Source organism: Deinococcus phoenicis, from assembly GCF_000599865.1.
GTDB classification, from domain to species: domain Bacteria; phylum Deinococcota; class Deinococci; order Deinococcales; family Deinococcaceae; genus Deinococcus; species Deinococcus phoenicis.
On sequence record NZ_JHAC01000070.1, the window covers coordinates 1 to 112134 of the forward strand.

106 protein-coding genes (1 of these 106 only partly in view) are annotated in these 112134 nt (G+C 69.3%); 48 read left to right on the forward strand and 58 right to left on the reverse strand.

What is annotated here, in order from left to right; all coding sequences use genetic code 11:
• Window positions 1–43: 43 nt before the first annotated feature.
• Window positions 44–2179, reverse strand: coding sequence for an SMP-30/gluconolactonase/LRE family protein (locus DEIPH_RS16170; RefSeq protein ID WP_152544999.1), 2136 nt, complete (start codon window positions 2177–2179; stop codon window positions 44–46).
• Window positions 2180–2525: 346 nt separating this feature from the next.
• On the opposite strand from DEIPH_RS16170, the gene DEIPH_RS16175 reads away from it, so the two are divergent.
• The 5 genes from DEIPH_RS16175 to leuB are packed head-to-tail and all read left to right on the forward strand — an operon-like array spanning window position 2526 to window position 6981.
• Entirely contained in the window at window positions 2526–3815 is a 1290-nt protein-coding gene (locus DEIPH_RS16175) for a 3-isopropylmalate dehydratase large subunit (protein ID WP_034360096.1), read from the forward strand.
• 3 nt (window positions 3816–3818) lie between these two features.
• A complete protein-coding gene (locus DEIPH_RS16180; protein WP_034360097.1) occupies window positions 3819–4067 on the forward strand; it encodes a hypothetical protein in 249 nt (82 codons plus the stop codon).
• Between the two features lie 15 nt (window positions 4068–4082).
• The gene (locus DEIPH_RS16185; RefSeq protein ID WP_034360098.1) at window positions 4083–5375 is read left to right on the forward strand and encodes a helix-hairpin-helix domain-containing protein; all 1293 of its coding nucleotides are present in this window, start codon (window positions 4083–4085) and stop codon (window positions 5373–5375) included.
• Window positions 5376–5402: 27 nt separating this feature from the next.
• A complete protein-coding gene (locus DEIPH_RS16190; protein WP_034360100.1) occupies window positions 5403–5933 on the forward strand; it encodes a 3-isopropylmalate dehydratase small subunit in 531 nt (176 codons plus the stop codon).
• Window positions 5926–6981 (forward strand): 3-isopropylmalate dehydrogenase, encoded by a 1056-nt coding sequence (leuB, locus tag DEIPH_RS16195; RefSeq protein WP_034360102.1) that lies wholly within the window; start codon window positions 5926–5928, stop codon window positions 6979–6981. Before DEIPH_RS16190 ends, leuB begins: the two co-directional genes overlap by 8 nt.
• 53 nt (window positions 6982–7034) lie before the next feature.
• Here leuB and DEIPH_RS20245 read toward each other — a convergent pair whose 3' ends face one another.
• Entirely contained in the window at window positions 7035–7205 is a 171-nt protein-coding gene (locus DEIPH_RS20245) for a hypothetical protein (RefSeq protein ID WP_161636083.1), read from the reverse strand.
• 80 nt (window positions 7206–7285) lie between these two features.
• Between DEIPH_RS20245 and DEIPH_RS16200 the strand changes: the two genes are divergently transcribed.
• The 4 genes from DEIPH_RS16200 (at window position 7286) to DEIPH_RS16215 (ending at window position 11505) form a co-directional block, all read left to right on the forward strand.
• Complete coding sequence (locus DEIPH_RS16200) at window positions 7286–9184, forward strand: N-acetylmuramoyl-L-alanine amidase family protein (protein ID WP_034360103.1); 1899 nt, start codon at window positions 7286–7288, stop codon at window positions 9182–9184.
• Between the two features lie 244 nt (window positions 9185–9428).
• Window positions 9429–9941, forward strand: a complete 513-nt coding sequence (locus DEIPH_RS16205) for a hypothetical protein (RefSeq protein ID WP_034360104.1) — start codon at window positions 9429–9431, stop codon at window positions 9939–9941.
• An 11-nt stretch (window positions 9942–9952) separates the two neighbouring features.
• The gene (locus DEIPH_RS16210) at window positions 9953–10450 is read left to right on the forward strand and encodes a hypothetical protein (protein WP_034360106.1); all 498 of its coding nucleotides are present in this window, start codon (window positions 9953–9955) and stop codon (window positions 10448–10450) included.
• Complete coding sequence (locus tag DEIPH_RS16215) at window positions 10447–11505, forward strand: hypothetical protein (RefSeq protein WP_034360107.1); 1059 nt, start codon at window positions 10447–10449, stop codon at window positions 11503–11505. The genes DEIPH_RS16210 and DEIPH_RS16215 overlap by 4 nt, the downstream gene beginning before the upstream one ends.
• A 20-nt stretch (window positions 11506–11525) precedes the next feature.
• Here DEIPH_RS16215 and DEIPH_RS16220 read toward each other — a convergent pair whose 3' ends face one another.
• Window positions 11526–11972, reverse strand: a complete 447-nt coding sequence (locus tag DEIPH_RS16220; RefSeq protein ID WP_034360109.1) for a PPC domain-containing DNA-binding protein — start codon at window positions 11970–11972, stop codon at window positions 11526–11528.
• A gap of 128 nt (window positions 11973–12100) precedes the next feature.
• Between DEIPH_RS16220 and DEIPH_RS16225 the strand changes: the two genes are divergently transcribed.
• From DEIPH_RS16225 to DEIPH_RS16240, 4 genes are all read left to right on the forward strand, one after another.
• The gene (locus DEIPH_RS16225; RefSeq protein ID WP_034360111.1) at window positions 12101–13930 is read left to right on the forward strand and encodes an arginine--tRNA ligase; all 1830 of its coding nucleotides are present in this window, start codon (window positions 12101–12103) and stop codon (window positions 13928–13930) included.
• Window positions 13931–14048: 118 nt separating this feature from the next.
• Window positions 14049–14681 carry a DUF2239 family protein gene (locus tag DEIPH_RS16230; protein ID WP_051517457.1) on the forward strand — a complete coding sequence of 211 codons (633 nt, stop codon included), beginning with the start codon at window positions 14049–14051 and terminating at the stop codon, window positions 14679–14681.
• Entirely contained in the window at window positions 14656–14985 is a 330-nt protein-coding gene (locus DEIPH_RS16235) for a GIY-YIG nuclease family protein (protein WP_034360112.1), read from the forward strand. Before DEIPH_RS16230 ends, DEIPH_RS16235 begins: the two co-directional genes overlap by 26 nt.
• A gap of 19 nt (window positions 14986–15004) precedes the next feature.
• Window positions 15005–15586, forward strand: a complete 582-nt coding sequence (locus tag DEIPH_RS16240; protein ID WP_081790965.1) for a hypothetical protein — start codon at window positions 15005–15007, stop codon at window positions 15584–15586.
• Window positions 15587–15599: 13 nt separating this feature from the next.
• Here DEIPH_RS16240 and DEIPH_RS16245 read toward each other — a convergent pair whose 3' ends face one another.
• The 3 genes from DEIPH_RS16245 to DEIPH_RS16255 all read right to left on the reverse strand — a co-directional run bounded on the left by DEIPH_RS16245 (window position 15600) and on the right by DEIPH_RS16255 (window position 18787).
• Window positions 15600–16442, reverse strand: coding sequence for an alpha/beta hydrolase family protein (locus DEIPH_RS16245; protein WP_034360113.1), 843 nt, complete (start codon window positions 16440–16442; stop codon window positions 15600–15602).
• 65 nt (window positions 16443–16507) lie between these two features.
• Window positions 16508–17593, reverse strand: a complete 1086-nt coding sequence (locus DEIPH_RS16250) for an acyltransferase family protein (protein ID WP_034360115.1) — start codon at window positions 17591–17593, stop codon at window positions 16508–16510.
• 81 nt (window positions 17594–17674) lie between these two features.
• A complete protein-coding gene (locus DEIPH_RS16255; RefSeq protein WP_034360116.1) occupies window positions 17675–18787 on the reverse strand; it encodes a prephenate dehydrogenase in 1113 nt (370 codons plus the stop codon).
• A gap of 127 nt (window positions 18788–18914) precedes the next feature.
• Here DEIPH_RS16255 and DEIPH_RS16260 point away from each other — a divergent pair, with 127 nt between their 5' ends.
• Entirely contained in the window at window positions 18915–19460 is a 546-nt protein-coding gene (locus tag DEIPH_RS16260) for a hypothetical protein (protein ID WP_034360117.1), read from the forward strand.
• A 37-nt stretch (window positions 19461–19497) separates the two neighbouring features.
• Here DEIPH_RS16260 and DEIPH_RS16265 read toward each other — a convergent pair whose 3' ends face one another.
• The 9 genes from DEIPH_RS16265 to DEIPH_RS16305 form a co-directional block, all read right to left on the reverse strand.
• Window positions 19498–20169, reverse strand: a complete 672-nt coding sequence (locus tag DEIPH_RS16265; protein WP_051517458.1) for a glycosyltransferase family 2 protein — start codon at window positions 20167–20169, stop codon at window positions 19498–19500.
• Window positions 20170–20236: 67 nt separating this feature from the next.
• A complete protein-coding gene (locus tag DEIPH_RS16270) occupies window positions 20237–21355 on the reverse strand; it encodes a M50 family metallopeptidase (protein WP_034360120.1) in 1119 nt (372 codons plus the stop codon).
• Window positions 21352–22518, reverse strand: a complete 1167-nt coding sequence (dxr, locus tag DEIPH_RS16275; RefSeq protein ID WP_034360122.1) for a 1-deoxy-D-xylulose-5-phosphate reductoisomerase — start codon at window positions 22516–22518, stop codon at window positions 21352–21354. The genes DEIPH_RS16270 and dxr overlap by 4 nt, the downstream gene beginning before the upstream one ends.
• Before the next feature lie 111 nt (window positions 22519–22629).
• Window positions 22630–23460: a phosphatidate cytidylyltransferase gene (locus DEIPH_RS16280; protein ID WP_034360124.1), complete on the reverse strand. Its 831-nt coding sequence runs from the start codon at window positions 23458–23460 to the stop codon at window positions 22630–22632.
• Window positions 23461–23605: 145 nt separating this feature from the next.
• Window positions 23606–24157 (reverse strand): ribosome recycling factor, encoded by a 552-nt coding sequence (frr, locus tag DEIPH_RS16285; protein WP_034360126.1) that lies wholly within the window; start codon window positions 24155–24157, stop codon window positions 23606–23608.
• Window positions 24158–24228: 71 nt separating this feature from the next.
• Window positions 24229–24936, reverse strand: a complete 708-nt coding sequence (gene pyrH, locus DEIPH_RS16290) for a UMP kinase (RefSeq protein ID WP_034360128.1) — start codon at window positions 24934–24936, stop codon at window positions 24229–24231.
• 141 nt (window positions 24937–25077) lie between these two features.
• Window positions 25078–25884 carry a translation elongation factor Ts gene (gene tsf / locus DEIPH_RS16295; protein ID WP_034360130.1) on the reverse strand — a complete coding sequence of 269 codons (807 nt, stop codon included), beginning with the start codon at window positions 25882–25884 and terminating at the stop codon, window positions 25078–25080.
• A 104-nt stretch (window positions 25885–25988) separates the two neighbouring features.
• The gene (gene rpsB, locus DEIPH_RS16300) at window positions 25989–26786 is read right to left on the reverse strand and encodes a 30S ribosomal protein S2 (RefSeq protein ID WP_034360132.1); all 798 of its coding nucleotides are present in this window, start codon (window positions 26784–26786) and stop codon (window positions 25989–25991) included.
• Between the two features lie 152 nt (window positions 26787–26938).
• Window positions 26939–27748: an aminoglycoside phosphotransferase family protein gene (locus DEIPH_RS16305; RefSeq protein WP_034360134.1), complete on the reverse strand. Its 810-nt coding sequence runs from the start codon at window positions 27746–27748 to the stop codon at window positions 26939–26941.
• A 64-nt stretch (window positions 27749–27812) separates the two neighbouring features.
• On the opposite strand from DEIPH_RS16305, the gene DEIPH_RS16310 reads away from it, so the two are divergent.
• The 3 genes from DEIPH_RS16310 to DEIPH_RS16320 all read left to right on the forward strand — a co-directional run bounded on the left by DEIPH_RS16310 (window position 27813) and on the right by DEIPH_RS16320 (window position 29666).
• Window positions 27813–28637, forward strand: coding sequence for an undecaprenyl-diphosphate phosphatase (locus DEIPH_RS16310; protein ID WP_034360136.1), 825 nt, complete (start codon window positions 27813–27815; stop codon window positions 28635–28637).
• A gap of 130 nt (window positions 28638–28767) precedes the next feature.
• A complete protein-coding gene (locus DEIPH_RS16315; RefSeq protein WP_235183275.1) occupies window positions 28768–29271 on the forward strand; it encodes a ribonuclease domain-containing protein in 504 nt (167 codons plus the stop codon).
• Complete coding sequence (locus tag DEIPH_RS16320) at window positions 29268–29666, forward strand: barstar family protein (protein WP_034360138.1); 399 nt, start codon at window positions 29268–29270, stop codon at window positions 29664–29666. Before DEIPH_RS16315 ends, DEIPH_RS16320 begins: the two co-directional genes overlap by 4 nt.
• On the opposite strand, the gene DEIPH_RS16325 is transcribed toward DEIPH_RS16320, so the two are convergent.
• Entirely contained in the window at window positions 29667–30401 is a 735-nt protein-coding gene (locus DEIPH_RS16325; protein WP_034360140.1) for a class I SAM-dependent methyltransferase, read from the reverse strand.
• 179 nt (window positions 30402–30580) lie between these two features.
• On the opposite strand from DEIPH_RS16325, the gene tsaD reads away from it, so the two are divergent.
• The 5 genes from tsaD (at window position 30581) to DEIPH_RS16350 (ending at window position 37737) form a co-directional block, all read left to right on the forward strand.
• Entirely contained in the window at window positions 30581–31615 is a 1035-nt protein-coding gene (gene tsaD / locus DEIPH_RS16330) for a tRNA (adenosine(37)-N6)-threonylcarbamoyltransferase complex transferase subunit TsaD (RefSeq protein ID WP_051517459.1), read from the forward strand.
• A 114-nt stretch (window positions 31616–31729) separates the two neighbouring features.
• Window positions 31730–34339, forward strand: a complete 2610-nt coding sequence (gene secA / locus DEIPH_RS16335) for a preprotein translocase subunit SecA (protein ID WP_034360142.1) — start codon at window positions 31730–31732, stop codon at window positions 34337–34339.
• A 255-nt stretch (window positions 34340–34594) separates the two neighbouring features.
• A complete protein-coding gene (locus tag DEIPH_RS16340) occupies window positions 34595–35818 on the forward strand; it encodes an ABC transporter ATP-binding protein (protein WP_034360144.1) in 1224 nt (407 codons plus the stop codon).
• Window positions 35819–36019: 201 nt separating this feature from the next.
• Window positions 36020–36778: an ABC transporter substrate-binding protein gene (locus DEIPH_RS16345; RefSeq protein WP_200868185.1), complete on the forward strand. Its 759-nt coding sequence runs from the start codon at window positions 36020–36022 to the stop codon at window positions 36776–36778.
• A 167-nt stretch (window positions 36779–36945) separates the two neighbouring features.
• Complete coding sequence (locus tag DEIPH_RS16350; protein WP_034360334.1) at window positions 36946–37737, forward strand: amino acid ABC transporter permease; 792 nt, start codon at window positions 36946–36948, stop codon at window positions 37735–37737.
• Between the two features lie 88 nt (window positions 37738–37825).
• On the opposite strand, the gene DEIPH_RS16355 is transcribed toward DEIPH_RS16350, so the two are convergent.
• On the reverse strand, window positions 37826–40000 hold the full coding sequence (locus tag DEIPH_RS16355) for a TRAP transporter permease (protein ID WP_200868186.1): 2175 nt from the start codon (window positions 39998–40000) through the stop codon (window positions 37826–37828).
• 129 nt (window positions 40001–40129) lie between these two features.
• The gene (locus DEIPH_RS16360) at window positions 40130–41086 is read right to left on the reverse strand and encodes a TAXI family TRAP transporter solute-binding subunit (RefSeq protein ID WP_034360146.1); all 957 of its coding nucleotides are present in this window, start codon (window positions 41084–41086) and stop codon (window positions 40130–40132) included.
• A 161-nt stretch (window positions 41087–41247) separates the two neighbouring features.
• Between DEIPH_RS16360 and DEIPH_RS16365 the strand changes: the two genes are divergently transcribed.
• Window positions 41248–41985, forward strand: a complete 738-nt coding sequence (locus DEIPH_RS16365) for an amino acid ABC transporter ATP-binding protein (protein ID WP_034360340.1) — start codon at window positions 41248–41250, stop codon at window positions 41983–41985.
• Between the two features lie 75 nt (window positions 41986–42060).
• Here the strand turns inward: DEIPH_RS16365 and DEIPH_RS16370 are convergent, their stop codons facing one another.
• From DEIPH_RS16370 to DEIPH_RS16380, 3 genes are all read right to left on the reverse strand, one after another.
• A complete protein-coding gene (locus DEIPH_RS16370; RefSeq protein WP_034360148.1) occupies window positions 42061–43299 on the reverse strand; it encodes an MFS transporter in 1239 nt (412 codons plus the stop codon).
• A gap of 70 nt (window positions 43300–43369) precedes the next feature.
• The gene (locus tag DEIPH_RS16375) at window positions 43370–45004 is read right to left on the reverse strand and encodes a chloride channel protein (RefSeq protein WP_034360150.1); all 1635 of its coding nucleotides are present in this window, start codon (window positions 45002–45004) and stop codon (window positions 43370–43372) included.
• A gap of 78 nt (window positions 45005–45082) precedes the next feature.
• Window positions 45083–46546, reverse strand: a complete 1464-nt coding sequence (locus DEIPH_RS16380) for an alpha-amylase family glycosyl hydrolase (RefSeq protein ID WP_034360152.1) — start codon at window positions 46544–46546, stop codon at window positions 45083–45085.
• Window positions 46547–46610: 64 nt separating this feature from the next.
• Between DEIPH_RS16380 and DEIPH_RS16385 the strand changes: the two genes are divergently transcribed.
• The gene (locus DEIPH_RS16385; RefSeq protein WP_034360154.1) at window positions 46611–47159 is read left to right on the forward strand and encodes an inorganic diphosphatase; all 549 of its coding nucleotides are present in this window, start codon (window positions 46611–46613) and stop codon (window positions 47157–47159) included.
• A 12-nt stretch (window positions 47160–47171) separates the two neighbouring features.
• Here DEIPH_RS16385 and DEIPH_RS16390 read toward each other — a convergent pair whose 3' ends face one another.
• Entirely contained in the window at window positions 47172–49688 is a 2517-nt protein-coding gene (locus DEIPH_RS16390; RefSeq protein WP_034360343.1) for a phosphoenolpyruvate carboxylase, read from the reverse strand.
• Window positions 49689–49718: 30 nt separating this feature from the next.
• On the reverse strand, window positions 49719–50522 hold the full coding sequence (locus tag DEIPH_RS16395) for a TIGR00282 family metallophosphoesterase (RefSeq protein WP_034360156.1): 804 nt from the start codon (window positions 50520–50522) through the stop codon (window positions 49719–49721).
• 176 nt (window positions 50523–50698) lie between these two features.
• Here DEIPH_RS16395 and DEIPH_RS16400 point away from each other — a divergent pair, with 176 nt between their 5' ends.
• On the forward strand, window positions 50699–51439 hold the full coding sequence (locus tag DEIPH_RS16400; protein WP_051517460.1) for an HD-GYP domain-containing protein: 741 nt from the start codon (window positions 50699–50701) through the stop codon (window positions 51437–51439).
• A gap of 236 nt (window positions 51440–51675) precedes the next feature.
• Here the strand turns inward: DEIPH_RS16400 and DEIPH_RS16405 are convergent, their stop codons facing one another.
• Window positions 51676–52311, reverse strand: a complete 636-nt coding sequence (locus tag DEIPH_RS16405; protein ID WP_034360158.1) for a hypothetical protein — start codon at window positions 52309–52311, stop codon at window positions 51676–51678.
• 215 nt (window positions 52312–52526) lie between these two features.
• Here DEIPH_RS16405 and DEIPH_RS16410 point away from each other — a divergent pair, with 215 nt between their 5' ends.
• Complete coding sequence (locus DEIPH_RS16410; protein ID WP_034360160.1) at window positions 52527–53645, forward strand: N-acetylmuramoyl-L-alanine amidase family protein; 1119 nt, start codon at window positions 52527–52529, stop codon at window positions 53643–53645.
• Between the two features lie 42 nt (window positions 53646–53687).
• On the opposite strand, the gene DEIPH_RS16415 is transcribed toward DEIPH_RS16410, so the two are convergent.
• The 8 genes from DEIPH_RS16415 to DEIPH_RS16450 all read right to left on the reverse strand — a co-directional run bounded on the left by DEIPH_RS16415 (window position 53688) and on the right by DEIPH_RS16450 (window position 61262).
• Complete coding sequence (locus DEIPH_RS16415) at window positions 53688–54275, reverse strand: cob(I)yrinic acid a,c-diamide adenosyltransferase (RefSeq protein ID WP_034360161.1); 588 nt, start codon at window positions 54273–54275, stop codon at window positions 53688–53690.
• Window positions 54276–54365: 90 nt separating this feature from the next.
• Window positions 54366–55871: a 4-alpha-glucanotransferase gene (malQ, locus tag DEIPH_RS16420; RefSeq protein ID WP_034360162.1), complete on the reverse strand. Its 1506-nt coding sequence runs from the start codon at window positions 55869–55871 to the stop codon at window positions 54366–54368.
• 164 nt (window positions 55872–56035) lie between these two features.
• Complete coding sequence (gene greA, locus DEIPH_RS16425) at window positions 56036–56506, reverse strand: transcription elongation factor GreA (protein ID WP_034360164.1); 471 nt, start codon at window positions 56504–56506, stop codon at window positions 56036–56038.
• A 60-nt stretch (window positions 56507–56566) separates the two neighbouring features.
• Complete coding sequence (locus tag DEIPH_RS16430) at window positions 56567–57643, reverse strand: type IV pilus twitching motility protein PilT (RefSeq protein ID WP_034360166.1); 1077 nt, start codon at window positions 57641–57643, stop codon at window positions 56567–56569.
• A complete protein-coding gene (gene panC, locus DEIPH_RS16435) occupies window positions 57640–58506 on the reverse strand; it encodes a pantoate--beta-alanine ligase (RefSeq protein ID WP_034360347.1) in 867 nt (288 codons plus the stop codon). The genes DEIPH_RS16430 and panC overlap by 4 nt, the downstream gene beginning before the upstream one ends.
• A gap of 38 nt (window positions 58507–58544) precedes the next feature.
• A complete protein-coding gene (locus tag DEIPH_RS16440; RefSeq protein ID WP_034360168.1) occupies window positions 58545–58913 on the reverse strand; it encodes a phage holin family protein in 369 nt (122 codons plus the stop codon).
• A 53-nt stretch (window positions 58914–58966) separates the two neighbouring features.
• Entirely contained in the window at window positions 58967–60571 is a 1605-nt protein-coding gene (locus DEIPH_RS16445; RefSeq protein WP_034360170.1) for an alpha-amylase family glycosyl hydrolase, read from the reverse strand.
• Between the two features lie 88 nt (window positions 60572–60659).
• The gene (locus DEIPH_RS16450; protein ID WP_034360349.1) at window positions 60660–61262 is read right to left on the reverse strand and encodes a septum site-determining protein MinC; all 603 of its coding nucleotides are present in this window, start codon (window positions 61260–61262) and stop codon (window positions 60660–60662) included.
• A 95-nt stretch (window positions 61263–61357) separates the two neighbouring features.
• Between DEIPH_RS16450 and DEIPH_RS16455 the strand changes: the two genes are divergently transcribed.
• Window positions 61358–61744, forward strand: coding sequence for a S1 RNA-binding domain-containing protein (locus tag DEIPH_RS16455; RefSeq protein WP_034360172.1), 387 nt, complete (start codon window positions 61358–61360; stop codon window positions 61742–61744).
• 144 nt (window positions 61745–61888) lie between these two features.
• Complete coding sequence (locus DEIPH_RS16460; protein WP_034360174.1) at window positions 61889–63181, forward strand: S1C family serine protease; 1293 nt, start codon at window positions 61889–61891, stop codon at window positions 63179–63181.
• Window positions 63182–63232: 51 nt separating this feature from the next.
• Here the strand turns inward: DEIPH_RS16460 and DEIPH_RS16465 are convergent, their stop codons facing one another.
• The gene (locus DEIPH_RS16465) at window positions 63233–63511 is read right to left on the reverse strand and encodes a hypothetical protein (RefSeq protein ID WP_034360175.1); all 279 of its coding nucleotides are present in this window, start codon (window positions 63509–63511) and stop codon (window positions 63233–63235) included.
• A 104-nt stretch (window positions 63512–63615) separates the two neighbouring features.
• Here DEIPH_RS16465 and DEIPH_RS16470 point away from each other — a divergent pair, with 104 nt between their 5' ends.
• Entirely contained in the window at window positions 63616–64488 is an 873-nt protein-coding gene (locus DEIPH_RS16470; protein ID WP_081790971.1) for a PH domain-containing protein, read from the forward strand.
• On the opposite strand, the gene DEIPH_RS16475 is transcribed toward DEIPH_RS16470, so the two are convergent.
• From DEIPH_RS16475 to DEIPH_RS16490, 4 genes are all read right to left on the reverse strand, one after another.
• Window positions 64448–65251 (reverse strand): [LysW]-aminoadipate kinase, encoded by an 804-nt coding sequence (locus DEIPH_RS16475; protein WP_034360177.1) that lies wholly within the window; start codon window positions 65249–65251, stop codon window positions 64448–64450. The two genes, DEIPH_RS16470 and DEIPH_RS16475, sit on opposite strands and share 41 nt — an antisense overlap.
• Before the next feature lie 74 nt (window positions 65252–65325).
• Window positions 65326–65637, reverse strand: coding sequence for a GNAT family N-acetyltransferase (locus tag DEIPH_RS16480; protein ID WP_034360179.1), 312 nt, complete (start codon window positions 65635–65637; stop codon window positions 65326–65328).
• Window positions 65634–66239, reverse strand: coding sequence for an inosine/xanthosine triphosphatase (gene yjjX / locus DEIPH_RS16485; protein WP_051517462.1), 606 nt, complete (start codon window positions 66237–66239; stop codon window positions 65634–65636). Before yjjX ends, DEIPH_RS16480 begins: the two co-directional genes overlap by 4 nt.
• Window positions 66236–66676: a DinB family protein gene (locus DEIPH_RS16490; protein ID WP_034360183.1), complete on the reverse strand. Its 441-nt coding sequence runs from the start codon at window positions 66674–66676 to the stop codon at window positions 66236–66238. The genes yjjX and DEIPH_RS16490 overlap by 4 nt, the downstream gene beginning before the upstream one ends.
• A 183-nt stretch (window positions 66677–66859) precedes the next feature.
• On the opposite strand from DEIPH_RS16490, the gene DEIPH_RS16495 reads away from it, so the two are divergent.
• On the forward strand, window positions 66860–67318 hold the full coding sequence (locus DEIPH_RS16495) for a response regulator (protein WP_034360185.1): 459 nt from the start codon (window positions 66860–66862) through the stop codon (window positions 67316–67318).
• A 227-nt stretch (window positions 67319–67545) separates the two neighbouring features.
• On the opposite strand, the gene DEIPH_RS16500 is transcribed toward DEIPH_RS16495, so the two are convergent.
• Window positions 67546–69816 (reverse strand): RelA/SpoT family protein, encoded by a 2271-nt coding sequence (locus DEIPH_RS16500; protein WP_034360187.1) that lies wholly within the window; start codon window positions 69814–69816, stop codon window positions 67546–67548.
• A gap of 298 nt (window positions 69817–70114) precedes the next feature.
• On the opposite strand from DEIPH_RS16500, the gene typA reads away from it, so the two are divergent.
• From typA to DEIPH_RS16520, 4 genes are all read left to right on the forward strand, one after another.
• On the forward strand, window positions 70115–71896 hold the full coding sequence (gene typA / locus DEIPH_RS16505) for a translational GTPase TypA (RefSeq protein WP_034360190.1): 1782 nt from the start codon (window positions 70115–70117) through the stop codon (window positions 71894–71896).
• A gap of 176 nt (window positions 71897–72072) precedes the next feature.
• Complete coding sequence (locus tag DEIPH_RS16510) at window positions 72073–73041, forward strand: hypothetical protein (RefSeq protein ID WP_034360193.1); 969 nt, start codon at window positions 72073–72075, stop codon at window positions 73039–73041.
• A gap of 99 nt (window positions 73042–73140) precedes the next feature.
• Window positions 73141–73668 (forward strand): hypothetical protein, encoded by a 528-nt coding sequence (locus DEIPH_RS16515; RefSeq protein WP_034360196.1) that lies wholly within the window; start codon window positions 73141–73143, stop codon window positions 73666–73668.
• 149 nt (window positions 73669–73817) lie between these two features.
• Entirely contained in the window at window positions 73818–74012 is a 195-nt protein-coding gene (locus tag DEIPH_RS16520; RefSeq protein WP_034360198.1) for a DUF1540 domain-containing protein, read from the forward strand.
• A 291-nt stretch (window positions 74013–74303) separates the two neighbouring features.
• Here DEIPH_RS16520 and DEIPH_RS16525 read toward each other — a convergent pair whose 3' ends face one another.
• Together DEIPH_RS16525 and DEIPH_RS16530 are read right to left on the reverse strand one after the other, a co-directional pair.
• Complete coding sequence (locus DEIPH_RS16525; protein WP_034360200.1) at window positions 74304–75191, reverse strand: cation diffusion facilitator family transporter; 888 nt, start codon at window positions 75189–75191, stop codon at window positions 74304–74306.
• A gap of 59 nt (window positions 75192–75250) precedes the next feature.
• On the reverse strand, window positions 75251–75703 hold the full coding sequence (locus DEIPH_RS16530) for a hypothetical protein (protein ID WP_152545001.1): 453 nt from the start codon (window positions 75701–75703) through the stop codon (window positions 75251–75253).
• A gap of 90 nt (window positions 75704–75793) precedes the next feature.
• Between DEIPH_RS16530 and DEIPH_RS16535 the strand changes: the two genes are divergently transcribed.
• Window positions 75794–78028 carry an ATP-dependent helicase gene (locus DEIPH_RS16535; protein ID WP_034360205.1) on the forward strand — a complete coding sequence of 745 codons (2235 nt, stop codon included), beginning with the start codon at window positions 75794–75796 and terminating at the stop codon, window positions 78026–78028.
• Window positions 78029–78219: 191 nt separating this feature from the next.
• Here the strand turns inward: DEIPH_RS16535 and DEIPH_RS16540 are convergent, their stop codons facing one another.
• The 7 genes from DEIPH_RS16540 to DEIPH_RS16565 form a co-directional block, all read right to left on the reverse strand.
• On the reverse strand, window positions 78220–78681 hold the full coding sequence (locus DEIPH_RS16540; RefSeq protein ID WP_034360208.1) for an NUDIX hydrolase: 462 nt from the start codon (window positions 78679–78681) through the stop codon (window positions 78220–78222).
• 145 nt (window positions 78682–78826) lie between these two features.
• Window positions 78827–78970 (reverse strand): hypothetical protein, encoded by a 144-nt coding sequence (locus DEIPH_RS20250; RefSeq protein ID WP_161636084.1) that lies wholly within the window; start codon window positions 78968–78970, stop codon window positions 78827–78829.
• Between the two features lie 28 nt (window positions 78971–78998).
• Window positions 78999–79460, reverse strand: coding sequence for an NUDIX hydrolase (locus tag DEIPH_RS16545; RefSeq protein ID WP_034360211.1), 462 nt, complete (start codon window positions 79458–79460; stop codon window positions 78999–79001).
• A gap of 38 nt (window positions 79461–79498) precedes the next feature.
• A complete protein-coding gene (locus tag DEIPH_RS16550) occupies window positions 79499–80902 on the reverse strand; it encodes a hypothetical protein (RefSeq protein ID WP_034360214.1) in 1404 nt (467 codons plus the stop codon).
• A 67-nt stretch (window positions 80903–80969) separates the two neighbouring features.
• On the reverse strand, window positions 80970–82082 hold the full coding sequence (locus DEIPH_RS16555) for a vWA domain-containing protein (RefSeq protein WP_034360217.1): 1113 nt from the start codon (window positions 82080–82082) through the stop codon (window positions 80970–80972).
• A gap of 91 nt (window positions 82083–82173) precedes the next feature.
• Window positions 82174–83199 (reverse strand): ATP-binding protein, encoded by a 1026-nt coding sequence (locus DEIPH_RS16560; protein ID WP_034360220.1) that lies wholly within the window; start codon window positions 83197–83199, stop codon window positions 82174–82176.
• Between the two features lie 25 nt (window positions 83200–83224).
• The gene (locus DEIPH_RS16565; RefSeq protein ID WP_081790967.1) at window positions 83225–83644 is read right to left on the reverse strand and encodes a DUF2726 domain-containing protein; all 420 of its coding nucleotides are present in this window, start codon (window positions 83642–83644) and stop codon (window positions 83225–83227) included.
• 264 nt (window positions 83645–83908) lie between these two features.
• Between DEIPH_RS16565 and DEIPH_RS16570 the strand changes: the two genes are divergently transcribed.
• The 3 genes from DEIPH_RS16570 (at window position 83909) to DEIPH_RS16580 (ending at window position 89163) form a co-directional block, all read left to right on the forward strand.
• Window positions 83909–86986 carry a heterodisulfide reductase-related iron-sulfur binding cluster gene (locus tag DEIPH_RS16570; RefSeq protein ID WP_034360223.1) on the forward strand — a complete coding sequence of 1026 codons (3078 nt, stop codon included), beginning with the start codon at window positions 83909–83911 and terminating at the stop codon, window positions 86984–86986.
• Window positions 86987–87119: 133 nt separating this feature from the next.
• Window positions 87120–87965, forward strand: coding sequence for a DegV family protein (locus tag DEIPH_RS16575; RefSeq protein ID WP_034360226.1), 846 nt, complete (start codon window positions 87120–87122; stop codon window positions 87963–87965).
• 4 nt (window positions 87966–87969) lie between these two features.
• Window positions 87970–89163, forward strand: a complete 1194-nt coding sequence (locus DEIPH_RS16580; RefSeq protein WP_034360229.1) for a serine hydrolase — start codon at window positions 87970–87972, stop codon at window positions 89161–89163.
• Window positions 89164–89354: 191 nt separating this feature from the next.
• Here DEIPH_RS16580 and DEIPH_RS16585 read toward each other — a convergent pair whose 3' ends face one another.
• Window positions 89355–90365, reverse strand: coding sequence for a DHH family phosphoesterase (locus DEIPH_RS16585; RefSeq protein ID WP_034360232.1), 1011 nt, complete (start codon window positions 90363–90365; stop codon window positions 89355–89357).
• A 356-nt stretch (window positions 90366–90721) separates the two neighbouring features.
• On the opposite strand from DEIPH_RS16585, the gene DEIPH_RS16590 reads away from it, so the two are divergent.
• The 4 genes from DEIPH_RS16590 (at window position 90722) to DEIPH_RS16605 (ending at window position 94415) form a co-directional block, all read left to right on the forward strand.
• On the forward strand, window positions 90722–91396 hold the full coding sequence (locus tag DEIPH_RS16590; protein WP_235183276.1) for a hypothetical protein: 675 nt from the start codon (window positions 90722–90724) through the stop codon (window positions 91394–91396).
• A 63-nt stretch (window positions 91397–91459) separates the two neighbouring features.
• Complete coding sequence (locus tag DEIPH_RS16595; RefSeq protein ID WP_034360238.1) at window positions 91460–92098, forward strand: HAD family hydrolase; 639 nt, start codon at window positions 91460–91462, stop codon at window positions 92096–92098.
• A 256-nt stretch (window positions 92099–92354) separates the two neighbouring features.
• Window positions 92355–93683, forward strand: a complete 1329-nt coding sequence (gene aceA / locus DEIPH_RS16600; RefSeq protein WP_034360241.1) for an isocitrate lyase — start codon at window positions 92355–92357, stop codon at window positions 93681–93683.
• Window positions 93684–93947: 264 nt separating this feature from the next.
• A complete protein-coding gene (locus tag DEIPH_RS16605) occupies window positions 93948–94415 on the forward strand; it encodes a hypothetical protein (RefSeq protein ID WP_152545002.1) in 468 nt (155 codons plus the stop codon).
• A gap of 58 nt (window positions 94416–94473) precedes the next feature.
• On the opposite strand, the gene cdd is transcribed toward DEIPH_RS16605, so the two are convergent.
• The 5 genes from cdd to DEIPH_RS16630 all read right to left on the reverse strand — a co-directional run bounded on the left by cdd (window position 94474) and on the right by DEIPH_RS16630 (window position 98725).
• Window positions 94474–94932 (reverse strand): cytidine deaminase, encoded by a 459-nt coding sequence (gene cdd, locus DEIPH_RS16610; protein WP_034360247.1) that lies wholly within the window; start codon window positions 94930–94932, stop codon window positions 94474–94476.
• Window positions 94925–96265, reverse strand: coding sequence for a hemolysin family protein (locus DEIPH_RS16615; RefSeq protein ID WP_034360250.1), 1341 nt, complete (start codon window positions 96263–96265; stop codon window positions 94925–94927). Before DEIPH_RS16615 ends, cdd begins: the two co-directional genes overlap by 8 nt.
• Before the next feature lie 224 nt (window positions 96266–96489).
• Window positions 96490–96870, reverse strand: coding sequence for a diacylglycerol kinase (locus DEIPH_RS16620; RefSeq protein WP_034360253.1), 381 nt, complete (start codon window positions 96868–96870; stop codon window positions 96490–96492).
• Window positions 96867–97334, reverse strand: coding sequence for an rRNA maturation RNase YbeY (gene ybeY / locus DEIPH_RS16625; protein WP_034360357.1), 468 nt, complete (start codon window positions 97332–97334; stop codon window positions 96867–96869). Before ybeY ends, DEIPH_RS16620 begins: the two co-directional genes overlap by 4 nt.
• A gap of 269 nt (window positions 97335–97603) precedes the next feature.
• A complete protein-coding gene (locus DEIPH_RS16630) occupies window positions 97604–98725 on the reverse strand; it encodes a PhoH family protein (protein ID WP_407636519.1) in 1122 nt (373 codons plus the stop codon).
• A gap of 252 nt (window positions 98726–98977) precedes the next feature.
• Here DEIPH_RS16630 and aroE point away from each other — a divergent pair, with 252 nt between their 5' ends.
• Genes aroE through DEIPH_RS16650 form a run of 4 tightly spaced genes read left to right on the forward strand, consistent with a single transcriptional unit; the run spans window position 98978 to window position 104907 of the window.
• A complete protein-coding gene (aroE, locus tag DEIPH_RS16635) occupies window positions 98978–99880 on the forward strand; it encodes a shikimate dehydrogenase (RefSeq protein ID WP_235183277.1) in 903 nt (300 codons plus the stop codon).
• Window positions 99877–103221, forward strand: coding sequence for a PAS domain S-box protein (locus tag DEIPH_RS16640; RefSeq protein WP_321163353.1), 3345 nt, complete (start codon window positions 99877–99879; stop codon window positions 103219–103221). Before aroE ends, DEIPH_RS16640 begins: the two co-directional genes overlap by 4 nt.
• A complete protein-coding gene (locus DEIPH_RS16645; RefSeq protein WP_051517464.1) occupies window positions 103218–104477 on the forward strand; it encodes a hybrid sensor histidine kinase/response regulator in 1260 nt (419 codons plus the stop codon). The genes DEIPH_RS16640 and DEIPH_RS16645 overlap by 4 nt, the downstream gene beginning before the upstream one ends.
• Before the next feature lie 19 nt (window positions 104478–104496).
• The gene (locus DEIPH_RS16650) at window positions 104497–104907 is read left to right on the forward strand and encodes an OsmC family protein (RefSeq protein ID WP_034360256.1); all 411 of its coding nucleotides are present in this window, start codon (window positions 104497–104499) and stop codon (window positions 104905–104907) included.
• A 300-nt stretch (window positions 104908–105207) separates the two neighbouring features.
• Here the strand turns inward: DEIPH_RS16650 and DEIPH_RS16655 are convergent, their stop codons facing one another.
• Window positions 105208–105771: a Maf family nucleotide pyrophosphatase gene (locus tag DEIPH_RS16655; RefSeq protein ID WP_034360259.1), complete on the reverse strand. Its 564-nt coding sequence runs from the start codon at window positions 105769–105771 to the stop codon at window positions 105208–105210.
• Between the two features lie 10 nt (window positions 105772–105781).
• The gene (deoC, locus tag DEIPH_RS16660; RefSeq protein WP_152545004.1) at window positions 105782–106444 is read right to left on the reverse strand and encodes a deoxyribose-phosphate aldolase; all 663 of its coding nucleotides are present in this window, start codon (window positions 106442–106444) and stop codon (window positions 105782–105784) included.
• Window positions 106445–106503: 59 nt separating this feature from the next.
• On the opposite strand from deoC, the gene DEIPH_RS16665 reads away from it, so the two are divergent.
• Both DEIPH_RS16665 and rpiA read left to right on the forward strand, forming a co-directional pair.
• Window positions 106504–107001, forward strand: a complete 498-nt coding sequence (locus DEIPH_RS16665) for a peroxiredoxin (RefSeq protein ID WP_034360264.1) — start codon at window positions 106504–106506, stop codon at window positions 106999–107001.
• Window positions 106994–107692 (forward strand): ribose 5-phosphate isomerase A, encoded by a 699-nt coding sequence (gene rpiA / locus DEIPH_RS16670; RefSeq protein ID WP_034360267.1) that lies wholly within the window; start codon window positions 106994–106996, stop codon window positions 107690–107692. The genes DEIPH_RS16665 and rpiA overlap by 8 nt, the downstream gene beginning before the upstream one ends.
• 167 nt (window positions 107693–107859) lie before the next feature.
• On the opposite strand, the gene DEIPH_RS16675 is transcribed toward rpiA, so the two are convergent.
• From DEIPH_RS16675 to DEIPH_RS16685, 3 genes are all read right to left on the reverse strand, one after another.
• The gene (locus DEIPH_RS16675) at window positions 107860–109884 is read right to left on the reverse strand and encodes a thioredoxin domain-containing protein (RefSeq protein ID WP_034360270.1); all 2025 of its coding nucleotides are present in this window, start codon (window positions 109882–109884) and stop codon (window positions 107860–107862) included.
• Window positions 109885–109967: 83 nt separating this feature from the next.
• Window positions 109968–111875: a 1-deoxy-D-xylulose-5-phosphate synthase gene (gene dxs / locus DEIPH_RS16680; protein WP_051517465.1), complete on the reverse strand. Its 1908-nt coding sequence runs from the start codon at window positions 111873–111875 to the stop codon at window positions 109968–109970.
• Window positions 111876–111969: 94 nt separating this feature from the next.
• Window positions 111970–112134, reverse strand: partial view of a hypothetical protein gene (locus tag DEIPH_RS16685; RefSeq protein ID WP_235183278.1) — the final stretch only. It continues 531 nt past the right edge of the window; the window shows 165 of its 696 coding nt (coding positions 532–696); its start codon lies beyond the right edge, outside the window; its stop codon occupies window positions 111970–111972.

The window sequence follows — 112134 nt, forward strand, 5'->3', positions numbered from 1 at the left end:
GGGCTGGTTTCAACGGTGTGGCTATACCCTCACCCGGCAACCCTTATGAGCGCCGTCCTAGGGGGGTGATGGCCGAGGTTTCCGTGTCGATCAGGAGGGGCTTGCTGTTGTAGCCACCTTTATAGAACAGATACCGGCCATTGCCGCTGGTGATGAAGTCCCTGCTGGAGACGCTGCCGCTGGGGGCGTTCTGGCTGTCGATCAGGCGGCTTTCCCCCGTGGCCGGGTCCCAGCAGTACAGGCCGTAGCTGGTGTACCCCGCGCCTTCGCTGGCTATGCCGGTGTACCAGAGGCGCCCCTGGGCGTCGACCGCGCCGTAGAGCATGTTCGGCCCGCTTACCGGACGGGCCGTGTTCAGCCGGGTCACACTGCCGTCGTCCTTCAGGTGGTAGATGGCCGTTGCCGGACCCGCATAGCCCGCGCTGATGGCGTAGGCGCCGCCTCCCGGCACCCGCAGCAGTTCGCCGTAGACATCGTTGAGGGTGACCTCGGCGGCGGCCTGTCCGTCCAGATACCGGCGGAAGGTGATCTGCGGCGTAGCGGTGCCGGTCGTGGCCCTCTGGTAAGCCGCCATGATCCACACGCCCTGTGCGGCAGGCGTGAGCGAGGAGGGGCTGGCCTGCACGTCCAGCAGGGTGCGGGCCGGTTTGATCTGGAGCGTGAGCGGGGTAGGGGACACCTTGCCGCCGCCGACCTGCGCACGGACCTCGCCCAGTGCCGCGCCTGGCGCCACCTGCACCGGCAGTTCGATGTGGGTGGTGGCGTTTGCCGTCAAGGGTACGGTGACCGGGGAAACGCTCAACTCCGCCGGCAGGCCGTTCAGGGTCACGGTCACGCTGCCGGTCAAGCCGTCCTGCGGCGTGAGGCTCAGCGGCACCTTCAGGACAGCGCCCTGATACCCGCTCAGGGTCGTGGTGCCGTAAGGCCCGTTCACGCCCACCTGGACGGAAGGCACGCGAATATCGGCGTACAGGCTGGCACCGCCGACCGTCTGGCCGCCCTGCCGGGCAAGCAGGTTCAGTGGCCCGCTGTAGGTGGCGGCGCTGTCATCCAGACTGAAGGTCAGCGTGGTCGTCACCGCCTGCGCGCCCATCCGGCCCAGGGCGCGCAGCAGCGGCGCTTTCCCAGGGCGCTGTGTCCCAAGGCTCGGTGTTCCCAAACTCTGGGCACCCAGGCTGGGCAGCGTCAGGGTGCCGGGGGTGACCACGACGCCGGGCAGGTCGGTCGACAGTGACACCTGACCTGACAGCCCGCCGTCCTGATAGACCGTGACCTCGCGCGTGACCGGTTGACCGGCCCGCAGCGTCAGCGCGGAGGGGTCGGCAAACTGGAACTCGGCCTGCCTGTCGGCCTGAACGAACCTCAGGCTCACGGGGGTGCCGGGAGGGATGCTGGTCAGGGTCGTCTGGTTGCCCGAACGGCTCAGCACCACGGCATTCCAGCCCGCCTTGAGCGTGAGGTCGAGGTTCAGCGTGGAGGAGCTGCACTGGGCCGTCCCGCTGAAGCGGGCCTCCGTGGCCGAGTAGAGCCGGGTCAGCAGCTTGCCGCCGTCCTGGGCCTGCGTCAGGCTCCCCAGCACATCCCCCTGCGCCGACAGGAGCACCACCTCGGCCAGGTCGATGGCGACATCGGGCACGCTGCTCGTCCCGCTGAACGTGCAGCCGCCCAGGAGGCTGAAGGTCTGGGCGGGCTGGGGCAACGTGACGCTCACCGTGCCGTCGGCGGCGACGCGGCTTCCTGTCAGGGGTTGCAGGCTCTCGCTGCCCAGCGAGTAGAGGTCGGGCGTCAGCGCACCATAGGTCCAGCCGCTGAGCTTGCCGCTGAACCGGGCCGGATCGAGGGGGGTGCCGGATGGAGAGGCTGCCGTATACGCCAGCGTGACCGTCTTGCCCGCCTCCAGCGTGACGGTCTGCGCGGCAGGGGCCGTGAAGCCGTTCACCGCGCCCCCCTCGACCCTGAACACGTCCCCGGCCTTCAGGTCGCTGAACGTCTTGCTGACCGCCAGCATGCCGCTGAAGACCTGGGTCTGCGTGGTGGTATTCGTCACCGTCACGGGTGCGCTGGGGAGGCCCTCCAGCTTGACGGTCAGGGTGGGCGTGGACGGCAGTGTGGGACCGGGGCAGGCGGTGAGCAGCACAGTGAGACCGAGCATGGCGCCGGGAAGGTGAAGTCTCTTCATGAACACTCAGGATTCTAAGAGAAAGCCGGGGCCTGTGGATACGAGTTTCTGCATCCTGACCACCGTGAAGGCCCGGTCAGATGAAGGCGCATGCGAGGTGCCGAAGGCAGCCGGAGCCTGTGCCCGTCTACACGACTCCCTGGTCCTGTCGTGCCCGCGCGCTACACTTCCTCCTGATGTTCACCCGTCCACCGACTGAAAAGAACGCCCACGCGGCGCTTCTTCTTCGTTGGGGGCGGTGAGCGCAGCCCGGCGTTCGCTGATCCGCCCCCGAAGCTCAAGTGGCTCCGGGGGCGTTTTGCGTTTCTGGGCGCGCATCTGAGAGGATGAGAGGAGTTGTGCGTGTATGGGAATGACGATTGCGGAAAAGATCCTGGCGGCCCACAGCGGCCATGACCATGTTGTGCCCGGCCAACTGATCGAGTGCGCGACCGACTGGGTACTGTGCCACGAGATCACCACGCCCGCCGCCCTGCGGATGCTCGAAGAGCGCGGCATGGACCGCGTGTTCGACCTTGAAAAGATCGTGGCGGTGCCCGACCACTCCGTCCCCGCTATGAACATCAAGGCCGCCAAGATGTACCAGAAACTCAAGTCCTGGGTGCAGGAAAAGGGCATCCGGCACTTCTACGACGTGGGGCGCGGCGGCATCGCCCACGTGGTGCTCGAAAACACCGGCCTGATCAAGCCGGGGCAGACGCTGGTCAGCGGCGACTCGCACACCTGCAACGCGGGTGCGCTGGGGTGCTTCGCCACCGGCGTGGGCAGCACCGATCTCGCCGGAGCGATCTACGCGGGCAAGGTGTGGTTCAAGGTGCCCGAAACCATGCTGATCCGGGTGAGCGGCGACCTGGCTGCCGGTGTCACGCCCAAAGACCTCGTGCTGGAAGTCATCAAGCGCATCGGCGCGGACGGCGCGAACTATCTGGTGATGGAGTGGGTGGGGGACACCATCGACCGGATGGACATGGAGGGCCGCTTTACCCTCACCAACATGGCGATCGAGGCGGGCGGCAAGACCGGCATCGTGGCGGTGGACGACACGACGCGGGCGTATCTGGCGGCGCGCGGCGTCACGCAAGGCGAGTACACCGAGTACACCTCCGACCCCGACGCGCAGTACAAGGTGGTCATCGACCTCGACGCTTCCGCTGTCGAACCCACCGTCGCCTACCCCCACATTCCCAGCAACGGGCGGGTGGCGGGCAGCGACCGCATCGCCGTCACGCACGCCTACGTGGGCAGTTGCACGAACGGGCGCATCGGCGACCTGCGCGACGTGGCCCGCATCCTGAAGGGCCGCAAGGTGGCCGACGGCGTGCAGATGATCGTGGTGCCCGCCACCCAGGCGATCTGGAAGCAGGCGGCCCAGGAAGGCCTGCTGGAAATCTTCGTCGAAGCGGGGGCCAGCGTGAGCTACCCCAGTTGCGGCGCGTGCCTGGGGATGCATTCGGGCGTGCTGGGGCCGGACGACGTGTGCATCAGCTCCAGCAACCGCAACTTCGTGGGCCGCATGGGCGACCCCACCGCCCAGATTTACCTCGCCAGCCCCGCCACCGTGGCCGCGAGTGCCGTCGCCGGGTACATCAGCGACCCGCGCGCTTACAACGCGGACGGGACGGAAGCGGCGGACTGAGGGATGGAGTGGGGCAGCACCGCGCCTTTCTGGCTGCTGGCCGACTTCGCGGCCGGCTGGTCGCTGGGCTGGCTGGCCGTGCGTGACCGGCGCTGGGCGCTGGTGCCGGGCCTGCTGGTGCTGTGGGGCGTGTCCCGGATGCCGGCCCTGCCCTGGCGGGTCGGCGCAGGAACGGTGCTGGTCCCGGTGGTCGTGACGCTGTGCTTCTGGCTGGGTCTGGTGCTGTTCTTCCTGATCTTTCAGATTCCCTGAAATACTGGAGTTCCTATGGGCGAAGCCAAACGACGCAAACAACTCGGGTTGATGCCCACCGTCCACCCCTTCGAGGCCGAGCTGGACGCGGGGGGGCAGGTCACCCTCACGCACGGGCCAGCCGACGCGGCGCTGCGGGAGCAGATCGTGGCCGCGCTGCGGGAGACGCAGCCCACCGGGGACGCCTGGCCCAGAGCCTACCGCCGCGCCGCCATCATGGCGGGGTTGCCGGAGAAGCTCCTGCGCACCCGCGAGGATCTGGAAGCCATTCCGGTGCCGCCCCTGCGGCGGCTGACGGGTGAACTGGTGTTCAACCTCGACCCCAGGACGCTGCGGGGCGACGCCCTGCGCGCTGTGCGGGACTACCTGCCGCTGGAAGGCGGCGCGGTCCTGCATCTGCGCCGCCAAGAAACCTCACAGGACGGGGGGCGCTGGGAAAGCCTGCCGGAACCGGAGCACCCGCTCTCGGGCATCCAGTACCTGATGCAGCACCCGCTCGCCCGTGAGCAGGGCGCGCTGGTGGCCCGCTACGACGCCGAACACTGGCGCGAGGGCCGCATCGACTTCGAGCCGGAGCCGCCCGCCGAACAGCTGGAAGAGCTGGAAGGCATCGTCAGGAGGTGGCATGGCGGGACGCCGGAAGAGTGGGCCGAGAGGCATTTCGAAACCCTCGACCTCCCGGAAGAGGAGGACGACGACGCCCGGGTGCCCACGGCCCGCCGCGTGCGCCTGGAACTGCGCGAGAGCGTGCCGCTGGCTTCCCTGGTCAATCTGGCCTTCACCACCCTGGGGGAACAGGAGGTTCACATTTCCCTGGACCACCGCTTCTACACCCTGGACGGCGAAACCTGGCATGCCTACGGGAACCCGGACGCCCAACTGGAGGAAGGGGGCGGCGAACTGGGCGAGTTCCTCGCGGACATGCTCGACGTCGAAACCCTGCCGGTCACGGTCTGGGCCGATGGCCGGCTGGAGTGGCCGGGGGGCGGCGTCCCCGAGGAACACGCCGAGCGGGTGCGGGCCGACCTGCTGCGGGCGACCGGGGCCGGGAACCCGGGCGCCTGGGCCGCCTTTACCGAGGGGGTCCTGCGCGACATGTTCACGCCCGACACCCCCGCCCTGGAGGACCTGGACGCCCTGCCCGTGCCCCAGGCCATGCGGATCGACATCCCGGTGGACGCCCTGACCGACCCCGATCCCCTCGCGCAGACCTTCATCGAGTCCGAGGTGAGCTTCGACGGCGAAACCTGGCGTGACCTCTATGACGACCTCCCCGAAGAACTCGTGCTGCGGCTACCGCAGAACTGACCCCGCCCTCTGCCAAGGAGATTCCCCATGCCCACCGTTCACGTCTTTGCCCGTGACCACATCAACACCGACGAGATCATCCCCGCCCGCCACCTGACCACCGACGTGGAGGCCGAACTGGCGAAGTACGCGATGGAGGACTACGACAAGGACTTCGTGCGGCGCGTGCAGCCGGGCGACATCATCGTGGCGGGGGCGGACTTCGGGTGCGGGTCCAGCCGCGAACACGCCGTCTGGGCACTGCGCGGCGCGGGCGTGGCCGCCGTGATCGCCCCCAACTTCGCCCGCATCTACTACCGCAACTCGATCAACAACGGCTTTCTGGCGCTGGAATGCGAGAATGTGGTCGAGACGTTCATGGACGGCGATCCGGCGGAACTGGACCTGGCGGGCGGCACGGTCACCAACACCCGCACCGGGCAGACCCTGACGTTTGTGCCCGTGCCGCAGTTCGCGCTGGACGTGCAGAAGGCCGGGGGCTGGCTGGAGTACATGCGCGAACAGGACCAGAACCGGCAAGACCAGAACCAGCCCCAACAGGAGGAACAGCATGCCTAAAGTCATCACCCTGCCCGGCGACGGGATCGGCCCCGAGGTCACCGCCGCCGCCGTGGAAGTGCTGCGCGAGGTCGCGCCCGACGTGCAGATCGAGGAACACGCCATCGGGGGCACGGCCTACGAGCGGTACGGCGACCCCTTCCCGCAGATCACGCGCGACGCCCTGCAAGAAGCCGACGCCGTGCTGCTGGGCACGGTCGGTGGGCCGCAGAACAGCCCCTGGAACAGCCTGCCGCGCCACCTGCGCCCCGAAAGCGGCCTGCTCGCGCTGCGCAAGGCGCTGGGCTGCTATGCCAACCTGCGGCCCGTGCGGGTGCAGCCGGGCCTGGAACACCTCTCGCCGCTCAAGCCCGAACTGGCGCGCGGCGTGGACATCCTGATCGTGCGCGAGCTGCTGGGCGGGATCTACTTCGACGGCGACCGCCAGATCGAGGGATCAGTCGCCTACAACACCATGCGCTACACGACGCCCGAGGTCGAGCGGGTGGCAAAGGTCGCCTTCTGGGCCGCCGAGCAGCGCCGGGGCCGCGTGACGAGCGTGGACAAGGCGAACGTGCTGGAGGTGTCGGAACTGTGGCGGCGCGACGTGCAGACCCTGCGCGACCGCGAATACCGCAATGTCCACCTGAACCACGAGTACGTGGACAGCGTCGCCATGCTGATCGTCGCCAACCCGGGCCGCTACGACGTGATCGTCACCGAGAACCTGTTCGGGGACATCCTCTCCGACCTCGCCGCCGTGATTCCCGGTTCTCTGGGCCTGATGCCGAGCGCCAGCCTGGGCGACGGCGCGGGCCTCTTCGAACCCATTCACGGCAGCGCCCCCGATATCGCCGGGCAGGGCATGGCCAACCCCGCCGCCGCCATCATGAGCGCCGCGATGCTGCTGCGGCACGGCCTGGACCGGCCCCAGGTCGCCAACCAGGTGGACCGCGCCGTGGCCCTGGCCCTGCGCGAACATCCCACCCGCGACCTGGGCGGCAAGGCGGACACGCGCACCTTTACCCACGCGGTATTGAACGCGATGGGCAGCCCCAGCGTGGGGTAAGCGGGAGCAGCGTGAGGGCAGAGGCATCCGTTGGCCCTCTGCCCTCGCCGCTTTTACGGCCTCTTTTCCAGCTCGCGCAGGCGGGCTTCCAGTTCGCGGAGCCGTGCAGACTCACCAGCGTCCCGGGCGCGGCGGGTGGCCCTTACCAGGATGGAGAGACTCCCCAGCAGCACCGCGAAGACCAGCAGCAGCAGGAGCAGTTCTCCGGCACCGATATTGAGCATGTCCCAGTTTACCCGGGCACCTTGCGGGCTGACTGCGGCAGCTCATCTTCCCCCCTCGCCCGCCGTGCTAGACCCCTGCCATGCCCCTGCGCCGCGCTGCCCTGTCGCTCGCCCTGCTCGCCGCTCCTGCCCTGACCGTGGCCCGCGCCGCGCCCGAAGTCTTTGTCGCCTACCCGCCGGAGGGCCACCGGGTCACCTTCGACCACGTTCTGCTGGAAGGCAGCGTGCCGCCCGGCGCGAACCTGAAGATCAGTGGGCAGGCGGTGGCGGTCGGCGCGGACGGCCTGTTCATCCTGTGGTGGCCGCTAGGTCCCGGCACGAACGACCTGCGCCTGAGCAGCACCCTGAACGGGCAGACCGGCACCCGGACGCTGCGGGTGATCCGCACGGTGGCGGCGCCTCTGCCCGCGACCCCCACGCAGATCGACCGGGGAAGCGTGACGCCGCGCGCCGCCCTGGAGTTCTGGGATGCGGCGGGCGACGCGCCGGATGAACGGACCGTCATGGTGGGTTTCCGGGGGTCGCCGGGGGGGCAAGCGGTTTTCCGGGTGGGGGGCGGGCAACCGGCACCGCTGCGCGAGGTGGGTGCGGGACGGTACGAGGCCGCCTACGTGCTGCCCGTCTCGGCCCGGCTTGAGCGGGCACCGGTCACCGTGAGCCTGACCGGGCGCGACGGCAAAACGGTAACGGCCACCGCCCCCGGACGCCTCAGCAGCACGGGGAGCGGCCCCCGCAGCGGCACCCAGCAGCCCGGCACGGTGCGGGGCCTGGGCCTGAACGACGCCGGCAACGCGGCCACCACCCTGGACGGCGAAGCCTTCCTGTACCCGCGTGACGGCATGACCTTCACCCTGGTGGGGCGGCAGGGGGAGGACGTGCGTGCCCGCCTCGCGCCCGGCGTGAGTGTGCTGCTGACCGAGAAACAACTCGGCGTGACGCCCGGTGTGCCTGCGCCGAGCCGGGGCGGAACCGTGACGCTGGATACGGCTGACCCGGCTGCACCTCTCCCCGTCGCCGCGCCTCCGGCCATTCCCGCCACGCCTCTGCCGCAGGTCCTCCCTTCGGCGGAGGCCGGGACGCCCCCGGTCCCCCAGCCCGCCCCCAGCGGGGACCTGCGGGTCCGGGTGCCGCTGGGTGGGGCACGCGTGCCCTTCACGGTCACGCAGGAGCAGGGAGGCCGCCGCCTGGCGCTCACCCTGTACGGTCTGGACATTCCCCCCACACTGCCCGCGCCCCTGGTCGATCCGCTGATCGCGCGGGCGGACGTTCAGCCCCTAGGCCTCGGCGTGACCCGGCTGACGCTGGACCTCACGGCCCCGCAGGCGTGGGGCTTTACCGCGAACTATGACGGCGGCGACCTGCTGCTGACGGTCCGCCGTCCGCCGCTGCTCGGCGTGGCGCGGCCCCTCGCCGGGCGCGTGATCGTGCTGGATGCCGGGCACGGCGGCACACAGTTCGGGGGGGCGGGGAGTCTGCGCGTGCCGGAAAAGGACCTAACCCTGCCCATTGCCCGGCGCGCCGCCGAGTTGCTGCGGGAGCGGGGGGCGCAGGTGATCCTGACCCGCGACGCGGACGTGACCCTGGGCCTGTACGAGCGCGACCTGACCGCCGAGGCGGCCCAGGCCGACCTGCTGGTGTCCATCCACGCCAATGCCCTGCCCGACGGGCGCGATCCTCGCGGCATTCGTGGCCCGGAAGTGTATTTCACGCATCCGCAGGCGCGGGCACCGGCGGACGCGCTTCTGGCCGCGCTGCGCCGCACGCTGCCCGACCTCGGCCCCGGCGCGGGTCTGAAGCCCGGCGCGAATCTGGCCCTGACACGCCCCACCACCCAGCCCAGCCTGCTGATCGAGACGGCTTACCTGACCGACCCACAGAACCTCCGCACCCTGATGGACCCCGCCGGGCGTGAGCGCTTCGCGCAGGCGATCGCGGCGGGCATCGCGGACTTCTACGCGGCGCAGGCGGGCGCACGGTAGAGCAGTTGTCCGAATTCCGCCGGAGGAGGGAAAGCGCCTGCAACAGCTCCCTTCTCTGCTTCGGCGCCTGGCAAGTCCCAAACGCTCTCCTGAGTTCACGCGCTGTCTTGGGCAGAACGGCACCCGTGTGGGGCCTGCCCGCTGCCCGCCCGGTCATGAAGAAGGTCCCTTTTTGACAACGGCTCTAAATACCGTCCGGGCGGCCCTTCAGCCTTCCGTCATGCCTGCCGGGTACGCTCGGCGTATGTCTTCCCGCGTTCTGGCCCTCGCGGCCCTGCTGGCCCTGCCGTCCCCTGCCGGAGCGCAGGAAAGTCCCCCCGCCATACCGCAGACAGGCACCGTGGAGGGCACCCTTCCCCCGGCCTTTTCTCTGCTGGACGGCGTGACGGCCCTGCTGACCGCGCCGCGCACCGTCGCCGGACCTGTCCCCCTGACCCTGACGCTGAACAGCAGCCTCACCGTGCCGGTGACGTTTGCGGCCGCACGCGACAATGACCAGAACTGCGCCGCCGCGCCGACGGTGCGCGTCCTGCGGGTCGGCACGCGCGAGGTGGTGTATCCGGTCCCCGGTGCCTCCCCCCGCATCTGCACCCAGGACCTGCTGGGCAAAACGGCTCCTGCGCGTGGCAACGCCGTCTTTACCCGTACCCTTGACCTGCCCGCCGGGGACTACATGATCGAAGGGTGGTTCGCCGGCTTCGGCAACGACCTGCGCGTGAAGGTACCCGCCCAGCCCGTGCGCGTCACGGTCCGGTAAGGAGGTCAGTGATGAGGCGCCTGCTCCTCCCCGTGCTGCCGTTCCTGCTGGGCAGTTGTGCGCTGCTCGGGGGCCTGCCCACCGGACGGGCGGAACCGGCCCCGGTCACCGCGTCTGCCGAGGCTGCCGCCCCCCTCACCGCGCAGGCCGGGGCCATGCCGTCCCCACAGGGCGTGACGGTCACCCTCACGCTGCGGAACGGCAGCGGCCAGCCCCTCGGCCTGCGCTATGCCGCCCAGGTCAACTGGGGAAGCTGCGGCCTGCCGCCTTACGTCGCCCTGGCGCAGGTGGACGGGACGCCCGTGTCCGCCCCGACCTCCGGCGAGCGCCTCACCTGCCCCGAACTCCAGTTCACCCGCACCCTCGCGCCGGGCGAGACGCTGAGCCTGAAACGCACGTTGCCGCCCCTCGCGCCCGGAACGTACACGCTGACGGCGTGGTTCGACGGCACGGCGGGCGGCGAGCCGGTGCGGGTGCAGGCGATGCCAGTGATAGTGGAGGTGAAGTGAATCGCCTGCTCCCCCTCCTCATCCTCACCCTCTGTGCCACCGCCCATGCCGACCCCAACGCGCCGCTGATCTTCCAGCTCCAGCCCACCCAGTACCACGCCTACCGGAACGACCCGCCGCCACCCCTGACCCTCACGCTGACGCTGCAAAATCCCACCGCGCAGGCCGTGCCCCTGAAGTGCCTGGCGGTGGGTGCGCCCGTGCTGAAGCGGTTCACGGCCTATCAGAACGGTCAGGCCGTGAACCGGCTGGAACAGCTGGGCCAGCTGGCACCTGTGGGAAACGCCCCCACCTGCCGCGAGGTGGGCGAGGTTCTCGCCGTGCCCGCCCGCACCACCTCCACCTACACGCGGGCGCTGGGGCCGCAGAAGGTGGGGGCGCAGGTGGAATATGTCGCGGGCTGGAACGTGAGCCTCCGCCCCGGCTTTGGCTGGCTCCAGCGGGCCTCCGCCTCCGCCCTGGTGGTGCCAGAGGACCGGCCCATTCCGACGCCGCATCCCCGGGCCTATCAAGACGCTCTGGATGCCAGCCATGCCGAATGGCAGACCCGCACCAGCCGCGACGTTCCAGCGGACCAGCGCCTTTCCTTCCGCTTGGCCGACCAGGTCTCGCGTCAGGCTTTCCTGGCCGAACTGAAAAAACGCGGGCTGGACGCGGGCAAGATTGATATTGAAGTCGCGCCGCCTGTCCGGTTGCCCACCCGGCCGGGTTTCGCCCACGCGGCACAAGTGGTTGTCCTACCCACGAACAAGGGTTACACCTTCGCGCTGAAGGTCACGAACAGGACCGGCGGGCCACTGAAGGTCTATCAGGCTGTCTGTGAACCCCTCGCCCTTGAGCGCGTCTCTGGTGGCCTGCGCGTCTGGCAGGTGGGAAATGGGCCATGTCCGGCGATGGCTCCTGCGGCTCTCCTCCTCCAGCCCGGCCAGTCCACCACCCGCGAGGCCAGATGGGACGGCACGAACAGCGTCGGCCAGCGCGTCCCGACCGGTCAGTACCGCGTGAGGATGGGCCTGGGGCAGTTCGTGGGCGAGGCCGTCTTTACCGTGAAGTGAGGCCGCCTGCCCACTCGCCCCTACTCCCCCAGATCGATCAGCGTCAGCCCGAACTCCTTGTTGAACTTGCGCCGCAGGTGGGTGGGCTGCTCGGTCAGGGTCACTTCCAGGGTGGGTTTGACGTGACCGCGCAGCAGGTGGCCGCCCATCGCGGTGCCGTCGCGCCTCCCGATCACCAGGTGGGCGTGGACCTGCGGCGTGCCGTCCTCCTTCAGCGCCACGTTGCCCAGCAGGCTCAGCACCTCCACCTGCTCGTTCACCTCGGTGGGCACGTATTCCTGCGCCTCCACGTCGTAGAAGCCGAACTTCACGCCGCTCAACGCCCCGATGGCCGTGAAGGCGGCGGCGTCGAGCTGCTGTTCGCGGGCAAAGGCTTGCAGGCCCTGCGCCACCTCATCCCCCGCCGCGAAGACGAGGACGAAGGTGCGTTCCCCGGTGGGGCTGGTCTGGAGAAGTTTGCCTTCCATACCCCAGCGTACCCGGTCGCCGCTCCCGAACAGTTCAGGAAAGTGCCGAAAGGCCCATTCACGGTGCGGAACCCGGCGTTTTTCCTTCGCGCCTCCGCCCGGCCCGAAACTGGATAAAATCTCCGGTTATGGACCTCAAGGCACAGCTCAAAGCCGCCGTCGAGCGGGCCGCCGCCGATCTGGGCGCGCCCGTGGACGCCGCGATTCAGGAAACCCCGGCCAACAAGCCCGGCGACTACGGCACGCCCGCCGCCTTCCAGATCGCCAAGGCGCTGGGCCAGAACCCCGCGCAGGTGGCGGCGGGGCTGGCTGAGCGGGTGCAGCTCCCGGAAGGCATCTCGCGCGTGGAGGCCGCCGGGCCGTTCCTGAACTTCTTCGTGGATGTGGGCGCGTTTGTGCGCGGCGTGGTGGAGAAGCCTTTCGAGATGCCCCCCCTCGGCGGCAAGGTCGTGATCGAACACACCTCGGTCAACCCGAACAAGGAATTGCACGTCGGGCACCTGCGGAACGTGGTGCTGGGCGACAGCATGGCCCGCATCTTCCGCGCGGCGGGGCACACGGTCGAGGTCCAGAACTACATCGACGACACCGGGCGGCAGGCCGCCGAGTCCCTGTTTGCCGAGTCGCATTACCAACGCGTCTGGGACGGTGTGCAGAAGTACGACCACTGGATGGGGGAGGGCTACGTGCGCCTCAACGCCGACCCCGCCAAGCCCAGCCTGGAAGAGGGCATCAGCGCCGTGATGCACCGCCTGGAAGCCGGAGAACTCCGGGGCGAAGTCGAGAAGGTCGTGAAAGCGCACCTCGCAACCTGTTTCCGCCTGGGCGCGCGCTACGACCTGCTGAACTGGGAATCCGACGTGGTGGGCAGCGGCTTTCTGACGCAGGCGATGACTATTCTGGAGGGGAGCCGCTACACCACGCACCCCACGGAGGGCAAGTATGCCGGGGCCTTCGTGATGGACGTGTCCGAGTTCATGCCCGGCCTGGAGGAACCGAACGTGGTGCTGCTGCGCTCGGACGGTACGGCCATGTACGCCGCCAAGGACATCGGCTACCAGTTCTGGAAGTTCGGCCTCTTCGAGGGCATGCGGTTCAAGCCTTTCCTCACTGACCCCGAGGGCCACACCGTCTGGACGAGTGCGCCTGGTGGCCAGCCCGACCTTGAGCGCCGCTTCGGCCACGCCCAGGAAGTCATCAACGTGATTGACTCGCGCCAGGACCACCCGCAGACGGTGGTGCGAAGCGCGCTGGGCGTGGCGGGGGAGGGGGAGAAAAAGGAGCGCAGCGTTCACCTCTCCTACGCGTTCGTGACGCTGGAAGGGCAGACCATCTCGGGCCGGAGGGGCATCGCCGTGAGTGCCGACGACGCGATGGACGAGGCCGAGAACCGCGCGCTGAAGGTGCTGGCCGAGATCAACCCCGACCTGGCCGCCCGCGCGGACGCCCACGAGATTGCCCGCCGCATCGGCATCGGCGCGATCCGCTTCGCCATGCTGAAGGCCGAGCCGACCCGCAAGATCGACTTCCGCTGGGAGCAGGCGCTGGCGCTGAACGGCGATACGGCGCCCTACGTGCAGTACGCCGCCGTCCGCGCCGCGAGCATACTGCGCAGGGCGCAGGAGGCCGGGCACGCCACCGACGGGACGGGGGCCGACTGGGACGCGCTGGCTGACCTCGATCTGGGCCTCGCCAAGATGGTCGCCCGGTTGCCGGAGGTCGTGGCCCAGAGCGTGCGTGTCCATTCACCGCACGTGGTCGCGCAGTACGCGCTGGACCTCGCCACCGCCTTCAACGCCTGGTTCAATGCCAAGGACCGTGCCGGAAAGCCCGCCACCAACGTCCTCCAGAGTCCCGCCGGATTGCGCGAGGCCCGCCTGGCCCTGGTCGCCCGCCTGCGCCGCGCCTTCGAGGAAACGCTCGACCTGATCGGCATCGAGGTGCCTGCGGCGATGTGAGGGCGCCCGCCCAGGGTTCCCGGCTCCTGGTGGGGTCGGGAACCCTTTTGACTTGCCAGCACCAGAGAATGACCCGGGTAATATTGACAACTCAATTTTACCCGGATAATATTCCTGCATGGAAGAGACGACGACGTACACGGCCTTTCACGGCCACCAACGGCTCGCCACGGGGGAGCTGCGGCCCTTGCTCACCCAGCTCAAGGCGCAACAGGAACAGCTCGGTGCCCATCTCCCCCTGCTGATCTTCGAGGACCGCACCGGCCGACAGGTGGATTTCAACCTGCGCGGCACGCTGGAAGAAGTGCTGGAGCGGGAAGCCCCGCTGCCCAGAAAGGCCGGGCCGGGCCGCCCTAAGCTCGGCATCGTGTCGCGGGAAGTCTCGCTGCTGCCCCGGCACTGGGCGTGGCTGGAGGAGCAGCCCAGCGGCGCGTCGGCCGCCCTGCGCCGCTTGATCGACGAGGCCCGCAAGCAGAACCCGGAGCAGGAGCGGGTGCGGCAGGCCCAGGCCGCCGCCGACCGCTTCCTGGGCGTGATGGCGGGCGACCTGCCCGGCTTCGAGGCGGCGTCCCGCGCGCTGTATGCCCGTGATCTGGCCGGGTTCCGGGAACACAGCCAGCCCTGGCCGGAGGAGATTCGTGCCCACGCCCTGTATCTGGCGGCCCCCGCCTTCGGGCCGGAGACGGCCCCGGCGCCGCCCCAAGCTTCCCCTCAGGAGGGCAACCATGACCCCGTCGCCCCGCGCCTATAAGGGCTTCACGCCCCGGCAGGGCATCTACCGCGTCCTGCATCACCGCACCGGCAGGATGCTGCTCGGCTCCAGCACGCACCTGACCGGCATTCTCAACCGTATCCGGTTTCAACTGGAACTGGGAAGCCACCCCCGGCGGGCACTTCAGCAGGACTGGAACGCGGACGGCCCCGCCGGCTTCACCTTCGAGGTGCTGGACGAACTCGCGCCCCTGGAGCCTGCGGCGGACCCGGCCGAGGACCTCCAGGAACTGCTGACCCTCTGGCGCGAGAAACTTCAGCCCGGGCCGGGAGACGAGTACTGAGCGCCGACGGGAGAACAGCATGCCCTGTCCTGAACAGCCCGCATCCGGGGCCACCGCCGCGGAACTGACCCGCCTGGCCCGCCACCCCCGGCCCGAGCTTCGCGCGGCGGTGGCCGCTCATCCCAACACGCCCGCCGCGCTGCTGGGCGAACTGGGGGCCGACTTTCCGGGGGCCGTACTGCGGAATCCGGCGCTGGTGCTGCTGCGGCTGGCCCAGCCCCGGCTGCTGCTGGGCTGGCCGGCCGAGACCCTGGCCGCCCTGGCCCGCTGCCCGGAGGCCCCCGACTGGGTTCATCAGGCGGCGCTGAAGCACGCCGACCTGCGGGTCCGGCTGGCGGTCGCGGCGCACCCCGCACCGAGCGCCGGACATCTGCGCCAACTGGCCGGGCAGCCGTTCTGGCAGGCCCGCGCCGTGCTGGCGAGGCGGCCGGACCTGCCCCCCGAGCTGGTCGAGCAACTGGCGGCAGACCCGGATTACGGTGTCCGGCTGGCGGTGGCCGGGCGTCCTGCCCTTCCCGGTGCGCTCCGGCGGCGGCTCGGGCAAGACCCCCACCCGCTGGTCCGGGAGGCGGCGCGGTCCCTGCCCTCCCGGTGCGGCTGAGGGGTCCAGGGACCTACCGCCCCCGCGCCTGCTCCTGCGCCCGCAGCTCCAGCCGCCCGAAGAAGGCGGCCAGTTGCCGGGCCACCGTGGGCGAAAAGCGGTTGCCCCCGAGGTGCGGCCCGCTGACCTTCAGGAACTCGCTGACGCCCGGCTCGGCGTAGGCGAAGAGGCGCTGGCCGTTGCCGTGCATGGGGACGGTGGTGTCGTCACGGCTGGCGAGGATGAAGAGGGGCACCGGGCGCGCTTCCGCGAGTTGCCGCAGGGGGTCGAGATCGGGCGCGGGTTCGCCGGTCAGGCCGTAAGCGTGATCGATCTCGGCGCGGCGGCTGCTGGCCGAGGCCCAGGCGGCGCGCAGATCGGCCCACCCGTCGATCAGGGCGACACCCCCCACCGGGTAAGGGCTACCGGGCAGCACGCTGCGCAGGGCCAGCAGGCCGCCCATGCTCAGGCCCAGGGCGTAGGTGCGGCCATTCCACGCAAAGTGCGTGACGGCTTCCTCGCGCAGCCCCGCGACCTGGGCCAGCGCGGCGGGGCTGCCCCAGGTGGCCCTGCCGCCGTCGTCGCTGAGCAGCACCGCGAAGGGGGCGGCGAGCAGGGCGTCCGCCAGCGCCTCCACCTGTGGGCTGTCGTGCAGCCGCTCGGCACTCTGCCCGCGGGGGTGCGACACGACCACCAGCGCGCACTCCTGCCGGTAGCAGGCGGGCGGCACCCGCAGGAACGACGGCCCGCTGGCCCGCTCCAGCCGCACCGTGTCGGGCACGGCCGGCAGGGGAAAGGGCGAGTTGGCCGTGGCCCGCGCGCCCGGGAGCAGCGCGGCGAGCAGCGGAAGCAGCAGGAAAGCGGGGAAACGGCGCATCGGCGGGCTGCACTCTAGCGTCCGGGCCTTGACGGATGTCTGACGAGGCCTGCGCCTCCGCCCCCTCAGCGCCCGAACAGCAGCAGGCCCAGGCGCTTGCCGAGCAGCAGGCGACCGATCACGGCGGGCACGGCCAGGGCGATCAGGGCATAGAGGGCCACCGTCAGCAGCAACTGTGCGGAAGTTCCGTCGGGCGAGCGGTAACGCTCCAGCGCCTGCAACAGCGCCGGGTGCAGCAGGTAGATGGGCAGGCTGACCGTGCCCAGCGTGGCGATGATCCGCTTGAACCTCCCGGCCTGGGGTCCCCGCTCCAGCCGGTACGCCAGGCCCAGCAGCGCGAGCGCCACCAGCGCCGTGAAGGTCCAGCTCAGGCCGCTGTACACCACCGGGGTGACGGGCGTGCCGCGCACATACGCGATCGCCACCGGCAGGTATGCGGCGTAGGCCACTGCCAGCAGGGGCAGCAGCACCAGCCGCCGCCTGCGCCACCAGTCCTGAAAGCTGTCCAGCCGCGCCCCCACCGCCAGCCCCAGGCTGATCGGCAGCGCGTACCACAGCACCGTACTGGCCGGGAAGCGCAGATGCAGCACCTCGCGGTTGAGCAGGTACAGTCCGAGCTGCGCCGCCAGCCCGCCCAGCAGCGCCAGCGTGATGCTGGGCCTGCGCCGGGCCAGCGGCAGCAGCAGCGGCAGCACCACGTAGACCTCCAGCGCCACCAGCAGGAAATACAGGTGATAGCTGGCCTTGCCGTACAGCAGCCAGTCGCGCCAGCGGTCCGGGTCCATCAGCGTTTCGGGGGCGCGTTGCCCGGTCCACACGTACCACAGGGCGTACAGGGCGCTCCACAGCAGGTAGGGCCAGCCCCCGCGGGTCAGCCGCCGCCAGAAGTAGCGCCCCGGGTCGAAGCGCCTGAGCAGGCTGCGGGTCAGCACCAGCGCCGACAGGAACACGAAGGCGGGCACCGCGAAGTGTAGTGTGCGGTTCAGGATCAGCAGCAGGTCGTGGGTGGTCGAGCCGACGGTGGCGTGCCGCAGGCCCATGCCCGTCGCGTGGTGCCCCACGACCTCCAGAATCGTGAGGCCCCGGAAGGTATCGATGGCGGTCAGGCGCGGGCCAGCGGGGATGGGAAGGGGAGGGGGCGGCGAGGACATGTAAGGGCTTACTCTACCCACCTGGGGCGTGAGCTTGGTCCTGCGGCCTTACCCCCGTCCCCGCTGCTCGGTCCCCGGTGCTCAGCCGCGCCCGCGCACCTCGAAGCCCGCCGCATTCAGGATCTCACTGGCGCGGCGCACGTCCTCCACGCTCTCCAGGCCCAGGCGGATCGCGCCGCCCTCCTCGCGGATCGCCAGCACCTCGATGTCCTTGATGTTCACGCCCGCTGCGCCCAGCGCCTGCGTCACGGCCCCGATCTGGTTGGGCTGGTCCGGCACGGCGACCACCAGATCGTGCTTGGGGGGCAGCAGGCTGCGTTTCACGACCGGGAGGCTGTCGCGGGTGCGTTTGCCCTCCTGCGCGGCGGCCAGCAGTTCCTCGGGCTGGTCGAGGTCGGCCTCCAGGCGCTCCAGCTGCCGCCGGAAGCGGGCCAGCGCGTTCCGCAGCGCCGCCCGGTTTTCCACCACCATGTCGCGGCTCATGCGCGGGTCGCCGCTCGCCACGCGCGTCAGGTCCCGGAAGCCCCCGGCCGCCAGCAGGCTCAGGCGCTCGTCGCGCGCCACCAGATGCGTCAGGGCCAGGCTGGCGAGGTACGGCAGGTGGCTGACCGTCGCCACCAGCCCGTCGTGCGCGTCGGGCGGCATCACCACCGGGGCCGCGCCCAGGTGCTCCACCAGCGTCCGCACGCGGCTGAGGGCCGTCAGCGGCGTGTGGTCGGTGGGTGTCAGGACCCAGACCGCGTTTTCCAGCAGGGCGGCCCGCGCGTGGGTCACGCCGCCGCGCTCGCTGCCCGCCATCGGATGCCCCGGCACGAAGTTCCGCACGCCCAGCGCCTCCAGCTCGGCGGCGATGCCCGCCTTCACGCTGCCCACGTCGGTCACCAACGCCGTGGGGGAGAGGAAGGGCGCGAGGTCGCGGGCCAGCGGCGCGAGCGCCCGCATCGGGGCCGCCAGCACCACCAGGTCGCACGCCCGCAGCCACTCGCCGGGGGTGGCCCGCACGTCGTCCACCACGCCGAGCGCCTGCGCTTCTTGCAGCACCTGCACGTCCGCGTCGTAGCCGGTCACGCGCCGGGCCAGCAACCGTTGCCGCAGCCCCAGCGCCACGCTGCCCCCGATCAGCCCGACGCCCGCGATGGCGGCCTGCTCGAACAGGGGGGCGGGCGTCGCGGGGCCGGGGGGGCTGGCGGTCATGGAGGCGAGGCTAGCATGTGCCCTCCGGCGGCCCGGAACGCCTGACCGGACAGGCTGCCGCCCCAGGCGCCCCGGGCAGAGGTTGTGAGGCTGCGGTGACAGGCGGCCCGCTCTCCTGTGGGGCGTGATGCGCGCCCTGCTGCCCGCCGCCCTCCTCCTGCTGGCGGCCCCCGCTGGTCTGACGGCCCCGGTTCCCGGCTTCTACCCGCTGATTCCCGGCACCACCTGGACCTACACCAGCGGCGAGACGCAGGTGGTCGGCACCCCCACCACCGTCAGGGGCATCCGGGTCACGCCGGTCAGTCACCAGTACGGCGGCAAGACCTACACCCAGGATCTGCTGGAGGCCCGGGCCGACGGCAGCATCTGGCTGCGCGGCGTGAACGCGGGCGGCCGCCTGACGTGGTACGCCACGCCCCTGAACGTGTACCCGCCCGGTCCGCTGCACCCCGGCCAGCACTGGCAGAGTGGGAGCGGCGCCCTGAAAAGCAGCGGCAGCGTGACGGGCACCGCGCCGCTGCGGGTTCCGGCGGGCACCTTCAACGCGCTGGTGATCCGCACCGACCTCAGCGTGGGCGGGCAGCAGAGCACGCAGATCACGTACTTCGTGCCCGGCCTCGGCGTGGTGCGCTACCAGACCGCCGACGGGAGCCAGATTGACCTGCTGAAGTGAGGGCCGCCAGGGTTCGCCGCGGGCGTCCCGCTTCCGGCTACCCCCCCCGTTTCTTGCGCCGCTTGTAGGTCAGGAGGTCGGCGTACATCTTGGTCCGCGCGCGGGCACCCTTCCAGAAGCCGCGTTTGGTTTCCTTGAGAACCTGGCGCACCTGCCCCAGTTCCACGTAATCCCAGCGCGCTCCGGTCTGGCGCAGGTGATCGGTGATGGGCGGCTCGGGCCAGCGTTCCTCGCCCAGCCGGGGCACCGAGAGGAGCCAGTCGCGGCGGCAGGCCCGCTGCCCGCTGAGGTGCGGCGTGAGCTTGTTGCCCCAGTCGCTCGCGAAGCTGCCGCCCTCGAAGACGCCGATTGCCATCTCCAGTTCACCGGCCAGCACCGGCCGCAGCAGCCGCTCGAGGTGTTCGCGGGTGAGGCCCAGCAGGTCGGCGTCGAGCATCACGACGTAGTCGGCGTCGGTGACCTCCAGCGCGGCCTTGAGTGCCGGACCCTTGCCCACATTTTCCCGCAGGTCCACCACCCGCGCCCCGGCCTCCCGCGCGACCTGGGCCGTGCGGTCGCTGCTGCCGTCGCTGGCGACCACCACGTCGGGCGTGAGGGTCTGTGCGGCCCGGATCACCCCCGCCACCGTCTCCTCCTCGTTGAACGCGGGAATCACGACCGCCACACGCGCCCCTGGTTCCTGCGCCTTTGCCTGCTGCATCAGGGGCATGGTAAAGCTTTCGGCCCTCAGCCGTCAGCAAATCGGCTGAAAGCTGACGATTGGTCGCTGACCACGCCTAAAAAAACCGGCTCACGTCGCGCACCACCACGAACACCATCAGCAGCATCACGAAGGCGAAGCCCGTCAGGTTGATCGCCTGTTCCTGCGCCAGCGTGAGGGGACGGCCCCGCAGCGCCCCCACCAGCGTCAGCAGGATGCGCCCGCCGTCCAGCCCCGGAATCGGAATCAGGTTGAAAAAGGCCAGCGAGAGATTCAGCAGGATGGCGACCTGCACCAGCGCCCAGGGACTCAGGGCGGCGGCGCGGCTCACGATCTCCGCCGTGCCGATGGGGCCGCTGACGTTCTCGTCGCGCGAGAGGTCGAGCGTCAGGAAGCGCGTGAACAGCCCCCCGAAGGCGCGCAGAATCTGCGGCACGGCCTCGGCGGTGGTTTGCAGGGAGGTGACGAGCGCGGTGGGCACGTTGGCGGGCCGCACATCCGGGCCGTACTGGATGCCCAGGCGCTGCTGCACGCCGTCCACGCGGGCCTGCCAGTCGAAGGCGACCTCACGGGCCGCGCCGCCGCGCTCGACGGTCAGCACCTTGCGCCCGCTCGTCGCCAGCAGGTCGCGGACACTCTCCCAGCCGGCATGGGGCTGGCCGTTCACCCGGTACGTCTCGGGCAGGTCCTGTCCCCCCACAGCCGTGATCACGTCCCCGGCCTGGAGGCCCAGCGTCCGCGCCCGAGAGTCCGGCAGCACGGCCTCGATGCGCGCCCGGTCGGGAGCGGGCACCCCCTGCGAGGCGAAAGTCAGCGTCATCAGGCCCACCGCCAGGACCAGGTTCATCAGCGGCCCGGCGAGCAGCACCGCGACCTTGCCCCAGGTGGGCAACGCCGCGAAGCCGCGCGTGGGCTGGCGGTACGTGCCGCCCGGCCCCTCTTCCGCCGCCATGCCGTCGATCTCCACGTAGCCGCCGATGGGCAGCAGGGAAAGCCGCCACTCGGTGCCGCGCCACAGCCGCCGGAAGAGGACCGGCCCCATGCCCACGCTGAAGGATCTGACGGCCACGCCCTGCCAGCGGGCCAGCGCGAAGTGGGCCAGCTCGTGCAGGAAGGTCGCCGCGCCGATGATCAGCAGCGTCCACAGCAGTCCCAGGGGCGTCAGGGCCGCCGCAATGCTCTGGAGGAGATTCATGCCCCGACTCCGGCGGCCACGAGTTCCCGCGCCCGCGCGGTGGCCCAGGCTTCCGTCTGCGCGAGGGTGTCCCAGGTCAGCGGGCCTTGCGGCGTCTCGTCCAGCACCCGCTCGATCAGCCGGGGAATCTCCATGAAGCCGAGCTGACCGGCCAGGAAGGCGGGCACGGCCACCTCATCCGCCGCGTTGAGGGCCGCCGGCAGCAGGCCGCCCGCCTCGCCCGCCCGGTACGCGAGGCCGAGGCAGGGAAAGCGCGCGGCGTCCGGCTCCCGGAACTCCCAGGTGCCGCTGAGGGGCCAGCCGAGGTGCCCGGCGACCGCCGGCCCGCGCCGCGCGCCCCGCACGTCGCCGGGGCAGGCCATACCGGTGGGGGCGGCGTCGATGGCGTAGGCAATTGCCAGGCGCATGTCGGTCGGGCCGAACTGGCCCTTCAGGCTGCCGTCCCGGAAGCGCACCGCCGCGTGCATGACGCTCTGCGGATGGACGACCACGCCCACCCGCGACAGGGGCAGCCCGTACAGAGAAGCGCACTCCATTACTTCCAGGCCCTTGTTCATCAGGGTGGCCGAATCGACGGTGATTTTCCGTCCCATGCTCCAGGAGGGGTGCTTCAGGGCCTGCTCGGGTGTGACCCGGCTCAGGTCCGCCGGCCCGTCACGGAACGGCCCGCCGCTGGCCGTGAGAATCAACTCGGCCACGTCCTCCAGGGTTTCCCCGGTCAGACACTGGTACACGCCGGTATGCTCGGAGTCCACCGGCACCAGCCGCCCCCCGCCCCGCCCCGCCGCCTCCCAGATCAGGGCCGCCGCCGTGACCATCGCTTCCTTGGTCGCCAGGGCCACCGCCCGCCCCGCCTCCAGCGCCGCCCGCGTGGGCGCGAGGCCCGGCAGGCCGCTCACCGCGTTGACCACCACGTCGGCAGGCCGGGCGGCCAGCTCTGCCGGGTCGGCGATCACCGGCACGCCCGCCAGCCGCGTGCGGGCGTCGGCCAGCACGTCCTCCGCCACGCTGACCACCTCCGGGCGGAACTCGCGCACCTGGGCTTCCAACCGGTCCAGATTGCGGCCCGCCGCGAGCGCCCCCACGGTCCAGCCGCGTTCCCGCGCCACGTCCAGCGCCTGCGTGCCTATGCTTCCCGTACTGCCCAGAACCGTCAGCTTCACGGAGACAGGATGGCGCAAGGGAAGGCGAGGATGTGGAATCTGGGTCGTGGGTTGTGGGAAAACTGGACCTTCCCCCAACCCACAGCCCACGCCCCACGCCCCACACCTGCCCTACCGCGTGAACACGCTGATATTCAGAAACAGATATGTGGCCGGCACCGCGAACAGCAGGCTGTCGAGGCGGTCGAGAAAGCCGCCGTGACCCGGCAGGCTGCTGCCGCTGTCCTTGGTTTTCAGGGCGCGTTTGAGGAGGCTCTCGGCCAGGTCGCCCAGCTGGGAGGCGCTGGCGACCAGGATGGAGTACAGCAGGGCCTCCAGCGGCGACCCGATGTGGGTGAGCTGCGAGAAGATCAGCACCGTGACAAAGCTGAAGGCGAGGCCGCCGATGGCCCCCTCGACCGTCTTGCCGGGGCTGATTTCCGGGGCCAGCTTGCGCCGCCCGAAAAAGTACCCGCCGAAGTAGCCGCCGATGTCTGCCGCGAAGGTCGCCAGCAGCGGCAGCGCGAAGTACAGCAGCCCCTGGCCCGAATCCGGGGTATAGCGCAGCATCAGGAAGTAGCCCAGCAGCCAGGGAATGTACAGCAGCCCGAACAGCGAGTACACGACCCGCTCCAGGGGCCGCTCGCCGGGCCGCATCACCTCCATCACCAGCAGGTACCCCAGGGCGACCGTCAGGACCACCTCGCGCCACGAGCCACCCAGCCAGGGCGTCTCCGGAATCATCGGCAGACTCGCCACGATGATCGCCGCGCCGAACACGCCCAGCGACACCCGCCGCACGTCGATATCGTTGCGGTCGAGCATCCGGATGTACTCGAAGAGTGCCAGCACCGACACCAGCACCAGCATGGGCAGCATCGCGATCCACCCGGCCCAGACGATCACGCTGATGATGGAAAACCCCACCACGCTGGTCAGGACGCGGGTACTCAGCGATTCCACGGGCGGCTCCGGCGGGGGGCTGCGGGGTGTGGGCGGTGGGGTGTGGGGAACAGACCTTTCCTGCACCCCACCGCCCACGCCCCACACCCCATAAGAACGCGCCGCCGGGATGACCGGCGGTCACGTGGGGGCAGGCTTGCTCGCCTCACCCGAGGATTTCCTGCTCCTTCTTGGTAAAGATGTCCTCGACGCGCTTGACGTACTCGTCGGTGATCTTTTGCACCTCGGCCTCGCCGCGCTTGATGTCGTCGTCGCCCACGCCTTCGAGCTTCTTGACCTCGTCCAGCGCGTGCTTGCGCAGGTTGCGGATGGCGATGCGGGCGTCTTCGGCGTAGTTGCGGGCGTTCTTCACCAAGTCCTTGCGGCGCTCCTCGGTCAGCATCGGCAGGCTGATGAAGATGGTGTCGCCCTTGTTGTTGGGATTCAGGCCCAGGTCGCTGTCGCGGATGGCCTTTTCGATGGGGTTGAGCGCGCCCCGGTCCCAGGGCGTGATGACCAGCGTCCGCGCGTCGGGCGTGGTGATGCTCGCCACCTGATCGATGGGCATGGTGGAGCCGTAGTAGTCCACCAGCACTTTCTTGAGGATGCCGGGGTTGGCGCGGCCCGTGCGCAGCACGCTGAGGTTGTTCTCCAGCGCCTCCAGGGCCTTGCCCATGCGGTCGCGCGTGTCGGCATTGATCGCTTTCATGTCTGCCATGAGAGAGTCTCCTTTGGGGTTGGGGGTACGTTGGGCCAGATTCTAGCCCAGGTGGGCGGCGGCCCAGGCGTCTAGCTCTGGATCAGGGTTCCGACCCGCTCGCCCATGAAGAGGCGGCGCAGGTTGCCGGGCTGGAAGAGATCGAACACGACGATGGGCAGGTTCTTGTCCATGCACAGGGTCAGCGCGGTCGCGTCCATGACTTCCAGGCGGCGCTCCACGACTTCCAGGTGGGTGGCGGAGGCAATCCACTGCGCGTCCGGATTCTTGCGTGGATCGCTGTCGTACACGCCGTCTACCTTGTTCTTCGCCATCAACACCACGTCCGCGCCGATTTCCAGGGCGCGCAGGGTGGCCGTCGTGTCGGTGGTGAAAAAGGGTGCGCCGTTTCCCCCGCCGAAAATCACCACGCGGCCCTTTTCGAGGTGCCGGATGGCGCGGCGGCGAATGTACGGCTCGGCGACCGCCGCCATCTGGATGGCGCTCATGACGCGGGTGGGCTGGCCGGCGGCTTCCATCGCGTCCTGAAGGGCCATCGCGTTCATGACGGTGCCCAGCATCCCGATGTAGTCGGCGGTGGCGGGGTCCATGCCCTGACCGTTGCGCGCGCCGCGCCACAGGTTGCCGCCGCCGATCACGACCGCGAGTTCCACGTCCGTCCCCCCCAGCGCCTCCGTGATCAGGCGCGCGAGCTGGGCGGTCGCGCCGGGGCTGATGCCGAAGCCGTTTTCGTTCGCCAGAAATTCACCGGAAAGCTTGAGCAAGACGCGTTTGAACATGAAGTCACCTCGGGAGGAGTGGCGGGAGGGCGGCGGAGGGGTCCACGGAAAAACGCCCGGCGGGAAGGGGCCGCCGGGCGCGGGGGGAAGGGAAGCGGCCCAAGGAAAGGGCGGCTTCTGTGTCGCCGCCCCGCTTGACTCTTACGCGCCGATCTCGAAGCGCACGAAGCGCTTGATCTGCGCGCCGCCGAGGTACTTCGCTACCGTCATGCTCTGGTCCTTGACGAACTTCTGCTCGGGCAGGACCTTTTCCTCGTAGAACTTGCCGATCTGGCCGCCCACGATCTTCTCCACGATCTGCTGGGGCTTGCCCTCGTTCAGCGCCTTGTTGGTGAGGATCTCGCGTTCCTTCTCGATGTCGTCCTGGTTGACCTCGTCGCGGCTGAGGTACTGGGGGCGCTCGGCGGCCACGTGCAGGGCCACGTCCTTCGCCTGGGCCTCGGTGCCGCCCGCAATGTCCACCAGCACGCCGATCTTGCCGTTGGAGTGGACGTACCCGGCCACCTGCTCGCCCTCGGCGGCCTCGACAAAGGCCACCCGGTTCAGCACCAGGTTCTCGCCGATCTTGCCCGCCGCCGCCGCGACGGTGTTGCCCACGGTGTCGCCGCCGTCCAGCGCGAAGTTCTTGAACGCCTCGACGTCGCTGGTGCCCGCCTTCAGCGCGGCCTGGGCCAGCCGCTCGACCAGCGCCTGGAAGTCGGAGTTGCGCGCCACGAAGTCGGTTTCGCTGTTCACCTCGACCATGGCGGCCTTGTTGCTGTCCACGACGAAGCGCACCAGACCTTCCCGGGCTTCACGGTCGGCCTTCTTGGCGGCCTTCACAATGCCGCGCTCGCGCAGCAGGGCCACGGCCTTGTCCTCGTCGTTCCCGGCGTCGGAGAGGGCCTTTTTCACGTCCATCATGCCCGCGCCGGTCAGTTCGCGCAGCTTCTTGATCGATTCCATCATGGTGCGTACCTCCAGAAGTTGGATTTCTGTCCTGAGATCTGTCCTGAGAAAGGGGGCGGACCGAGCCTCGCTCCGACACGCCCCCGGAGATGCGAGGTGGGCGCTTAGCCCGCGCGGCCCTGGCTGCTGGTCAGCTGGGCGGTGTCGCCCTCGCTGCCCTGCTCCGCCGCTTCGATGTCGGCGCTGCCGCCTTCCACGCGCTCGCCGCTCACGTCCTCGCCGCCGCCGCGCGCTTCCACGATCAGGTCACCGATGCGGTGGGTGATCAGCTGGATGCTGCGGATCGCGTCGTCGTTGCCGGGCACGATGTAGTCGATCACGTCCGGGTCGGAGTCGGTGTCGGCCAGGGCGATCACGGGAATCCCCAGCTTGTTGGCTTCCTGCACGGCGATGACTTCCTTGGTGGGGTCCACCACGAAGATCGCGTCGGGCAGGCGGGTCATCTTGCGGATGCCGCCCACGAAGCGCAGCAGCCGCTCACGCTCGGCGCCCAGCTCGATGCGCTCGGCCTTGGGGCGGTCGTTGATGCGGCCCGACTCGAACATGTCGTCGAGTTCGTTCAGGCGGTCGATGCGGGTGCGCATGGTGCGGAAGTTGGTGAGCATCCCGCCCAGCCAGCGGCTGGTCACGAAGGGCATGCCGGTGCGGCGGGCTTCGAGTTCCACGATCTCCTGCGCCTGCTTCTTGGTGCCCACGAACAGGATCACGCCGCCGCGCTCGGAGAGGTCCTTGATGTAATCGAAGGAACGGTCGATCTGCTTGAGGGTCTTTTGCAGGTCGATGATGAAGATGCCGTTGCGCTCGGCGAAGATGAACCGCTTGAATTTGGGGTTCCAGCGCTTGGTCTCGTGCCCGAAGTGGACGCCCGCTTCGAGAAGCTGCTTCATGCTGATGTACGACATTTGAACTCCTGAGCGTTGTTCGGGAAAAGTTTGCCGTCCACGTGCCAGCCTCTCGTCGGAGGACGCTTCTTTGGGCCAGGCCCGCGCGCGACGCTCGAGCGCACGCAGGCAGGGATCACGGGGGCACCCAAACGGAAAGTATAGCAGATGGGTCAGCGGGCGAGTTCGGCGGCAGCGATGCGGGCCACCTCCAGCACGGGCTGCGCCTCGTCGTGGCTGCCGTCTTCCAGCCACCACGCGGCCGAGAGGCCCGCGTAGGCGATGACCCATTGCAGCAGGCGTGCGCGTTCCAACCCGGCCGCCTCCCCGACCACTTGGACCTGCCGCGCCAGACGCCCTGGCCGCGTGGCCACCGTCAGGTCCGGGTTGCAGAAGAGGTTGGCGTAGTCGAAGCCGCGCTCGCCCAGCAGGCTGTGGGGATCGATCGCCAGCCAGCCCCGCTCGCCGCCGTCCAGCACGTTCTCGTGGTGGAGGTCGCCGTGCAGGACGCCCACCTCACGCGGCGCCTCCAGAAGATGCCGGGCCGTGTCCGCCGCTTCCACAAAAATCCCCCCGTGCTGCCGGGAAGCCGCCTCCAGGGCCTGAAACCACCGCTCCAGCGGTGCCAGCTCGGGCAGAGGTTGGGGGCGCGGCACATGCAGCCGGGCCGTCACCCCGCAGAGGACCCGGGAAGCCTCATCATCCTGTCCTGCGCGGACCATCCGCACCAGGGAGCGCGGCCCCGTTACCCGCTCCAGCAGCAGCGCCCCGCTGCTCTCCTCGTGCGCCAGCACCCGCGCGGCGCCCTCGCCCTGCCACCACCGCATCAGCAGGCCGCCGCGGCGCTCCTCGGCCTCACGGGGAATCTTGAGCATGGCGGCCTCGCCCCGCCAGCGCACCGGCAGCAGGTCGCTGCTGTGCGTGTGAACCGGCTCGCCGTCTGGGGACAGGTGCCAACGTTGAAGGTACAGGTCAAAAGACACCCCGGCAGTCTCCACCTTTGGGGTGAGGTTCACCTTCGGCCCGAAGTGTTAGGCTCCCCCGGACATGGACTGGTTCTACGCCATCATTTACGGGATCGTCGAGGGCATCACCGAGTTTTTGCCGATCAGCTCGACCGGCCACCTGATCGTCGCCGGGAACCTGATGGGCGTGCCCTGGCCCAAGGAGATCAAGGACACCTTCGAGGTGGTGATCCAGGGCGGCGCGATCCTGGCCGTGCTCGCGTATTACTGGCGCGACTTCGCGGGGCAGGCCCGCGTGATCGGCCGTGACCAGCCCACGCAGCGGCTGTGGCTGGGCGTGGTGGTCGCCTGCATTCCCGCCGTGATCCTGGGGCTGCTGTTCGCGGACACCATCAAGGCGAACCTGTTCCGGCCCAGCGTGGTCGCCTGGGCGCTGATCGTGGGCGGCGTGCTGATGTGGCTGATCGAGAGCCGCAAGGCCATACCCGCCGTGCATGACCTCAAGCAGATCGGCGTGGGGCGCTCCTTCCTGATCGGGGCAGTGCAGTGCCTGGCGATCCTGTGGCCGGGCTTCTCGCGCAGCGCCAGCTCGATTCTGGGCGGCATGCTGATGGGCCTGGACCGCCCGACCGCCACCAAATTCAGCTTCTACCTGGGCATCCCGACCCTGGGGGGCGCGGCCCTGATCGACTTCATCAAGAGCCGTGACCTGCTGGCGCAGATCGGCCTCGTGAATGTGGTGCTGGGAGCCGCCGTCAGCTTCGGGGTGGCTTACCTCGCCATCGGCTGGCTGCTGCGCTTCGTGTCCACCAACAATTTCAAGGGCTTCGCCGTGTACCGCGTGGTGGTCGGCGTGCTGATTCTGCTGCTGGTGGGGGCGGGGCGGCTGCCGAACGGGGGGCTGTAGGGCAGGTGACGGGCAGAGGGCAGAGCGCTAAGGGCAGAGGACGAGAACCCTCTGCCCGCTTCCTTTTGATCCGGGGTGGACAAGGGAAAGTCAAGGCGGGCGGCCCGGGGGGCGGCATACACTCCGGGGCGTGAGCTTTCGCCGTCCACCTTTCTCGCTGGGCCGCCTGCTGGGCACCGCGCTGCTGGCCGGCTTGCTCGCCGCCTGTGATGTCCCCAGTGCCCGGACCGGGACGACGGGGAACGGGCAGACGCAGACTGGACAGACGGGGACTGGGCAGACGGGGACTGGGCAGCCACAGACCGGAACCCCCTCCAGCCGCCCGGCCCGTGACCCGGTCAGCGGCCTGCCCTTCATCGCCGCCCGCGACCTGCCGCCGGAGGGCCAGCGCACGCTGCGGCTGATCGCGGCGCGCGGCCCCTTTCCCTACCGCAAGGACGGGAGTGCGTTCGGCAACCGCGAGGGCATTTTGCCCCGGCGGGCCGGGGGCGGCTACCACGAGTACACGGTGCCCACGCCGGGCGAGGGGGACCGGGGCGCGCGGCGCATCGTCTGCGCGGCCCTCACCCCCCCGGACGCCGAGTGCTATTACAGCGCCGACCACTACACCACCTTCAGGAGAATAGGGCCGTGATGAATGTTTTTGCCGAGGCGCCCCAGGGCATCCAGACGGCCCCCCACGATCCGCGCATTGTCGCCGCCGGGTATCAGGTGGCCGTGCGCGAGGTGGACCTCTCGCAGGTACGCGACAAGGAGAGCCTGATGCTGGCCTTTTTGCGCGGTCTGGCCCTGACCGAGAGCTTCGGGCGCAACTGGGACGCCCTGTACGACGTTCTGACCGACCCTGACGCACGCCCCGCCCGGTTCGCGCTGGTGCTGTGCGACTACGGCCACTTCCGCAGGCGGCAGCGGCAACTGGGCGCCGAACTGGAGCAGGTGCTGCTCGGCGCCCAGCGTGACGCCGCCGCGCAGGGCCGCGCCCTCTGGTTGCTGGCCGAGGAACCCGTCACCGACCCCCGCCACTGGTAATCAGGCGGGGTGGAGGACGGCCACGTACATCATGCACTCGCCCAGTGGAACCTCCGGGTGGTACACGCCTGCCTGCGGGTCGTAAGCGCCGCCCGGCCACACTTCTGTCAGGGTGAGGCCCGTCCCGGCCAGCAGCAGGCGCAGGTCGGCGGGGCTGTAGCAGCGCAGCGACTGCGTGAAGGACGCCTCGCCTTCCGGCGCGTAGGTGTCGAGCATCCGGCACGCCTCCGCGTCGAAACCGTAGGTCTGCACGTAGCGCCCAGTGGGGCGAGTGAAACCCGCGTGGTGCGCCCAGTACCACGGCGTATAGACGTCCACATAGGCGGTGCCGCCCCGCGCGAGCCACCCGGCCACCCGCGAGAGCAGGTGCCGCTGCTCGTTGTCCTCACCGGTGCCGAAGCCGTCCCAGTAGCACACGGCGTCGAAGGGACCGCCCGGGTCGGCGGTGTAGAAATCTGCCGTCATTGTCCGCAGAGGGACGCCATGCTGGGCGGCGAGTTCCCGGGTGTGTTCCCCGGCTCCTGCGTACAGGTCCAGAGCCGTGACCTGATGCCCGGCCAGGGCCGCGACCGCTGCAAACTGCCCTCCACCCGCTCCCAGCTCCAGCAGCGATCCGGGCCGCCCCCGGTGTGCCGTCACCCGCGCCGCCAGCGCCGTGTGAAAAGGATGGATGTCCGTGCGGTAACAGCCGGTCAGGGCGTCCTGCCGGGCGTAAAAGGAATGCGACCAGTGCATGTGAAAACCTCCAGAACGAGAACGTGACCCCGCGCCGCACAGGGCGGGCAGACGCTTCAGGACTGGAAGTTCAGCGCAAACGCATGGGGAAAGGTTCTCCTTGAGAGGCGTCCAGGGTACAGGGGGTTGGTGCCTTCCTGCCTCGTCTGTTTGGCCTACCCCTGCTACACTCCCCCGCGATGAGCAGCGCGCGGCCCCCTTCCGAGCGGCACCTTCCCCGGTACATCCTCGGCATTGACACCTCCTGCGACGACACCGGCGTGGGGCTGGTGGAGCTGGCGGCAGACGGGTCGGTGCAGGTGCGGGCGAACCGGGTCTGGTCGCAGACCGTCCACGCCCAGTACGGCGGCGTCATGCCCGAGCTGGCCAGCCGCGAGCATGTCGAGCGCATCGACGCGGTGCTGGAGGCCGCGCTGGCCGAAGCTGGACTGACCGTCGCCGACATCGGCGTGGTGACCGCCACGTCCGGCCCCGGCCTGGTCGGGGCGCTGCTGGTGGGGCTGATGTACGGCAAGGGCCTCGCGCAGGCGCTGGACGTGCCCTTCTATGCCGCCCACCACCTCGAAGGCCACATCTTCGCGGCGGCGAGCGAGGCCGAGTTGCAGGCCCCCTACCTCGCGCTGGTGGTGAGTGGCGGGCACACCCATCTGTTCGACGTGCCGCGCGAGGGCGACTATGTGCTGGTCGGGGCCACGCGCGACGACGCGGCGGGGGAAGCCTTCGACAAGATCGCCCGGCTGGCGGGCCTGGGGTATCCCGGCGGCCCGGCCATCAGCGAGGCGGCGCGGCGGGGCGACCCGGACGCCGTGCCCTTTAAGGAGCCTTTGCGGGGCCAGAAGGGCTTCGACTTCTCCTTCAGCGGCCTGAAGACGGCGGCGCTGCTCGCGCACAAGGCCGGGGCGAAACCGGAAGACCTCGCGGCGGGCTTCGAGCGGGCCGCCGTGCGCTTTCTGGTGGGGACGACCTTGCGGGCCGCGCAGGCCCAGGGCCGGGAGACGGTGGTGGTGTCCGGCGGCGTCGCGGCGAACCGGGCGCTACGGGAAGCTTTCGCCGCCAGCCCCGTCCGCGCCGTCTTTCCCGGCGCGGGCCTGAACACCGACAACGGCGCGATGATCGCCCTGGCCGGGGCCGCCGCTCTCCGGGCGGGCCGTGCCCCCAGCCCGCTCAGCGAGGGTGCGGTGGCCTATGCGCCGTTGGCGAATGTTCCGGCCTGACGCGGCAGGCCCCATCGGCCTCCGCATCCTGAGCCTCCCTCACTCAACTTCCTTGCAAGCGCCTTACTGAACTCTATCCATGTGCTCCCCGCCCACGCGCTATACTCGCGTGTCATGTTCCGTGTCCTGAACAAAGTGTTCGATAACAACCAGCGCGACGTGCAGCGCATCGTGAAAACGGTGGTGCAGCCGGTGAACGCGCTGGAAGAAGAAACGATGAAAATCGGGAATCTCGCCGAGGCCTTTATGGCCCTTCGTCAGCGCGTGCAGGAGGGGGGCGAGTCGCTCGACGACGTGATCGTCCCCGCCTTCGCCCTGATCCGGGAGGCGGGCCGCCGCTCCATCGGGAAGCGTCACTACGACGTGCAGTTGATCGGCGGCGCGGCGCTCCACCAGGGCCGCATCGCGGAAATGCGCACCGGCGAGGGCAAGACGCTGGTCGCCACGCTGGCCCTGGCCCTCAATGCCCTGGAAGGCAAGGGTTGTCACCTCGTCACCGTGAACGATTACCTGGCGCGCGTGGGGATGGAAGAAATGGGCCTGCTGTACCGCACGCTGGGCCTGACGGTGGGCCTGGCGAACCGCGACTTGCAGCCCTTTGAGAAGCAGGCCGCCTACGCCTGCGACATCACCTACGTCACCAACAGTGAGCTGGGCTTCGACTACCTGCGCGACAACATGGCGCAGAGCCGCGAGCAACTGGTGCTGCGCGCCGACTCGCCCCTGAACTTCGCCATCGTGGACGAGGTGGACTCGATCCTGATCGACGAGGCCCGCACGCCGCTGATCATCTCGGGGGCCGCCGAAAAGGCCACCGACCTGTATTACGTGTACGCCAAGCTGGTCAAGCGCCTGCAACGCGGCGAACCCGCCGAACCCGGCAAGCGCACCGAGCCGACCGGCGACTACACCATCGACGAGAAGGGCAAACAGGTCCACGTGACCGAAGGCGGCATCTCCAAGATCGAGCGCCTGCTCTCGATCCCGGACCTCTACAGCCCCGAGAACATGGACAAGGCGCACATGATCACGCAGGCGATCCGCGCCCGCGAGCTGTACCAGCGCGAGAAGGACTACATCGTGAACGCCGAGGGTGAAGTCATCATCATCGACGAGTTCACGGGCCGCTCGATGCCGGGCCGCCGCTACGGCGAGGGGCTGCACCAGGCCATCGAGGCCAAGGAAGGCGTGAAGATCGAGAACGAGAACCAGACGCTCGCCACGATCACCTACCAGAACTTCTTCCGGCTGTACAACAAGTTTGCGGGCATGACCGGCACGGCCAAGACCGAGGAAAAGGAGTTCCTCGACATCTACGGCTCGGACGTGCTGGTGATCCCGACCAACAAGCCCATCATCCGCCAGGACGCCGAGGACCTGGTGTACCGCACCCGGATGGGCAAGTATCAGGCGGTCGTGCAGGAAGTGGCCCAGATGCACGCCACGGGCCGCCCCATCCTGATCGGCACGGCCAGCATCGACACCAGCGAGCAGCTCAGCGAACTGCTGAAGGCGGCGGGCATTCCCCACAGCGTCCTGAACGCCAAGTACGAGGCGCAGGAGGCCAGCATCGTCGCGCAGGCGGGCCGGTCGGGCACCGTCACCATCGCCACCAACATGGCCGGGCGCGGCACCGACATCATGCTGGGCGGCAACGCCGAATATATCCTGGGTGAGGCCATCGAGCAGAACTTCGGCATCAGCCGCTTCGCGCCGGAGGCCGAGGCCTTCATCAAGGCCATCAGCCGCCAGGACCCCGAGGCCGAACAGCTCGGCATGAAACTGCCCGGCATGGTGCCCGACTTTATCCGCCAGGCCCAGCAGCTCCAGGCCGACACCATCGCCGACCGCGAGCGGGTCCGTGAGCTGGGGGGGCTGCACATCATCGGCACCGAGCGGCACGAGTCGCGCCGCATCGACAACCAGCTGCGTGGCCGCGCCGGGCGTCAGGGCGACCCGGGCAGCAGCCGCTTTTACGTTTCCTTCGAGGACGACCTGATGCGCCTCTTTGCCAACGACCGCGTGGTCGCCATGATGGACCGCCTGGGCATGGACGACACCCAGCCCATCGAGGCCAAGATGGTCACCGGGGCCATCGAGAAGGCGCAGGCGCGCGTGGAGGACCGCAACTTCGGCACCCGCAAGCAGCTGCTGGAGTTCGACAACGTGATGAGCAAGCAGCGCGACGAGATCTACGCCCAGCGCCGCGAGGTGCTGCTCGGCGCGGACGAGGACGTGGAGGAGACGACCGAGGGTATGATCGCGGACTTCACCGAGATGCAGCTCGCGTACCACGCCCCCACCGACCAGGCCCCCGAAAGCTGGGACCTGGAGACCCTGCGGACCGACATGATCGACGCCATGCCGCAGCTCGAAACGTACGACTTCGAGGCGCTGCGGACCATGACGCCCGCCGACGCGCACGCCCACCTGATCGAGGCGGTGGCCGACAGCTTCGACAGCCGCCGGGAAGAACTCAGCCCCACCATGCTCAACAGCCTGTCGCGGTACGTGCTGCTTCAGGTCGTGGACCAGCACTGGAAAGAACACCTGCACGGCATGGACGTGCTGCGGCAGGGCATCGGCCTGCGCGGCTACGGCCAGCGCGACCCCTTCACCGAGTACAAGTTCGAGGCCACCAACATGTTCAACGACATGATCGACAACCTCAAGGGTGAGGTCACCAAGTTCGTCTTCAGGATGCAGTTCGGCCAGGCGAGCTGAAACCGGGCAGGGCAGGGGAGGCGCGGGCCGGTGGGCCTGCGCCTCCCTTCCTTTCTTCAGAGGCCCATGCCGGACGTGAGGTGGGGTGGCTGGACCACTCACTGGGCCTCTGCCGGGTACCCCGTGCGTGGTAAACTTCACCCGTCAGCCCAGCGTCAGCGTAAACCCCGGGATTCTCGCTTGTACCCCGGTTGCCCGGCTCCCTCCAGGGGGAAACATTCACGGGCAAGAGATGGGGCGAAAGGTAGGCCAGTCATGGCGGAAGTCGTTCTGGAGAACATCAACAAGTGGTACGGCACCAAGCAGCACGCGGTGCAGGATTTCAACCTGAACATCGCGGACCGCGAGTTCATGGTCTTTGTCGGGCCGTCGGGCTGCGGCAAAAGCACCACGCTGCGGATGATCGCGGGTCTGGAGGACATCTCCAGCGGCGTGCTGCGCATCGGTGACCGCGTGGTGAACGACGTGCCGCCCAAGGACCGCGACATCGCGATGGTCTTCCAGAACTACGCGCTGTATCCGCACATGAACGTCTACGAGAACATGGCCTTCGGGCTGAAGCTCCGCAAGACGCCCAAGGCCGAGATCGACAAGCGGGTGCGTGACGCCGCCAAGATTCTCCAGATCGAGCATCTGCTGGGGCGCAAGCCCAAGGAACTTTCCGGCGGCCAGCGGCAGCGCGTGGCGATGGGCCGCGCCATCGTGCGCGAGCCGAAAGTCTTTTTGATGGACGAGCCGCTCTCCAACCTCGACGCCAAGCTGCGGGTGGAGATGCGCGCCCAGATCAGCCAGCTCCACCGCCGCCTGGGGGCCACCATCATCTACGTGACCCACGATCAGGTCGAGGCGATGACCCTGGGCAACCGCATCGTGGTGATGCGTGACGGGCTGATCATGCAGGTGGATACGCCCATGAACCTCTACGACTTCCCGCAGAACCGCTTCGTGGCGGGGTTTATCGGCAGCCCCAGCATGAACTTCCTGGCGGCGCGGGTGCAGAACGGCGAATTCGTCGTGGGGGGGAGCCGCGTCGCGGCGATGGGCCGTCTGGCGCAGAGCCTGCGGGCCTACGAGGGCCAGGAAGTGTACATGGGCATCCGGCCCGAGCATGTCGGCGTGATCGGCCACGGCCAGACCGATATCCCGCAGGGCACAAACGTGCTGCGCGGGAAGGTCGTGGTCGTCGAGCCGCTCGGCGCGCAGACCGACCTGCTGGTCGACGTGGACGGGCAGACCCTGACGGCCAAGCTCGAAGGCCAGGCCATCTTGCAGCCGGGTGACGACATCGAGCTGCTGCTGGACCAGACCCGCCTGCACGCCTTCGACCACGGGACCGAGGTCGCCATCGACCGGGGCACGCCGACGGGCACGCGCGGCCAGGCGGACACCCTCGGCCTGGGCTATGAGTACGGCGCACCCAGCGTCAGCAGTGAGGTCAGCACGCCCGGTTCGGTTACCGTCATTTCTGCCGACGACTGAAGCCGCCCGCTGCGGGTTCTTTCACCGCGCCGCTTCCCCCCGTGGAGGCGGCGCGGTTTCTGCCCGACCCCCCCCCGGTGTCCTCATGCTTGCTCCCTTTACCTGCCCTTCACCTGGCGCTAGAGTGGCCCATCACTTCAAATCACCGGCCCCCGCCTCACCTATCGGGGTCCCGGACGCACACGCACCGGAGGAACCCGCATGATCAAGAAAGCTTTGCTGACCCTGACCGCCCTGTCCCTGCTCGCCAGCACCGCTTCCGCCCGCCCCTGGGACGAGATCAAGCGCAGCGGCACCATCAAGATCGCCACCGAGGGGGCCTTTCCGCCCTTTAACCTGATGAAGGGCAACCAGCTCACCGGCTTCGAGGTGGACCTGGCCGACGCGCTCGCCAAGCAGCTGGGCCTCAAGGTGCAGTGGGTCACGCAGCCCTTCGACAACCTGCTGATCGGGCTGAACCAGGACCGCTACGACTTCGTGATCGCCAGCCACGGCATCACGCCCGAGCGCAGCAAGGCCGTGGACTTTGCCAACCCGCACTACTGTACCGGCGGCGCGATCGTCACCAAGCCCGGCGGCCCCATGACGGCGGAGGCCCTGAAGGGCAAGACGGTCGCGGTGCAGGTGGGCACCACGTACCTGGAAAACGTCAGCAAGGTGCCCGGCGTGGGCGACGTGAAGACCTTCCCCAAGGACACCGATGCCCAGGCCGCGCTGATGGCGGGCCGGACCGACGCCTGGGTGGGCGACAAGTTCACCGGCCTCGATCTGGTCAAGGCCCAGAAGGGCAAGCTGGTACAGGGCGACCTGCTGTTCAAGGAACGCATCGGTATGGCCGTGAAGAAGGGCAACACCACGCTCCTCAAGGAACTGAACGCCGCACTGGCCAAGGCGCTACAGAACGGCACCTACGCCAAGATCAGCAACCAGTACTTCGGTCAGGACGTGCGCTGCCGCTGAGGCGCTGACCTGCACCGCCGCCCCCGCGTCCCCGGCCATATGGCTGGGGATTTTCTCCGTGTGGGAGCCAGGTGCAGGCGCTACCACCCGCCGCCCATCTGTGCCATCATCGGCGCAATGAAAATCCAGCGTATCTCACGGTTCTCGCTCCCGCTGTGGGGCATGGCGTGACCGTCCCCAAAGCCGCGCCGCGGCAGCCGCTCGGGGGCCTCGCCCTGCTGGGCTGGGTGGTGGGGGCCGCCGCCGCGTTCATCCTGCTGTTCTTCCTGATCACGGCCGTGCTGCGGCAGATGCCCGATCCCATCGGCCCCCGCGCCGACCTGTTCGTGGAGGGGGCCAGGATGACCCTCCAGCTCACGCTGGTCAGCGGCGTGATCGGCCTCGTCATCGGTGTCGTCGTGGGCATCATGCGGACCAGCAGCCTGTGGCTGGTGCGGGCGCCCGCCAGCGTGTTCATCTGGCTGATTCGCGGCACGCCGCTGCTGGTGCAGATCCTGTTCGTGTACAACGCGCTCCCGCCGCTGCTCAAGGCCATCGGCGTCAATCTGGAGCTGAACGAGTTCTGGTCGGCGGTGATCGCGCTGGCGCTGAATGTCGGCGCCTACAACGCCGAGGTGATCCGCGCGGGCATCCTCGCCATTCCGCGCGGGCAGGGTGAGGCGGCCCGCAGCCTGGGCCTCAGCGGCGGGCAGACCATGCGGACGGTGGTGCTGCCGCAGGCGCTGCGGGTCGTGGTGCCGCCCCTGGTCAACAACCTGGTTGCCCTGCTCAAGGATTCCTCGCTCGCCAGCTCCATCGCCCTGCTGGAACTCACGCTGGCCGGGTCGCGCGTCTCCAGCGAGACGTTCCAGCCGGTGCCCGTCCTGACCACCGTGGCCTGCGTCTACCTCGCCCTGACCACCGTGATGACGCTGTTCACCGACCAGCTGGAGCGGCGCGTGAAGATCGCGACGAGGTAAGCGGCCAGCTTTCAGCCATCAGCCAGGAGAAACCCCCAGCCGGAGCAGGCTGGGGGTTTCTCCTGGTTCCTGACAGCGGCCGGCCTGGTCAGGCGGCCGAGGGCACCGCAGGCGGCCCACTCCGGCTCCCCGCCTTCTGCCAGAAGTACACCAGCGCGATCAGGGCCAGCGCGGCGAGGTTCCACACGACATGCGTGGGAATAATCAGGATGAAGGACGCGACCAGCAGCAGCAGCGTTTGCAGCAGGTTGGTGCGGCGGTGCAGGAAGCGCAGCGTGGCGGCGCTGAAGGCCACCAGGCCGATGAACGCGAACAGGATCATCGGGACGGCTTCCGCCCAGGGCACGCCGCCGAGCCGCCCATTGGCGATCAGCAGCAGCGCGGGATTAAAGAACATCATGTACGCCAGCAGGGCCGTTCGCAGCTCGTACTGGAACGCCTGGATACCCGTCGCGACCGGATTGCCGCCCGAGATCGCGGCGGCGGCGAAGGCGGCCAGCGCGACCGGCGGCGTGCTGTCGGCCATGATGCCGAAGTAGAAGACGAACATATGCACCGGCAGCATCTGTGCCGGGTTGGTCACGTCCAGCCCGGCGATCTTGGCGATGATGGGCACGATCAGCGCGCTCATCAGGATGTAGTTGGCGGTGGTGGGCAGGCCCATGCCCAGAATCAGGGCGATCAGCTGCGCCATCAGCAGCACGATCAGCATCGCGCCGAACGAGGCGACCGCCGCCGCGTCCACGCCCGGCAGCAGGCCCGCTGCCCCCGTCAGGAAGGCGCGGAAGCCCTCGCTGACCAGTTGCACGATGTCCGCCAGCCCGAAGCCCAGCCCGGTGATGGTCACGATGCCCACGATGATCCCGGCGGCGGCGGTGGCGACGGCGATGCCGATCATGCTTCTGGCCCCGGCCTCGAACGCCTCGATCAGCATCCGCCCGCCGTCCAGCAGCCCGCGCCCCACGCCGCGTGTGTCGCGGCTGGCCCGCCACGCCTCCTGCACGAACATCATCCCGATCATCAAGAAGATGGTGTTCAGCGCGACCCGCTCGGGGGTGGCCTCGGGGTTGATGGTCAGCGTGCCGATCAGGTAGCCCAGCGGAATGAGGTAGTACCAGCCCGACAGCAGCGTCTGGCGCACGCGCGGGAGTTCATGGCGGGGCAGGCCGCGCAGCCCCAGTTTCAGCGCCTCGATGTGCGTCACGACCAGCAGCGCCGAGTAGCACAGGAAGGCGGGAATGGCGGCGGCCAGGATCAGGCTGCGGTACTCGATGTTGAGGTTCTGCGCCATGATGAAGGCGGCGGCGCCCATGACGGGCGGCATCAACTGGCCGTTGGAACTGCTGGCGACCTCGATGGCCCCGGCCTTTTCCGCACTGTACCCGACCCGCTTCATGGTGCCGATGGTGATGTTCCCGCCGGTCACCACGTTCGACACCGCCGAGCCGCTGATGATGCCGTTGAGGGCGCTGCTCAGCACGCTGGCCTTGGCCGGGCCGCCCCGGAAGCCGCCCAGCAGTCCCTGGGCCACGTTCATGAACCACTCGCCCGCGCCCAGCTTGTCGAACACCGAGCCGAACAGCACGAACAGGAACACGATCTGCGCGCTGACGCCGATGGCGGTGCCGAAGATGCCCTCGGTGTTGGCGAAAAGCTGCCCGACCACCTGCGGCCAGGTCTGCCCGGCGTGCAGCTGGAGTTGCGGCCCCAGGTCCCCCCGGATCAGGCCGCGCGGCCCAGTCAGGGCGTACAGCATGAACACGCCCGCCACGATGGGCATGGCGATGCCGATGGTGCGCCACGCGGCCAGCAGCAGCAGCACGACCATCGCGCTGCCCACCCAGACATCGGTGCTGTTCAGCACGCCGCCCTGCACGTTGGCAATGGTGGGGTACTGCGTGATCAGGTAGACGGCGGTCCCGACGGCCACCGTGCCCAGAATCCAGTCGTACCACGGCACGCCCACCTGGGCTGCGCCGGGCGTCTTGCGAAAGGGGAACACCAGATACCCCAGCGCGAACGCGAAGGCCAGGTGTGTGGCGCGCAGGATCAGCGGATCGAGCGTCCCCACCTGCGCGGCATACATCTGAAAGAGGCACCACGCGATGGCGAGCGCCGTCACCAGGCTCTTTTGCCAGCCGTACAGCTTGCGTCCGCCCGTCTCGGCGGCTTCCACCATTTCCAGCGCGCGCCGCTCGCCCTCGGTCATGCCGCTGTGGTCGAGGGCCGGGTCACTGGAGACGGGTCTGGTCGGGTCACTCATGTCTCACTCATTGCCTTTCTCGAAAAAGGGGCCAGCCGCTGTCCTTCGCGCGTGCTGGTCCCTCTTGACGGGTCTCTCTGGGCTGGCTCCTCTGGGCTGATCCCTCGCGGAAAAGCCCCGGGGGCCGGGTTACTTGACGTTCAGGCCCTTTTCCTTGAAGAACTTCACGGCGCCGGGGTGCAGCGGCGCGGGCAGGCCCTTGACGGCCTTCTCGTAGCTGAAGTTCTGCGCGAGGCTGGGGTGCAGCCCCTTGAGTTCGGCCTCGTTGCCGAAGGCGGCCTTCATGGCCTTGTAGACAGCGTCCTCGGGAACGGCGGTGGGGGTCACCAGCACGGCCTGCACGGCGACGCTGGGCACGGTCGCGCCCACGCCCTTGTAGCTCTTGGCGGGGATGTTGTAGCGCACGTAGAAGGGGTACTTCTTGATCAGGCTGGCGGCCTGGTTGCCGCTGACCGGCACGACCTTCACGTCCACGGTCTGCGCGATCTGGCTGATGGCGCTGGCCCCCACGCCGACCGTGTAGAACAGCGCATCGGCGCGCTTGTCCTGCATCAGGCTGATGCCCTGGGCAGGCGAGACGCGCAGGGCCTGGCCCAGGTCGTCGAAGCCCAGGCCGTAGGCTTCCAGCACCTGCTTCGCGGTCTGCTCGGTGCCCGACCCCAGGTCACCGATCACCACGCGCTTGCCCTTCAGGTCGGCGATCGTGTTGATGCCCGCGTCCTTGCGCGCGATCACGTGCAGCACTTCGGGGTACAGCACGGCCATGGTGCGGAGTTTGGTGTTGGCCTTGCCCTGGAACGCCTGGATGCCGCTCCCCTTGTAGGCGTAGTACACGACGTCGTTTTGCGCGATGGCGGCGTCGAGTTCGCCGCTGGCGAGCGCGTTCAGGTTAAAGACGCTGCCGCCCGTGCTGCGGGCGTTGGCGCGCACGCCCTGGCCCGCGTCGTTGATCATCTTCGCCATGCCGGTGGCGACCGGGAAATAGACACCGGTGGTGCTGCCCGACCCGATGGTCAGGAAGGTGGTGCCCTGTGCGAAGGCGACGGCGGCGGTACCGAGCAGAAGAACAGTGGTGATTCGTTTCATGAAGTTCCCTTCCGGTGACGTGGAGGCGTCACCCCTGGTGTGGCTGCGTTGGTGGGACTGTGTGCAGTGCTGAATCTTAGCATAGGCTCATCCTTGGCAGCCTTTTGACGCGGCCCGCCGCTCCGGCCGGGCAGGTCGGCCGCAACGTGTACACTCCCGGCATGGCCGAACCGATCATCGTGGCCCAGGACGTGCAGAAGCACTTCGGGAGCTTTCAGGCGTTGCGTGGCGTGAGCATGAGTGTGCAGCCCGGCGAGGTCGTCGTGGTCATCGGCCCCAGCGGCAGCGGCAAGAGCACCTTTATCCGCACGATCAACGCGCTCGACCCCCATGACGGCGGCAGCATCGTCGTGGACGGCATTCCGCTCGACGGTGCCCGCAACCTCGACGCCATCCGCCGCGAAGTCGGCATGGTCTTTCAGTCCTTCAACCTCTTTCCCCACCTCACGGTCCTCGAAAACGTCACCCTGGCCCCCACCCGCGTCCGCAAGACGGGCAAGGCCGAGGCGGACAAGCGCGCGCTGGAACTGCTGCGCCGCGTGGGCATCGAGGAGCAGGCGCACAAGTACCCGGCACAGCTCTCGGGCGGGCAGCAGCAGCGGGTGGCGATCGCGCGCGCTCTGGCGATGGACCCCAAGGTGATGCTGTTCGACGAGCCGACCAGCGCGCTGGACCCCGAGATGATCAAGGAAGTGCTGGACGTGATGAAGGAGCTGGCCCGCAGCGGGATGACCATGCTGGTGGTGACCCACGAGATGGGCTTCGCGCGCGAGGTGGCCGACCGCATCCTGTTTTTCGACCAGGGCAACATCGTGGAGGACACCACGCCGGAAGCCTTTTACAACAACCCCCAGCACGAGCGGGCGAAGGCGTTCCTGAGCAAGATCCTGGGGCACTGAGGGGGAGGCGTTAGGCGTTGGGGGTTAGGACTTAGGGAAGCTTCCGAACCCCTCATCCCTAACGCCCACCCCCTCCTACGCGTCCCGCCGCAGCTTGCCGCACTGCCACCACGCGGCGGCGAACAGGGCGGCGCTGAGGACGAACACGGCCCGGTACCCGGCGGCGTCGGCCAGCAGTCCCCCCAGGACCGGGGCGAACAGCGCCGCGCCGACCAGGGTATTCAGCGTGCCGATGTAGCGGCTGCGAGCGTCCGGCGGCGCGAGATTCAGCAGGTGGTTGGTGTGGCCCAGGTTGAAGCCTTGCAGGGCCACGCTGGACAGGATGAACACCAGCAGGTACGTTCCCGGCGGCAGGTGCAGCGCCCCCACCGTGAGGGCCACCAGCGGGGCCAGGCCCGCGAAAAAGGAGGCGTAGCGGATGATGCGCCTCGATCCCTTGCGCTCGGCCACCCGCTTCCAGACGATGTTCGAGAGCGGGGCCGCCCCGGTCAGCGCCATCACGAACACCCCCAGCGTGGCCGGCGGGTAGTGCAGCTCCCGCAGCGGGTAGACCGCGTAGAAGGGGTCGCCCATGCTCGCGGCGGCCAGTAGCAGCCGCACGGTCAGGAAGGCCCGGAAGTGCCCGTCGGCCAGTGTCTGCGGGATGGAACGCACCTCCTCCCGCAGGTTGCCGGGCGGCAGAGGCGTGTCGGCGGGTTCGGTCACCCGCCCGAAAATGCCGTACCCGACCGTATAGGCGACGGTGCCCAGCAGGAAGATCAGCGCGTAGTTCAGCGGAAAGGCCAGCCCCGAGGCCAGAATCCAGCGCACGACCAGCCCCGCCCCGAAGGCCAGCAGCCCACCGTAGAGGTTGCGGGTGGCGAAGAACCCGGCGCGGCGCTCGGACGGCACGATCTTGCCCACCACCTCCAGGAAGGGCAGGCCCGCCACGCCCGATGCCAGCGCGTTGAGCAGCATCGCCAGCACGAACAGCGTCAGGCACAGCGCGGGCTGGCCGGCCAGCGTCGCGGCGATCACCACCATCGCCAGGTAAGTCAGCATCCGCACCAGCGCCGCCGAGCGGTACACCGGCAACTTGTAGGCCAGGGGCCGCACCCTTGAGGCCACCAGCAGTTGCGGGAGCATCCACCCCCCCGCCGCGATGGCGGGCAGCAGGCCGATGATGGCGTTGGGTGCCCCCAGCCGCGCCGCGAAGCCCGCGACCACCACCGACACGCTCAGAAAGCCGTCGCCCAGGAACACCAGCCACCCGTTCAGAATCCCGAGGCGTTCGTTGCGGTTCCAGCCGGGGCGGTCGGGTCGGGCGGCAGTCACCCGCGCATTATGGGGAGCCGGGGCGCGGCCTGTTCGGGATGGAGAGACGAACGTGGGGGCGGACCCCGCCTCAGGCTCCCGGCAACCGCAGCACGCCTTCCAGCGCGGCGTAAGCGTCGGGCCGCGCCAGGAAGACCAGTTCGTCGTCGGCGGTGAGGCGCAGTTCGGGGCGGGGGATGCGGACCGTCCCGTCCCGGACGATGCCCACGACCTCCACGCCCGGGGGCAGGGCCAGGACGGCGAGGCGCGCGCCCTGCCAGCCCTGCGGCACGGCCCGCCGGTACAGTTCCTGCTCGGAGGCGAGCGGGACCGGGCCGCCCTCGTCGCTGGAGGAGGGGGCATGCAGGGGGGTGCCGGGCGCGGCGGGGGCGCGGCGGGGAACGAAGCGCACCCCGTCGGGAAGCAGCGGCACACCCGCGTGGACGGCGCTCGCCCCCCGCGACCGGACCTGGCCCGGCAACAGGCCCGACTCGCCACTCAGCACGTGCGCGAGGCCCGCCGTGAGCAGCGAGGCGGGCAGCAGCGCGTCCCCGCCCCAGGCGACGGCCAGCAGCGCCGCCGCGACCGGGGCATTCAGGGTGACGGTCAGGAACGCGACCGCGCCGATCAGCGTCGCCGTTGCCGGGTCCACGCCCAGCACGGTCCCGAGTCCCGCGCCCAGCAGGCCGCCCACGCCGACCGAGGGCAGCACGCCCCCGCCAAAGGCCAGCCGCGCCCCCAGGGCCAGCAGCAGCCAGCGCCACGCGCCTGTCCCCAGCGCCTCCGGCCCCAGGAATCCCGACAGGCCCAGTTGCACCCAGCCCGCCCCGTCCCCCAGCACGGCGGGCGTGCTCCAGACCGCGATGGCCGCCGTGAGCAGGCCGAAGAGGCCGCCCGCCAGGGGTCGCCAGACCCCGGTGGTCCACCTTTCCGGGATCACGCGGCAGGCGAAGAGCGATGCCCACGCCGCCAGGGTGACGGCCAGGGCCACCCCCAGGAAGGCCGGGGCCTGCGCGAACGCGGGCACTTGCAGGGCTTCCACACTCAGCAGCGGCGTGAAGCCGAAGGCCGCGCCGTACACGGCGTACCCGGCGACGGCGGCCAGCACGCAGGGCATCAGCACCTCGAACTCGAACTCGAAGCGGCGGTACAGCACCTCGGCGATCAAGACGGCGGCGGCCAGCGGCGCATGCAGCACGGTGCCCAGGCCCGCCGCCGCCCCCGCCAGCGTGAGCGTGCGGGTTTCCACGGTGTCCAGCCGGGTGGCCTGGCGCAGCAGCCGCGTCCCCAGTTGCCCGAGCATCGTGAAGGGCGCGTCGCGGCCCACCAGCAGGCCCGCCGTGTAGCCCAGCAGGGTCCCCGCCAGCGTGCGCGCCTGCATCAGCGGGCCGGGCCACTGCCCGCGCGCGTGCGCCCCGCGCACGAGTTGCGCCAGCGGGTCCCCGGCGTCCTGCGGCACCAGCCAGGCATAGACGGCCCCGACCACCGGCAGCGCCAGCATCCCCCAGGGCAGCGCCGTCCCGAAGGCCATCAGCAGGCCGCCTTCCCCGGGCGTGCCGGGGGGAGCGTAGCCGGTCACCTCAGCGCCCAGGTTCACCAGCAGGTCCAGCGCCAGCCGCAGCAGAATGCACAGACCGCCGACCAGCGTCCCCAGCAGCACGCTCAGGACCACCAGGCGTCCGGTTTCCAGGCGGGTCAGGACGGCGCGGGGCAACGGAGAACGCATCGGGGAGCATGCTAATGCACGGCGGACACCGGAGGGGCGCGGGGTGCGTGACGTCCACCCGGACGGTCAACCCGGGGGTCAGGGCTTCAGCGCAAAGACCGCCGCGTCTCCTCCCGGCAGGCTCAGGTGCAGCCAGCCGCCGCTCACGCTCAGTCTGGCGTCCTGCCCCGCAAAGAGGCTGCGCGTGACGGGCTGCGGCCCTGCCTTCAGGCCCAGGGCACTCAGGCGCACGCTGTACGTCTTCCTGGCCCTGCCGTTATGCCAGGCGACCAGCACGCGCTCTCCCGGCACCTCGCGGGTCAGCAGCAACAGGTCGTCTTCCAGGCGGGTGGGCATGGGCCGCAGCGTCTGGGTACCGGCGCTGAGGGCGCGGCTGGCCTTGCGCACGGCAATCGCGTCCCGGGCCGTCCCGAACACCTGCCGCTCGGCGGGCGTCCACGCGTGCTCAAATCGCATGTCGCGGCGGTTGTCGGGGTCGGGGCCGCCCCTCATGGCGATCTCGGTGCCCTGCCAGATCACCGGCACACCCCGGAGGGTCATCAGGGCGCGCAGGCCGTAGCGGGTGCGGGCCTGACCCTGATCCTCGAACAGGCTGCCCTGGGCAAAGCGGGGCACGTCGTGGTTGTCGAGAAAGAGGGCGACCTCGCCGGGCCGGGGCAGCTCGCCCTGGCGGGTCAGCACGCTCGCCACCCGGCTCAGCCCCTGCCCGTCCATGATGCTCTGCTGCATGGCCGCCTGGAGGCTGAACAGGAACAGGCTGTCCAATCCGGCCCGCTGCCAGTCGGCCACTGTCCCGGTGTCTGCCCCGTACCACTCGCCCAGGGTCCAGGTCCCGGCGGCGCGGTCGCGGGCCAGCAGCTCGTTCAGGAAGGGACCTCCGACGTGCTTAATCGCGTCGTAGCGGAAGGCGTCCACGCCCTGCCCCCGCCAGAAGTCGGCGTTGCCGAGCAGCAGCGCCCGCACCTCAGGGTTCGCCTGCCGCAGGTCGGGAAGTCCGGCGAGGGGGCAGTCCACGTCCTTGTTTTTCGTCGCGGCACAGTCGGCCGGTCCATTGAACCAGGCCGGATGCGCCTTCACCGCTCCCGCCTCGTACCCGTAATGGTTGATGACCTGATCCAGCACCACGCGCATCCCCGCCCCATGCGCCGCCTTGACAAAGGTGCCGAAGTCCGCCAGCGTCCCGAAGTGCGGGTCCACAGCGCGGAAGTCGGCGGGCCAGTAGCCGTGATAAGGCGCGGTATCGAAGCTGCTGGCCGCCTGCTGCCGGTAAATCGGCGTGAGCCACACCGCCGTCGCTCCCAGCTGCTGGATGTAGGGCAGCCTGGCCGTCAGGCCCGCGAGGTCCCCGCCGTGCCAGGCGCGCGGGTCCGAGCGGTTCACGCTCGCGTTGTTCGCTGGATTGCCGTCCGCGAACCGGTCGGGCATCACCTGATAGACCACCTGCCCCTCGAAGGAAGGCCGGGCAGCGGTGTGAGCAGGGGAGGGGGCCTGCGCGCCCGCCGCCGAGGCGAGCAGCGCGGCGAGGAGGGGGAGGCGGCACATGTGGACATGCTAAGGGCCGGGGGCCTTTCCGGCGGCGGCTCCGCCTTCCTACTATCAGACGGATATGGCTGACCTCACGACGCTGCCGCACCACCTCGACTCGGCCAGGCAGAGCTGCCGGGCGATTGTCGAAACGCCCAGGGGCCGGCGCAGCAAGTTCGACTACGACCCGGAGTCCGGCCTGTTCGAGCTGGGCGGCCTGCTGGCCGAGGGCATGGCCTTTCCGCTGGATTTCGGCTTCGTGCCCTCGACGCTGGGTGAGGACGGCGACCCGCTCGACGTGCTGGTCCTCACGGACGAGCCGACCTTTGTGGGCTGCCTGCTGACCGTGCGCCTGCTGGGCGTGATGGAGGCCGAGCAGACCGAGGACGGCCGGACCGCGCGGAATGACCGCCTGCTGGCCGTGGCCGAGTCGTCGTACCTGTACGAAAAGATCTCGCACGTCGATCAGCTTCCGGGCGCCGTGGTCGAGCAGCTCCAGCAGTTTTTCGTCAACTACAACGCGGCCAAGGGCAAGCAGTTCGAGGTGCTGGCCGTGCGTGGCCCCGGGCGCGCGGCGGAACTCGTGCGCCAGGGCAGCGAGGCCCTCCGCCGCAAGCAGGCGGGCCACTGAGCCGGTCCAGAGTTACCCTGTGTTCCGCACCCCCGCCGCGATGCCCTGGAGGCTGAGCAGCAGGGGCCGCTCGGAGGCGTCCAGCCCGGCACCGTCGGGGCCGCTCTCCGCGCTGCGGGCGCGGTGCAGCAGCTCGACCTGAATGCGGTGGATCGGGTCGATGTACGGGTTGCGGAGCTTGATGCTCTCGCGCAGGCGTGGCTCATTTGCCAGCAGTTCCGCGCCGACCGCCTCCTGCACCCGCCGCACCGTCTCGTCGTAGGCGTCCCGGAGCTGCCCCGCCAGCCGGTGTTCGCCCGAGAGGCGCAGGTACTCCGCGAAGATCAGAAAGTCACTCTTGGCGAGGCTCATCTGGGCGTTGTCCAGCACGGTGCGGAAAAAGGGCCAGCCCGCATACATCTGCCGGGCGAGGTGGGGGCCGATCTCGCGCAGGCCCTCGGCCAGGCCGTACCAGCCGGGCAGGTTGGCGCGGTTCTGGGTCCAGCTCATCACCCAGGGAATCGCGCGCAGGTTGGTGAGGGTGGGCGCGCCGGGGCGGCGCACGGGCCGCGAGGCGATGTTCAGCCGGGCGATCTCGTGGATGGGCGTGACCGCCTCGAAGAAGGGCAGGAAGTCGGGGTCATCCACCAGGGCGCGGTAGGCGGCGGCACTGGCGCGGGCCGCGCGGGTCATGGCGGCGGTCCATTCGGCGGGCGGCTCCCCGGCAGGCCGGGCGGCGGCCAGCAGCAGGCCGTAGAGCGCCTGTTCCAGATTGCGCCGCGCCAGCACCGGATGGCTGTACTTGTCCGCCAGCGCCTCGCCCTGTTCGGTGATGCGGATGCCCGCGTCGATGGTCCCGGCGGGCTGCCCCAGAATCGCCCGGGACGCCGGGCCGCCCCCCCGCCCGATGGAGGTGCCGCGCCCGTGAAAGAAGCGCCACCTGACTCCCGCGCGGCGGCACACGTCGCTGATCCGGCGCTGGGCCTCGTGGAGCGCCCAGTTCGCCGCCAGAAACCCCGCGTCCTTGTTGGAGTCGCTGTAGCCCAGCATGATCTCCTGCACGTCCCCACCCAGTACGGCGCGGTACTCGGGCACGCTCAGCAGTTCCCACACGACCTGTGGGGCGCGTTCCAGGTCGGCAAGCGTCTCGAACAGCGGCACGGGCAGGATGCGGAAGCCCACCTCGCGCGCCAGCAGCAGCGGTTCCAGCACGTCACTGACGCTCTCCGCCATGCTGATGACGTACCGCCCGAAGGCGCGCGGCCCACTCACGCGGGTGGCGGCCTGGACCTCGCGGATGGGGCCGATGGCGGCGTCCAGTTCCTCCGGCAGCGCCTCCCCGGCGGGCCACAGCGGGCGGCGCGAGCGCAGTTCACCGGTCAGCACCTCCTGCTTGGCGTGCTCGGGGAGCTTCAGGTAATCCGGCTCCACGCCCGCCTCCCGGAGCAGCCACGCGACCGCCGCCCCCGTCTGCGCGCTGTGTTCGCGGATATCCAGGCTGACGAGGTGCTGCCCGAAGACGCGGGCGACCGTCAGCAGCGGCGTGAGCAGCAGGTCGGCGCTGCGGCGCTGCCCCTCGGCGTGCAGGCGGGTTTGCAGGGCTTCCAGCCGGGGCACGAGGTCCACCCGCTCGCCGTCCCGCAGGGCACTGTGCAGTTCGCGCAGTTCCAGTCGGTACGCTGCCTGCCCCGGGGTGTCCTCCTGCGTCTGGCCCTCGCCAGCTTCCTCCTGGCTGAGGTCGGTGTAGGCCTGCCGCACCGCCGCCAGCAGCACCTCGCGCGCGCGTTCCCGGTGCAGGCCCAGGGTTTCGCGGGTGGCGTCCGGCGTCACGAAGGGGTTGCCGTCGCGGTCGCCGCCCATCCACGAGCTGAAGGAGAGGGGCAGGTGCGCCTGGGTCTCCCGCCCGTACACCTGCCGGAAGGCCCGCGCGAGGTCGCGTTGCAGCTCCGGCAGCGCCTGACTGATGGAGGTGACATAGCTCAGGCCGCCCTTGACCTCGTCCTGAACGGTGGGCTTCAGGCGGCGCAGCTCGGGCGTGCCCCACAGCGCCTCGACGTGGGCGGCCACCCGGTCCAGCCCTTCGCCCTCCAGGCTCGGGATGTCCCGCGTGATCTCGACCAGATGGTTGCGGACCGTGCGGCGGCGCATCTCGGTGGGGTGGGCGGTGAAGGTCAGGCCCAGGTCCAGCCGCGCCAGGAGCGCTTCGGCCTCCTCCGCCGTGACGCCCTGGGCCTTCAGCTCCGTGAAGGCCTGCTCCAGGCTCTGGGGCCGCACGCCCCGCGCCTGCGACAGCACCCGTACCCGCTCGTACTCCTCGGCCAGATTCACCAGCTGGAAATACCAGGTAAAGGCCCGCACCAGATTCCCGGCGGCCTGCGCGTCCAGGCCGGAAAGCAGCGCGCGCAGCTCGGCGTCGTCGCCCCCGGCCCGGACCTCGCGCACCAGCGCCCGCGTGCGCTCCACCAGGTCGAAGAAGTCTTCGCCCTCCTGCTCGCGCAGCACCTGTCCGAGCGTGCGCCCCAGCATGTTCACGTCGCTGCTTAGCCCCATGTCCAACCCGCTGCACTGTGCGTCATGTCTCTAGGTCTCCTCGGCGTAACGGTAGCGCTCCACGCTCAGGGCGCGGTTCCCCTCTATCTGGACAATCACGCCGTTCAGCTCCGCCGGGCCGCCCGCCACGCTGAAGCGCCAGGGCCGCTCGGTCAGGAACTTCTGAATGGGGCCTTGCGGGTCGGCCCCGATGACGCTGTTCAGGGGGCCAGTAAAACCCGCGTCGGTCTGGAAGGCGGTCCCGCCCGGCAGAATCCGCGTGTCGGCGGTCGGCACGTGCGTATGGGTGCCGATCACGGCGGCCACCCGCCCGTCGAGATGCCACGCCAGCGCCGCCTTCTCGCTGGTCGCCTCGGCGTGGATGTCCACGAACACGCTGCCCAGTTCCCCACCCGCCAGTTCGGGCCGCTCCAGCAGCTCGTCCACCGCCTGGAAGGGGTTGGCGACCGCCTCCATGAAGACCCGCCCCAGCACGTTGACGACCGTCAGGCGCTCGGTGCCGCCCTTCCCCTTCACCTCGAAGGTGCGCCAGCCCACGCCCGGCGTGCCGGGGTCGCTGTAGTTCAGGGGCCGCACGATGGGATACTGGTTCTCGTCCAGCATCAGCGCGTACACGTCCTTGTGGTGCCAGGCGTGATTCCCCAGCGTGATGCAGTCGGCGCCCGCCTTCAGGATGGCCCCGGCGGCTTCCCGGTGCAGGCCGAAGCCCCCGGCAGCGTTCTCGCCGTTCACGATCACGAAATCGAAGCCGGGGCGGAGGGTCGGCAGATGCGCGCCCAGCACCCGGCGGCCCGGTTGCCCGTACACGTCTCCCACAAACAGCACGCGAAGCATGGCCCACCTTAGCGTGGGGGCCGCGTGACCGGGGGCCGCCGCGAGGGGCGCCGCGAGGCCCGTCACGCCCTGCTCACAGCTCGCGCCCTAGGCTGCGTTCATGAGTGGCGGCCCCGGTCCCTCCCTCCCCCGGCTCTCCCTGAACGTGGGCTTCCGGTGGAGTGCCAGGGAAAGCCGTGGCTGAGGCCCCGCTCACAGACCCTGCGGCGGCGTGGCTGGCCCGGGGCGTCCCACGTCCGGAGAGCCGTCCCTTCCCGGCGCGTGATGGGGCCGGGCTGGATGGCCTGTGTCTCGCCGCCGACCGTTCCCGCGAGGCTGCGGACACGCTGGACCACCTCATCTGCCTGCTGGGGGTCGGCCAGGAGGGCTGGCACGCGGAGCACGTCCGCCGCGTGGTGCTTCAGGCCGAACGGCTGGCCGCCGCCCTGGGCCTTGCGCCGGACGAGGTCCGGGCCGTGCGCTGGGGCGCGGCGCTGCACGATATCGGCAAGACGCGGGTGCCCCAGGCGATTCTCCAGAAAACCGGCCCGCTCGATCCCCTGGAGTACGGCGTGATCCTCCAGCATCCCGAATGGGGCGTGGAATTGCTGGAGGGGTTGCCGTTCTTGCCCCAGGCCACCCGGGAAGCCGTGCGCTCGCACCACGAGCGCTGGGACGGCGGCGGCTATCCGGCGGGGCTGCGCGGCGATCAGATCCCGCTGAGTGCGCGAATCGTCAGCCTGGCCGACGTGTTCGACGCCCTGACCCAAAGGCGGCCCTACAAGCCCGCCTGGACAGAGCAGGAGGCGGCCCGCTCCCTGCTGCGCGAAGCGGGCCGGCAGTTCGACCCCGACCTCGCGCCGCTGTTCGTGGAGGCCGTCCTGGGCCTGGGACACCTGACGGCTCTGCCTAGCATCACCGGCTATCCCCTCTTCTGAACTGTGCCCCAGCCTGAAGCCGTTGCCATCAGAATGCGGCGTTTTTCCGCAGGCGTTGGCCGAGGGGAGCGGGTGAAATAGGGAGAGCATCCGGGACTTGCCAAGCTCCGAAAGAGAGAAGGGAGCCGGAGAAGGTGTTTTTCCTCCTCCGGCTCCCTTCGGATAACTGCTCCAGTGGTGCTTTCCCCCGAGGGCCGTCATGCTGCCCCATGCTCTGAGGGCCGCTTCTCAGGCCCTTACCGGAGGTAGGGGGCGAAACGGCTCACGGCGGCGGCATCGGGGCCGGCCGTAGCGCGCAGCAGGCGATTCCCGCTGAAGGTCAGCAGCAGCGGCCTGCTTCCGGCCACGACCTGCTGACCCTTGACGGGAAGGGTGAGGCGGGCGTCACCGCTCAGCAGGACCTGCACGGTCCGCGTGTCGAACACGAGCGTCTCCGCGCTCAGGGCGGGGGCCGTCGCCTTCACCCGGCCCTGGGCGGTCACGAAGCCGGTCTTCACGTGCAGCACCACCCGGCCCGCGCTGAGGTTCTTCAGCCGCGCGTCGTTGTAGGTCACGTCGCCGGACGCGGTGACCGTGCCGAGTTTCAGGTCGTAGGTCACGCTCTGGGCGTGCAGGGTGCCGCCCTGACGGGTGGTGAGGGTCGCGCCCTGCGCGCTGAGGCGTTCGCCGGGGGCCAGCTGCATCTGGTCGGCGCTCAGGCGCAGCCCGGTGGTGGCGTCGGTCGCGGTGCCGCCCTGCGGAAGGTCGGTCGCGCCCGTTTCCAGATTCAGGTTCTGGGGACCCCGGGGCGTGACGTTCAGGCCGCCAAAGGACACGGCACTTCCCGTCCCCAGCGTCAGCGTGGCCAGCAGCGAGAGGAGGAAACGGTTCATGTGCCCCACCCTAGCGCCCGCCCCCTGAGCGGCGTGAGCGGCCGAATCAGCTTCGGTTCAGCCCCGCGAGGTGCGGCAGTCCAACTTCACACCACGCGCGTGTGCCTGGGGCGACTCCGGCCTGGGTACTGTCCCTGGCCCGGCTTCCCGGAAAGCCGCTGGTTCACGCGGGCTTTAATCTTTCTGCACGGTGTTCGGCGCTACACTTCCAGGCAGTGAAGCAACTTCTTCTTTTCCTGTTGCTCGCCGCGTCCACGGCGGCGGCGGCGCCCCGCGTGGGGACGCACGGCAGCTACACCCGGGTCGTGTTCGACCTGCCGCGTCAGGTGTCCTCCAGTCCGGCCAACCCCACGACCCGCGTGACCGGCCAGAGCGTCACCGTGAAGCTGGGCGTCACCTTGCGGGCCGAGGGGGGGCCGCTCAGCGCGCCCGGCGTCACGGCCTACGCGGTCGCGGGCGGTACCGTGACGGTCACGCTGGCGAAGGGCCACGCCGACGCGAAAGTGCAGGTCATTCCCTCCCAGGGCGGTCAGCCCGCCCGCCTGGTCATTGACGTGCCGACGGCGGCGGCCGCGCGGGTCCCGGCCCTGCCTGTCCGCAGCGCCGCCCCCGCTGCCGTGACGCGGCCTGCCAGCACCCGCGCCGTCACGCGGCCCCGCGTGGTGCTCGACCCCGGCCACGGCGGCGTCGATCCGGGGATGCAGAGCCGCTGGGTCCAGGAACACGCGGTGACGCTCGACGTGGCCCTGCATGTGCGCGACGTGCTGCGGCAACACGGCGTGGACGTGGTCATGACCCGCGAGAGCAACACGGACCTGAGCGCGGACAAGGCCACCGACCTCGACAAGCGTTCCAAGCTGGCGACCAACGACAAGACCAGCGCTTACGTCAGCATTCATGTGAACGCCTCGACGGACCCCGCCGGGCAGGGGATTGAGACGTACTACTTCGGGCAGCCCATGCCGGGGCGCAGCCGCAGCCTCGCCGTCACGGAAAACGGCGGCGGGAGCGTCGGGCAGGAACTGACCCGCCGCGCGGCGGGCAGCGCCCAGAACCTGCTGGGCGACCTGCTGGCCCAGGCCAAGCTGTCCTTCTCGCGTCAGCTGGCCCAGAAGGTGCAGTCGCGCCTGATCGCCGCGACCGGGGCCATGAACCGGGGCGTGCAGACCGACGCCTTTTACGTGATCCGCAACCCCACCACCGCCGCCATTCTGATCGAGATCGGGTTCGGCAGCAGCCCCGTCGAGGGTCCCCGCCTCGCCCAGCCCGCCTACCGTGACCGGGTGGCCGAGGCGATCGCGCGGGCGATTCTGGACTTTCTGAACATGCCGTAGGCCGCGCGCGGGACGCGAGACTTTCCCGCGCTCCGCTTCCTGCTACCGCCGCTTTTTCACGGTCCACGCCTGCTCGCTCAGACCCGCAGCCTGATTGGCGGCGCGGGCCATCACGAACAGCAGGTCGGAGACGCGGTTGAGGTACACCTGCACGTGGGGATTGATCGCCTCTTCCTGCGCCAGGCGGATCACTTCCCGTTCGGCGCGTCGGGCGACCGCGCGGGCGATCTGAAGGCTGGCGGCGGCGGGCGTGCCGCCGGGATGCACGAACCCGGTAAAGGGCGGCGCGTCTTCCTGATAGCGGTCGATCATCGCCTCCAGAAAGGCCGTGTCCTGGGCGTCGATGCGGCTGAGATTTTTGGCATAGGGGCTGTCCTGCCGGGTGGCGAGGTCGGCCCCCAGGTCGAACAGCGCGTTCTGGAGGTATTCCAGGTCGGCGTCCAGCGTCCCGCCGGGCTGCGGACCCGTCGGCGGCTGACCGTGCGTGTGGTGCGCCCGCGCCAGCCCGATCACACTGTTCAGTTCGTCCACGGTCCCGTAGGCCTCGACCCGTGCGTGTGCCTTGCTGACCCGGTCCGCGCCGTACAGGCCGGTCGAGCCGCCGTCTCCTGTTCTGGTGTAGAGCTTCATGGGGACAGGGTAGTGGGTTATGAGTTGGAGGTTGTGGGGAAAAGGACGCGGGAGCCGGAGCCTCTGCCCTGGACCCACGACCTCCGCCCCCTACACCCGCCCGGTCCGTTCCGTCAGCTCGCGCAGGTTTACGGCGAGGTGGGGGCGCAGGTCGGCCGCGAGGTAGCGCCAGGTCCAGTTCTGGGGGCCGGTTGTGCCGGGCAGGTTCATGCGGGCCTCGCTGCCCAGGTTCATCAGGTCCTGGAGGGGCACGACGGCGAGGTTCGGACGACTCTCCAGCGCCATCCGCGTGAGCTGCCACGCGAAGGTCTCCTCGCTGGGGTCGCTGTGGGTGTACAGCCGGAAGTTGTGTTTCTCCTGCTCCTCGGCGTGCTGCCACCACCCGCGCGAGGTGTCGTTGTCGTGGGTGCCGGTGTACACGACCTGATTCGCGCGCAGGTTGTGAGGCAAGAAGTCGTTCACGCTGAAGTCGCCGCCGCCGAACGCGAATTGCAGGACGGCCATGCCCGGCAGCCCGAAGTCGTCGCGCAGCTTTTCCACGTCGGGCGTGATGACGCCCAGGTCTTCCGCGATGATCGGCATGCTGCCCAGGGCGCGCTGCACGGCCTCCAGCATCGCGTGACCGGGTGCGGGGACCCAGCGCCCATGGATAGCAGTCTCGGCGGGAAAGGGGACCTCCCAGTACGCCGCGAAGCCCCGGAAGTGGTCGATGCGGATGAGGTCGTACAGCTTCAGGCTGCCCCGGAAACGCTCGGCCCACCACCCGAAGCCGTCCTGCTCCATCACGTCCCAGCGGTAAAGGGGATTCCCCCACAGCTGCCCCGTCTCGCTGAAGTAGTCCGGCGGCACCCCCGCGACCACGGTCGGCTGGCCCTGGTCGTCGAAATAGAACTGCTCGCGGTTCGCCCAGGCGTCGCTGGAATCCAGCGCCACGAAAATCGGGATGTCCCCGATCACCTGCACGCCCCGCTCGCGGGCGTACTCGCGCAGCGCCCGCCACTGCCGGAAAAACAGGAACTGGATGAACTTGACCCGCTTGATGGTGGGGGCCAGCTGCTCACGCGCCGCAGCGAGCGCCTCCGCCTCGCGGTCGCGGGTCCCCGCTTCCCAGGCGTTCCAGGGCAGACCGCCGTGGGCGTCCTTGAGGGCCATAAAGAGGGCGTAGTCGTCCAGCCAGGCGGCTTCCTCGGCCTCGAAGGCCCCGAAGTCGGCCTTCAGCTCCGGACGCTCGCCAAAGGCGAAATGCGCGTAGGCGCGGTTCAGCATCTGCGTGCGCCACACGTACTGCAACCCGAAATCCACCCGGGCCGGATCGAAGGCCGGCATGCCCTCGAAGTCGCTGGGGTGCAGCAGCCCCTCTTCCCGCAGCGTCCCCAGGTCGATCAGGTAGGGATTCCCGGCGAAGGCGCTGAAGGCCTGATACGGGCTGTCGCCGTAGCCGGTCGGGCCGAGCGGCATCACCTGCCAGTACGTCTGCCCGGCCTGGGCCAGCCAGTCCACGAAGTGCCGGGCCTGGGTGCCGAGTTCCCCGATGCCGTAGGGGCCGGGAAGGCTGGTGGGATGCAGCAGCACGCCGCTGGAACGCTTGATGGTCATGGGGGAGTCCTCCGTTGCTGGGGCGAGAGACGGACTGGAAGTGATTCCATTCGACAGCGCGCATTCTACCCATTCGGCACGTTGTGCAGAGACTCCGAAAAGAACGGGGAGGCACGGACCCTCCGGCCCCCGCCTCCCCACCGGCTGTCCCGGCTCAGCTGCTTTCAGCTGTACGTGACTTCCAGCACCTCGAACTTGGCCGTGCCCTTGGGCAGCGGCACCGTCACGGTCTGCCCGGCGCGTTTGCCGCTCAGCGCCTGGCCGATGGGGCTGGCGTCGCTGATCTTGCCCTTCAGCACGTCCACCTCGTAGGTGCCGACCAGCTCGAACTGCCGCTCGTTGCCCCTCTCGTCGCGCACGCGCACCTTTGCGCCCAGGCCGATGCCGCCGGACGTGTCCTCCTCGATGATCTGGGCACGTTCCAGCTGGTCTTCCAGCTCGATGATGCGCGCCTCGTTCTCGCTCTGCTGCATGCGTGCCTCGTCGTAGGCGGCACTCTCGCGCAGGTCGCCGTCGGCGATGGCGGACCCCATGTACTCGCTGATCTGCTCGCGGCGGGTGGTCTTGAGGTACTCCAGCGTTTCCCGCAGCTTGTCGTAGCCGCGCTGGGTCATGGTGATGCGGGTCTTGGTCATAGCGGTCCAGTATAGGCCATCAGCCTGTTCTGGAAATCTGCAGTCCGGCCCACGCCGCGCTCAGTACGCGAAGCCCGCGCGGGTGATCATCAGCTTCAGCTCGTGGGGGCTGGTGGCGGCGGCCTGGGCCTCTTCCAGCGTGATCAGGTGGTGGCGGTAGAGCTGCACCAGATGCTGGTCGAAGGTCTGCATGCCGCGAATATTGTCCTCGATCAGCGCGTCCTTGATCAGCGCCGTCTTTTCCTCGTCCTTGATGTAGTCCTGCACCAGGGGCGTGTTCAGCAAGACCTCGTTGCCCAGCACGCGGCCCTCGCCGTCCGCCCGGCGCAGCAGGCGCTGGCTGATGATGCCGACCAGCGACTCGGCCAGTTGCAGGCGAATCTGGTCGCGCTCGTGGGGCGGGAAGAAGTCGATGATGCGGTTCACGCTGCGCACGGCGTCCTGGGTGTGCAGCGTCGAGAGGACCAGGTGCCCGGTCTGCGCGGCGGAAAGCGCGGCCTCCACCGTGTCTTTGTCGCGCATCTCGCCGATCATGATCACGTCGGGGTCCTGGCGCAGCGCGTATTTCAGGGCGGTGCGGAAGTCGCGGGTATCCGCGCCGACCTCGCGCTGCACGACCAGACTTTTGCGGTTGCGGTGCAGGAACTCGATGGGGTCTTCCACCGTGATGACGTTGTAGGCGTAGGTCCGGTTGATGTGGTCGATCAGGGAGGCGAGCGTGGTGCTTTTGCCGCTGCCGGTGGGGCCGGTGATCAGGACCAGCCCGCGCGAAGCCGCCGCGAAGCCGCGCATGACCTCGGCGGGCAGGCCGAGCGTCTCGAAGCTGGGGATAGCGTCGGTCACGGTCCGCATCACGATGCCGACGGCCCCGCGCTGCCGGAACACGTTGCAGCGGAAGCGGCCCAGGCCGGGCACGCTGTACGCGAGGTCCAGCTCCTTGCGGTACTCGAAATCCTCCCACTGCTCGGGCGTCAGGAGGGCCTGCCCCAGCGCCACGGTGTCCGGGGGCATCAGCGGCTGCGTCCCGAAGGGCAGCAGGTGGCCGTCCACCCGGCCCATCGGGGGGCTGCCGACCTGAAGATGCACGTCCGAGGCGCGGCGGGCCACCATCTCGTACAGCAGCTCGTCGAGCGTCACGCTTCCCCACCCTCTGGCCCGAGGGGCACGGGCCACAGCGGCACATTGTCGATCAGCCTCACGCCGAACATTCGGGCGGCCACCAGCACGCGGGTCATGGGATCATTCTCCACACGCGCTCTTTCTTGCATGTCACTGTCCACGACCGTCAGGTAGTCGAGCTGCACTTCCGGTTCCTGCGCCAGCACCTCCAGGCCCGCCTGCCGCAGCTGCGCCGCCCCGCGTTCTCCCGCCGCTGCCGCCGCCTGCACCGCCCGCAGGGCACGGGAAAGAACGGTGGCCCGCGCCTGCTGCCCGGGCGTCAGGTAGCTGTTGCGGCTGCTGAGGGCCAGCCCCGACGCCTCCCGCACGGTGGGCACCCCCACGACCTCCACGGGCACATTCAGGTCCCGGACCATGCGCCGCACGACCGCGAGCTGTTGCCAGTCCTTTTCTCCGAAGTACACCCGGTCCGGCTGCACCAGGTTCAGCAGCTTCAGGACCACCGTCGTCACGCCGTCGAAGTGGCCCGGGCGCGAGGTTCCCTCCGGCGGGCCGGACACGCCGCTGACCGAGACGGTCGTGGCGTAGCCGGCCGGGTATATCGTGGCCGCGTCCGGATGGAACAGCAGGTCCGCACCCGCCGCGCCCACGACCCCCAGGTCACGCTCCAGATCGCGGGGGTAGCGGCCCAGGTCCTCGTTCGCCCCGAACTGTTTCGGGTTCACGAAGACGCTGACCACGACCACGCCGCACGCCCGCCGGGCCTGCCGGATCAGCGCGGCGTGCCCCTCGTGCAGGTAGCCCATCGTGGGGACCAGCCCCACGCGGCCCCCCCCGGCCAGCGCCGCGCGGAGTTCGGCGGGTGTGGTGACGACACGCAGATTGGGAGAGGGGGCGGTGGAGGAGGGGGTGGACGGTTTCAATCCCGCCCCCCGTCCAGGCCCAGCGCGCCCATCACGGCGTCCAGCAGCCAGCTGATGACGGTCAGGATCAGCGCGCCAAGGATGGCCGCCCCGAAGCTCGCCACATCCAGCGAGGTCACGTTCGCCACCAGCCACAGCACCACGCCGTTCACCACCAGCGTAAAGAGGCCCAGCGTCAGCAGGTTGATCGGCAGGCTCAGCAGCAGCAGCACGGGCCGGATCAGCGCGTTCACGATGCCCAGCACCAGCGCCGCGAGAATCACGCTCACGGCGTCCGTGCCCGGCGCGAAGCTCACGCCCCCGTACACCCGCGTCAGGAGGTACAGCGCCAGCGCATTCACCAGGAGCCGAATCAGGAAGCCCATGCCAGAAGCATAAGCCTCCTGCACCGGGGACCCCAGCTCCCGCGAGAAGTGCCCTACTGGCCGAGAAGGATGCGCGCCTCGTTCGGCCGCAGCGGCGCCCCGGCGCTGGGCCGGTCCTCCAGGCTGCTCAGCAGTGTCTGCCCGCTTGCCAGCTCACCCACCGCCCGCGTTTCCCCGCCGAAGTTCAGCAGCACGACCACGCGCGCCTCTCCCAGTGTCCGCTCGAAGGCGAACACGTCCGCGTGTCCGGTCTCCAGCGAGCGGTACTCGCCGCCCACCAGGGCCGGATGCTCGCGCCGCAGCGCTGTCAGGGCGCGGAAGTAGTTCAGGTCGCTGGCCGGGTCTCCCTCCTGCGCCTGCACGTTGACGCGGTCGGCGTCGTCCGCCAGGGGCAGCCAGGGGGTCACGGCCGCCGGGGCAAACCCCGCGTTCGGGCCGCCGTCCCACTGCATCGGCGTGCGCTCGGGGTCGCGGCCCGCGCCCGGCACGTCCGACTGCTGGAGGCCCGCCGGGTCCACCAGGCGCTCGGGGGGAATCGGCACGTTCTCCATGCCGATCTCGTCGCCGTAATAGGCGGTGGGGGTGCCGCGCAGGGTCAGCAGCAGCGTCTGGGCCACCCGGGACTGGTCCGCGCCCACCCGCGACCTGAAGCGGGGCTGGTCGTGGTTGCCCAGCACCCAGTTCGGCCAGGTCTGCGCCGCCCGGCAGGCCGCGTCGTAGCTGTCCGCGAAGGCGCGAATCTGAAGGGCGTCCCAGGGCAGCAGAATCAGGTGGAAGTTGAAGGGCAGATGCACCATCGGCGCGTCCGGCGTGCCCGCGTAGGGCAGCAGCTGTTCGGTGGGCAGGTAGATTTCTCCCACCATCATCCGGTCCTCGAACTCGTCGAGCACCTGCCGCAGCTCGCGGATATAGGTGTGCGTCTCCGGCTGGTCCTGGGTGTGGACATGCAGCAGGCTGGCGTGCTCGATCTGGCCGGGCTGCCACTCGGGGTTTGCGGGTTCGTCACGGAACGCCTCGTCCTCGGCCAGCAGCCAGATCACGTCCACCCGGAAGCCGTCCACGCCCCGCCGCATCCAGAAGCGCAGCACGTCCGCCATCGCGGCGCGCACCTCGGGATTGCGCCAGTTCAGGTCCGGCTGGCCCGGCAGGAACTGGTGCAGGTAGTACTGGCCGCTTGCGGGGTCGAAGGTCCAGGCACTTCCCCCGAAAAACGATTTCCAGTTGTTGGGCGGGCCGCCGTCCGGGGCCGGGTCGCGCCACACATACCAGTCGCGCTTCGGGCTGCCCTTGCCCCGCCGCGCCTCCTGAAACCAGGCGTGATCGGAGGAGGTGTGGTTGGGCACATAGTCCAGCATCACCTTCAGGCCCAGGCGGTGCGCCTCCGCGACCAGCGCGCCGAAGTCCGCGAGGGTGCCGAACAGCGGGTCGATGTCGCAGTAGTCGGCCACGTCGTACCCGAAGTCGCGCATCGGGCTGCGGAAGATGGGGGAGAGCCACACCGCTTCCACGCCCAGGCTCGCCACGTAGGGCAGCCTGGAGGTAATGCCGCGCAGGTCGCCCACGCCGTCGCCGCTGGCGTCCTGAAACGACCGCGGGTAGATCTGATAGATGATCCCGCGTTGCCACCACTTCAGCTCACCGGCCAGAGGCTGCGTCATGCCCAGAGCGTAGCAGGAAACTGGGCCGAACTGAAACGATTCAGAGAGGGGGAAGGTGCTGGCCTGTCCCCTGCGTTCCGTGCGCCGCCTACCGGTGCGCCTCGATCACGATCGTGCCGCCCTGTAGTCGGGCGAGTTCGGCGCCCCCCGGCCCTTCGAGCTTCTTCATGGTGCTAAGGCTGCTGCCCTCGGGGGCGCGGGCGACGGCGTCCCCGATGCGGATCTGCGCGCTGGCGATGGGCCGCGCCCAGACGATGGCGTCCGCGTTGCCGCCGTGCCCCGCGTGGACCACGCCGCGCAGTGCCCCCATCACGATCACGTCGCCGCCCGCCACGACCTCCGCGCCGGGATTCACGTCGCCCAGGATGACCACGCTGCCCCGGTAGTCGCCCCGGAAGCCCGCGCGCAGGCCGTGCGGCAGGATCACGGTGCGGGCGCTGCCTTCCTCGCTGCTGGCCGGCCCGGCCACGGTAACGCGGGGGGCGCGCACGCGGCCCGGTGTGCCCCCGGCGGCCCGGATGGCGGCCAGCGCGGCTTCCAGCGCGCCGGGGTCGGTATCGCCCTGCACTTCCAGGGTCACGTTCGCGCCGAGCAGCTCCGCGCGTGGGGCCAGCGCCTGCGCGACGCCCTCCGCCGTGTCGCCCGGTTCGAGAAGGAGGTTCATGCCGCCGAGCGTGCCGCGAAGCTTCATCGTCTTCACTTTACCTGCATGCTGGGCCGGCCCGTGAATGCAAGGCGGGCGGGCATGGTATAGAATGTGACTTATGCTGATTCAGGAGGGCACCCTTGGTGCAGCTTGATCCCGGCGCGGTCGTTGAAGGCCGCGTCACGCGCGTGACCGATTTCGGTGCGTTCATCCAGTTCGAGAACGGCGAGACCGGCCTCGTGCATATCTCGCAGATTGCGCACTCCTTTGTGCGGAACATCCACGACCACGTCCGCGAAGGCGAGAACGTGGAGGTCAAGGTGCTGGGCCGCGACGAGCGGGGCCGCCTCGACCTCTCCATCAAGGAGCTGCTGGAAGAACCCGAGGAAGTGCCGCGTCCCCGCGCCATCGGACGCCAGAGTCCGCAGTTCGAGGCCAAGCTGCGCTCCTTCATGCGCGACGCCAAGGAACGCACCAGCGGCGGCGGCGGCAAGAAAGGCCCCGCCCCGGCCAAACGCAAGAAGTAACGCCCCCCCCCGTCCCCCAGCGTCTTCCCCCAAAATCCAATACAGCATCCGGCCCCTGCCTTCCCCGGCGGGGGTCTTTGCCGGTCGGCCGGGCCAGCGCGCGTTTTAACCGCCGTGTAACCGGCGTGCGGCAGACTGCTGCGCATGAACAGGAATCTCTCGCTGCTGGCTCTGTCCGGAACGCTCGCGCTCGGCGCGTTTGCGGGCTTTGAATTGTCGGAGCGGTCGAGTGCGCAGGTGGCGGGGGCCGGGCTGACCGGCACGCCGCCCGCCGTGACCGCCCAGGCCAATCCCTCCACCCCGACTGTCCTCGACTCGGGCCGTGCCCGCACCGAGTCCGAGGCGAACACCGTGCAGGTCGTCAAGGACCGCCAGGACGGCTTGGTCTACGTCAGTGTCACCGAGAGCGCGCCGGACGGTCCCCAGGCCCAACTGCGCCGGCAGCTTCAGGACCAGTTCGGCTTCAGCCTGCCGGAGGACGGCGGCAGCGGTGGCGGCGTGCAGCAGGGCACCGGCAGCGGCTTTTTCGTGAACACGCAGGGTGACATCATCACCAACAACCACGTGGTCGAGGGCGCCAGCGAGATCACCATCCGCCTGCACGGCCACAAGCAGACCTACAAGGCGAAGGTGATCGGCCGCGCCCCCGATTTCGACCTGGCCCTGATCCGCGCCGAAGGGCTGCCGCAGGGGGTCATCAAGCCGATTCCGCTGGGCGACTCCTCACAGCTCGACGTGGGTCTCAAGGCCATTGCGCTGGGGGCGCCGTTCGGGCTGGATTTCAGCGTCTCGGAAGGCATCATCAGCAGCCTGGAGCGTACCGTGCCGGTCGGAACGAAGGAAGTCAACCAGAACGTGATCCAGACGGACGCGGCCATCAACCCCGGCAACAGCGGCGGTCCCCTCCTGAACAGTGCCGGGCAGGTGATCGGCGTGAACACCCAGATTCTCTCGCCCGCCGGAGCCGCCACCGGCGTCGGCCAGAGCGCGGGCGTGGGCTTCGCCATTCCCGTGAACACCGTCAAGCACCTGTTGCCGCAGCTCCAGGCCGGGGGCGAGATCAAGACGCCTACCCTGGGCATCCTGTTCACCGACCTGAGCGCCGTGCCGCAGGACCAGCGCCAAGCGCTTGGCCTCCCCGCCAGCGGCGCGCTGGTGCAGCAGGTCTACCCGGGCAGCCCCGCCGCACAGGCCGGGCTGAAGGGCAGCCCCCAGACCGCCGCGCCGGCCGGGTCAGGACCGGACCGGATCGCTGCGGGGGGCGACATCATCACCGCCGTGGACGGCCAGCCCATCACCGAGGGAGCTGACCTGAGCCGCGCCGTGATCGGCAAACGCATCGGGGATACCCTGCGCCTCACGGTGCGCCGTGACGGGCAGACCCGCGACGTGACGGTGAACCTCCAGGCGTTCTCGATTCCGAACAACCAGCAGTAGGAGCAGGACCGCTGAGGGGCCGGGCGCAGATGGCGTGCCCGGCCCTTTTCTTTACCCGAACAGCGGCCCCAGGTCCATCAGCACGCCGGTCGGCTGCGGGTCCCGGAACTCGTACCCGCCGAACACCTCCAGAAAGGTGGCGCGGGTAAGCAGGCGCGTCTGCTCACTTGGCCCGGTGGCCTGCACCTCCTCGCCCCGGGCGGTCAGTTGGTAGACGCCGATCTCGTGGAGCCGTGTCTTTTTGCCGTGGCCCTGCCGCGTGCAGGCGGTGACGGCGAACTCACGACCGCCGCGTGCGGCGAGGAAGGCGAGCAGGTCGGCGGGCAGCATCGGGAGGGGAGGATAGCGCAGGGGGGGCCGGCGGCACCTGGCACCTCCACCCCAGGTGATGACGGGGTGGTCCATCTGACGGGTTGCCCTTTAGAGTGGCCGTGATGGCCGAGCCTCCCCCGCGCGTGATTCCCACCGTGACCGTGCCCCCGCCGCGTTGGTGGCCGTGGGTGCGGTGGTTGCTGGTGGCCGTCCTCCTGGGATTGCTGGCCCTGCCCCTGCTGCCCGGGGTACTGCGTCGCCCGGTCTACGAGGTGCGGGGAGGGGAGATTGTCGCCCGCTCGGTCGCCTCCAGCCGGGTCATTCCTGCCGGGACGGGCGTGGACTGGGTGGAGGTGCGCCGCCTGCGGAAAACGGTCGGATCGGACGCACCGGGCTACGTGGTCGGGCGCTTCGAGGTGGCACGATTCGGGGAAGCGGACCTGTACACCGACGGGTCAAGCCCGGCGCTGGTCTTTCTCACGCGGCCCCGCGTCACGGTCCTGACACCCGCCGACCCGCACGCCCTCCTGCGGGTATGGGAGGCGGGGGAGACGGGCACCTTTTACCCGGCCCGGCCCCCGTCGGCCCTGTTCGCTGTGCTGATGGCGCTGGTTCTCCTGGGGCCGCTGGTGCTTCTGCTGCGCCCGGCGCGCATCCGCTACACCCTGCTTCCCGGCGAACTCGTCACACGCAGTATCCTGCACACGCAGCGGTTTCCACTGGACCGGACGAGCGCCGAAGTGACCCGCGAGGGGCTGGGCGTGCGCCTCTTCGGGACAGCAGTTCCGGGCTACCTCACGGGGACCTACGCTCTGAAGGCGGGCCGGGGCGGACGGGTGCAGGCCGTCGCCACCACGGCACGGCCTGATGCGGCGGTGCTGCTCACGCTGGACGGGACCACCTATTACCTCACGCCCGCCGACCCACGGGAAGTGCTGGCGCTGTTCGCGCCCCTCAGCTCACCACCGTCCCCGCTCCCGCCAGCGCCGCGCTGACCGGCTGCCCCGCGCGGGCGTCCCCGAAAATCACCCGCTTCACACCGCCCTGTACGGCTTCGGCGGCCCCCAGCACTTTCTTCTTCATGCGGTCCTGTGCGAAGGCCAGATAGCTGTCCACGTCATTCGCGGGAATGGCCGGAATCAGGCTGCTCTCGTCGGGGTAGTTTCGCAGCAGGCCCGGCACGTTGGAGAGCAGCAGCAGCGCGTCGGCATGCAGGGCAGCGGCCAGGGCAGCGGCGGCGCGGTCGCCGTCCACGTTGATGGCGACGCCCTCATAACTGGCGGCGGGTGGCGTCAGCACGGGCAGGTAACCCGCTCCCAGCAGCAGGTTCACCAGGTCCACGTTCACCCGCTCGACGGTGCCGGTGTGGTCGCCGCGCAACACCTTCACCTTGCCGTTCTCGACGGCGCGCACGCTGTCCTTGTGGCGGCCCTCGAAGATGCGGCCATCCAGCCCGCTGAGGCCCACCGCATTGACGCCGAGACGTTGCAGCCGCTCGACGATCCCCTTGTTCATCTTGCCGCAGTAGACCATCTCGAAGATTTCCAGCGTCTCGCGGTCCGTGAAGCGTGACGTGTACCCGCTGGGGCTGGTCACGAAGCGCGGCGGGTGCCCCAGTGCTTCTGCCACCCGGTTCGTCTCGCCGCTGCCGCCATGCACCAGCACGAAGCGCTGCCCCGCCTGCCACAGCGCGGCGAGGTCGGCGCACACCGCGTCGTAATCAATTCCGGCGCTTCCGCCCACCTTCACGACGATCATGCTGGTGAAGGTAGCATACGTTAAGCTGGATAGGTAAAGAGTTATCGGATGGAAAGCAAAAGCGCGGCTTCTTCCTACAGCCCGAAGACGCCCCGCTGTCCCGGCTGCACCAGCTCCGTGTACTCGGGGTGTTCGCGGATGTAGGCGGCCACGAACGGGCACATCGGCACGACTTGGCAGCCCTGCGTGCGGGCGTCGTCCAGCGCCACCTGGACGAGCTGCGAACCGAGTCCCTGGCCCTCGTGGCCTTCCTCGACCTCGGTGTGGGTGAACATCAGGGCGTCACCCGCCGGGCGGTACTCAGCGAACCCCACCACCCGCCCGTCCTGCCTGATCTCATAGCGGCTCTCGGCCTCGTTGTTGGTCACCTGCGCTTCGCCAGTCATGCTTCAGGGTATAGCCCCGCTCCGCCATACAGGCCGTCCCTTAAGGGAGTCGCAGCCAGGGCCACCGCCTGTCGCCACACGTCCGCGCGGGTCACCAGCCCCCCGGTCAGTGCCCCCACGCTCCCCACCCCGCGCTTGAGGTCCTTCATCCCCAGCACGTCGTCCATCACCGGCCCGAGTTCCTCGCCCGCCCGGACCCGCGCCGCGACGAGGGGAGGCAGGCGCAGGTCCGCCGTGCGCGACACCTCCACACGCACCCGGCCCTTCCAGGCGTGCGCGACGGCCACTACACCGAACAGCCAGCCGTCAGGTCCGGCAAACGTCACGCCACCTTCCAGCCCCACACCCCAGCGCGCGCGGCCCCAGCCCTCCGCCTTTCCGCTGAGGGCCAGGGCCGCGCGTGCCCGGTTCACGGCCCCCTCGCGCGTCTGCGCCTCCCCGAGGGGCTGGTCGGGAACGCCGCTGGCGACGGCCACACCCTCCACGCTCGCGCCGGGCCACCAGCCCTGGAAGACGTCCCGGACCGGCTGCACCTTCGCGGGGTTCAGGCTGCCCACCGAGACGCGCGGGGGAGGAGCGTCTGTCGCGGCATCCCCAGTCACGGCGTTCCCTCCCCCTGCGGCCCTTCCGGCGGCGACCACTCGCCCAGCACCCGCCGCAACAGGGCCACCTGGCCCCAGTGATAGGCGCTGTGCGCGGCCAGATCCGTCAGCACCTCCCGCGCCCGCTCGGAGGGCCGCTCAGCCAGGGCGCGTGCCTCGGCCAGGCCCAGCCGCAGCTCGGTCAGGCAGGCCGAGAACGCGGCCTCGTCGGGCAGGTCCGGCCAGATGTCCAGGCCCTCCGGCCAGGTTTCCCTTTTCCCCGAGGCGAGGTCGAGGCTGGCCCGCTGCGTCACCGCGAGGTGCGCCAGCAACTCTGCGAGCGTATAGGGCACGCCCGGCACGCTCTGGGCGGCGGCCCCCAGGGTCAGGCCGTCCAGCAACGTCTCCGGGGCCGGGAAGATCGCGCCGCCCCCCAGCGCCGATTGCAGCAGGTTCATGCCCGGCAGCCTAGCCCACGGGCCGCCCGCCGCGCGGGAGGGGAGGGGGAACACGCGGCCGGGGCCTGCGGTCCAGCAATGCCAAAGGGAACCTCAAGGGAGCGTTGTGCGCACCTGAAGCGCGCGTTCAGCCATCTGTCAGGCCCGGGCGGCACACTGCGGGTAGCTCGACAGGAGACAGAGATGTGTATGCCGGATGCCACCCCCATCGAAATTCTTCTTGTCGAGGACAGTGAACCCGACATCCTCCTGACCGAGGAAGCTTTTGCCTCTGCGGGCGTCGCCAACCGCCTGCACATCACCCGTGACGGCGTGGAGGCGCTGGCCTTCCTGAGACGGGGCGACGAGTATGTGGACGTCCCCCGCCCCGACGTGATCCTGCTCGACATCAACATGCCCCGGATGAACGGTCTGGAGGTGCTGGCCGAACTCAAGCGTGACCCGCTGCTGATGACCATTCCCGTCATCATTCTGACCACCAGCCAGGCCGACGAGGATATTCTGCGGTCCTACCAGGCGCACGCGGCGAGTTATATGGTCAAGCCCATCGACTTCAGCCACTTCTATGAGGCGATTCAGGCCCTCGGGCGCTACATGCTGAGCATCGTGCGCGTGCCGCCTCCGTCCCGCACGCAGTTATAAGACGAACGCCGGTGGAATCGTTGACGAAGTGATTCCATCCGGGCGGGAGGAGCAGCGTCCTCAGGCGTCTGTTCGCGACGATGCGAGCAGGAGAACAGACGGGTTCCGGGAGATAGCTGGACTTCCGACGCTATCCCAGGAGTCAAGGAAGCGGACGCAATCCGTAGACCTCCAGCTTCCCGCAGCACAGGCTGATTCTGGGGCTACGGGCCGGGAAACGCTCCGGTTCAGGCGCTCACCCGGCCCCGGCCCCCGTTCTTGCCGGTCCGCAGGACGTCGGTAATCCCGGAAACGCGCAGGATCGCCGCCCGCAGGGTTTCCAGATCGGTATTGCCCGTCACGGCCACCCGCAGGTAGATGTGGGCGGTGCTGTCGGCACCCACGCCCGCCTCGACCTTCATCGGGCTGCGCTTCTCGGCGGCCAGCACGCTCAGCACGTCGGCCAGCAGGCCCGGACGGTCGGGGGCGACCACGTCGAGGTCGACGATGGTGCCGCCCGGCGTGCCCGAATCCCAGGAGGCGGCCACGCACCGCTCGGGTTCGTCTTTCAGCAGCCGGATCATGTTGGGGCAGTCGATGCGGTGGACGCTGACGCCCCGCCCCCGCGTGAGGTAACCCATGATCTGGTCGCCCCGGATCGGGTTGCAGCACTGCGCCAGCTTGGTCGTGGTGGTAAAGCCCTCGACGTACACGCCGCCGGGCGCGGGCGCTTTGGGGGCCGCCGGACCGCGCCGGGCGGGGACATTCGACTGTTCCTGCGCCAGACTGGGAGAGAGCAGGCGGCCCACCGCGCTGGGCGTGGTCTTGCCCGCGTGCAGCGCCAGATACAGGTCGTCGGGGTTGCGGGTGCCGACCAGCTTCTGGGTGGCCTCCTCCAGCAGCTTGGTCCGCATCAGCTGCCGCACCGGAAGCTGCCGCTTGCGCAGGTAGCGTTCCAGCAGGTCGTGCCCGTGCTGGAGGGCCTCCTCACGCTCCTGCTGGCGGAAATGGTGCCGGATCTTGGACCGGGCACTGCGCGTGACCGCGAAGTTCAGCCAACCCTGGCTGGGTTTGCTGTTCTTGCTGGTCACGATCTCGACCATGTCGCCGTTGTCCAGCTTGTGCGACAGCGGCACGATGCTGCCGTTCACCCGCGCCCCCACGGTCGTCTCGCCGATGCGGGTATGGATGTGGTACGCGAAGTCGATGGGCGTGCTGCCTGCCGGAAGGCTGATCGCCAGCCCCTTGGGCGTGAAGACCCGCACCCGCTGCGAGAGGATGTCGGTCTTGACCGCGTCGAGGTAGTCGCTGGCGTCGTTGATCTCGTTCTGGAGTTCGCGCAGCTGGGAAATCCAGTTCTCGCGGTCCTTCTGCGCCAGCGCCCCGCCCTGCTTGTACATCCAGTGGGCCGCCACGCCGTATTCGGCGACCTCGTGCATCCGGCGGCTCCGGATCTGCACCTCGATGGGCTGGCCGCTCTGGCTGATGACGGTGGTGTGCAGGCTCTGGTAGCCGTTGGGTTTGGGCACCGCGATGTAATCCTTGAAGCGGCCCGGCAGCGGCGTCCACATCGAATGCACGATGGAGACGGTGTGGTAGCAGATGCGTTTCTCGCGCGTCTCCTCGGCCCGCTCGCGGCGTTTCTCGTCGGTGCCGGGGGGCACGGTCAGCTCCCTGGGCGTGAGGATCACCCGGATGGCGAGCAGGTCGAAAATCTGCTCCAGCGCCTTGCCCTCCTTCTGCATCTTGTTGTGGATGCTCCAGAGGTGCTTGCTGCGCCCCGCGATGTCGATGTCGCTGACCCACTCGGGCAGTTCGAGGTCGTCTTCCAGCGCCTCACGCAGTTGCACCACCGCCCCCTGAATCAGGGCGTCGCGTTCCTCCTGCCGGGTGCGCAGGCGGGTCTGGAGATACTGGTAGGCGTCGGGCTGGAGGTACTGGAAGCTGAGGTCTTCAAGTTCCCACTTGATCTGCCCGATGCCGAGGCGGTGCGCGAGCGGCGCGAAGATGTCCATCGTCTCGCGGGCGATCCGCACCTGCTTTTCGGGCTTCATGCTGCCGAGGGTCCGCATGTTGTGCAGCCGGTCGGCCAGCTTGACCACGATGATGCGCAGGTCGCCCGTCATGGCGATCAGCATCTGGCGCAGGTTCTCGGCCTGCATGTCACGCCCGGTGTCGCCCACCTCGGCCTGCTGGCTGCCCTGCTTGGACAGCTTGCTGACCTTGGTTTCGCCCTCCACGATGCGGCGCACGTCGGGGCCGAAGTGCTCCTCGATCACCTCGAAGGTCACGCCGTCCACGTCCTCGACCGTGTCGTGCAGCAGGCCGGCCATGATGCTGTCGGTGTCCATCCCCAACCCAGCCAGGATCGTCGCCACCGCGACCGGGTGGGTGATGTACGGTTCGCCGCTGCGGCGCTTCACGCCTTCGTGCGCGTCACGCGCGAATTCGTAGGCCCGCTCGATCCGCGCGCGCTCTGCTGGCAGCCTCTCCGCGATCAGCGGGCGGAGTTCCCCCATGCCGTGTTCGGAAAGACCATGTTCGGACGGGCCATGCACGCGGGGCAGAATAGCGCGCGGAGCACGGCCGGAAGGGTGGGACAATCACCGGTCGCCCGCGCCGCGCCGGCCAGGTGAGACGCCCCCGATCGGAGCGGCGCCTTATCTGCTAGAATCTCCGTTTGGGTGTCCCGCCCACGCCAGCACTCCGGGAGTCTTTGCAGGAGTTGCCGTGCGGCGGGCTTTTTCGTGCCTACCAGAGCAGAAGGCTTCAGGCTTACGGCTGAGGGCCAACCGCTCCGAACAAGGGAGCTGACCTATGGAATACCGCAACATCGCCATCATCGCGCACGTCGACCACGGCAAGACCACGCTGGTGGACGGCCTCCTCAAGCAGACCCTCAAGCTCGGCCACGGCGAGGAAATCGCCGAACGCGCGATGGACAGCAACGACCTCGAACGCGAGCGCGGCATCACCATTCTCGCCAAGAACACCGCCGTGGAGTACAAGGGCGTCAAGATCAACATCGTGGACACGCCCGGCCACGCCGATTTCGGCGGCGAGGTGGAGCGCGTGCTGGGCATGGTGGACGGCGCGCTGGTGCTGGTGGACGCTGCCGAGGGTCCCATGCCCCAGACCCGCTTCGTGCTGCGCAAGGCCATCGAACTGGGCCTCAAGCCCATCGTGGTGATCAACAAGATCGACCGCCAGGACGCGCGCCCCGAGGAGGTCGTCAACCTCACCTTCGACCTGATGGCCGAACTGGGTGCCAACGACGACCAGCTCGACTTCCCGATCCTGTACGCCGTCGCCCGCGAAGGCAAGGCTTACAAGGAGCTGGACAAGCCCCAGGACGACATGCACGAGCTGTTCGACATGGTGCTGGAGCACATTCCCGCGCCCAGGGTGGACCTGGACGCGCCCTTCCAGATGCTCGTGACCAACCTCGACTACTCCGAGTACCTGGGCCGCATCGTGCTGGGACGGGTGCAGCGCGGCACCGTCAAGAAGGGCGAATTCGTGCAGCTGATCCACAAGGACGGCTCCATGACCAAGAGCCGGATCGTGCAGCCCTTCACCCACCTGGGCCTGCGCCGCATCGAGGTGGACAGCGTGGGGGCCGGGGACATCGTGGCCCTGGCCGGGATCGAGGACGCGCAGATCGGGGAAACGGTGGCCGACCTGGCCGACCCCGAGGCGCTGCCGATCATCACGGTGGACGAGCCGACCGTCTCCATGCTGTTCCAGCCCAACACCAGCCCCTTCGCGGGCAAGGACGGCAAGTACGTCACGTCGCGGCACCTCAACGACCGCCTCAAGCGCGAGGTGATGACCAACGTGTCGCTCAAGGTCGAGGAAATCCGCCCAGACGAGTTCAAGGTGTCGGGGCGCGGTGAATTGCACCTCTCCATCCTGCTGGAAACCATGCGCCGCGAGGGCTACGAGGTGCAGGTCGGCGCGCCGCAGGTGATCGTGCGCGAGATCGACGGCCAGAAGCACGAGCCGATCGAACACCTCGTGATCGACGTGCCCGAGCAACACTCCAGCGCCGTGATCGGTGTGCTGGGCGCGCGCAAGGGCCAGATGGTCAACATGGAGCCGCAGGGCAGCCGCGTGCGCGTGGAGTTCAAGATTCCCAGCCGGGCGCTCTTTGGCTTCCGCACCCAGTTCCTCTCCATGACCCAGGGCGAGGGCATCATGAGCCACATCTTCGACGGCTACGCGCCCTGGGCCGGCGAACTCAAGACCCGCCAGAACGGCTCGCTGGTGAGTATGGAAGACGGCGTGGCCTTCGCCTACTCGATCTTCAAGCTTCAGGACCGCGGGAACTTCTTCATCGACGCCGGTCAGGACGTGTACGTGGGCATGATCGTGGGGGAAAACGCCCGCGAGCAGGACATGAACGTGAACGTCTGCAAGAACAAGAAGCTCACCAACGTCCGCTCGGCGGGGGCCGACGAGGCCCTGACCCTGATTCCGCCCAAGCGCCTGAGCCTGGAAGACGCGCTGGAGTACATCGCCGACGATGAACTGGTGGAGCTGACGCCCCACAACATCCGCCTTCGCAAGAAGGTTCTGAACCCCAGCTTCAGGAAGTAAGCGCCGCCCACAGGGCTGAAACGAAAAAAGAGGAGACCCCCGGGGCAGCCCTGGGGGTTTCTCCGTTTCCCGGGCAGTGGCGGAGCGCGGTTCGGGAACTCTGGCGGGCCGGGAAGCGTAGGGTGAGGTATGTCTGATCTGGTGCCCGCGCGGCGGCTTCGGGGGGGAGAGCGGTCGTGGGCGTTCTAGCGGCCCTGATCGGGGCGTTCGGTTGGGTGGTTCATCCGCTGGCCGGACTGGGGCTGGCGTTCTTCGCGTCGGTGATCTTCTCGCGCCGGGGCCGGGACTGGCGGCCTGTGGCGGTGGCGGCGGCTCTGCTGGTGGGGCTGGCGGTGCTGGGGGCAGACTGGGTGGTGCATCCGGCGGCGGGGATGCTGCTGGGTTTCTTCGGCTCGCAGGCCTTTCACCGCTGGCGGGAGCACTGGCCCGCGCTGCTGGCGGGTCTGGTCAGCGCCGCGTTCTTCATGGCCCTGGGGGCGTCGTGGCTTATCTTTCCGCTGCTCATCATGGGGATGATCTGGCTGTTTACCGCCGTCTTCACGTGGCCGGGCGAAAAAGGCCCTGCCCCCCTGGGTTCCTCGCCGTCCGTCTCCGCGCTGCCCGAGCAGGGGGGCGGCCTGCCGCTGGGCGGTTTCGGCTCCCGTGCGGAGAAGGTGGCGGCGAAAGCGGCCCGCCGCGAGGCCCGGAGACAGGCCAGACACCGCCTGGAGACACCTCCGCCCCCTGTTCCCGCGCCCGCTGCCCCCGATCTCTTCACCGCGTATCTCCGTGACGAGCGCCTGCCGGGCGAGGCCCGCGCCCAGCTCGCCGCGCTGAACCTGCGGACCCGCGAGGCCCTGGCGCACCTGGAAACCCTGGGCCAGCAGGGCAGCGAGGCGGCGTATCTGGCCCGCGCCGTGCGTGAAGAGTACGCGCCGACGGCGGTGCAGGCCTACCTCAAGCTCCCGCCCACGCTGGCCGACACCGCGCCCCTTCAGGACGGCAAGACGGGCCGTGACCTGCTCCGCGAACAGCTCGACATTCTGCTGGACGCGGTGCAGGACATCCTGGGCACGACGTTGCGGGCGGGGGGCCAGGACCTGCTGACCCATCAGCGGTTTCTGGAAGAGAAGTTCCGCAAGGCGCGGGGCGACCTGGAGGTCTAGGCAAAAGTGCCGGGGGCCTGGGGGTGAACGCCCACCGGGCCACCTGACCCCTTGGTTTCCCCGGGGGCAGCCGTTATCCTGACAGAAGAGATCAGGATTATGACGCACCCCCTCCCTACTACCCCTTCCACCGAAACCCCCCTTCAGAGTGACCGGTACGCCGCGTCGCTGCTGCGGGCCGCCGAGGCGGTGCTGGCGTGCCTCCATCCGCGTGCGCCGCTGCGGCTGGCGCAGGTTTCCCTGGACGGTGCGTCCGGCGTGAGCTATGCCCTCGCCCCCGACCCCGAAGCTCTGGCCCTCAACCGGGGCTTGCGGGAGGAGGTCGTGCTGGTGGCCCTGGCCCAGACCGCTGTCGCCCGTCTGCTGGAGCTGCCCGCCCCGCCGCTCGCCCAGGACCGCGATCCCCGGAGCCTGCTGGCCGCCGCCCTGAGGGACCCGGAAGAACTCGGCGTGCTCGACGCGCAACTCGCCGTGCTGGAGGCGCGGGCGCGGGCCACGCTCCGGCGGTCCTGGGCCGAGGTGGAAGTGGTCGCGGCGGGCCTGCGGGACCACGGCACGTTGGATGCCCAGGCGGTCGCCCACCGCATCGCGTGCGCCCAGGGTATCCGGGGCACGCTTCTGAATTGACTCCGGTTTCCCTGCTCAGCCAGCCTTTCTGCGGATAAGCAGAGAATCATACCCGGAAAACTCGGATTTGTAGTCCAGTCTTCATTTTGAGAGGACGGACACGGTCGCGCGCCTGTGATGGATGCACTCTGCGTTCAGGAGGCCACACCATGAACGACACGAACAGCACCCAGGGCAGCATCGTGAGCCGTTGTGACGCCACCAGTTGCCGCTACAACGAGGAGCGCGAGTGCCACGCCGGACAGATCGAAGTGGCGATGAGCGGTCAGATGGCCCAGTGCCTGACCTACACGCCCGAGGATGGCCTGGGCGACAGCCAGCGCCCCAGCCAGGGCACCCACTGAAGCCGGCTTTCCCGTGGCCCCGGCCGAGCGTGTCGGGGCCATGTTTGTGGTGGCCTTAAAGCCGTTGCCGTAAGGCGGCTTTTTTCCGCAGGCGTTGGCCGAGGGGAGGGGGCTGGCGTCCTCAAGGGGAGGGCAGGCTGGCTCAGGCGAGTCCGTTCTGGAGGCGTGGCGTGCTCATGCGCGTCCGTTCACGACGATGCCCAAGACAGCGCGTGAAGTTGACAGGAGCATAGGGCAGCTGGAAAGGCACTTGGGGCGCTTTCCCCCGGGGCCGTCATTCTGTCCCAGGCTCTAGACCACCAGCACCCCGTGATGCTTGGCCTGCTCCTGCGGCTCGACGTGGATGGTCACGCTCGCACCTGGGAGTTCGGTCTGGATGGCGTCTTCCAGCCGGTCGCAGATGGCGTGGGCCTCCTGCACGCTCATCTCGCCCGGCACGACGAGATGGAACTCCACGAAGGTCATGCGGCCCGCGTGCCGGGTACGGAGGTCGTGCATCTCCAGCGCGCCCTCGGCGTGTTCGCTCATGGCCTGCCGGATCCGGTTCTCGGTGGCGGTGTCCACGCCCGCGTCCATCAGGCCGCCCACGCTCTCGCGCATCAGGGCCCAGCCGCTCCAGAGGATGTTGGCGGCGACCAGCAGCGCGAGCGCCGGGTCCAGCCAGTGCAGCCCGGTCAGGCTGGCCAGCAGCACCCCCGCCAGCACACCGATACTGGTCACCACATCGGTGAGGACGTGTTTGCCGTCGGCCAACAGGGCCACCGACCTGGCCGCCCGGCCCGCCCGCAGCAGCACGCCTGCCCAGAGCGCATTCAGCCCCGTCGCCCCCAGATTGACCAGCAGGCCGGGGAGGGGAGCTTCGACCACCCGGGGATGTTGCAGGGCCGGGAGAGCCTCCCGCGCGATGCTCACGGCGGCCAGCACGATCAAGACACCCTCCGCCACCGCGCTGAAGTATTCGGCCTTGCTGTGACCGTAAGGGTGATTGGCGTCGGCGGGCCGGGCGGCCACCCGCAGGGCGATCAGGGCAGCGAGGGCCGCCGCCACGTTGATGATGCTTTCCAGCGCGTCCGAGTACAGGGCCACGCTGCCCGTCAGCAGATACGCGACGAATTTGAGGGCCAGCACGACGGCGGCCACCACCACGCTGCCGAGGGCAATCCTGCTCGTGCGGTCCATCGGGGAAGGCTAACAGGGTTAGGCGCGGCGAAAAGCGGCACCGGGCGGGGGACAGTCGGTCAGGCCGGGGGCAGCGACACGTGCCATTCTGCCCCGAGCTGCCTACCCCCGATGTTCAGCACGGTCAGCGCGGAAGTGCCGATGCTCGCCAGCTTGACACTGGCCCTCGCCGTCTGGCCGTTCTTCATGCAGGTGAAGGTGGAATCCAGGCCGCCCAGGTTGACGCGCGTCGTGTTGAGCAGCTCGTACCGTCCGGCCTGACGCAGGAGCGCGGCCCGGCCTTGCAGGTCGACGGGGACAAACGACGCGGCAGAGCCGTCCGCCGGCAGATACCTGAGGACCTGCTCCGTGTTGCCGCTGACCCAGCCTATGGCCGCTTCGTTCCACTTCACCTCGCCGCAGGCTTCCAGAACGTCGGCGCTGACCGTCACACTGACAATCTGAACCTGAGGCTTGGTCTGGTTGCAACTGGCGAGGGGTGCAAGGAGCAGCAGGGGCAGCAATCGGCGCATGTCCGAAGCTAACACGGTCAGGGCGGCCAGCCCGGCCAAAATCAGCGCTGGTTACGCCCCCAACATAACCCCACCTGCTAGAATCGTTCGGTGACTCTCGCGCCGGACCTGCCCGAATCCCCCCTGCTTTCCCAGCTCAATCCCAATCAGGCGCAGGCCGCCGACCACTTCACCGGCCCCGCCCTGGTGATCGCGGGGGCGGGCAGTGGCAAGACGCGCACGCTGGTCTACCGCATCGCGCACCTGATCGGGCATTACGGCGTGGACCCCGGCGAGATTCTGGCCGTCACCTTCACCAACAAGGCCGCCGCCGAGATGCGCGAGCGGGCCAAACATCTCGTCAGCGGGGCGGACCGGCTGTGGATGAGCACCTTCCACAGCGCGGGCGTCCGCATCCTGCGGGCGTATGGCGAGCACATCGGATTGAGGCGGGGCTTCGTCATCTACGACGACGACGACCAGATGGACATCCTCAAGGAGATCATGGGGTCCATTCCCGGCATCGGCCCGGACACCAATCCCCGCGTGCTGCGCGGCATTCTGGACCGCGCCAAGAGCAACCTTCTGACTCCTCCTGACCTCGCCCGCAATCCCGAGCCGTTCATCAGCGGCATCCCGCGCGAGGCCGCCGCCGAGATGTACCGCCGCTACGAGGCCCGCAAGAAGGGGCAGAACGCGATCGATTTCGGTGACCTGATTACCGAAACGGTGCGTTTGTTTAAAGAAGTGCCCGCCGTCCTCGACCGGGTGCAGGACCGCGCGAAGTTTATCCACGTGGACGAGTATCAGGATACCAACAAGGCACAGTATGAATTGACGCGTCTGCTGGGGAGTCGGGATAGAAACCTGCTTGTGGTCGGGGACCCCGATCAGTCCATCTACAAGTTTCGTGGCGCCGACATTCAGAACATCCTCGACTTTCAAAAAGATTACCCCGATGCCAGGGTCTACATGCTGGAACACAATTACCGCTCCAGCGCCCGCGTGCTGACCATTGCCAACAAGCTGATTGAAAACAACTCTGAGCGTCTGGACAAGACCCTCAAGGCCGTGAAGGAAGACGGACACCCCGTGATGTTCCACCGCGCGACCGACCACCGCTCGGAGGGCGATTTCGTCGCGGAGTGGCTGACGCGCCTGCATGGCGAGGGCCTGAAGTTCGCGGACATGGCCGTGCTGTACCGCACCAACGCGCAGTCCCGCGTGATTGAAGAATCGCTGCGCCGCGTGCAGATTCCGGCCAAAATTGTCGGCGGCGTGGGTTTCTATGACCGGCGCGAGATCAAGGACGTGCTGGCCTACGCCCGCCTGGCCATCAACCCCGACGACGACGTGGCCCTGCGCCGCATCATCGGGCGGCCCCGGCGCGGCATCGGGGACACGGCGCTGGAGCGGCTGATGGAGTGGGCGCGGGTGAACGGCACCTCGATCCTGACCGCCTGCGCGAATGCCCAGGAACTCAACATCCTGGACCGGGGGGCGCAGAAACCCGTCGAGTTCGCGGGGCTGATGCACGCCATGAGCGAGGCCGCCGACAACTACGAACCGGCACAGTTCCTGCGGTTTGTGATCGAAACGAGCGGGTATCTGGACCTGCTGCGCCAGGAAGGGCAGGAGGGGCAGGTGCGGATGGAGAACCTCGAAGAACTCGTCAGCGCCGCCGAGGAGTGGTCGCAGACGAACGAGGGCACGATTCAGGACTTCCTCGACGACGCCGCGCTGCTCTCCAGCGTGGACGACATGCGTGCCAAGCAGGAGAACAAGGACGTGCCCGAAGACGCCGTGACGTTGATGACGCTGCACAACGCCAAGGGCCTGGAGTTCCCGGTGGTGTTCATCGTGGGTACGGAAGAGGGGCTGCTGCCCAGCCGTAATGCCCTGATCGAGCCGGGCGGCATCGAGGAGGAGCGCCGCCTCTTCTACGTGGGCATCACGCGCGCCATGGAACGCCTGTTCCTGACCGCTGCGCAGAACCGGATGCAGTACGGCAAGACCAACGCCACCGAGGACAGCCGCTTTCTGGAGGAGATCGAGGGCGGTTTCGACGCGGTGGACCCCTACGGGCAGGTTATCGACTACCGCCAGAAGACCTGGAAGGACTACCGCCCGACCGTCCCCACCCGCCCCAGCGCCGTCAAGAACACCAGCCCCATGACCGAGGGCATGGCTTACCGAGGCGGCGAGAAGGTCACGCACCCCAAGTTCGGGGAAGGGCAGGTGCTGGCGGTGGCGGGCGTGGGCGACCGGCAGGAGGTCACGGTGCATTTCGCCTCGGCGGGCACCAAGAAACTGCTGGTGAAGTTCGCCAACCTCACGAAAGTCTGAACCTCGGAGGAGTTGTCCAAATGACGCCGCTGGGGGCGTTCTCCCTTCAGCGGCGTCATTCGCTGCTCTGCGGCTTTGCAAGTCCCGAATGCTCTCCTTATTTCGCTCGCGCTCGCTGGCCTGGGCACATGGCCGCCTATGAGGACGCCTGTCCGCTCCATCAAAAAGAAGTTCCCTTTTTGACAACTGCTCTACTTCCGCTCCACCCGGTGCCGCACCTCGCCCGGTCCGGCGGCCAGAAACTCCGTCAGGGCGAGCGGGTAGACGGGCCGGGTCGCCAGCTCGGCCAGCGGAAGCCAGTCATAGAAGTAGTCGGGGTTGTCCAGCACGGCAAAACGGCCATCGGGAAGTTCGGGCGGCGCGTCCATGCGGAAGTAGAAGCCGAGTTCATGTTGCCGTTTCCCGGGGGGGCCGAAGAAGTTTTCCAGCACGCCCACCAGCCGCAGCGGCCCTGGCGGCGTGCCCGTTTCTTCCAGCCATTCACGTGCCGCGCAGGCGGTGATGTCCTCGTCCGTCGAGAGCGCGCCGCCGGGCAGGAACCAGAAGCCCAGCCCCTCCGCCGTGTTCGCCAGCAGGCGGTCTCCCCGGACACAGAGAATGGCAACGCGCACGCTGAACTTGAGGCCCCCGAGGGGCAGGCGAATGTCGGTCATGGGGGCAGTCTGGCGTGTGTGGGCCTCCGAGGCATCGGACTTTTGGCGCAGAGGCCCCGGAAGCACGGCAGCATGAAGCGACAGCACAGAGCTTGTCGCCCGCCTGCCGGAAACGCCCGCCAGGAGGAACGATGAAGCTGGACTCTCAGGGCCACCTCAGGACCACCGCGCCCTGGCACTCTGGGCCGCTGACCGCGCCGAGCAGGTCCTCGGGCGTTTCGAGGAGCAGCACCCACCGCCCCACAAGGCAGTGGAAGGCGAGTGGCAAGACCTGCACCTGCGCCGTCATGTTTCCCACTGGGGGCAAGTTGGCACAGTTACGCCCGGTTGACGATGTGCCGCACGCTGCCCCCAGGTCCCTCCAGCAGATCACGGACCGGGAGGGGGACGACCCGCCGCTTCCGCACTTCGGCCAGAGGCAGCCAGAGACAGGTGACGTTGGGATTGTCGTTGACGGTGAAGGGGGTTGGGGGTAACTCCGGTGGGGCGGCCATGCGGTAGTAAAACCCGATCTCATGCCACTGCCTGCCAGAGTGGGGAAAGAAGTTCTCGACCACCCCGGCCAGGCGCAGTGGCCCGGCGGGGAGGCCCGTTTCTTCCGTCCATTCGCGGGCCGCACTCTCAGGCGTGGCCTCGCCGCTCTTGATGGCCCCGCCGGGCAGGTACAGGAAGTTCACGCCCTGTTCGGCGTTGACCAGCAGGTGCCCGTCACGCAGACACAGAATCACGGCCCTGACGCAGAAGATGGAGTCACCCATGGGAAGCCGAATGTCCGTCATGCCCTGACTCTGGCGCTCTGGCTGCCGGGGCGCATCCGTCAAGTGGCCGGGGCTTCTGCCTCGGCCCGCACACTCTCGTCGGGGTCCCGGCTGAGCTGGTCGCGGAGGTCGGCGGGCAGGTCCGCGCGTCCGGCCAGCGCCAGCCGCACGCCCTCGTCGGAATCGGCGGCCAGACGGGGCAGGAGGGCGGGGGAGAGGTGCGGGTGACGGGCGGCGGCGCGGCGCACCCCGGCGTTTGGGTCGGCCGCCAGGCCGGACAGCACGGCTTCACCCGGCGCCTCGGCATAGGCGACCGCGCGGCGCACTTCCGCGTCGGGGTCGGCGGCGAGGCGGCCCAGACGCTCCGGGCCGAGGTCGGGCCGCACGGCGAGGATGGTGCGGACGGCGGTGTCGGCATCCTTCAGCAGCGCGTCCAGCACGGCGGGCGTGAGGCCCTCCGCGCTGGCGACATGCAGGCGGATGTCCTGTTCGGGGGCGCGGGCGAGCAGCAGCACGGCCTCTTCCGGCAGGTCGTTGCGGTCCAGCAGGGCGCGGCGCACACTTTCGGACTCGTCGCGGGCCAGGCGGGCGAGGCGTTCGGGGCCGGCATCCGGGCGGCGGGCCAGCGCGGCGCGGACCTCGGCGTCCGCGTCGTGTTCGGCCCGGTCCAGCCAGGGGGCAGGCACGCTCCAGGCTTGCAGGGCCGCACTCCGCACGGGCGGCTGCTCGTGGGCAGAGAGCCACTCGCGCACGTCTCTGGGCAGGTCCACCCGCCGCGCCAGGGTCGCCAGCACGTCCGCGTCCCCGTCGGCGGCCAGGGTCAGCATGCAGTCCAGCGGCAGGTCGAGCCGCCGGGCCACGCTGGCTCTGACGGTGCCGTGCGTGTCGCCCGCCAGCGTCCGCAGCACGTCGCCGGGGAGGTCCGGGCGGGCCGCGACGGCCTTTCGCACGTCGTAGTCGTCATCTGCCCCGAGCTGACGCACCAGGGGTTCGGGCAGGTCCGGACGCCGTGCCACGGCCTCACGCACCTGCCACCCGGCGTCCTGGGCCAGCGCCGTGACCCGCTGTTCGCCCAGATCGGGCCGGGCGGCCAGGGCGGCGCGCACGCTGAAGTCCTCGTGGCGCAGCGCCCCGTCAGTGACCCAGGCGTGCGCGCCGGGCAGAGACAGCAGGGCCGTCACGCCCTCCGCCGGGAAGACGCTCAGCAGGTTCGGGCGGGCCAGGCGCATCAGCGGGAGGCCGGGATTGTCCAGCACCTCGCGCGGGAACATCGGGGCGAGGCTGCCCAGCACCTCCACGGGCGTGTTGGGATGCCGCGCCACCCGCGCCCGCACGCGGCTGTCGGGATGGACGCTCAGGCCCGCGAGGGTGTCCGCCGTCGCCTGCGCCGCGCCCGCCGCGGCCAGCGCCTCCTCCACACCCGGGGCCGGGAGGAGGCGGGGGCCGAGTTCGGAAAAGGTCATGGAACGAATGATGGCAGATGGCGCGGGCGAGGAACCTGGAACAAGGTCAGGGTTGAGGGCCGCGCCGTTATTCTTCCAGCCGCAGCACGTCCCCGAACGGAAAGCCCTCGTCCTCCAGGCCGCCGGGGGGCACCACCCACAGGGTGGGCATTCCGGGCGCTTTTTCTGGAAAGTCGCCGTAGCCGTCGGTCAGGTAGATCAGCACGTCGGGTTCGTGTGAGTCGGCCAGGTTGAAGATGGGCCGGAAGTCGGTGCCGCCGCCGCCCTGCGGATCGGGAACCGCGTCGCCGGGGCGCAGCTCGAAGGGGCCGTAGGCTTCGGTGTCGGCGTAGTAGAGGATGGCCTTCACATGCGGGTAGGCCCCCAGGACGCCCTGCACCTCGCCCACCAGCGCCCGCACGGCCTGGTCGTCCACGCTGCCCGAAGTGTCCACCGCGACCAGCGCCGTCAGCGACTCGTCGTCGAGGGCCTCCAGATAGAGGCCGCGCCCCACGAAGCGGCGGTCGAAGCCCCCGAAATCCACCGGCGTCCGTGCTAGGAAGCGCCACAGTTGTGCCCGCCAGTCCAGCCGGGCGGGGGAGAGGCGCGCGAGTTCGCGGTGCGCGCCGAGCGGATCGTCGCCCTTGCCGCCGCTCATCGCGTCCACGCTGCGCGCCTGCGCGAGCGCCTGTTGCCACTGCCGCGCGGCATTCTGCCCGGACTTGCTGCCCTTCGGCGGCGCGTCGGAGGGGGGGCCGTCCAGCAGGTCCTCGCCGGCCTCGTCGCCTTCGCCGTCCGCCTGCCCCTCCAGCGCGGTATAGACCTCCTCCACGCTGAGCTTTTCCAGATGCTCGTCCCGCCCGCTCTGCGGCGGCACCGGCAGTCCGGCGGCGTCCACCATGCCGTTTACGATCAGGTCCGCCGCCCGGTTCCAGCGTTTCTTCTCGCGCGGGCCGCGCCGCTCCACGTGCGAGAGCGCCGCGTGCAGCACCTCGTGCAGCAGCAGGCCGTCGAGCACGTCGGGTGGCAGGCTGGCGGCCACCTCCGGGTTCACGTACACCCGCTCGCCGTCCGTGCTGGCCGTCAGCACCTCGCGCGAGGGCACGAACTCGGCGTGCAGCAGCAGCGTGGCGAAAAAGGCCGACTTGCCCCGCAGCCGCAGCCGCGAGCCGGAAATGAGGTGGGGGAAGTCGGGGGTCATGCCCGCCTCTGGCACGGGGAGCGGTACGCAGGACGCGGTGCGCGGGAAAAAGACAAAAACACGGCGTACCACGTACCGCGCACCGCGTCCCTCACGCCCCCTCCGCCAGCGCCAAAGTCCCCTGCACCAGCCCCGCCAGCCGCTCGTCGCGCCCCAGCAGTCCGGCGAGTTCGCCCAGTTGCCCGATGGCCTGGAACTTGCTGACCAGGGTGGCGACGTACAGTTGCAGCCATTCCGGCCCGGCGGCGTCCGCCAGCCAGGTAAAGGCGTGGAAGGCCTCGTCGGCGTCCCCCGCGCGGGCGGCGAGGCCCACCACCGCCGCGTAGCGCACGCTGGGTTCCTCCGGCAGCCGCAGGCCCCGGCCCTGACCGCGCAGCACCAGCCCCAGGTCGGGAAGCTGTTCGTACAGCCGCACAAAGGCGCTGAATTCGGCCCCGGCGGCCTCCCCGATGGCGGGGGCCACGTCCAACCCGGCGCGGTGCAGTTGCGAGGCCATCTCCCAGGCGCGGGGGCTGGGCCAGGCGGGTTGCGCGGGGTCGAGGTGGTGCAGCAGTTCCGGGCGGAAGGTCAGAAAGGCGATGACGTGTTCGTGCAGGCTGCGCCCCAGCGCATAGGCCCGCCAACTGTCGAAGTCGGGCCGCACGGTCAGGTGCAGAAAGCGATTAGCCAGCGGCGCGGGCATGTCGAACACGCTCGCGCGGTCCTCCTTGCGGTTCCCGGCGGCCCACACGAACCAGCCCTCCGGCAGTTCGTAGCTGCCCACCTTGCGGTCGAGGATCAGTTGCTGCGCCATCCCCTGCATGGTGGGCGGGGCCATGTTCACCTCGTCCAGAAAGAGGATGCCGTGGCCGCTCCTGGGCAGGAACTCCGGCGGATACCACCGGCTGACGCCGCTGCCCTGGCCGTCCGCCTCCGGCACCGGCAGGCCGCGCAGGTCGGTCGGCGCGAGCTGCGAGAGGCGCACGTCCACGAAGCCCAGCCCGTGCTTGCGCGCCACCTGCGCCACCACGCTGCTCTTGCCCACGCCGGGCGGCCCCCAGATCATCGTGGAGAGCTTGAGTTCCCCCTTCACCAGGGCTTCGAGGTAGGTTTGCAGTTCGGCGGGGGTGAGGCTCACCGGGACAGGGTAGCGCGTGGGGCGGTCAGCGGCGGAGGGCGGGCAGGTCCGCTTGCAACAAAGGGCCGAGTTCCGCCGCCGTATACGTCCGCGAAGGCAGCCGCACCAGCTTCAGCCCCGCCGAGCGGAAGGCCACGTCCTTCACGGCGTCACGGTGCTGTTGTTTCTCGTTCTGGTGCGAGCGGCCATCGAGTTCCAGGGCAAGAACCGGGCGGTAGACCGCCGCGCTGTCCACGATGAGAAAGTCCACGTGCTTGTCGCGCAGCCGGGCATAGACGCCGGCCCGCTGCGTGTCCGCCGTGATTTTGAAGAGGTCGTTCAGGCGCACGTTCGGGAACACGCGGTAGGGCGTAGGCGCGAGCACCTTTTCCAGCGTCCCGAAAAAGGCGTTCTCGTCGCAGCTGAAGAAGTAGCGCTTGACCTCCAGCGGGAGCGTGTCGGGCACGGTCCCCTTTTGAGGCTCTGGGGCGGCAGCAGCGTTTTCCTTGATTCCGAACAGACTGGCGAGGCAGCCGAGGGGGGCATGGGCGTGAGCTTAGCGGGCTGTTCCATGCGGCGTGACCGCAAAGTGGCGGCGCGGCCCGCTCCCTTTGCCCCGCCCCCGCGTACACTGAGCCAACTTCCGAGCCTGCCGCTGCCCGTTATACTTTGACCGAGTTCAATTTTCCGGGTTCGACGTTCTGCCCCACGCCCGCCAGAGGAGACGCCCTTGCTGCCGCTGATTCACAAAATCCTGTTCTTCGTGTTCGCCCTGGTTGTCGGAGGCTTCGGTGCCTGGGGCTTTTACCGCCTGTTCCTGCGCCTGCGCCGGGGTGCGCCTGCCAGCGAGGTCCGCTCGAACGAATTGGGGTCGCGCCTGTGGTACGCGGTCAGGACCTCGCTGACGCAGGAACGCACCTTCCGCCGCCGCCCGGTCATCAGCGTGCTGCACGCCTTCATCTTCTACGGCTTCGTGTACTACATCGCGGTGAATTTGGTGGATGGGCTGGAAGGGTACTTCCACTTCGGCATCCTGTCCACCAATCCGCTGGGGGCCATCTACAACATCCTGGCCGACCTCCTCAGCTTCCTGGTGCTGGTCGGCGTGATCGGGCTGGTCATCCGCCGCCTCTTTACCACCAGCAAGCGCGACTTCCGCTTCACGGAAAAGACGCTGCTGCACCCGCTCGTCAAGCAGGGCTACATCAAGCGCGACAGCCTGATCGTCTCCGCCTTCATCACCTTCCACGTGGGCAGCCGCGTTCTGGGCCAGGGCGCGAAGATGGTGCAGGAGGCGCGCGAGTTCGGGCATTACGACGCCTTCCAGCCCGTGTCCAGCGCCATCGGCGGCACGCTGTTCGGCGGGCTGAGCGACCAGGCGCTGGAAGGCTGGCGCATCTTCGGCTTCTGGGGGGCGCTGGGCAGTGTGCTGGCGTTCCTGGCGTACTTCCCCTTCACCAAGCACATCCACATCTTCATGACGCCGGTGAACTACGCGCTGAAGCGTCCCGTCGGCACGGGCGTCCTCCCCCCGATGAAGGGGCTGGAGGAGGCGATGGAGGCCGAGGACCCCAAGCTGGGTGTGGAAAAGCTGGAGGACCTGGAATGGCCGCGCCTGCTGGACGCCTACGCCTGCATCCAGTGCAACCGCTGCCAGGATGTCTGCCCCGCGAACGCCACCGGCAAGGCGCTCTCGCCCGCCGCGCTGGAGATCAACAAGCGCATGGAGCTGAACGTGATCGGCGCGCACCCCAGCCCCTTCACCTTGAAGCCCGCGCCCTTCGAGAGCGGCGAGAGTACCGCCCACCCGCTGCTGGAATACGCCATCAACGAGGAATCGGTCTGGGCCTGCACGACCTGCGGCGCGTGCATGCAGGTCTGCCCGGTGCAGGACGAGCAGATGCTCGACATCATCGACATCCGCCGCCATCAGGTGATGGTCGCGGGCGAGTTCCCGCCGCAGCTTCAGACGGCCTTCCGCGGCATGGAGCGCGCCAGCAACCCCTGGGGCATCTCCAGAGACAAGCGCATGGAGTGGGCCGAGGGGCTGAAGGTGCCCACCATCGACGAGAACCCCGAACCCGACGTCATCTACTGGGTGGGTTGCGCGGCCAGCTACGACCCCGGCGCGCAGAAGGTGGCCCGGTCCTTCGTGCAACTGCTCGACAAGGCCGGGGTCAATTACGCCGTCCTGGGCAAGAAGGAAGCCTGCACCGGCGACAGTGCCCGCCGCGCCGGGAACGAGTTCCTGTATCAGACGCTCGCCGCCGAGAACGTGGAAACGCTCAACACCGTGCGGCCCAAACTGATTGTCGCCACCTGCCCGCACTGCATGAACATGATCGGCAACGAGTACCGGCAGCTTGGCGGGCACTACCAGACCATCCACCACACCGAGTACCTCGAAACGCTGGTGGCGGCGGGCCGGCTGCCGCTGGCGCAGCTTCAGGACGACGTAACCTACCACGACCCCTGCTACCTGGGCCGCCACAACGGCGTCTACGACGCGCCGCGCGCCCTGATCACCCAGATGGCGGGCGAGGTGCTGGAGCTGGAGCGCAGCCGTGACAACTCCTTCTGCTGCGGCGCGGGCGGCGCGCAGTTCTGGAAGGAGGAGGAAGAAGGCCGCGAGCGCGTCAGCGACAACCGCTTCCGCGAGATTCAGACCCGCCTGGACGCGGCAGCCGACAACGTGCGCGCCTATGAAAACGGCGAACCCCAGAAGGTGCTGGCGGTGGGTTGCCCCTTCTGCAAGTCGATGATGAACTCGACGCCTGAAAAGGCCAAACGCGACGACATCGTGGTGAAGGACGTGGCCGAGCTGATTCTCGAAAGCGTGCAGCGCGCGACCGGCGAGTGGGTCGCCCCGACCGCTCCCCCCGAAAGCACCCTGGAAGAGTCCCCCCAGCCCACCGTCCCCAACACCGAGACGCCGATGGAACGCACCGGGGCCGCGCCGTCTGCCGGGTCGCCCGTCGCGGGTGAAACCAGCGCCGATGTCATCAACGCGCAGCCGGGCAGCCCGGTGAACAACCCGGACACCTGGCCCGAACCGCAGGCCGCCGCGCCCAGCCCGGTCACGTCCAGCTCTGCCGATTCGTCCCCGCGCAAGACCTGGAAACCGAAGGCCAGCGGTGACGATGTGGCGGTGGGGGCGGCCAGCGGCCAGTCGCCCGTCGTCAGCGAGACGCCCGCTTCTGACACCGCTCCGGCGCGTAAAGCCTGGAAACCGAAGGCAGACGACGTGAGCGCCGCGCCTGTGGCCGAAGCTCCAGCACCCGCCGCCGAAGCGGCCCCCGCCCGCAAGGCGTGGAAGCCGAAAGCCGGCACCGATGACGTGGGTGCTGCGCCCGTGACGGAAGCGGCCAGCGCGACGGACGCTGCCCCGGCTGCCCCGGCCCGCAAAGCCTGGAAGCCTAAAGCGAGCAGCGAGGCCCCGGCAACGGCTCCACAAGAATCGGCGACGGTGCAGGCCCCTGCCCCCACCGAACCGCAGCCCACCGGAGAGCGGAAGAAGTGGGCACCGAAGGGGGCCAGCGCCGGGGCCGCCCCGGCTCCCGCAGTGCCGGTCACACCCACCCAGGGGGCTGCCACCCAGGGAACTGCTCAAGTCATCGTCGCTGAGGCGGCACCCACGTCCGGCGAGCGGCCCAAGTGGCAGCCGAAGACCAGAGCAGCCGCAAGCCCCACGCCCGAACCTGCCGGGGACATGGCCTCCGCGCCCCTGGCTGGAGAAGAGAGCCAGCCTGTCACCCCTGAGCTGGGCGAGGGTGGCCGCAAGAAGTGGGTGCCGAAGAAGAAGGACTGAGGCAAACGCCTGGAAGGAACGCCGTCCGCTGGGGCGGCGTTTGTCCTGGTCTTGCTGCCGATCGCTGCCGGCTGAAAGCTGACCGCTTCACTGCACCCGCGCCCTTCAGACCAGCCGCGTTAAGATGGCATTCATGACCATCGCCATCGTCACGGACTCCACGAGCGACCTCGGCCCCGAGTTGTGCGCCCAGCACGGCATTCGGAGCGTGCCGCTGTACGTGCTGTTCGACGGCAAAATGCACCAGGACGGCATCGACATCAAGACCGCCGACCTGTTCCGGGGCCTCAAGGAAGGCAAGAAGACGCCCAGCACCTCCCAGCCCAGCCCCGCCGAGTTCGCCGCCGTCTACCGCGAGGCGCTGGAAACGGCGGGTCAGGTGCTGAGTATCCATATCAGCGGACAACTGTCGGGCACGGTGGGCAGCGCGCGGCTGGCGGCTCAGGAGTTCGGGGACCGGGTGACGGTCGTGGACAGCCGCTCGGTCAGCATGGGCCTGGGGATGCAGGTGCTGCGGGCCGCCCAGCGCGCGCAGGAGGGCCGCAGCGTGCCGGAGATCGTGGCCGAGCTGGAACGGGTCGCCGCGCAGGCGGACATCCGCTTCACGGTCGATACCCTGGACTTTCTCAAGATCAACGGGCGCATCGGTGGGGCGGCGGCGCTGCTGGGCGGCCTGCTGAACATCAAGCCGATTCTGGTCGTGAAAAACGGGCGCGTCGAATCGGGCGGGCGGGTGCGCGGCCACAAGAAGGCCATGCAGGACATCGTGGATTATGTCCGCAAGTATGTGGAGGCACACGGCGGGGCGCGGGTCGCCTTCCTGTCCACCGTGGGCGGCGAGGCCTACGTGCAGGAGGTGCGCGCGGGCCTGAGCGGGGTGGCTTTCGAGGACATGGGCGACCATCAGATCGGTGCGGTCGTGGCGACGCATGCCGGGCCGGGGACCGTCGGCGCGACCCTGGAACCCCTGACGGCCTGAAGGAATGGGATCACCTCCTCCTGCCCTGCGGAACAAGGGCCGGTACGTTCTCGCGGCGCTCGCCCTTGCCGGGGGGCTGTGGGCGTGCCGCCGCCCGGAAGCGGCGCCCCCGGCGATGGTGGCCGCCTCTGCTCCGGCTTCCGCGCCGGCCGCCTCTTCCGCTCTGCCTGATCCGGAGGCGCCCGGCTGCCTCGGCCCCGCCCCTGCCGCCTTGCCCGCCCCGCCCCCGCCCTTTCCCCTCAGCGGTCGGCTGGGTCTGTGGGTCGCGGAGGTGGACCCGGTCACGCTGAAGCCTCTCCGCGCGGTGGCGGCCGACCCCGACGGTGTATTTCCCCTCGCCAGCACGTACAAACAGGCGGTGCTGTGGGCCGTGCTGCGGCAGTTCGACGCGGGCGCGCTGCTGCCCACCGAACGCTTCGACGTGACCCGCGAGAACCAGAGTCTGGGGGACTATCCCTACGACGGAACGAACGTCAAGGACCTGACCGTCCGCATGATCCGCAACAGCGACAACACGGCGACCGACATCCTGCACCGCCGTGTGGGCCTCAAAGCCGTGCAGGCCGTGGCGGACGATCTGGGCCTGTGCCGGACCCGCCTGATCCTGCCGACCAAGGCCTGGTGGGCGGCCCAGGCCGGGCTGTCGGACGCCTTCAACGGGACGGAACGCTGGGCGACGGCCACGGGCGCGGACCGAGAACGCCTGGCCGCCGCCATCGACGCCGACGCGCAGAAGTACCGCTCGGACTACCTCCAGCGCCGGCTCAACGACTACTTCGACCGGGGAGCGGACCCTCAGCTCGACCTGCGCGCCCACAACCTCAGCACGCCTTACGAGTTCGCCACGCTGCTGGCGCACGAGTACCTGCGGCCCGGCCTGAGTCCGCGCGCGCTGAAGTGGGAGCGGGAGGTTGCCGCGCTGGGTTTTGGCCGCTCGGCGCTGCGGGCCGAGGCCGCCCACAACGTCCTGACGTTTGCCGGCAAGGGGGGAAATGGCTGGCGCATCCTCACGTATACGGGCTATTTCCAGACCAGAGACGGGCACCACGTCGTCTACGCCTTCATGCAGCACGGGGCGGACCAGACCTACACCATGCCGAACACCCGCCGGGCGTTTGCCTGGATCAATGCCGGGGTGGACGCGGTGCTGGGCGAGCAGAAGCCGGCGCCGCCGGAAACGAAGCCCACGGCACCTTAGCATTTGTCAAAAAGAGACCTTCTTTTTGACCGAGCGGGCGGGCAGGCGTCCTCAAGGGCGTCCGTTCTGTCCAAGACAGCGAGTGAAAGAGGGAGAGCATTTGGGAGAATGGAACCGTTGGAGGCGCTTTCCCCAGGGCGGTGTCATTCGGACAAATGCTCTAACGGCGTGCTTCCGGCGCGGCGGGCGGTTCAGGCTTTTGCGGCGGCCACGCGGTCCAGTTCCGCCGTGATGGCCTGGTCCAACAGCGGGCGCACCTCGGCGTAGGGGAGAAGCAGGGTGGCCCCGGCGGCCGGGACGTGTCCACCGCCGCCCAGGGCCACCGCGATATTCTGGGCGCTCACGCCGCCCCGCGAACGCAGCGACAGTTTCACCCGGTCCCCGAAGTCCTTGACCATCACGGCGAGCACCGACCCCTCGGCCCCGCGCAGCAAGCTCACGTAGGATTCCACGTCCTCCCAGGAAGCCCCGGCGCGCTCCACCATCCCGCCGTCCACGCGGGCGAGGACCACGCGGCCCCCGTGCAGGAACTCCATCGTGCTGAGGACCTCGCGCAGCAGCAGGTAGTAGGTGCGCGGATTCTGACCGAGCTGGTCGTTGATCCAGCCCAGCCGCGCCCCGTGCGCGCGCAGGCGGGCGGCGGCCTCGAAGGTTTCCGGCGTGACGCTGTCGAACCTGAAAGACCCGGTATCGGTGCTCAGGCCCAGCATCAGCGGCGTGGCGATGGCCTCCGACCAGGGCACCCCCAGCTCGTCCACCACGTCCGCGACCATCATCGCGGTGGCGGGCCGCCCCGGGTCCACGACCAGGGCAGCGGCCCGGCGGGCATTGGTGCCGTGGTGGTCCACGTTCACCACCTCGCCCGTGAAGGTGGTCAGGTCCGCACCGCCCACCCGCACCGGGTCGTTGTTGTCCACGTCCAGCACGGCGGCCAGGGCATTCTGCGGCCACGTGCTGAGCGGTGCGCTGACCTCGCCTTCTTCCGCCAGGAAGCGCAGGTAGCGCGGCACGTTCATCGGCGCGATCACCGTTTTGCCCAGCGCCCGCAGCGCCCGCGTCAGGCCCAGCAGGCTGCCCAGCGCGTCGCCGTCCGGGTTCTCGTGCGACAGGACCACGATGGGGCCGGTGTGCCCCCTGAGTTTCGCCGCGACCGCCGCGACATCCTGTGCGTAGGCGGGGGCCGCTTCGTTCATGCCGATCATGGAGCCGAGTATAAAGGTCCCGTCAGAAAGCGGACTCGGGAAGATGAGAAGGTCCCCGCCCTGGGCCTGTCTGGCAAGTCGGCCGGAGAACAAAAGGCCGGTTGAGCCAGGTAGACACCTTTGAGGAACGTGTGCCATACGGATTCCGGGAGATGAAACAGCCGGGACTCTTCCGACTGTTCAGGAATTGGCCGGAATCTGGATCATTCGTTCTGCTGGCCCAGGGCCGGGTGGGTGGCGAACTGGCTGCCCCCGCGAGTGGCCCGAAGGGAAGAAGGCGGCAACTTCAGCCTGATGGGGGCAGCCTGATGCGCGGGAGGCGACCGCATGCGCGGCCCCGCGCTATGCTGCCCGGCGTGCCTGCCCGTCTGGACCTCGCTGCCCTGACCGCCGATGAGCTTCAGGCGCTTCTGGGTGAGGGGGCCGCGCAGGGGCGGCTACCGGACGTGAGCCGTGCCCGCCTGGAGGGCCGCCCGCTTCCCGGTCCGGTGCTGCATACCGCCCTGACCTTCGAAGCCCAGGCGGAACGTGTCTGGGGAGCGTCGCCCGAGCAGGCGCGTTCCCTCCTGGCGCTGGATGCCGGTCTGCAAGCCGCCGGAGCCGAACTCCTCGGCGTGTACTACGTGCCCCAGCTCCCGGAGATCCGCCACCAGCGCGCCTACCTGTTCGGCCCGGAGGTGGCTGCCGCGCTGCGCTGGAGCGAGACGCCGGATTCGCCGCGCGCCGCCCGCCCCCTGGTGCAGGCCGTCACCTGGCTGCGCGACCGCGCGAGCGGTGTGGCCTGCGTCTTCAGCACGACCGCCGCCGAGGCCCCCGCCCCGGCGCTGAGCGAGGAAGTGGACGTGCGCGTCCTGCCCGCCGCCTCTCCCGCCGAACTGCTCGCCGCGCACCGGGCCGCCGTGCTGCGCCACGGACGGGGCGGCAAGGTGGCGGGGCTGGAGGGCTGGGTGCGGGCCTGGCAGGAGTTCCGCGCACTGAATGTCAGCGCCTGGACCCGCCGGGGGCTGCTGCTGGACGTGCCGGAAGGCTAGGGGCCGGGAAAAGCTAGCCTACCCCTGCCCGGCCCGCGCCGGGCCTGCGGCAGAATGCGCCGCATGACCGATCCCGCCCTGCCTGCCGCCCGCCACGTCGCGTTCGACTGGGGAGGCGTCTTTACCGTCGGCACCTTCGATGGCCGCAGCACCCAGAACCTGGCCGACCGCAGCGGCGTGGCCGTGGCCCACGTGCGCGAGAGCTACTTCCGGCACGTGCGGCAGCTGGAGGTCGGCGCGTGGACCCTCCCGGAGTTCTGGACCGTGATGGGCCAGGAAACCGGCATCGAGCTGCCCTACGCCGAGTTCGAGGCGCTGTACCTGGGCAGCGTTCATGACAACGCGCCGATGTACGCCACGCTTGAGCGGTTGCCCGCCGGGGTGCGCGTGGGCCTGCTGAGCAACAATTATCCGGTCGTCAGCGATCACCTGCGCCGCGACCCCCGCTTCGCCCGCTTCGACGCCCTGGTCTTCAGTAACGAGATCCGGCAGAAAAAGCCCCACCCCGACGCCTTCGCCGCGCTGGAGGAGGCGCTGGGGGTCCCCGCCTCTCAGGTCGCCTTCGTGGACGACGTGCAGGAGAACATCGACGCGGCGCAGCGGGCCGGATTTCACGGCCTGCTCTACCACCACGCGCAACACGCCGAGTTCGAGCGCGAACTGGGGACGTGGCTGCGGCTGCCGGTCGGCGTTCAGGACTGAGCGTTCCCCTGCACGCGCTCCGTCCCTCTGCGGCGGGGCGCGTTCGGCTGTCGGCGTACTTCCCAGGTGGTGTACTCGCTGAAGTGGTGTACCTCCGTGTGACCCAGGTACACCAGCCCGCGCGCGAGTGGGGCCGGGCACAATGGCCTCATTCCACACGGAGGCATGTGCAGAACGCCTCAACGCAGTCAGTCGGAAACTGTCACTTCGCCCTGCCCGGGCGGGGACCGCCCTTCACACCCTCAAGGAGACCTCCATGACCCCCAACCCCAGACAGCACAGCCCCCGCACCCACGCCGAGATTCTGGAAAAGACCTGGCAGACCGAGGACCGCTGGCAGGGCATCCGGCGCAATTACACCGCCGACGAGGTGGTGCGGTTGCGCGGCAGCCTCCCCATCGAACACACCCTCGCGCGGCATGGCGCGCAGAAGCTGTGGCGGCTGATGAAGGAAGAACCCTTCGTGAACGCGCTGGGCGCGCTGACCGGCAACCAGGCGATGCAGCAGGTGAAGGCGGGCCTCAAGGCCATCTACCTCAGCGGCTGGCAGGTCGCGGGCGACGCCAACAACGCCGGGCAGATGTACCCCGACCAGAGCCTCTACCCCGCCTCCAGCGTGCCCGACGTGGTCAAGCGCATCAACAACACCCTCAGGCGCGCCGACCAGATTCAGCACAGTGAGGGCAAGGACGAGATCGACTACTTCGTGCCCATCGTGGCCGACGCGGAAGCGGGCTTCGGCGGCCCCCTCAACGCCTTCGAGCTGATGAAGGCCATGATCGAGGCAGGCGCGGCGGGCGTCCACTTCGAGGACCAGCTCGCCTCCGAGAAGAAGTGCGGGCACCTGGGCGGCAAGGTGCTGGTGCCCACCTCGCAGTTCATCCGCACGCTGAATGCCGCGCGCCTCGCCGCCGATGTGTCGGGCGTCCCCACCGTTCTGATCGCCCGCACCGACGCCGACGCCGCCAACCTGCTGACCAGCGACATCGACGACAACGATAAGCCCTTCACCACCGGCGAGCGCACCCCCGAGGGCTTCTACTACGTCAAACCCGGCATCGAGCAGGCCATCAGCCGCGCGCTGGCCTACGCCCCCTACGCCGACGTGATCTGGTGCGAAACGAGCGTGCCTAACCTGGAAGATGCCCGCCGCTTCGCGGAAGCCGTCCACGCGCAGTTCCCCGGCAAGCTGCTGGCCTACAACTGCTCGCCCAGCTTCAACTGGAAGAAGAACCTGGACGACGAAACCATCGCCAAGTTCCAGGTCGAACTGGGCAAGCTGGGCTATAAGTTCCAGTTCATCACGCTGGCGGGCTTCCACTCGCTCAACCACGCGATGTTCGAGCTGGCCTACGGCTACGCCCGCAACCAGATGAAGAGCTTCGTGGAGCTTCAGGAAAAGGAGTTCGCCGCCCAGGAGCGGGGCTTCACCGCCGTCAAGCACCAGCGCGAGGTGGGCACCGGGTACTTCGACCTCGTCGCCAACGCGGCGGGCGGTGGCCAGAGCAGCACCACCGCACTGGCGGGCAGCACCGAGGCGCAGCAGTTCCACGGGGAGAAGGAGCTGGCGGCCAGCCACGACTGAACGCTGAGCAGGTCATGACCGCTGAGGGGAGGGAGGGGAGCCGCAGAAAGGTCCTCCCTCCCCTCGGCGTTGGCGTCACGTCGCCGTCATGCGGGATACGTAGGCTGGGGCATGTTTGTGTTTTTGCTGGCGGCCCTGGCCACCTCGCCTGTCGGGGATCCACCGGAAGCGGACGTAGCCTTCGGAGGGCGGGACACAGTGCGGGTCTTTGGCCCCTCCAATAAGGGACGCGAGGAATATCCCTGGACGGTCGCAGAAACGCTGATGTCCCCACGTGGGGACGCAGCCGCCGTGCGCTTCTGCTGGGAAATCGGGAAGTATGACGGCTGCCAGGTCTACCTCGCCCGGCCGAGTGGAGCTGTGCTGGAACTGAAGAACAGCAATGTCACCAAGCTCCTCTGGACGGAAGACGGGAAATATCTGATCGGTGCGGGAGAGAACACCGTGCGGCTGTGGAACCTGTCCGGGGGCAGCCGGGCCGCCGTTCCCCAACCCTTTCTCGAAACGGGGCAGCAGAGTGTCTCGCACATCAGGCGCTTCTGGCTGCGGGATCGTGACCTGTGTGTTGCCATGAACAGCGAGATCTTCGGCCCGAACGGGGGATACGCTGTCGAGCAGCTCATGACCACCACCCGCTACGCCCTGCCGCTGCTAAAGCCGCTGGAAAGTGTCACCCTGCCCGTGCAGGAAGGGCAGGAGGCGCCCTGCCACATGCCGCGAACCGAGCTGTGAGCGCGGCAAAAAGGAAAAGAGGCGGAAGACCGCCCCCTGTCCAACTCGGAGAGTTTGCCTACTCCGTCCCCACCTCGTGCCCGTCGTCCCGCTGCTCCAGCCGGAAGCCGTGGGGCAGGAAGTCCCGGACCAGGCCGCTGACCACGTCGCCGTGCTGGTTGACGCAGACCACGCGGGCGTCAGGCGCGAACTCGTACAGCACCTGACGGCACGCCCCGCACGGGCTGGCCGGGGGTGTGGCCTCCGAGTACACCACGAGATCGGTGAACGCGCGCGCGCCGGCGGTCGCCATCGCCTGCACGGCGCTCTGCTCGGCGCAGCGGCCCAGGCCGTAGCTGGCGTTCTCGACGTTGGCACCGAAGAAGACCTGGCCATCAGGGGTTCGCAGCGCCGCGCCGACGCGGAACTTGCTGTAGGGGGCATACGCCTGCTTGAAGGCGACCTTCGCGCCCTCCAGCAGTTGCGGGTCGGGGGTCAGGTTCAGGGCGTTGGCGGCGGTGATGGTCGGGCTACTCATGAACAGGGTCCTCCACGGGTTCCAGGGGGTCGAGGGTCGGGGCGCGTTCCACCCGGACGCGGGTGACGCGGCGCTGGTCGGCGGCCTCCACGGTAAAGGCCCAGCCGCCATGGACGAAACTCTGACCGTTTTCCGGGATGTCCCCGAAGTGGCTGGTCATGAAGCCCGACAGGGTGTCGTATTCGCCCTCGCCGTCCTCCAGATTGGTGCAGAGGCGTTCCTCGACCTCGCCCACGGTCAGGCTGGCGTCCATCAGGTAGAGGCCCTCGCCCAGAACCTCGATCAGGGGCACCTCGTCCTCGTCGGTCTCGTCGTAGATCTCGCCGACGATCTCTTCCAGGGCGTCTTCCAGCGTGACCAGGCCGGAGGTGCCGCCGAACTCGTCCACCACGATGCTCAGGTGTGATTTCTTGTCGCGCATCTTGGCGAGCAGGTCCTTGATCTTCATGCCCTCGGGCACGAAGTACACCGGGCGCATCACGTCGGCGATCGTCGTCTCGTCCAGGGCATCGAGGTGGCGCAGCGCGTCACTGGTATGCGCGATCCCCACGATGTTGTCGGCGGTGTCCTGAAAGACCGGCACGCGCGAGTAGCCGTGTTCGGTGTTCAGTTCCACCAGTCGGCGCAGCGGGCTGGCCCCGTCCACCACCACCATGTCGATGCGCGGCGTCATCACCTCGCGCACGGTGGTGTCCGAGAGATCGAAGACGTTGTAGACGAGTTCCTTCTCGTCGTCCTCCAGCACGCCTTCCTGACTGGACGCGCCCACGATCATGCGGATTTCCTCTTCCGAGTAGGTCGTGTGGTGCCCGGCGACGGCCTTGAGGCCCACCAGGCGCAGCACCAGCCCCCCCAGCCCGTTCAGGCCCAGAATGATGGGCCGGAAGACGGCCGTAAACACCACCAGCGGGCGCACCAGCCTCAGCGCCATCTGCTCGCTTTTCTGGAGGGCCGCCGACTTGGGCACCAGTTCGCCCAGCACGATATGCAGCGTCGTGGACAGGGCAAAGGCCAGCAGGAACGCGGCGGGCCGCTGCCACTGCTCCGGCACACCTGCCCGCACGAACAGCGGCTCCGTGAGGTGCTCAATCGCGGGTTCGGCAATAAAGCCGATCAGCAGGCTCATCATCGAGACGCCGAGCTGAACGGCGGCGATGTACAGGTCCAGCCGGCCTAGGACCCGCTGCACCGTCCGCGCCGCGCTGCTTCCCTCCTGGGCGAGCTGGTCGATGCGGGTATGGCGCACGCTCACGAGCGCGTACTCGACGGCTACGAAATATCCGTTGGCGATCACCAGAAACAGCAGGGACGCCACTCCAATCCAATCATTCATCTGTTCGCGCGCTCCACCGCGCTCCGGTCCGCCGCAGGGCACCTGCTGCCCACCCCGCCCGCCTGGGCCAGGTGTCGGTTGCCGGAATCCGTTGTATGCCACAGCAAAAAACCCGCCCGCAGGCGGTCTTCACCGGGCGTCAGGTCAGAGCCAGAACTGGGAGGCTCCATAGGCAACCCGCAGTTTATCACAGCCGGGGGGCGGGCGTGCGACCCGGCGAAGTGTCAAGGGAGCAGCCAGCGCAGCAGCGGCGGCCCCAGCACCGCCAGCCCGACCAGCAGCGCCCCCAGACTCGCCAGCAGCACGGCCCCCGCCGCCGTGTCTTTCGCCACCTTCGCCAGCGGATGAAGGCCGGGGCTGGCGAGGTCCACCACCGCTTCCAGCGCCGTGTTGACCAGTTCCAGCCCCAGCACCAGCGCGCAGGACAGCAGGATGGGGGAGAGCGGTGCGTGGAGCAGCAGCGCCAGCGTCGTGGCGAGGACGCCCGCCCAGACCTCGATGCGGAAGTTCGCCTGCGTGCGGTAAGCATGCGCGATCCCGGCCCAGGCGAAGCCCGCCGAGCGCACCCAACGGCGCAGCGAGAGGGCCGAGCCGTCAGACCTCATCCCTCTTGCGGCAGGGCCGCGCGTGCGGCGGCCCAGGCGTCGTGGAAAACCTGCCATTCCGGCCCGGTCGCGCCCTCCTCGAAGCCCAGGCCCTCGGCGTGGGGGTGGTCGTGGCCGACCAGATGCGTCAGGCCGTGGCTGGCGAGCAGCGCCGCCTCACGCGTCAGGCTGTGGCCCCGCGCCCGCGCCTGCCGCTCCGCCGTGTCCAGGCTGATGATGATGTCGCCCAGGTGCGGTGGCATGAAGGGGTCGCCCGGCTCCCAGGTGGGAAAGCTCAGCACGTCCGTCGCGGCGTCCTCGCCCCAGTGTTCGCGTTTCAGCGCGCGAATGGCGCGGTCGCCCACCAGCACCACCGTCACCTCGCGGCCCTCCACTCCGAAATGCCGCATCGCTGCCGTCAGGGCGGCGCGCAGGGCGGGGCGCAGGCCGGCGGGCGGGGTCTTGCGGGCGATCAGGTCAATCACAGAGAGAAGCATAGGGCGGGGCGCAGAAAGGTTGCCACCTTTTGGCAACCTTTCCGAGCGAAGCGAGAAGCGCAAAAAGGGTGGCGCGCAGTGGAGTGGACGCCTGAGACATGCGGCAACAAAACGGAGTGCCGCCCTAGGACAGAGCGCCGGTCGGCAAAGCTCCGCAGGAGAAAGCCGGGAGTCAAAAAGCGGGGGCAGAGGCCTCTATCCGGCGCTCTGCCCGCTGCTGGTTGCCTGCTGCCGGCGCTGGGTCTACTGGGTTGGGCCTACTTCGCGTCCCCTTCGTCCTCGGGAATGCTGGCAAACTCGCCCCGGCGGGCGGCGCGTTTGTCTTCCTCGGCGTCCTCAGCCTGCTCGTAGGCCCGGATAATCTTGCCGACCAGGGGGTGGCGCACCACGTCCACGTCGGTGAACTCGTGCCAGGCGATGCCCTCGATGCGGCTCAGCACGCGCTTGGCGACCGCCAGGCCGCTGGTGACGTGGCGCGGCAGGTCGATCTGGGTCACGTCGCCGGTCACGACCACCTTGCTGGAAAAGCCCATGCGCGTCAGGAACATCTTCATCTGCTCGCCGGTGGTGTTCTGCGCCTCGTCGAGAATCACGAAGGCGTCGTTCAGGGTCCGGCCACGCATAAAGGCCAGCGGGGCCACCTCGATCACGCCGCTCGTGAGGTACGACTCGAACTTCTCCTGGTCGAGCATGTCGTACAGCGCGTCGTAGAGGGGCCGCAGGTAGGGATCGATCTTGGCCTGGAGGTCGCCGGGCAAAAAGCCCAGCCGCTCGCCCGCCTCCACCGCCGGGCGGGTCAGGATGATGCGCTTGACCTTCTTGGCCTTGAGCGCCTGCACCGCCATCGCCACCGCCAGGTAGGTCTTGCCCGTCCCGGCGGGGCCGACGCCGAAGGTGATGTCGGACGCCTCGATCTTTTCCAGATAGACCTTCTGGCCGGGCGTCTTGGCCTTCAGGCCGCGCGGCAGGCTCAGGCCCGTGACCTGCGTTTCCTGGGCCAGGCTGCGGCCCTCGCCACTGAGGCGGGCCGAACGCAGCAGGCTTTCGGGGGTCAGTTCGCCGCCCGTGCGGACCACGTCGAGCGCGTCGCGCACCATCCGTTCGGCGGCCTGTACGTCGGCGCTGTCCCCGGTGATGGTCACGGTCTCGCCGCGCGCGATGATCTTGGCGGGCGTGAGTTCGCGCATCCGGCGCAGGTTGGCGTCACCCGCCCCGAGCAGGGCAAAGGCCTCACGCTGGTTGGCGAGGTGCAGGGTCGCGGAGGTTCCGCCATTCGTGGCCTCGGTCGCCGCCTGGGGCCGCGCAGGCGAGGCCAGTTCAGTTGAGGCCAGTTCTGTTGAGTGAAGGGAGGTGGGCTGGCCGGGGGTACGGTCTGTCAAGTCAACTCCTGTCGGTGCGGCGTGTGTGCGGCAAAGCGCACTCTCCCCCCAGCAGTTGTCTGGCGGGAGTCGGGAAAGGTGTGGGCATTTCGGACACCCCTATTTTCTGGCGTCCTGGCCGGGATGGACGTGGGGAGATGCACAATCCTTTCCCTGCGCGGGCAAGGCTCAGGAAAGGCTAAAAGGCGGGTGGCCCCGGCCCGGCGCGGGGCAGAGACGTCCCGTTCGGAGCGGAACGCTACACTTGTGCGCGTGAATCCCGGCCTGCCCTCTCCTGACGCCCCGGCTCCCGGCAGGTCGGCTCCCGGCCCGCTCCGCGCCTTTCTGTACGCCGACCCCGCCGCCCATTCGCTGTCCCCGGCGATGCACCGCGCCGCCTTTGCCTGGGCGGGCCTGAACGGCGAATACGAGGCGGTACGGGTGTCTCCGGCAGATCTCCCCGGCGCTCTCGCGCGGTTGCGCCGGGGCGGCGTGGTGGGCGCGAATCTCAGCCTGCCCCACAAGGAGGCGGCGCTGGCCCATCTGGACGGTCTTTCGGAGGCCGCGCGGGCGGTCGGGGCGGTGAACACGATTATCCACCAGGAGGGGCGGCTGGTGGGGGAGAACACCGACGCGCCGGGGTTGCTTCAGGCTTTGCTCGATTGGGGGGCGGGAAGCACGGGCCACCGGGAAGCGGATGGTCCGGTCGTCGTCCTGGGTGCCGGGGGAGCGGCACGCGCAGCGGTCTACACGGGGCTTATCTTGCTCGAACGCGACGTGTTCATCGTCAACCGCACCCGCGAGCGGGCGGAGGAGTTGGCGGCCTTCTGGCAGAACGAGGACGCTGATTGTCAGGCCCAGGCTGCCGACCTCGCCGAGATTCCCTGGTCAAAGGTCCGCCTCGTCGTCAACGCCTCCAGCGCGGGCCTCTCCAACCCTGACGAAACGCCCCTCCCCGGCTTCGACTTCTCTGCGCTTGCTGCCGGGGCGCTGGTCTACGACATGGTCTACCAGCCGCGCGAAACCCGCCTGATGCGCGAGGCCCGCGCCGCCGGGGTGCGCGCCGAGAACGGCCTGTCCATGCTGGCCCAGCAGGCGCGGTTGGCCTTTCTGGCCTGGACGGGCGTGGACGTGCCGGTTTCCGTCTTTCTCGGCGCGCTGGGAGGAGAGAAGTGATCCGCTCGATGCCCCGCCACCGCCGCATTCCCCTGGCCGTGTTGGTGCTGGTGCTGCTGCTGAGCGTCTTCGCGGCGCTCCTGCTGAACCGCTTCGTGCTGGCCCAGCAGGACGCGCGCTTCGAGCGGGAGGTGAACGCCTCGGCATCCAGCCTGCGCGACCGCCTGAGCGACTACGAGAACCTGTTGCGCGCGGCCCGGTCCTTCTGGCAGGTGCAGCGTGACCCCGATCAGGCGACCTTTGAGGCCTATGTGGACCACCTCGACCTCAGCCGCCGTTATCCGGGGGTGCTGGCGGTCGGCTTCGTCCGCTGGGCCGAGGCTCCGGGCGGCCCCCAGGCCCTCATCGAGCGGATCGCCCCCCTGAACGACGTGAACCGCACGGCGCTGGGCTTCGACATGATGGGCGAGGCCAGTCGCCGGGCCGCTATTTTGCTCGCGCGCGACCGGGACGCGGTGCAGGTCAGCCGCCACGTGGCCCTGGTGCAGCGTGGGCCGGACGGGCAGCGGCTGGACGGTCTGCTGCTGTTCCTGCCGGTCCGGGAGGGCGGGAGCCTGCGGGGGCTGCTGTATATCGCGCTGCGGACCGATCAGTTTCTGGCGGGCCTGACGCCCCCGGACGCCATGCCCGGCGTGAGCGTCCGCACGCTGCTGAACGGTGAGGTTCTGGGCACGCCCGCCCCCGAGGAGAACGCGGGCTTTCGTGCGCGCACACCCCTGCAGGCGGCGGGTGGGGCATGGGGCCTGGAGTTCAGCGCGCCGGGCAGCTTTGGCCGGGACGCGGTGGCCGACGTGCCCATCGTGGTGCTGGTGGTGGGGCTGCTGGTGGCGGGCCTGGCGTTTTTGCTGACCCAGTCGCAGGTCAGCGCCCGCGAGCGCGCCGAGGAGGCCACCCGGACCCTCGCGCAGTCCCGCGCGCGGCTGGAGCGGTCGCGCGCGGAGTTCGAGGCGATCTTCCAGGCGATTCAGGACTCGGCGGCCTTCACGGACGCGGGCGGGCGGGTGCGGCTGGTCAACCGGGCGCTCAGTGAGCAGTTCGGGTACGCGCCCGAGGCGCTGGTGGGCGAGTCCCTGGGCCGCCTGCATCTGGACCGCCGGCTGGAGACCCGCTCGACCTTCCAGGCCCTCACCACGCCGTACCGCCGGGCCGACGAGAGCGTGTTTTCCGGCGAGGCGCAGCGCAGCCAGGTGACCGGCCCCCACGGCGAGGCGCTGGGCGTGCTGGAGGTGATCCGCGACGTGACCGGGCGCGTGGAGGCCGAGCGGGCCGTGCAGGCCGGGGAGCGGCGCTCGCGCGCCGTGCTGGACGCCATCCCGCACATTCTGTGGGTGAGTGACCCCCAGGGGCAGATCACCTACGTGAACGCGCAGCACCGCGAGCGGCTGGGCCGCGACGGGGTGAGCGAGCGGGTTCATCCGGAGGACCGGGCCACCTACGCCCAGATGTGGGAGGCCGCCTACGCCACGCGGGCACGGGTCCACGCCGAGGTGCGGCTCGCGGTAGGCCAGAACGGCACGTACCGCTGGTTCGTGCTGCGGGTCGCGCCCATCTACGCCGCCCTGCTGGGCAACGAAACGGGTGGGCTTGAGGCGGGCGGGCTTGAGGCGGCCCAGGTCGCCCCGGCACACGCCGTGCCCGGCAGTGACCCGGCCCGCGTGACGGAGTGGGTCGCCAGCGCCACCGACATTCACGACCGGCTGGTGGCCGAGCGGCTGGCGCAGCGCAACGAGGAACGCTACCGGGGGGTGCTGGAGGGGATGCCGCAGATCGTGTGGCTGACCGATCCGCTGGGCCAGCCCACCTATTTCAACCGGCGCTGGGACGAGTACGTGGGGCCGGACCGCTCCAGTTACGGCTTCCTGAGCCTGGTTCACCCCGAAGACCGCGCGGACTACCAGATGCGCTGGGCCGCCGCCGTGAAGGGGCAGCGGCCTTTCGAGGCCGAACACCGCCTGCTGGGCGCGGATGGCCGCTACCGGACCTTCGTGACGCGGGGGCTGCCGGTGCGTGACGGGCAGAGGCAGGTGCTCGAATGGGTGGGTACCAGCACCGACGTGGACGATCAGGTCTACGCCGAGTCGGCGGCCCGCCTGCTGGCCGACGTGTCCGAACAGCTCTCCACCCGTGCGGACGATCCGCTCGCGTCGCGGGGCGGGCACTACCACGCGGCACTCGACCGCATCACGCAGCGTCTGGCCGAGAGTGCCGGGCTGTGGGGCATGACGCCTGAACTGGGGCTGCTCGCCACCTCGCACCTCGATCCCGCCCGCGTCTCGCCCGCCGCGCGCGAGGCGACCCGCCTGGCCCTGGAGCAGGTCGTGCAGAGCGAAGACCCGCTGTTTGCCCACGCGGCGCACTACCCGCTGCTGCACGAGGTCAACGCGACCGGGGCCGTCCTGTATCCCCTGATCGGCCGGGACGGGGCCATGCGCGGCGTGCTGGGCCTCACCTACCGGCAGGCTCCCACCGACCGCGACCACGACCTTGCCTACGAACTCGCCAAGAGATTTGCGACCGCCCTGGACAACGACGCGCTCCGTGTCCAGGCCGAGGGCGCGCGGGCCGACCTCCAGCTGCTCAACCAGTCGCTGGAGGAACGGGTGCAGCAGCGCACGCTGGAGCTGCAAGACGCCAACCGGGAACTCGAAGCCTTCAGTTACAGCGTCTCGCACGACCTGCGGACGCCCCTGCGGCACATCGTGGGTTTCGGGGATCTGCTCCGCAAGGACGTGGGTGCGGGGCTGTCACCCAAGAGCGAGCGGTATCTGGGCGTGATCACCGACGCGGCGGGCCGCATGAGCCAGCTGATCGACGACCTGCTGGAGTTCTCGCGCATGGGCCGCCAGGAACTGCGGCACGGCCCGGTGGACCTCGGCGCGGTGGCACGGGAGGTTTGGCAGACCCTGGAACCCGACCGCGCGGGCCGCGACGTGACCGCCCAGATCGGCCCGCTGCCCACCGTGCAGGGTGACCCGGCGCTGCTGACGCAGGTGTTTACCAACCTGCTTTCCAACGCCATCAAGTACACCCGCACCCGGGAACACGCGCGGGTCGAGGTGAGCGCGCGGGTGGAGGCCCAGGAGGTCACGGTGACGGTCCGCGACAACGGCGTGGGCTTCGACCCCAAGTACACGGATAAACTGTTCGGTGTGTTTCAACGCCTGCACCGCGCCGAGGAGTTCGAGGGGACCGGCATCGGCCTCGCGAACGTCCGCCGCATCGTGACCCGTCACGGAGGCCGGGTGCGTGCCGAGGCCGTTCCCGGCGAGGGAGCCGCCTTCCACGTGACCCTGCCCCTGATCGCCCCGCTGACGCCGGCCCTGGATGGAGGGACCGCGTGAGCACCCCAGAGCACGCCCTGCCCGAGGCCGGACAGCCCCTGCGCGTCCTGCACCTGGAGGACAACGAACTCGACCATGAACTCGTGGCGCTGAGCCTGGACGGCGAGCTGCCCTGGCCGGTGGAAATCGAACGGGTGGAGGACGAGGCCGGGTTTCTCCACGCCCTCGACACGCACCGCCCCCATCTGGTGCTCAGTGACTACGCGCTGCCCGGCTATGACGGCCTCTCGGCCTTCCAGGCCGCGCACGCCCGCGCCCCGTTCCTGCCCTTCATCATCGTGACCGGCGCGATGGGCGAGGAAGTCGCGGTGGACACGCTGCGGCAGGGCGTGACCGACTACATCCTCAAGCAGCGCCTGGAGCGCCTGGTGCCCAGCGTGAGACGTGCCATAGCCGAGGCCGACGCCCGCGACCGCCGCGAGCGGGCCGAGCAGGAGGTGCGCGAACTGAACCTCTCCTTGCGCGCCAGGCTGGAGGAGGTCGAGCGGCTGCGCGGCATCGCGGAGGGGCAGCGCCAGCGCCTGGAAACGCAGGCCAAGCAACTGGAGGAGGCGCTGAACCTCCAGAAGACCTTCCTGGCCGAGACCAGCCACGAACTCCGCACGCCGCTGACCGCGCTGCTGGGCTACCTGCGCCGCGCCGAGCGCGAGGCGGGCGGTTCCCAGACCCTGCAGGACGCGCAGCGCGTCGCGGAGAACATGACCCGCCTGGTCAACGACCTGTTGCAACTCTCGCGCGGCGAGCTGGTGCAGGGGATCGAGATGCACTTCGTGAACCTGGGCAATATCGTGCGGCAGGTGGGCCGCGACTACGGCGTGAGGGCCAGCGCCCCCGACCTGGAGATCGTCGGTGACCCGGGGCGGCTCACGCAGGTGTTCGTGAACCTGGTCAGCAATGCCGTGCGGGTGTGCGGCAGCCCCGACCTGGTGAGCCTCGAAGCCTGGCAGGAGGGGGGGCGGGTGTGCGCCGCCGTGATCGACCACGGCCCCGGCATTCCCGACCACATCAAGCCGCGCATCTTCGACAAGTTCTACCGGGGCAAGGAGGCGGGCTCGACCGGCCTGGGCCTCACCATCGCGCAGCAGGTTGCTCAGACGCACGGCGGCAGCATCGAGGTGCTGGACACCCCCGGCGGCGGCGCGACCTTCCGTGTCTGCCTCCCCACCCCCGACGAGGACGAGGACGATCTGGACCTCGGGCCGGACCTGCACGGGGTGGCCGCAGACGGGGCAGGCACGGACGACCGGATGGTCTGAGGCGCGCTACCCTGCGTCCATGACAGTTCCTCACAAGAAGACCCTGAACGTCACCTGGCTGGGCGAGCAGCGGTATGTCGGCGTCAGCGAGAGCGGTCACCAGCTCCTGATCGACAACAGCCCCCTCAAGGTCGGTGTTTCCCCGATGGAGGCGCTACTGGCGGCGCTGGCGACCTGCACCGCCTATGACATCGTCGAGATCATGAAAAAACGCCGCACGCCCCTGACGAGCTACCGAATCGAGGTGGAGGGCGAGCGCGCGGACACCACCCCGCAGCGCTACACGACCATCACGGTGCGCCACATCGCCAGCGGCGAGGGCCTGACCCCTGAGGCGCTGGAGAAGGCGGCCCACCTCAGCCACGAGAAATACTGCTCGGTGGCCGCCAGCCTGAACAGCGAGATCAGGCTGGAAACGCGGGTGGAGTAGTACACGGTCAACCGATTTTCTGGGAGCTGGATGATGAGAAACAAATTGCTAGAGGTCGTTCGGGACAGCGGATACGTTCTCATCGTTTAAGTAGCCACCCTGCTTTGATTGCTTGACGATGTAGTAGAGCATTTGTCCGAATTACACCGCCATGGGGAAAACACCTCCAACGGTTCCATTCTCCCAAACGCTCTTCCTATTGCACTCGCTCCGCTCGGTCAAAAAGAAGGTCTCTTTTTGACAATGCTCTAGGGGAGTGCGTGCGGAGGACGCGGCGAAACGGAGCTTTCCCGCGTCCCCTCACTCGCCCCAGACTGCTATACCCGCCTCCCGCAGCAGCCGGATCACCAGCGTCAGTGGAAAGCCCACCACGTTGGAGTAGTCGCCCTCAAGGCGGGCCACCAGCGCCATGCCAACACCCTGGATGCCGTACCCGCCCGCCTTGTCCAGCCCCTCACCGGTGCGAGCATAGTGGGTGACCTCGGCGTCGGAAAGGGCGCGGAAGGTCACGTCGGTCCGCTCCACGCCGCCCGCCGTGCGCCCCCCGGAGACGACGCTGACGCCGGTGTACACCTGATGCGTCCGCCCGGAAAGCCGCCGCACGAAGGCGCGGTTCTCGGCCTCGTCGCCGGGTTTGCCCAGAAGTTCAGCGCCCACCGCGACGACCGTGTCGGCGGCGATCACCACGGCGTCCGGGTGCGCCCGCGCGACCGCCCGGGCCTTCCGCATGGCGAGTTCGCCCGCCAGCCGCGCCGGGTCATGCTCGGGGCTGTCCTCGGCCTCGCCGCTCACGACCACGCGGAAGGGAACGCCCAGATTCGCCAGCAGTTTGCGCCGCCGGGGGCTGCCCGACGCGAGAATCACCTCGCGGATTTCAGTAGCCAGAACCGCTCCCCTCGCCACTCACCAGGGCCACGCCGCCCGACGTGCCCAGCCGGGTCGCGCCCGCCGCGATCATCGCCTCGGCGTCGGCGGGGGAACGCACGCCGCCCGCCGCCTTGATCTGCGCGCGGCGCGCGATCACGTCCCGCATCAGCCGCACGTCCTCCACGGTCGCGCCGCCCGTGCCGAAGCCGGTGCTGGTCTTCACGAAGTCCGCGCCGCCGCGCACGGCCGCCTCGGTAGCGCCCCGTTTCTGCTCGTTCGTCAGGTAGCAGGTTTCGATGATGACCTTCAGGACGGTGTCCGGGATAGCCTTCCGCACGGCGCGCACATCGGCCTCCACCGCCTCCCAGTCGCCTTCCAGCGCCGCGCCGATATGGATCACCATATCCACCTCGTCGGCCCCCGCCTCCACGCTCAGGCGGGCCTCGACGGCCTTCTGCTCGGGCAGGACCGCGCCCAGGGGAAAACCGCAGACGGTGGCGACCTTCACGCCGGAGCCGCTCAGCTCGGCCTTTGCCAGCGGCACATACACCGGATTCACGCACACGGCATAGAAGGCATGTTCGCGCGCCTCCGCGCAGAGCGTTCGGATGTCGGCGGCGGTGGCCGTGGCTTTGAGCAGGGTGTGGTCGATGGAGAGCGCGAGGTTCACGCCGCCCAGCATACCCGCGCCCGGCCTCCTGTGGCCCGCCCGCCTGTTACCCTCTGGCTATGACCGATTCTCCCGCCCGCCTCGCCCCCGGTGAGCCTTTTCCCGACTTCGCCCTGCCCGATGCGGAGGGGCACACCCACCGCCTGCCGGACTACGCGGGCCGCTACGTGGTGCTGTACGCCTACCCCAAGGATGACACCCCGGGCTGCACCAAGGAGGCCTGCAACTTCCGTGACAGCGCCCTGTTGAAGGCGCACGGCGCGGCCATCCTCGGCGTGAGCCGCGACGACGCCGCGAGCCACCAAGCCTTCAGCGAGAAGCACAGCCTGCCCTTTCCCCTCCTGACCGACCCCGACGCCGAATTTCTGAAGGGCATCGGCGCGTATGGTCCCAAGAACCTCTACGGCAAGGTCACCGAGGGCGTCAAACGGCAGACCTTCCTGATCGGCCCCGACGGCCGACTGGTCAAGAGCTGGCTGGCCGTGTCTGTGGACGGCCATGCCGATGCCGTGGCCGCCGCTATCGACGCCGACCGGAAGGCCCGGGCAGATGCCTGACCCCGCCGCGCCCGATCTGGAGGCCCTGAAAAAGGAAGCCGCCCTGCGCGCCGTCGCCCTGGTGAGAAGCGGGATGCGCGTCGGGCTGGGCACCGGCAGCACCGCCAAATACGCCATCGAGGCCATCGGGGAGCGGCTGGCGTCCGGTGACCTGCAAGGGGTGGTGGGCGTGGCGACCAGCGACGCCTCGGAAGCGCTGGCCCGGCAGGTGGGCATTCCGGTGCAGCCCCTCGACCCCCGGCCCCTCGATCTCGCCATCGACGGCGCGGACGAGATCGGCCCGCAGCTCGACCTGATCAAGGGCCTGGGCGGGGCGCTGCTGCGCGAGAAACTGACCGAGGTGCAGGCGCGGCAACTGGTGATTATCGCGGACCACACCAAGCTGGTCACGCGGCTGGGGGAAAAGGCTCCCCTCCCGGTCGAGATCGCCCGCTTCGGCTTCCTGTCCACCATCGAGCGCCTGCGCGCGCTGGGGCTGGGCGGTCGGCTGCGGCAGCCCGGCGCCCAGCCCTACGTGACCGACAACGGCAACTACATCTTCGACGCGCAGCTGCCCGCGAGCTTCGATGCGGCCCCGCTGGAGCGGCAGATCAAGGGCACGCTGGGCGTGGTGGAAACGGGGTTCTTCCTCGGGATGGCAGACCTGGCGTTCGTGGCGGCCCCGGAAGGAGTACGCGAACTGGGGCGCTGAGCAGGAGGGCGGAGGGCGGAAGCTGAGGCACGGGCTTCCGCCCGCTCTTGTGCCGACAGCGGAACGCCAGCTTACGCGCGGAGCGAGGGGCAAAACGTACGGAATGGCGGCGCTTGAAGAACATCTGGTGAGATTCCGGATGTTCTGGAAGTCAGAGCAATCCCGTATTACAGCCGCCGCAACTGTCCTTCCAGCACGCCCGGGTCGCGGGTGGGCAGGTCGCAGGTGTGGCCCACGCACACATAAGCGGTCCCGCCCCCCGGTCTGCCTTCCAGCACGGGCAGGCCCTCGCCGCGTTCGGCAGGGGCCAGCGCCGCGAAGGGGAGGGGATGCCGGGCCACCACCCGTTCCAGCGGGGCGCGCTCCGGCGGCGTGCCGATCAGGGCAATCTCCACGTGCGGCGCTTCGAGGAAGGCGGCGGCCTGCCACAGGCCCCCGAAGCCACCCGGCGCGGCCAGCATGTCGCCCTGGTAGGTGCGGACGGCAGCGCGGGCCAGGCGTTCGCCCTCCCCGTCCCCGAAGTAGCGGTTCATCCATAAGCCCAGCAGCGCGGCGGCGGCGTTGTCGCTCAGGACGGCGGAATCGAAGCCCTGCGCCTGCCGGGTCAGCAGCGTCTCGGCGCGGCCCCCGGTCGAGCGGAAGAGGTTCGCCTCCCCGTCCCAGAAGTCGCGGCGCACGACCTCCCACAGTTCGGCGGCCCAGGCCAGGTGCCCCAGATCACCGCCCGCCTGGTACAGCGCCACCAGCCCCAGCCCGTAGAGCGCGTGGTCCTCCAGCAGCCCCTCCACCCGCGCCGCACCGTCCTTGAAGGTGTGCCGCAGTGTGCCGTCGGGGAGGCGCAGGTGGTCCCGGACAAAGCCCGCATTCCGCCGCGCGATCTCCAGCAAATGGGCCTCGCCCAGAATGCGCGCCGCGTCCGCGAAGGCCGCCAGCGCCAGCCCGTTCCACGAGGTCGGCACCTTGTCGTCGGTGCCCGGCTGGGGCCGCTGCTGCCTTGCCGCAAACAGGCGGGCGCGGGCCGCGTCCAGCCGCAGAGTCAGGGTCTCGTCGCCCAGGTCCCGTGCGAGGTCGGCGGGCGGCGTGAGCAGGTGCAGCACGTTGCGCCGCCCCGCGTCCGGGCGGTGGGGGTCCTCGAAGTTGCCCTCCCCGGTCACGCCGTAGACGCGCAGCACCAGCTCGGTGTCCGGGCCTTCCCCCAGCACCCCACGAATCTCGTCAGGGGTCCAGGTAAAGGTCAGGCCCTCCACCCCCTGCGTGTCGGCGTCCTGGGCGCTGGAGAAGCCGCCCTGCGGCGAGAGCATCTCGCGTTCGAGGTAGGCGAGCGTCTCGCGGGCCAGCCGGGCGAAGCTCTCGTCTCCGGTGGCCTGATAGGCGCGCAGCAGCGTGCGCGTGAGCTGGGCGTTGTCGTACAGCATCTTCTCGAAGTGCGGCACCAGCCAGCGTTCGTCCACCGAGTAGCGGTGAAAGCCGCCGCCCAGCTGGTCATAGATTCCGCCCCGGCCCATCATCCGGAGGGTGTGCAGCGCCATGTCCCGTCCGCCCGGCTGCGTCAGCAGAAAATCCAGCGTGGTCGGCGCGGGAAACTTCGGCGCGCGCCCGAAGCCGCCCAGGTCGGCGTCATACACGCGGCGCAGGTTCTCCACGCCCCGGTTCAGAAAGCCTTCGGGCAGGTCGCCCACTGCCGGGCGCGGACGGCTGGCCTCGCGCACGTGGTCGCTGAGGGCCTGCGCGTTTCCGGCCAGTTTGTCCCGGTCCTCGCGCCAGGCGTGCGCCACGCTCGCCAGCAGGCGGCGGAACCCCGGCATTCCGTAGCGGTCTTCGGGGGGAAAATAGGTGCCCGCGTAGAAGGGCTGGCCGTCCGGCGTCAGAAACACCGTCATCGGCCAGCCGCCCTGCCCGGTCATCAGCTGGGTGGCCGTCATGTAGATGCCGTCCACGTCGGGGCGTTCCTCGCGGTCCACCTTGATGTTCACGAAGTGCGCGTTCATGAACTCGGCGGTCTGGGCGTCCTCGAAGCTCTCGTGGGCCATCACGTGGCACCAGTGGCAGGTCGAGTAGCCGATGCTCAGGAGCACCGGCACGTCCCGCCGCCGCGCCTCGGCAAAGGCCGCTTCTCCCCAGGGCCACCAGTCCACCGGATTGTCCGCGTGCTGAAGGAGGTAGGGGCTGGACTCCTGCGCGAGCCTGTTCATGCGGGGAGCCTACCGCCCCGGCCTGCTCCTGGGCATGAACGGCGCGGGGCAGAAGCTTTAGGCCTGTTACTCCCTCCAGCGGCCTACACCTCCAGCGGCACGTCCACCCCGAGTTCGGCCAGCACGGTGCGAATTGCCGGGGCGTCGATGCCCGCGCGGGCGTGGACACTCTCGACGGTGGCGTGGTCCTGAAACGCGTCGGGGATGCCCAGCACGCGCACGGGGGTCCGCAGACCCAGGCCGCTGAGTGCCTCCAGCACCGCGCTGCCGAAGCCGCCGACCACCGTGTTGTCTTCCACGGTGACCAGCGCGCGGGCCTTTCCGGCGACCTCGCGCAGCATCTTCTCGTCCAGCGGCTTCACGAAGCGGGCGTTCACCACGCCCACGCCGGGCAGCCCCCGCGCGGCCTTCAGCGCGTAGTCCAGCCCCTTGCCGCCCGCCAGGATCACCACGTCGTCGCCGTCCTGCACCCGTTCCCAGGTGCCCCATGGCAGGTCGGGCCAGGTGCCTTCAGGGACACGTTCGGTGTTGCCGCGCGGGTAGCGGATCGCGAAGGGGCCGGGATGTTCCTGCGCCGCTTTCAGCATGCCGCGCAGTTCGGCAGCGTCTTTGGGCAGCCCGATGCCCACATTCGGAATCGAGCGCAGGTAACTCAGGTCGAAGACGCCGTTGTGGGTGGCGCCGTCCGCGCCCACGATGCCGCCCCGGTCGATGGCGAAGGTGACATTCAGGTTCTCGATGGCCACGTCGTGCAGTACCTGATCGTAGGCCCGCTGGAGGAACGTCGAGTAGATCGCCACGATGGGCCGCAGCCCCTGGAGGGCCATCCCGGCGGCGGTGGTCACGGCCACGTCCTCGGCGATGCCCACGTCCAGATAGCGGTTCGGGTGGACCTGGCTGTACTTCACCAGACCGCTCCCCTCGCGCATGGCGGGCGTGATCACAAAGGTGCGGGGGTCCTGGCGGGCCAACTCGGTTACGGCGTCCCCGAAGGCGCTGCTCCAGGAATAGGCGCTGCTGGACGCAAACTCTCCCGTTGCCGGGTCGAACTTGCCGGGGCCGTGCCAGTAGATCGGGTCGGCCTCGGCGTAGCTCAGGCCCTTGCCCTTGCGGGTGACCACGTGCAGGATGGTCGGCCCGTCGAGGTCCACCAGCCGCTCGATCAGCCACACCAGTTCCTGAACGTTGTGCCCGTCCACCGGCCCCACGTAGCGCACGCCCATCGCCGCGAAGGGGTTCACGCTGGCAGGGTCGAAGAAGTGCCGGGTGCTGCTCTTGGCGCGGCTCATGAACTCGGCCAGGGGTTTGCTGACGGCCTGCACGGCCTTTTTCCCGGCCCCCTCGCCCTCCTGGAACCACTTCTGGACCTGGAGGCCCCGCATGAACTTGTTCAGCGCCCCGACGTTCTCGCTGATGCTCATCTCGTTGTCGTTCAGCACGATCAGCATCCGGCGGTTCATGTCCCCGATGGTGTTCAGCGCTGCCAGCGCCATGCCGCCCGTCAGCGAGCCGTCCCCGATCACGGCGGCCACCTTATAGTTCTGCCCCAGCGCGTCCCGCGCCAGCGCCATGCCCAGCGCGTTGGCAAGAGAAGTGCTGGCGTGCCCGACCGTGATCGCGTCGTGTTCGCTCTCGCTGACCTTGGTGAAGCCGGATAAGCCCCCCTCCTTCTTCACGGTGGGCATCCGGTCGCGGCGGCCCGTCAGGATCTTGTGCGCGTAGGCCTGGTGCCCCACGTCGAAGAGAATCCGGTCACGCGGCGAGTTCAACACGTAATGCAGCGCCACGATCAGGTCGGTCGCGCCCAGTGAACTTGCCAGGTGCAGGCCGCCCACCGAGCAGACCCGCACGATCTCGTCCCGCAGTTCGGCAGCCAGCTGCGGAAGCTGATCGCGCGAGAGCCGCTTGAGGTCCTCCGGGCTGTTCACCCGGTCCAGCAGCGGCGTGCGGGAGGCGGGCTGGAGGCTGGAAGAGGTCTTCGGCTCGCTCATGGCTGGCCTCCCTGGTCGGGATGAGAGGAGGAGGGCGCACAGTGGAACGCGCAGGGGAACGTCATTGCCTCAGGATAGAGGCGCGGCGGCCCCTTCACCTCCCTCCAAAGTTGCGCCCGGTGAGCAGCAGGCCCTCGGGCGTCCGCACGTCACCCACGAAGGGGGTGAACCACAGCTGCTGCGCCTGCGGAAACAGCCCCCCCACGTCGTCGCTGATCTGGCGCGTGACCACCCACACGTCGAAGCTTCCGGCGGGAGT

Excerpts from the sequence above, each read along its gene's own strand:
- DEIPH_RS16170 (WP_152544999.1), bottom strand. The coding sequence starts at position 2,179 with ATGAAGAGACTTCACCTTCCCGGCGCCATGCTCGGTCTCACTGTGCTG.
- DEIPH_RS16175 (WP_034360096.1), top strand. The coding sequence starts at position 2,526 with ATGGGAATGACGATTGCGGAAAAGATCCTGGCGGCCCACAGCGGCCAT.
- DEIPH_RS16180 (WP_034360097.1), top strand. The coding sequence starts at position 3,819 with ATGGAGTGGGGCAGCACCGCGCCTTTCTGGCTGCTGGCCGACTTCGCG.
- DEIPH_RS16185 (WP_034360098.1), top strand. The coding sequence starts at position 4,083 with ATGGGCGAAGCCAAACGACGCAAACAACTCGGGTTGATGCCCACCGTC.
- DEIPH_RS16190 (WP_034360100.1), top strand. The coding sequence starts at position 5,403 with ATGCCCACCGTTCACGTCTTTGCCCGTGACCACATCAACACCGACGAG.
- leuB (WP_034360102.1), top strand. The coding sequence starts at position 5,926 with ATGCCTAAAGTCATCACCCTGCCCGGCGACGGGATCGGCCCCGAGGTC.
- DEIPH_RS20245 (WP_161636083.1), bottom strand. The coding sequence starts at position 7,205 with ATGCTCAATATCGGTGCCGGAGAACTGCTCCTGCTGCTGCTGGTCTTC.
- DEIPH_RS16200 (WP_034360103.1), top strand. The coding sequence starts at position 7,286 with ATGCCCCTGCGCCGCGCTGCCCTGTCGCTCGCCCTGCTCGCCGCTCCT.
- DEIPH_RS16205 (WP_034360104.1), top strand. The coding sequence starts at position 9,429 with ATGTCTTCCCGCGTTCTGGCCCTCGCGGCCCTGCTGGCCCTGCCGTCC.
- DEIPH_RS16210 (WP_034360106.1), top strand. The coding sequence starts at position 9,953 with ATGAGGCGCCTGCTCCTCCCCGTGCTGCCGTTCCTGCTGGGCAGTTGT.
- DEIPH_RS16220 (WP_034360109.1), bottom strand. The coding sequence starts at position 11,972 with ATGGAAGGCAAACTTCTCCAGACCAGCCCCACCGGGGAACGCACCTTC.
- DEIPH_RS16225 (WP_034360111.1), top strand. The coding sequence starts at position 12,101 with ATGGACCTCAAGGCACAGCTCAAAGCCGCCGTCGAGCGGGCCGCCGCC.
- DEIPH_RS16230 (WP_051517457.1), top strand. The coding sequence starts at position 14,049 with ATGGAAGAGACGACGACGTACACGGCCTTTCACGGCCACCAACGGCTC.
- DEIPH_RS16235 (WP_034360112.1), top strand. The coding sequence starts at position 14,656 with ATGACCCCGTCGCCCCGCGCCTATAAGGGCTTCACGCCCCGGCAGGGC.
- DEIPH_RS16240 (WP_081790965.1), top strand. The coding sequence starts at position 15,005 with ATGCCCTGTCCTGAACAGCCCGCATCCGGGGCCACCGCCGCGGAACTG.
- DEIPH_RS16245 (WP_034360113.1), bottom strand. The coding sequence starts at position 16,442 with ATGCGCCGTTTCCCCGCTTTCCTGCTGCTTCCGCTGCTCGCCGCGCTG.
- DEIPH_RS16250 (WP_034360115.1), bottom strand. The coding sequence starts at position 17,593 with ATGTCCTCGCCGCCCCCTCCCCTTCCCATCCCCGCTGGCCCGCGCCTG.
- DEIPH_RS16255 (WP_034360116.1), bottom strand. The coding sequence starts at position 18,787 with ATGACCGCCAGCCCCCCCGGCCCCGCGACGCCCGCCCCCCTGTTCGAG.
- DEIPH_RS16260 (WP_034360117.1), top strand. The coding sequence starts at position 18,915 with ATGCGCGCCCTGCTGCCCGCCGCCCTCCTCCTGCTGGCGGCCCCCGCT.
- DEIPH_RS16265 (WP_051517458.1), bottom strand. The coding sequence starts at position 20,169 with ATGCCCCTGATGCAGCAGGCAAAGGCGCAGGAACCAGGGGCGCGTGTG.
- DEIPH_RS16270 (WP_034360120.1), bottom strand. The coding sequence starts at position 21,355 with ATGAATCTCCTCCAGAGCATTGCGGCGGCCCTGACGCCCCTGGGACTG.
- frr (WP_034360126.1), bottom strand. The coding sequence starts at position 24,157 with ATGGCAGACATGAAAGCGATCAATGCCGACACGCGCGACCGCATGGGC.
- pyrH (WP_034360128.1), bottom strand. The coding sequence starts at position 24,936 with ATGTTCAAACGCGTCTTGCTCAAGCTTTCCGGTGAATTTCTGGCGAAC.
- tsf (WP_034360130.1), bottom strand. The coding sequence starts at position 25,884 with ATGATGGAATCGATCAAGAAGCTGCGCGAACTGACCGGCGCGGGCATG.
- rpsB (WP_034360132.1), bottom strand. The coding sequence starts at position 26,786 with ATGTCGTACATCAGCATGAAGCAGCTTCTCGAAGCGGGCGTCCACTTC.
- DEIPH_RS16310 (WP_034360136.1), top strand. The coding sequence starts at position 27,813 with ATGGACTGGTTCTACGCCATCATTTACGGGATCGTCGAGGGCATCACC.
- DEIPH_RS16325 (WP_034360140.1), bottom strand. The coding sequence starts at position 30,401 with ATGCACTGGTCGCATTCCTTTTACGCCCGGCAGGACGCCCTGACCGGC.
- tsaD (WP_051517459.1), top strand. The coding sequence starts at position 30,581 with ATGAGCAGCGCGCGGCCCCCTTCCGAGCGGCACCTTCCCCGGTACATC.
- secA (WP_034360142.1), top strand. The coding sequence starts at position 31,730 with ATGTTCCGTGTCCTGAACAAAGTGTTCGATAACAACCAGCGCGACGTG.
- DEIPH_RS16340 (WP_034360144.1), top strand. The coding sequence starts at position 34,595 with ATGGCGGAAGTCGTTCTGGAGAACATCAACAAGTGGTACGGCACCAAG.
- DEIPH_RS16345 (WP_200868185.1), top strand. The coding sequence starts at position 36,020 with ATGATCAAGAAAGCTTTGCTGACCCTGACCGCCCTGTCCCTGCTCGCC.
- DEIPH_RS16355 (WP_200868186.1), bottom strand. The coding sequence starts at position 40,000 with ATGAGTGACCCGACCAGACCCGTCTCCAGTGACCCGGCCCTCGACCAC.
- DEIPH_RS16360 (WP_034360146.1), bottom strand. The coding sequence starts at position 41,086 with ATGAAACGAATCACCACTGTTCTTCTGCTCGGTACCGCCGCCGTCGCC.
- DEIPH_RS16365 (WP_034360340.1), top strand. The coding sequence starts at position 41,248 with ATGGCCGAACCGATCATCGTGGCCCAGGACGTGCAGAAGCACTTCGGG.
- DEIPH_RS16375 (WP_034360150.1), bottom strand. The coding sequence starts at position 45,004 with ATGCGTTCTCCGTTGCCCCGCGCCGTCCTGACCCGCCTGGAAACCGGA.
- DEIPH_RS16380 (WP_034360152.1), bottom strand. The coding sequence starts at position 46,546 with ATGTGCCGCCTCCCCCTCCTCGCCGCGCTGCTCGCCTCGGCGGCGGGC.
- DEIPH_RS16385 (WP_034360154.1), top strand. The coding sequence starts at position 46,611 with ATGGCTGACCTCACGACGCTGCCGCACCACCTCGACTCGGCCAGGCAG.
- DEIPH_RS16390 (WP_034360343.1), bottom strand. The coding sequence starts at position 49,688 with ATGGGGCTAAGCAGCGACGTGAACATGCTGGGGCGCACGCTCGGACAG.
- DEIPH_RS16395 (WP_034360156.1), bottom strand. The coding sequence starts at position 50,522 with ATGCTTCGCGTGCTGTTTGTGGGAGACGTGTACGGGCAACCGGGCCGC.
- DEIPH_RS16405 (WP_034360158.1), bottom strand. The coding sequence starts at position 52,311 with ATGAACCGTTTCCTCCTCTCGCTGCTGGCCACGCTGACGCTGGGGACG.
- DEIPH_RS16415 (WP_034360161.1), bottom strand. The coding sequence starts at position 54,275 with ATGAAGCTCTACACCAGAACAGGAGACGGCGGCTCGACCGGCCTGTAC.
- malQ (WP_034360162.1), bottom strand. The coding sequence starts at position 55,871 with ATGACCATCAAGCGTTCCAGCGGCGTGCTGCTGCATCCCACCAGCCTT.
- greA (WP_034360164.1), bottom strand. The coding sequence starts at position 56,506 with ATGACCAAGACCCGCATCACCATGACCCAGCGCGGCTACGACAAGCTG.
- DEIPH_RS16440 (WP_034360168.1), bottom strand. The coding sequence starts at position 58,913 with ATGGGCTTCCTGATTCGGCTCCTGGTGAATGCGCTGGCGCTGTACCTC.
- DEIPH_RS16445 (WP_034360170.1), bottom strand. The coding sequence starts at position 60,571 with ATGACGCAGCCTCTGGCCGGTGAGCTGAAGTGGTGGCAACGCGGGATC.
- DEIPH_RS16450 (WP_034360349.1), bottom strand. The coding sequence starts at position 61,262 with ATGAAGCTTCGCGGCACGCTCGGCGGCATGAACCTCCTTCTCGAACCG.
- DEIPH_RS16460 (WP_034360174.1), top strand. The coding sequence starts at position 61,889 with ATGAACAGGAATCTCTCGCTGCTGGCTCTGTCCGGAACGCTCGCGCTC.
- DEIPH_RS16465 (WP_034360175.1), bottom strand. The coding sequence starts at position 63,511 with ATGCTGCCCGCCGACCTGCTCGCCTTCCTCGCCGCACGCGGCGGTCGT.
- DEIPH_RS16470 (WP_081790971.1), top strand. The coding sequence starts at position 63,616 with ATGGCCGAGCCTCCCCCGCGCGTGATTCCCACCGTGACCGTGCCCCCG.
- DEIPH_RS16475 (WP_034360177.1), bottom strand. The coding sequence starts at position 65,251 with ATGATCGTCGTGAAGGTGGGCGGAAGCGCCGGAATTGATTACGACGCG.
- DEIPH_RS16480 (WP_034360179.1), bottom strand. The coding sequence starts at position 65,637 with ATGACTGGCGAAGCGCAGGTGACCAACAACGAGGCCGAGAGCCGCTAT.
- DEIPH_RS16490 (WP_034360183.1), bottom strand. The coding sequence starts at position 66,676 with ATGAACCTGCTGCAATCGGCGCTGGGGGGCGGCGCGATCTTCCCGGCC.
- DEIPH_RS16495 (WP_034360185.1), top strand. The coding sequence starts at position 66,860 with ATGTGTATGCCGGATGCCACCCCCATCGAAATTCTTCTTGTCGAGGAC.
- DEIPH_RS16500 (WP_034360187.1), bottom strand. The coding sequence starts at position 69,816 with ATGGGGGAACTCCGCCCGCTGATCGCGGAGAGGCTGCCAGCAGAGCGC.
- typA (WP_034360190.1), top strand. The coding sequence starts at position 70,115 with ATGGAATACCGCAACATCGCCATCATCGCGCACGTCGACCACGGCAAG.
- DEIPH_RS16515 (WP_034360196.1), top strand. The coding sequence starts at position 73,141 with ATGACGCACCCCCTCCCTACTACCCCTTCCACCGAAACCCCCCTTCAG.
- DEIPH_RS16520 (WP_034360198.1), top strand. The coding sequence starts at position 73,818 with ATGAACGACACGAACAGCACCCAGGGCAGCATCGTGAGCCGTTGTGAC.
- DEIPH_RS16525 (WP_034360200.1), bottom strand. The coding sequence starts at position 75,191 with ATGGACCGCACGAGCAGGATTGCCCTCGGCAGCGTGGTGGTGGCCGCC.
- DEIPH_RS16530 (WP_152545001.1), bottom strand. The coding sequence starts at position 75,703 with ATGCGCCGATTGCTGCCCCTGCTGCTCCTTGCACCCCTCGCCAGTTGC.
- DEIPH_RS16540 (WP_034360208.1), bottom strand. The coding sequence starts at position 78,681 with ATGACCGACATTCGCCTGCCCCTCGGGGGCCTCAAGTTCAGCGTGCGC.
- DEIPH_RS20250 (WP_161636084.1), bottom strand. The coding sequence starts at position 78,970 with ATGACGGCGCAGGTGCAGGTCTTGCCACTCGCCTTCCACTGCCTTGTG.
- DEIPH_RS16545 (WP_034360211.1), bottom strand. The coding sequence starts at position 79,460 with ATGACGGACATTCGGCTTCCCATGGGTGACTCCATCTTCTGCGTCAGG.
- DEIPH_RS16550 (WP_034360214.1), bottom strand. The coding sequence starts at position 80,902 with ATGACCTTTTCCGAACTCGGCCCCCGCCTCCTCCCGGCCCCGGGTGTG.
- DEIPH_RS16555 (WP_034360217.1), bottom strand. The coding sequence starts at position 82,082 with ATGACCCCCGACTTCCCCCACCTCATTTCCGGCTCGCGGCTGCGGCTG.
- DEIPH_RS16575 (WP_034360226.1), top strand. The coding sequence starts at position 87,120 with ATGACCATCGCCATCGTCACGGACTCCACGAGCGACCTCGGCCCCGAG.
- DEIPH_RS16580 (WP_034360229.1), top strand. The coding sequence starts at position 87,970 with ATGGGATCACCTCCTCCTGCCCTGCGGAACAAGGGCCGGTACGTTCTC.
- DEIPH_RS16585 (WP_034360232.1), bottom strand. The coding sequence starts at position 90,365 with ATGATCGGCATGAACGAAGCGGCCCCCGCCTACGCACAGGATGTCGCG.
- DEIPH_RS16595 (WP_034360238.1), top strand. The coding sequence starts at position 91,460 with ATGACCGATCCCGCCCTGCCTGCCGCCCGCCACGTCGCGTTCGACTGG.
- aceA (WP_034360241.1), top strand. The coding sequence starts at position 92,355 with ATGACCCCCAACCCCAGACAGCACAGCCCCCGCACCCACGCCGAGATT.
- DEIPH_RS16605 (WP_152545002.1), top strand. The coding sequence starts at position 93,948 with ATGTCCCCACGTGGGGACGCAGCCGCCGTGCGCTTCTGCTGGGAAATC.
- cdd (WP_034360247.1), bottom strand. The coding sequence starts at position 94,932 with ATGAGTAGCCCGACCATCACCGCCGCCAACGCCCTGAACCTGACCCCC.
- DEIPH_RS16615 (WP_034360250.1), bottom strand. The coding sequence starts at position 96,265 with ATGAATGATTGGATTGGAGTGGCGTCCCTGCTGTTTCTGGTGATCGCC.
- DEIPH_RS16620 (WP_034360253.1), bottom strand. The coding sequence starts at position 96,870 with ATGAGGTCTGACGGCTCGGCCCTCTCGCTGCGCCGTTGGGTGCGCTCG.
- DEIPH_RS16650 (WP_034360256.1), top strand. The coding sequence starts at position 104,497 with ATGACAGTTCCTCACAAGAAGACCCTGAACGTCACCTGGCTGGGCGAG.
- DEIPH_RS16665 (WP_034360264.1), top strand. The coding sequence starts at position 106,504 with ATGACCGATTCTCCCGCCCGCCTCGCCCCCGGTGAGCCTTTTCCCGAC.
- rpiA (WP_034360267.1), top strand. The coding sequence starts at position 106,994 with ATGCCTGACCCCGCCGCGCCCGATCTGGAGGCCCTGAAAAAGGAAGCC.
- DEIPH_RS16675 (WP_034360270.1), bottom strand. The coding sequence starts at position 109,884 with ATGAACAGGCTCGCGCAGGAGTCCAGCCCCTACCTCCTTCAGCACGCG.
- dxs (WP_051517465.1), bottom strand. The coding sequence starts at position 111,875 with ATGAGCGAGCCGAAGACCTCTTCCAGCCTCCAGCCCGCCTCCCGCACG.